The 92,277-nt window shown below is 63.4% G+C and carries 39 protein-coding genes and 1 riboswitch; of the genes, 12 read left to right on the top strand and 27 right to left on the bottom strand.

The genetic code is table 11. The features are described from left to right. The first annotated feature begins 639 nt into the window (after positions 1 to 639). The 5 genes from H663_RS33610 to H663_RS33590 are packed head-to-tail and all read left to right on the top strand — an operon-like array spanning position 640 to position 6,298. Positions 640 to 1,611 carry a TAXI family TRAP transporter solute-binding subunit gene (locus tag H663_RS33610; protein WP_053173371.1) on the top strand — a complete coding sequence of 324 codons (972 nt, stop codon included), beginning with the start codon at positions 640 to 642 and terminating at the stop codon, positions 1,609 to 1,611. Continuing rightward, positions 1,608 to 2,099, top strand: a complete 492-nt coding sequence (locus H663_RS33605; RefSeq protein ID WP_053173370.1) for a DUF1850 domain-containing protein — start codon at positions 1,608 to 1,610, stop codon at positions 2,097 to 2,099. Before H663_RS33610 ends, H663_RS33605 begins: the two co-directional genes overlap by 4 nt. A gap of 10 nt (positions 2,100 to 2,109) precedes the next feature. Next, positions 2,110 to 4,290: a TRAP transporter permease gene (locus H663_RS33600; protein WP_053173368.1), complete on the top strand. Its 2,181-nt coding sequence runs from the start codon at positions 2,110 to 2,112 to the stop codon at positions 4,288 to 4,290. Between the two features lie 4 nt (positions 4,291 to 4,294). Beyond that, positions 4,295 to 4,906, top strand: coding sequence for a HutD/Ves family protein (locus H663_RS33595; RefSeq protein ID WP_053173367.1), 612 nt, complete (start codon positions 4,295 to 4,297; stop codon positions 4,904 to 4,906). Positions 4,907 to 4,915: 9 nt separating this feature from the next. Then, positions 4,916 to 6,298, top strand: coding sequence for a formimidoylglutamate deiminase (locus tag H663_RS33590; RefSeq protein ID WP_053173364.1), 1,383 nt, complete (start codon positions 4,916 to 4,918; stop codon positions 6,296 to 6,298). 798 nt (positions 6,299 to 7,096) lie between these two features. Here H663_RS33590 and H663_RS33585 read toward each other — a convergent pair. The 14 genes from H663_RS33585 to H663_RS33520 form a co-directional block, all read right to left on the bottom strand. Next, positions 7,097 to 8,167, bottom strand: a complete 1,071-nt coding sequence (locus H663_RS33585; protein ID WP_053173657.1) for a DUF6352 family protein — start codon at positions 8,165 to 8,167, stop codon at positions 7,097 to 7,099. A 65-nt stretch (positions 8,168 to 8,232) separates the two neighbouring features. Further along, the gene (locus H663_RS33580) at positions 8,233 to 8,775 is read right to left on the bottom strand and encodes a TPM domain-containing protein (protein WP_053173363.1); all 543 of its coding nucleotides are present in this window, start codon (positions 8,773 to 8,775) and stop codon (positions 8,233 to 8,235) included. Between the two features lies 1 nt (position 8,776). Beyond that, a complete protein-coding gene (locus H663_RS33575; protein ID WP_083451207.1) occupies positions 8,777 to 9,757 on the bottom strand; it encodes a TPM domain-containing protein in 981 nt (326 codons plus the stop codon). 11 nt (positions 9,758 to 9,768) lie between these two features. Beyond that, positions 9,769 to 10,374 carry a LemA family protein gene (locus tag H663_RS33570; protein WP_053173361.1) on the bottom strand — a complete coding sequence of 202 codons (606 nt, stop codon included), beginning with the start codon at positions 10,372 to 10,374 and terminating at the stop codon, positions 9,769 to 9,771. A 98-nt stretch (positions 10,375 to 10,472) separates the two neighbouring features. Next, on the bottom strand, positions 10,473 to 13,184 hold the full coding sequence (gene metH, locus H663_RS33565) for a methionine synthase (protein WP_083451206.1): 2,712 nt from the start codon (positions 13,182 to 13,184) through the stop codon (positions 10,473 to 10,475). Between the two features lie 55 nt (positions 13,185 to 13,239). Further along, a riboswitch (S-adenosyl-L-homocysteine riboswitch) is annotated at positions 13,240 to 13,340 on the bottom strand. A 531-nt stretch (positions 13,341 to 13,871) separates the two neighbouring features. Beyond that, positions 13,872 to 14,723 (bottom strand): hypothetical protein, encoded by an 852-nt coding sequence (locus H663_RS33560; protein ID WP_133240028.1) that lies wholly within the window; start codon positions 14,721 to 14,723, stop codon positions 13,872 to 13,874. Further along, positions 14,716 to 15,624 carry an efflux RND transporter periplasmic adaptor subunit gene (locus H663_RS33555; RefSeq protein ID WP_053173357.1) on the bottom strand — a complete coding sequence of 303 codons (909 nt, stop codon included), beginning with the start codon at positions 15,622 to 15,624 and terminating at the stop codon, positions 14,716 to 14,718. The genes H663_RS33560 and H663_RS33555 overlap by 8 nt, the downstream gene beginning before the upstream one ends. Then, complete coding sequence (locus H663_RS33550; RefSeq protein WP_053173355.1) at positions 15,621 to 17,642, bottom strand: preprotein translocase subunit SecA; 2,022 nt, start codon at positions 17,640 to 17,642, stop codon at positions 15,621 to 15,623. The genes H663_RS33555 and H663_RS33550 overlap by 4 nt, the downstream gene beginning before the upstream one ends. A 13-nt stretch (positions 17,643 to 17,655) precedes the next feature. After that, on the bottom strand, positions 17,656 to 19,818 hold the full coding sequence (locus tag H663_RS33545; RefSeq protein ID WP_053173353.1) for a hypothetical protein: 2,163 nt from the start codon (positions 19,816 to 19,818) through the stop codon (positions 17,656 to 17,658). Continuing rightward, the gene (locus H663_RS33540; protein ID WP_053173351.1) at positions 19,815 to 21,587 is read right to left on the bottom strand and encodes an efflux RND transporter periplasmic adaptor subunit; all 1,773 of its coding nucleotides are present in this window, start codon (positions 21,585 to 21,587) and stop codon (positions 19,815 to 19,817) included. Before H663_RS33540 ends, H663_RS33545 begins: the two co-directional genes overlap by 4 nt. Next, complete coding sequence (locus H663_RS33535) at positions 21,574 to 23,862, bottom strand: beta strand repeat-containing protein (RefSeq protein ID WP_116695887.1); 2,289 nt, start codon at positions 23,860 to 23,862, stop codon at positions 21,574 to 21,576. Before H663_RS33535 ends, H663_RS33540 begins: the two co-directional genes overlap by 14 nt. Continuing rightward, positions 23,859 to 52,532, bottom strand: coding sequence for a DUF4347 domain-containing protein (locus H663_RS33530; RefSeq protein ID WP_116695886.1), 28,674 nt, complete (start codon positions 52,530 to 52,532; stop codon positions 23,859 to 23,861). Before H663_RS33530 ends, H663_RS33535 begins: the two co-directional genes overlap by 4 nt. Before the next feature lie 13 nt (positions 52,533 to 52,545). Beyond that, entirely contained in the window at positions 52,546 to 54,042 is a 1,497-nt protein-coding gene (locus H663_RS33525) for a TolC family protein (RefSeq protein ID WP_053173348.1), read from the bottom strand. Positions 54,043 to 54,045: 3 nt separating this feature from the next. Beyond that, complete coding sequence (locus H663_RS33520; RefSeq protein WP_053173346.1) at positions 54,046 to 54,840, bottom strand: SapC family protein; 795 nt, start codon at positions 54,838 to 54,840, stop codon at positions 54,046 to 54,048. 63 nt (positions 54,841 to 54,903) lie between these two features. On the opposite strand from H663_RS33520, the gene H663_RS41350 reads away from it, so the two are divergent. Further along, positions 54,904 to 55,161 (top strand): hypothetical protein, encoded by a 258-nt coding sequence (locus H663_RS41350; RefSeq protein ID WP_133240027.1) that lies wholly within the window; start codon positions 54,904 to 54,906, stop codon positions 55,159 to 55,161. Positions 55,162 to 55,750: 589 nt separating this feature from the next. Here H663_RS41350 and H663_RS33515 read toward each other — a convergent pair. The 3 genes from H663_RS33515 to mltA form a co-directional block, all read right to left on the bottom strand. After that, positions 55,751 to 56,536 (bottom strand): class II aldolase/adducin family protein, encoded by a 786-nt coding sequence (locus H663_RS33515; protein WP_053173652.1) that lies wholly within the window; start codon positions 56,534 to 56,536, stop codon positions 55,751 to 55,753. A gap of 471 nt (positions 56,537 to 57,007) precedes the next feature. Further along, positions 57,008 to 57,277, bottom strand: coding sequence for a YkgJ family cysteine cluster protein (locus tag H663_RS33510; protein WP_083451205.1), 270 nt, complete (start codon positions 57,275 to 57,277; stop codon positions 57,008 to 57,010). Next, positions 57,274 to 58,503, bottom strand: a complete 1,230-nt coding sequence (mltA, locus tag H663_RS33505; protein WP_053173343.1) for a murein transglycosylase A — start codon at positions 58,501 to 58,503, stop codon at positions 57,274 to 57,276. Before mltA ends, H663_RS33510 begins: the two co-directional genes overlap by 4 nt. Between mltA and H663_RS41645 the strand changes: the two genes are divergently transcribed. Beyond that, the gene (locus H663_RS41645) at positions 58,436 to 58,579 is read left to right on the top strand and encodes a hypothetical protein (RefSeq protein WP_165803918.1); all 144 of its coding nucleotides are present in this window, start codon (positions 58,436 to 58,438) and stop codon (positions 58,577 to 58,579) included. The genes mltA and H663_RS41645 overlap by 68 nt on opposite strands. Positions 58,580 to 59,547: 968 nt before the next feature. On the opposite strand, the gene H663_RS33500 is transcribed toward H663_RS41645, so the two are convergent. After that, the gene (locus tag H663_RS33500) at positions 59,548 to 60,699 is read right to left on the bottom strand and encodes an alkane 1-monooxygenase (RefSeq protein WP_053173341.1); all 1,152 of its coding nucleotides are present in this window, start codon (positions 60,697 to 60,699) and stop codon (positions 59,548 to 59,550) included. Between the two features lie 215 nt (positions 60,700 to 60,914). Here H663_RS33500 and H663_RS33495 point away from each other — a divergent pair, with 215 nt between their 5' ends. Both H663_RS33495 and brnA read left to right on the top strand, forming a co-directional pair. Beyond that, positions 60,915 to 62,504 (top strand): GMC family oxidoreductase, encoded by a 1,590-nt coding sequence (locus tag H663_RS33495; protein WP_053173340.1) that lies wholly within the window; start codon positions 60,915 to 60,917, stop codon positions 62,502 to 62,504. A 142-nt stretch (positions 62,505 to 62,646) separates the two neighbouring features. Further along, on the top strand, positions 62,647 to 62,889 hold the full coding sequence (gene brnA, locus H663_RS33485) for a type II toxin-antitoxin system BrnA family antitoxin (RefSeq protein WP_053173338.1): 243 nt from the start codon (positions 62,647 to 62,649) through the stop codon (positions 62,887 to 62,889). A gap of 256 nt (positions 62,890 to 63,145) precedes the next feature. Here the strand turns inward: brnA and gap are convergent, their stop codons facing one another. Together gap and tkt are read right to left on the bottom strand one after the other, a co-directional pair. Beyond that, the gene (gene gap, locus H663_RS33480) at positions 63,146 to 64,153 is read right to left on the bottom strand and encodes a type I glyceraldehyde-3-phosphate dehydrogenase (protein ID WP_053173337.1); all 1,008 of its coding nucleotides are present in this window, start codon (positions 64,151 to 64,153) and stop codon (positions 63,146 to 63,148) included. 137 nt (positions 64,154 to 64,290) lie between these two features. Next, entirely contained in the window at positions 64,291 to 66,321 is a 2,031-nt protein-coding gene (gene tkt / locus H663_RS33475) for a transketolase (protein ID WP_053173334.1), read from the bottom strand. 294 nt (positions 66,322 to 66,615) lie between these two features. Between tkt and H663_RS33470 the strand changes: the two genes are divergently transcribed. Beyond that, positions 66,616 to 67,767, top strand: a complete 1,152-nt coding sequence (locus tag H663_RS33470) for an ATP-binding protein (protein ID WP_053173333.1) — start codon at positions 66,616 to 66,618, stop codon at positions 67,765 to 67,767. A 69-nt stretch (positions 67,768 to 67,836) separates the two neighbouring features. Here the strand turns inward: H663_RS33470 and H663_RS33465 are convergent, their stop codons facing one another. The 6 genes from H663_RS33465 to H663_RS33445 all read right to left on the bottom strand — a co-directional run bounded on the left by H663_RS33465 (position 67,837) and on the right by H663_RS33445 (position 73,912). Further along, entirely contained in the window at positions 67,837 to 69,060 is a 1,224-nt protein-coding gene (locus H663_RS33465) for a type II toxin-antitoxin system HipA family toxin (protein WP_053173331.1), read from the bottom strand. Beyond that, complete coding sequence (locus H663_RS33460; RefSeq protein WP_053173330.1) at positions 69,057 to 69,401, bottom strand: transcriptional regulator; 345 nt, start codon at positions 69,399 to 69,401, stop codon at positions 69,057 to 69,059. The genes H663_RS33465 and H663_RS33460 overlap by 4 nt, the downstream gene beginning before the upstream one ends. A 264-nt stretch (positions 69,402 to 69,665) precedes the next feature. Continuing rightward, positions 69,666 to 70,025 (bottom strand): hypothetical protein, encoded by a 360-nt coding sequence (locus H663_RS41345; protein ID WP_133240026.1) that lies wholly within the window; start codon positions 70,023 to 70,025, stop codon positions 69,666 to 69,668. A 275-nt stretch (positions 70,026 to 70,300) separates the two neighbouring features. Then, positions 70,301 to 71,545 (bottom strand): glycolate oxidase subunit GlcF, encoded by a 1,245-nt coding sequence (glcF, locus tag H663_RS33455; protein ID WP_053173327.1) that lies wholly within the window; start codon positions 71,543 to 71,545, stop codon positions 70,301 to 70,303. Between the two features lie 11 nt (positions 71,546 to 71,556). Then, positions 71,557 to 72,714, bottom strand: coding sequence for a glycolate oxidase subunit GlcE (gene glcE / locus H663_RS33450; RefSeq protein ID WP_053173325.1), 1,158 nt, complete (start codon positions 72,712 to 72,714; stop codon positions 71,557 to 71,559). 775 nt (positions 72,715 to 73,489) lie between these two features. Continuing rightward, on the bottom strand, positions 73,490 to 73,912 hold the full coding sequence (locus H663_RS33445) for a universal stress protein (protein ID WP_053173323.1): 423 nt from the start codon (positions 73,910 to 73,912) through the stop codon (positions 73,490 to 73,492). 277 nt (positions 73,913 to 74,189) lie between these two features. Between H663_RS33445 and H663_RS33440 the strand changes: the two genes are divergently transcribed. After that, on the top strand, positions 74,190 to 74,936 hold the full coding sequence (locus H663_RS33440) for a tyrosine-protein phosphatase (RefSeq protein WP_083451229.1): 747 nt from the start codon (positions 74,190 to 74,192) through the stop codon (positions 74,934 to 74,936). A 92-nt stretch (positions 74,937 to 75,028) separates the two neighbouring features. Here the strand turns inward: H663_RS33440 and H663_RS33435 are convergent, their stop codons facing one another. After that, positions 75,029 to 90,244, bottom strand: a complete 15,216-nt coding sequence (locus H663_RS33435) for an Ig-like domain-containing protein (protein WP_116695885.1) — start codon at positions 90,242 to 90,244, stop codon at positions 75,029 to 75,031. Between the two features lie 659 nt (positions 90,245 to 90,903). Here H663_RS33435 and H663_RS33430 point away from each other — a divergent pair. Next, positions 90,904 to 91,617: a YebC/PmpR family DNA-binding transcriptional regulator gene (locus tag H663_RS33430; RefSeq protein ID WP_053173319.1), complete on the top strand. Its 714-nt coding sequence runs from the start codon at positions 90,904 to 90,906 to the stop codon at positions 91,615 to 91,617. Positions 91,618 to 92,277 lie beyond the last annotated feature (660 nt).

The following is a 92,277-nucleotide window of genomic DNA, read 5'->3' as shown; positions in this document are numbered from 1 at the left end:
ACCCCATAACGTCGGACTCTGCGAGTACCGACCTACGAGATGGCACTTCTCACACATGGATGTCGTAGGTCGGCGGTCGAAGACCCCGACGTGGGCCTGTGCAGAAACCAATATTGTCGGACTCTGCGAGTGCCGACCTACAAGATGGCACTTCTCACACATGGATGACGTAGGTCGGCGGTCGAAGACTCCGACAGGGGCCTGTGCCGGAACCAATATTGTCGGACTCTGCGAGAGCCGACCTACGAGATGGCATGTCTCACACATGGATGTCGTGGGTCGGCGGTCGAAGACCCCGACAAGGGCCTGTGCCCAACCCCATCATGGATGTTGTAGGTCGGCGGTCGAAGACTCCGACAGGGGCCTATGCTGAAACCAATATTGTCGGACTCTGCGAGTGCCGACCTACGAGATGACTTGGCGCGCAGATTTCAAACTTCAGCGTGCCGGATCCACAGGAGGCTTGCGCGCTAGGGTCTGTCTGTATTGGTTTTTCTGATGCTCAGCATCAGAATTGGCGAAGGCTAGGCCTGCTCAGGCTTTACAGCCCACACTGTGCGACTGCGAAGCGTTGGATGCCTGTTGCAAAAGGCCTTCGCTGACATTTTGACCGAACCCTCTCTTCACAAAGGAAAACCGATGAAACTCAATCGCCGACTGGTCCTGACCCTGGTGGCCTCTGCAGCCGTTCTCTCGGGTGCTGCCATGGCCCAACAACGCGTGTTTTTCGGCATCGCCACGGGCGGCACGGGCGGCACTTATTACCCCTTGGGCGGCATGCTGGCCCAGCTGATTTCCAACAAGGCCACGGTCGACGGCAAGAAAATCACCGCCACCGCTGAAGCCGCAGGCGCTTCGGTGGGCAACGCCAAACTGCTGGGCACCAAAGACATCGAGTCGGCCTTTGTGGCCGCCGACATTCTGGATGCGGCCTACAACGGCAAAGCCCAGTTTGCCAATGCGCCCCTGAAGAATCTGCGTGCCCTGGGTGCGCTGTACCCCGAGACCGTGCAGCTGATCACTCGCGCCGATTCGGGCATCAACGGCGTCAAAGACCTCAAGGGCAAAAGCATTTCCTCGGGCGCGCCCGGCTCCGGCCAGTACCAGTTGGTGACCGACTTGCTCAAGGTGCACGGCATGGCCCGCACCGATGTGAAAGAAGACAGCTCCTCCTTCACCCAAGCGGTGGACAAGATCAAGGACGGCAACTTGCACGCCACCTTGATCACGGGCGGTGTGCCCGTGGCGGCGGTGACCGACTTTGCGCAAAGCCACGCCCTGAAGATCATCCCGCTGTCCGGCCCCGAAGTGGCCACATTGCTCAAAGAGCAGCCTTACTACACCCAGGTGCAGCTGCCCGCCAACAGCTACAAAGGCCAGACCGCCGCTGTGCCCACGCTGGCAGTGATGGCCATCTGGGCCACACACGATGGCGTGCCCGAGAACGTGGCCTACGAAGTAACCAAGGCCTTGTATGAGAACACCGCCATCATGGGCCAGGTGCATGTGCAGGGCAAAAACATCAACCTGAACACGGCCACAGCCGTGGCCAGCGTGCCCCTGCACCCCGGTGCCTTGCGTTACTTCAAAGAAAAAGGCATCGCCAAGTGACAGACCCCAAGCGCCTCGCCCTGGTGGCGTGGGCGCTGGTGGCCTGCGCACTGGCAGCACCTGGGGTTGCGCCCGCTTGCGAGCTGGTGCTGACGGAACACCGCAGCGGCCTGGCGCTGACCCGCTTGCCCCTGAACCCGGCGCAACCCGCTGCCGATGTGGCCTTCACCCACTCGGTGCTGGGCACAACCGTGCTGGACCGCTATGTGTGGCGGCATAACTCGCAGGGCTGGCGCGCGCACTTGGTGGAAGAGCGCTTTGAAGGTGAAGGCTACGGCCTGCCATCGGCGGCCGGGCCGGGCGAGCGCTTGTTGCGCCATGGCGCGGGTTGGCGGTTGCTGCTGGACCGGGTGGTGAACCCTTTGGTGGTTTTGCCTTTGCCCGCCCAGTCGATGCGGCTGGTGCTGGCCGACGGACGCGAAGTTTTACTGGGCCAGCTGAGCCCCAAATCAATTGAAATGCGGGCTGAAAATTGCCCTTTGCCATGATGGAAAACCCATGAGTACCAGCCAACAAGAAATTGATCGCCTGATCGAGCAGTTTGACCCCGAATCGAGTTTTCGCCGCTTGGCCGGCTGGAGTGCCAAAGTCGTGATGGTGTTGTGTGCAGGCCTGTCGGCCTGGCACTATTACACCGCCGGTTTTGGCCTTGAAAACGAAATCGCCCACCGCGCCATCCACCTGGCCGTGGTGTTGGGCTTGTGCTTTTTGGTATTCCCGCGCCAAAAACGTATGCCCGGTCATTGGGAATGGACCGTGTCGGTGGGTCTGGCGGGCTTTTACCTGTTCATGGGCTGGAGCTTGCTCGGCAAGATCACGGAGCCCATCCCGGACGCCATGCGCTACACCTTTTTGGCGGTGCTGGTGGCCTTGGCAGGTTTGTCTTTGCCGTTCAAACATTTCGACGGCAGCCACAGCCACATTCCATGGCGCGACTGGGTGTTTGCGGCGCTGGCTTCGGGCTTTTCGTTGTACCTCTTGGTGTTTTTTCAGCACATCTACATCGATCGCCCCGGCCAGCACACGCCGCTGGACTTGATGATGGGCGTGATTGCGATTGCCATGGTGATCGAGGCCACGCGCCGCACCATGGGCATCTTCTTGCCGCTGCTGGCGATTGCGGCGATTTTTTACGGCTTGCTCGGGCCTTATCTGCCAGGCGGTTTGTCGCACCGGGGTTACAGCTTGTCGCGCATCGTGGCGCATTTGTACAAAGGCACCGAAGGCATTTACGGCATCCCGGTGGGCGTGGTGGCCACCTTTGTTTTTCACTTTGTGCTGTTTGGCATCATGGCCCAACTGACCGGCTTGGGGCAGTTGTTTGTGAACCTGGCCACCATTGCGGCAGGGCGCTTTTCCGGCGGTCCGGCCAAGGTGAGCGTGGTGTCTTCGGGGCTGTTTGGCATGATCTCTGGCTCAGCCATTGCCAACACCGTGACCACAGGCGTCATGACGATTCCGATGATGAAAAAAGTCGGCTTTTCGCCGCGCTTTGCGGGGGCGGTCGAAGCCTCGGCTTCTTGCGGGGGCCAGATCACCCCGCCCATCATGGGGGCTGCGGCTTTCATCATGGCGGAGACCTTGGGCATTCCTTACAACACCTTGATTTTGGTGGCGATTGTGCCGGCCCTGCTGCATTACTTTGCCATCTTGTTCATGGTGCACCTGGAAGCCAAGCGATTGAAGCTCCAGGGCATGGACCCCAAAGACATTCCGTCTTTGAGTTGGGTGATCAAAAGTTCATGGCACCTGTTCATTCCACTGGTAGTCATGGTCACGCTGCTGTTGCTGCAGTTCACGCCTTTTCTGGCCGCCTTTTGGGGCATCACCCTCACGGTGGCCTGCTCGTGGATTCCCCGCTTGATAGGGCCCTTGGGCAAAAACATGACCGGCATGGCGGTGGGGCCACAAGCGCTGGTGCAAGGCTTCGAGATGGGTGCCAAAGCGGCGCTGGGGATTGGCGCTGCGTGTGCCTGCGTCGGATTTGTCCTGGGCATCACCACGCTGACGGGCATGGGTTTCAAATTCTCGGCCTGGGTGATCGATGTCTCGGGCCTGGCCGCCCAAATGTTCATGGTGCTGGATGTGTTCAACTGGTTTGAGCTCAAACAGGTCACCATTTTCTTTGGCCTGATGTTCACCGCAGCCGCTTGCATCATCATGGGCTCGGGTGTGCCCACCACGCCCACGTACATCATCCTGGCCTCTATCGTCGCCCCGGCGCTGGCAGGGCTGGGTGTGCCGCAACTGGCGACACACTTCTTTGTCTTTTACTACGGTGTGCTGGCCGATGTGACACCGCCTGTGGCCTTGGCGGCCTTTGCAGCGGCTGGCATTGCCCGCAGCGAACCCATGCGCACCGGCATGACGGCTTTCAGGCTGTCCATGGGCAAGGTGCTGGTGCCCTTTGCTTTTGTCTACACGCCCGCTTTGTTGTTCATCGACTTCACCTGGTTCTCTTTCTTGCTGGCCACTGTTTGCGCGGTCGTGGCCGTGATGGGGCTGGGTGCAGCCTACACAGGCTTTGTGGCCCGGCCCATCCGAAAGCTGTCATTCTGGTTGTTGAATGCCATGTCCATCTCCCTGGTGTTTGCCAATCCTGTGGTCGCAGCCGTGGCCATTCCGGGAGTGCTGCTGATCTTGCTGTGGCACAGCCGTCCCTTGCCGAACACCGCCTGAGCCCATGCCCATTCATTTTTTTGAACGGGCCCAACTGCACGCCAGCCCCTGGAAAAACGGCGGCGGCGTGACGCGTGAAATCGCTTGTCATCCACCACAAGCGGGCATGCAGAATTTCGACTGGCGCATCAGCATTGCGCACATTGCCAGCGACGGTGATTTTTCAGTGTTCGCAGGGGTGGACCGGGTCATCACCTTGCTAGAAGGCGGCGGCGTGCATTTGAGCAGCGCCGAAGGCAGCGTCTTGCATGCGCTGGACACGCCTTTGCAGCCCTTTGCCTTTTCAGGCGATGCCGCAGTGCATGGGCGTTTGCTGAACGGGGACTGCCACGACTTCAATGTGATGACGCGCCGTGGTGTGTGTCAGGCCGAGGTGCGCGTGTTGCGTCGTCGAGAGACTTTGCTGCCCGCCCCGGCCGGTTTGCTGATGGCCATTCAGGGCGCATGGCAGGTGCAGACCCCTGACACCGACAAGGCAGAGGTCCAGCCACACACCATTGCACCCCAAACAGGGCTTTGGTGGCAGGGCGACACGCAGGGCTGGTCATGCCAATGCGCCGACTCAGATCCGCAAGCGGCCCTGCTGGCCGTTCGCTTGACCCCCACCCCACACTGAAACACCACGATGCACCACCAGCTGTTTGCCGAATACGCCTTGTTGCCCGGGGGCTGGGCCCGCGATGTCTTGCTGCAATGGAACGCCCAAGGACAATGGCAGGCCATGGAGGCAGTGCAGGCCGTCCCCCCCCAAGTGCCACGCGCCGCAGGGCCGGTGCTTCCGGGCATGCCCAATTTGCACTCGCATGCTTTTCAACGCGCCCTGGCCGGGCTGACCGAGTACCGCAGTCACGCGCAAGACAGCTTCTGGAGCTGGCGCACGCTCATGTACCGATTTGCCGCCCAACTCGGCCCCGCGCAGCTGGAGGCCATTGCCACGGGCCTGTATGTGGAAATGCTGGAGGCGGGCTACTCCAGCGTTTGCGAATTTCATTACCTGCACCACGACGCACACGGCCAGGCTTATGCCGACCCGGCCGAGATGTCGCTCAGCCTGCTGCGCGCCGCCCAGCGCACCGGCATCGGCATGACACTGCTGCCCGTGCTCTACCAAAACAGCGGCTTTGGCGGGGGGGCACCCACCGCGGGACAAAGCCGATTCATCCACAGCACCGAGTACATGCTGCGCCTGCTCGAACGCCTGCGGCCCGCTTGCGATGCCCAATCTGCCCGGCTGGGGCTGGCGCCGCACTCCTTGCGGGCCGTGACGCCCGAGAGCCTGCACGAAGTGCTCACGGGGCTGAAGGCGCTGGATGCCAGCGCGCCCATCCACATCCACATTGCCGAACAAACGGCCGAGGTCGACGCTTGCCTGGCCTGGTCAGGGCAGCGCCCGGTGGCCTGGCTGCTGGACCATGCGCCAGTCGATGCACGCTGGTGCCTGGTGCATGCCACGCACATGGACGCAAACGAATACCAACGCGCCGCAGCCTCGGGTGCCGTGGCCGGTCTGTGCCCCAGCACCGAGGCCAATCTGGGTGACGGCATTTTTGAATTCAAGACCTGGCAAAACCACCAAGGCGCTTGGGGCATTGGCTCGGACAGCCACATCGCGGTGAACCCGGCCGAAGACCTGATGCTGCTCGAATACAGCCAGCGCTTGTCTTTGCGGCAACGCAATGTGGCGGCCCACGCGCAGCAACCGGACGTGGCCCAGGCCTTGTGGCAAGGAGCGGTGGCAGGTGGGGCGCAAGCGGCGGCTCGGCCCGTGGCGGGGCTGGCGGTGGGGCAGCAGGCCGACTTCATCGTGCTCGATGCCCAACACCCGACTTTGGCGGGTTTGTCGCCCGACCAGATGCTGGCCAGCCATGTGATTGCCAGCAGCCGCCAAAGTGCCGTGGCACAGGTTTGGTCTGGCGGTCAGCTGCTGGTGCAACACGGCCGACACGCCTTGCACGACGAGGCCATGGCGGGGCTGGTGCAAGCACGCCGCGACTTGCTGAAAGCCTGATGGCGGCTTGTTACTGATCCGGCACGCTGAAGTTTGAAATGTGTGAGCAATGTCATCCCGTAGGTCGGTACTCGCAGAGTCCGACATGATGGGTTTCTGCACAGGCCCATGTCGGGGTCTTCGACCGCCGACCTACAACATGTCCCCTGTAGGTCGGCACTCGCAGAGTCCGACGTTTGTCGGTTCTGCACAGGCCCCTGTCGGGGTCTTCGACCACCGACCTACAACATGTCCCCCGCAGGTCGGCACTCGCAGAGTCCGACGTTTGTCGGTTCTGCACAGGCCCGTGTCGGGGTCTTCGACCGCCGACCTACAACATGTCCCCCGTAGGTCGGCACTCGCAGAGTCCGACGTTTTTGGTTTTAGCACAGGCCCCTGTCGGGGTCTTCGACCACCGACCTACAACATGTCCCCCGTAGGTCGGCACTCGCGGAGTCCGACGTTTGTCGGTTCTGCACAGGCCCCTGTCGGGGTCTTCGACCACCGACCTACAACATGTCCCCTGTAGGTCGGCACTCGCAGAGTCCGACGTTTGTCGGTTCTGCACAGGCCCATGTCGGGGTCTTCGACCACCGACCTACAACATGTCCCCCGTAGGTCGGCACTCGCAGAGTCCGACGTTTGTCGGTTCTGCACAGGCCCCAGTCGGGGTCTTCGACCACCGACCTACAACATGTCCCCTGTAGGTCGGCACTCGCAGAGTCCGACAATATTGGGTTCTGCACAGGCCCATGTCGGGGTCTTCGACCACCGACCTACAACATCTTTGCGCATTGAAAACTTCACAGGGCCGAATCACTAGACCTCGCGGGCCAGCGGCAAATTGAGCAACAAATTTTGCGGTTTGAGTTTGAGCAAGCCCTGCTCGTTCATGGCCAGGCCCAGATAGACGGGCTTGCCCTGCACATCTGCGCGCATGTCTTGCGGGTTGTCAAAGCGCAGTTTGAACAGGCTGATGAGTTGCTGTTGGCGCTGGGTTGACAGCTCGGTGCCTTGGTACAGGTCGTTGAGCAAGGCGGTGGCCGTGGCGTCCAGGCCCACATGCCAGCGCCAAGCCGGGTCATCGACTTTTTGCACCGGCTCGATGCTGACGGCCACACCCAAAAAGTGTTGCACCCAGCGGCCCAGCACCACCGACAAGGCCTTGAGGCCTGAGCGGGCGTTGACCATGCTCAAAATCAAACCGTGCGGCAACTGGTTTTGCAGTTCATGCGTCATGTCGAGCAAGAAGGCATAACGGCCCAGGCCCTCGCGCTGCGCCAGGTAGCGCTCGGCGTTGTCGGGGTGCAGCACTTTCACATCGACCGCTTTGAGTGGTGCGCCGCCTTCCATCAGCAAACGGCCCATCTCACCAAGCCCCCCAGTGGCTTGCAGGGTGTCGAGCGTGTCGCTGTCGCCAGACAGCACACGGCCACCTTCGATGGTGATGCGCTGGCGGCGAAACAGCAGCTCGGCGGCACGCCAGACCCAGGCGTCTTGCTCATCGGCCAGCACATTGCAGACGATGGCCTGCACCACCACGTCGATGAACAGCGGGGGCAGCTGAATATTGCCGCTGTGCTGCCAGGCCATGTAAGCCGATTCCAGCGAACCGGCGCTTTCGACATCGCTGCGAAAGCGCAGGAACAGTTCGTAGTTCTCACGCGCATCGTCGTCCTTGAAGGCCTGGAGTTGCGCGGGTGCGACCTGCATCAAAGGATTGTCCAACAGGGCCTGATGCAGCCGAATTTCTTCCTTGCACGATTCTGGCACCAGCGCCATTTCGGGGCGCTGCAACCACAGGCGCCAGTAGTCGGGCGTGGGACTCATCCAGCCGCGTGCGTTGCGCGTCAGGTGTTGGTGGCCGCAGGCGGTCCAGAAGTTGTGCATGTTGAGTCTTTGGTCTTGCCACCCCGCAGGGTGTCGATGGTCTTTGTTCTGGTCCGGCCCCGGGCTCAGGCCCAAATCACCCGGTTGCACAGCTCGTCCGGATTCGCCTCACCGGGCTGCAGCGGGAAGTGCTGGACCAGCAGCGCCGAGACTTCTTGCAGGGCCTGCGTGAGACCGCTGTCGAAGTCGCCTATTTGCAAGTGCTCACCCAAATGCTGCACCACCGCTTGCCAGTGCGCATCGGGCACATGTCGACTGATGCCCCGGTCGGCCACGATTTCAACGCGGCGCTCGGCCAGCAGCATATAGATGAGCACGCCATTGTTGTGCTCGGTGTCCCACACGCGCAGCTTGCCAAACCACGACAGTGCACGCTCGCGTATCACCACAGGCAAGGGTGCTTCGCGCCCCGCTCGCCACAGATAGCTGTTGGGCAAGGCCGCTTCGACGCACAGCACGATTTCGCCGCTGTGCCTCGCCTCGCTGGCGCTCACCCGGGCCTGCAGTTGCTCGGCCATGGCTGGGGGCACCGCCCGTTCGGCGGCGCGCTCGTCCATCCAGCGGTGTCGCCACCAACGTGCCCAAAAGCTCAGAAGCGATTCACGCATGTCACCAGCTCCCGGAGGCACCACCGCCCCCAAAATCACCACCGCCGCCCGACGAAAACCCACCGCCGCTGGAGCCACCCGACCCGCCCCAGCCGCCGTGACCACCGTGGCCGCCACCCCAACCGGAAAAATCACCGCCACGCCCACGGCTCTGACTGCGCCGCACTGCAGCACTGGGCAGGGCCTGCATGAACAGCGCCGACATCAGGCCCAGCATGGCGGCGATGCCCCCTAGCCAGAGCAGACCGGTCACGCTCCAAACCACAACACCGACCACGCCCCCGCTGGCCAATGCGCCCAAGCGCTGCCCCAGCACCCGGCGCAGCACGCCCGCCACGACCGGCAAAGCCACCAGCAACAACACGACCAGATTGAGCCAATCCACCCCGGCATCCCCAGCGGTTTGGGCACCTTGAACGCCTGTCTCGGGCAAGGGCAAAGCCTCGCCCTCGATGCGGGCTTGCAGGTGCGTCAATCCTTCACGCAAGCCACCCGCGACATCCCCCCGGCGAAAGGCTGGTGTGATCACCTGGTCAATGATGCGTTGGGCCGCCAAGTCGGGCACCGCGCCTTCGAGTGCCTTGGCCGGGGCAATGCGCAAACGGCGGTCATTCAGGGCCACCACCAGCAGCAAACCATCGCCCACCTGGCGGCGGCCGATTTTCCAGGCATCACCCAGGCGCTGGGTGAAGTCGGCGATGTCCTCGGGGGCGGTGCTGGGCAGCACAAGCACCACGATTTGGGTGCCGCGTTGCTGTTCAAAGGTCTTGAGTTGCTGCTCAAGGGCCGCCACATCGGCCGCGGACAGGGTGCCGGTTTGGTCCATCACACGGGCGGTGAGGGGCGGCACTGGCACGAGGGTTTGGGCCCAAGCAGGCGACAGGCTCAAGATGACCCAAGCCATGGCGCTCAACACAAGCCGCGTCAAACCTTTGGTCAAGCTGTTCCCGCCGAACCGGCCGATTTGCCAAGACTTGGGCATGTGGGTGTGAATCACTTGCCGAAGTCCACCTTGGGTGGCGCGCTGATGGCCGCTTCGTTGGCCACCGTGAAGTTGGCCTTGGGCGCGTAGCCGAACACCTTGGCCGTCAAGTTGGTGGGAAAGCTGCGGGCCAACACGTTGTAGTCTTTCACCGCAGCGATGTAGCGGTTGCGCGCCACGGTGATGCGGTTTTCGGTGCCTTCGAGCTGCACACGCAAATCGGCAAAACCCTGGTTGGCCTTGAGGTTGGGATACTGCTCCGACACCACCATCAAACGCGACAAGGCGCTGGAAAGTTGCCCCTGCATGGCCTGAAACTGCTGCATCGCCTGGGGATTGGTCAGCACCTCGGGGGTGATTTGAAAACTCGTGGCCTTGGCGCGCGCTTCAATCACCTTGGTCAGGGTTTCCTGCTCAAAATTGGCTTCGCCCTTGACGGTGGCCACGATGTTGGGCACCAGATCGGCTCGGCGCTGGTATTGGTTGAGCACTTCGGACCAGGCAGAAGTGGTCTGCTCATCCAGGCGCTGGAAATCGTTGTAGCCGCAGCCGGTCAGGCTGAGGGCCAAGGCCAGTGATGCGAGCCAGGCGCTGGCTCGGGTGGCAAATCGGTTCATGTGGCATCTCTCCAAGTGTGACAACAAGGGAAAAGCTTAACGCATCCACCTTCTGCGGCCTGTGCAGTGCGCACAGGTTTGGGCAGTTTCCAAAGGTTTCAGAGGTTAGGGGCCAGCAGGCGCTGCAGGGCCTTGACCTCCACGCCGCTGCGCTGGGCCAAGTCTTGCACCTGGTCGTCACCGACTTTGCCCACGCTGAAGTACTGCGCCTCGGGGTGGGCGATGTAGAAACCACTCACGCTGGCCGCAGGCGTCATGGCCAAGCTTTCGGTCAGACCCATGCCGATGTCCTGACATTGCAGCAGGTCAAACATGGCTTGTTTGGCGCTGTGGTCGGGGCAAGCGGGGTAGCCGGGTGCGGGGCGGATGCCCTGGTATTTTTCGGCAATCAATTCTTCGTTGCTCAGCGCCTCGGTTGCGGCATAGCCCCACAGGTCGGTGCGCACTTTTTTGTGCAGGCATTCGGCCAATGCTTCGGCCAGGCGGTCGGCCAGAGACTTGAGCATGATGGCGCTGTAGTCGTCGTGCGCGGCTTCAAAAGCGGCGGCGCGTTTGTCGGCGCCAATGCCTGCGGTGACGGCGAAGACGCCGACATGGTCTGGCGCTGTGCCTTGCGGCGCGACGAAATCGGCCAGGCAGCGGCTGGGGCGCATCACGCCTTCAATGCGTTGCTTTTCTGTTTGTTGACGCAGGCCGCGCCAAGTCATGGCGACTTGCTGGCGTGATGCGTCGGTGTAGAGCGCGATGTCGTCGTCATTCACGCTGTTAGCGGGGTACAGGCCCAGCACGGCGTTGGCCGTGACCCAACGGCCGTCGATGATTTTTTGCAGCATGGCTTGGCCGTCTGCATAAACCTTGCGCGACTGCTCTCCCACCACTTCGTCGTCAAGGATCGCGGGGAAAGGCCCGGCCAAGTCCCAGGTCTGGAAGAACGGACCCCAGTCGATGTATTGCGCGATCTCGGCCAAGTCGTAGTTTTTGAACACGCGGCGACCGATGAACTTGGGTGCGGCGGGCACGCCGTGCGACCAGTCAATCGGCGTTTTGTTGGCGCGGGCCTGCGCCAGCGTCCACATGGGGGTTTGCTTTTTGTTGGCGTGTTGCTCGCGCACCTTGGCGTAGTCGGTGTTCAAGTCGGCGATGAACTTGGCCGCTTGCTCGGACAACAAACCTTGCGCCACGCCCACGCTGCGCGAAGCATCGGGCACATAGACCACGGGGCCGGTGTAGTTTGGCGCGATTTTCACGGCGGTGTGCACGCGGCTGCAGGTGGCGCCGCCAATCAGCAGCGGCATCTGGCGCTCGCGGAAGTAGGGGTCTTTTTCCATCTCGGCCGCCACGTACTGCATCTCTTCGAGGCTGGGCGTGATCAGGCCCGACAGGCCAATGATGTCGGCGTTTTCTTCTTTGGCCTTGGCCAAGATTTCGTGGCAAGGCACCATCACGCCCATGTTGACCACTTCGAAGTTGTTGCACTGCAAAACCACCGTGACGATGTTTTTGCCAATGTCGTGCACATCGCCCTTGACGGTGGCGATCACGATCTTGCCCTTGGCTTTCACGTCTTCGCCTGCCGCTTCTTGCGCAAGCTTTTCGGCCTCGATGTAAGGCAGCAAATGTGCCACGGCCTGCTTCATGACACGAGCGCTTTTGACCACCTGCGGCAAGAACATTTTTCCTTGGCCGAACAGGTCACCGACCACGTTCATGCCGTCCATCAGCGGGCCTTCGATCACATGCAAGGGGCGACCGCCTTTGGCCAGAATCTCTTGGTAGGCCTCTTCGGTGTCGTCGCTGATGAAGTCGGTGATGCCGTGCACCAGCGAGTGGCTCAAGCGCTGCGCCACGCTCACGGGCGCATCGGGCGTGCCGCGCCAAGCCAGTTTGGTGCTCTCGTCTTTGGCCGCGCCTTTGGCGCTGTCAGCCACTTCGACCAAACGCTCACCTGCATCGGGGCGACGGTTCAGCACCACGTCTTCCACCCGTTCGCGCAGCGTGGGCTCCAGGTCGTCGTACACGCCAACCATGCCCGCGTTCACGATGCCCATGTCCATGCCGGCTTGGATCGCGTGGTACAGGAACACGGTGTGGATGGCCTCGCGCACCGGGTCGTTGCCACGGAATGAAAAACTCACGTTGGACACACCGCCCGACACCTTGGCACCCGGCAGGTTTTGCTTGATCCAGCGCGTGGCGTTGATGAAGTCCACCGCGTAGTTGTTGTGCTCTTCGATGCCGGTGGCGATCGCAAAAATGTTGGGGTCAAAAATGATGTCTTCGGGCGGGAAGCCGACCTCATCCACCAGCACCCGGTAAGCGCGTTCGCAAATTTCGATCTTGCGTTCGTAGGTGTCGGCCTGGCCTTTTTCGTCAAACGCCATCACCACTGCGGCCGCACCATAACGCTTGACCAACTTGGCCTGGCGCTTGAACTCATCCAAGCCCTCTTTCATGCTGATCGAGTTGACGATGCCCTTGCCCTGGATGCAACGCAAACCGGCTTCGATCACGGTCCATTTGGACGAGTCCACCATCACCGGCACACGGGCGATGTCGGGCTCACCGGCCATCAGGTTCAAAAACCGCACCATGGCCGCCTGGCTGTCGAGCATGGCTTCGTCCATGTTCACATCAATCACCTGTGCACCGTTTTCGACCTGCTGACGCGCCACGGCCAAAGCCTGCTCGTACTCGCCATTCAAGATCATGCGGGCAAAGGCCTTGGAGCCGGTCACGTTGGTGCGCTCGCCCACGTTGACAAACAGCGACCCGGTGCCGATGGAGACAGGCTCCAGACCGGACAACTTCATGGGAGGAACAGACAGAATTTCAGACGCGACAACAGACACAGACTCACCTTGGGGCTACAGGTGAGCGTCGTTGTGCAAGTTCATTCAGACATTGAACGGCCCCAAGCCTGACCTGCTGCGCCTGAAAGGCGGCGGGCTGCAACGCTCCTTGGGAAGGCCCGGATTTTAACCGGTCAAACCATGGTGCCTCGAACAAAGATCCTCATGCATGGCGTGTACCTGCCCTCTCACCCAGTGCACAGCCCAAATAGCTCTCAGGCTAATGCGAGCCTCTGCCCCCCGTCATTGCGAGCCTCCCCCCGTCATTGCGAGCGAAGCGTGGCAATCCAGCAACTGCTGTCAACCCGGCACCAATGCCTTTGCAGGCGACATAGCTGGATTGCCGCTTCGCAAGCTCCTCGCAATGACGGAAAAGCCACCCCCGTCATTTCGAGCCCCCCCCGTCATTGCGAACGAGCTGTTGGCCATGACGGAATGGGCTATGGGTCAGGCTGTGTGGTGAATTCGTCATGACGTGTGAGGTCTGCCCGATGACGTGCGCCTGGGGTGGCTTCAAACCGAAGAGCAGATCAGCAGCTTCAGCTGCGGCTTTCATCTTTGTACCTCGAAGACTTTTCGTGGCCGGAGCCATCATCCTCAAACCGTTGCAAGGACTTCAACAACCACAGTGATGTCCGCCTTGGACGTTCAGGTGCGCCCAGCGACCGGGTGGTACACCGTCAGGAAGGCCTCGCGCCCCTCGCGCACGCCAACCGACAAGTGCCCCACCGCCACAGCCTGCATCACCGCCAGCCACTCTTGCAGCGGACCCGTCGCCAGGCCCCACGCAGCACCCAGGCGCTCAAGGCCCGGCGCCAAAGCTGCAATCGGCAAGCCAGTGCCATAGAAATTCAGGTCATCCGCCTCACGCTGGCTCTGGCCGTCTTCGCGCACCTCGATCCAGGGCAACATCTGACGGTCCAGATCCAGGCGCTGGTTGACCAGCTCCACCGCCCAGGCGGCCAGGGCGCGAGGCGTGAACACCTGGGCAGCGTCATCCACCGCCCCACCCAGATGTGCCAGCACCTGGGTGCGGGTATGGCCCGCTCGGCGGGTATAGCGGGTGACCCGCACCGGCACCTCGGGATGCTCCGGCAGCCACTTCAAGCCCACCATCAACAGGCCCGACTGGGGCACCGGAAACTCCAGGTACAGCTTGAGCACCACCCCGACGGGCCCCTCCTCCACCGCCAGATAAACATGGTTGATGAAAGCTGCTGATCGCCGCACCCGGGCGGCCACGGCTTCGGGCAAGGCCAGCGGGCGCAGCCAATCCATCAGGGGCAAGGGCAAGGCCGAAGGCGACAGGCCCGTGCCGATGCGGTAAGGCTCCATGCCGCGCGGGCTGAGGCGACAAGATGCCTCCCAGCCGGTGACGGGCAGGCCTGCCACCTCTGCGCGCACCCGCTCAAGCCACGCCAAAGTGCGGGACGCAGGCCCCGGCATACAGCCTTCCCGGTAGAGGGCGTGTGCGTGAAGGCCGTCGATCAGCTCAGTCACGCAAGTCTCCGGACAGGAACCGCACATGGCAGCGCAGGCCTGCCGGTATCGCCGAACGCGGGTTGGGCAGCAAAAGACGCACGCCCACAGTGGCGGTGGCGGCGTCCACCACGCGGTCCACCACAGCCACACGGGCGGCGTATTTGCCGTTGTGGTGGGGTGCCAGGTTCACTTCAGCGCGCAGGCCCTTGTGCACCTTGTCCATCCAGCGTGCGGGCACCACCACCTCCACGCGCAGCGGGTCAATCTGGGCGATGCGCAGGATTTTTTCCTCATACACCCGGTCGCCGGGATTGAGCATGCGCTCGACCACCACGCCGCTGAAGGGCGCACGTATCACGCGTTGGGCCAGCACGGCTTCTTGCTGCTTGAGTTCGATGGCAGCCAGACGGGTCTGGGTTTCCACCTCGTCGCGCTCACTCTCAGACAGCAGCTGCTGCGCCACCAGTTCCTCATTGCGCTTGACCCGGCGCTGGCCGTAATCAGTCTGGGCGCGCTTGAGTTCCACGCTGGCCTGCTCGGCACCGGCCTGCAGGCGGGCCACGACCTGGCCCGCAGCCACCACATCACCACGGTCCACCAGCACCTCGGCAATGATGCCGGGCACTTGGGTGCCCAAAGAGGCGGCCATATTGGGCTCGAGCAGGCACTCCAGTTCGTCGGTGATGTTCCGGTTGCGGTTTCCCACGCCCCATGAAGCTGTGGCGTCCGGCAAGCGGTTGGCGGGCACTGCCGAGGGCGGTGGTGACGTCAGTCGCGCAGCCGCAGCACCGGGGGCTGGCGTTTGCGCCTGGGTCAGACCGGCCAGGCCCCAAGCGGCCAGCAGCGCCACACGGGAGCCCCGCATGAAGAGGGTCATGGGGGCCGTCTTTTGGCAGGGGGTGGTGTGAGGATGGGTCATTCAATCTCTCCGGAAAAAGCAAGGAACTGCTGCAGCCGCTGGTCTTCCTGCATCAGGCGCACCCGCTGGCGGGCACTGCGCCGCTCATCCAGGTGCTGAAGGATACGGGACAGGGCCAGGGCCACAGGTTTTAGCAGGCTGGGCCGCTTGGCCCCCAGCCACTGCAGGCTGTCGCGAATGGCAGCGGGCAAGCGCTCGAACAGCGCGTCGTCCAGACTGATGAAGGTCTCGGTGATGCCCGGATCACCAAAACGGGCACAACGCCCCATCAGCTGGCGGTCAATGCGGGCGCTGGCGTGGCGCTCGGTCAGCAGCACCACCAGCCCGCCCAGCGCCTTGACGCCCGGCCCCAGGGTGATGTCGGTGCCGCGACCGGCCATGTTGGTGGCAATGGTGATGGCCCGCAGCTGCCCGGCCTGCGCCACAATCTGCGCCTCTTGCTGGTCCTGACGGGCGTTGAGCACCGTGCAGGGCAAGCCCAGATCGGACAGCACCCGGGCCAGCGCCTCTGAAGCCGCCAGGGTGCGCGTGCCCACCAGCACGGGGTTGCCCAGCGCGTGCCAATGGGCCACGCGTCGACCGATGGCCTGCCATTTTTCGGCCTCGCTGGCCTGCACATGCCGCCCCGCGCTCAGCTGGCGCGAAGCGTGCAGCGGCGCCACACGGGCCACCGGCAACTGGTAGACACGCCCCAACTCGCCCGCCACTTCTGAGGCCGTGCCGGTCATGCCGCACAGATGGCGGTAGCGCCGAAAGAACTGCTGAAAACTGATGCGCGCCAGCGACTGACGCGGCCGACTGAGGGCGCAACCTTCCTTGACCTCCACCAGCTGGTGCAGGCCCTCGCTCCAGGTGCGATCGGGCATGACACGACCGGTGGCCGCGTCAATGATCTCCACCTTGCCATCGCGCACCAGGTAATGTTCATCGCGATGGAACACATGGATGGCAGTGAGCGCCTGGTGCACCAGTTCCTCGCGGCGCAGCGGCAGGTGCCACACGCCGCCGAAATCCTGCGCCGCCTCGCCCAACATCGCCCGGCCCGCCGCCAGCAAACGCACCGAACGGGTGGGCAGCATCTCCACCAGGTAGTGCTGGCCCGCCTCCATCGATTCGGCCATCCACAGGGCTTGCTGGGCGGTCGGCAGATCGGGCGCATCTGTGGCCGAGCTGGTTTCAGCCGAAATCACCAGCGGCGTGCGCGCCTCGTCGATGAGGATGTTGTCGGCCTCATCGACGATGGCGAAATCCAGGCCCCGCAGCAGCCAGGGCGCATCGCCCGCCGGTGCCATGGCGCGGGCCAGCTGCAGCTGCAGCTCATGGTGGCGACCCTTCATCGCCATGCGGTCGCGCAGGTAGTCAAACACAACGATCTGGTGGGTGCAATAGGTGATGTCCGCTTGCCAGCCCGCACGCCGCTCCTCGTTGGACTGGTTTTGCACGACGCTTGCGCAGCGCAGCCCCAACGCGGCGTACAGCGGGCCCAGGGTCTGCGCATCGCGCTGGGCCAGGTAGTCATTGGCGGTGATCACATGCACCCGACGCCCCGCCAGCGCTGCGGTGGCCGCAGTGAGGGCGGCCGTCAGGGTCTTGCCCTCGCCCGTGTTCATCTCGGCGGTCAGGCCCCGCAGCATCAGCCAGGCGGCCTGCACCTGGGTGTGAAAAGGTGTCATGCCCAGCACTTTGGTGGCCATGGCCTGGACCAGTGCAAAGCTGCGTGCGACCCGCATCGGCGTCATCCCGTGTTGCCGCAACTGGGCACGCAGGGCAGGCACCAGGGCCGCCAGCGCCTGCACATCGAGCGAATCGTTGAGCGCGTCGTCCATCGCCTGCGAGGCCACCTGCCTTGCGAACCACTGCGGGCGTGCAAACCCGCGTTGCGCACGCCTCACCCATGGGCCCAGCAGCCATTCGCCCGCCCGTGACAGCCATCCTTCATCAAGGGCCACCTCTCGCTGCGGGTACAGCCCCAGCGGCGCACGGGACTGGGCGGAAGCAGGGCTTGCGTGAAATGCCATGGTCCTGTCCTGATCAATGCCCGGTCAGCCGCACCCAGGTGCGTAGCGCCCAGTCACGCCACTCCACGCCCAGGGGCTGCGCAGCGTGCTGCAACCACACCTTCACCCGCATGCCGGGACGGGGCAAGTCGGTCTGCCCAGACTGAAAACCCAGGTAAACAACGAAGAGTTTTTCCACCGAACGCATGGTGTCGGTTCGGGTGGGATCGACCCCCACGGTGCCGCCGCCACGCACACTCAGCGCGGCATCGGGCAGCTCATCGGTGGCAGCGGGGACCGCGCGGACCACACGGGCGAGCAGGCGCTCGCCAGGACGCTCCACAGAGCGCACCACCGAGCGGGTCTCGGCCTGCGCCCCAGCCTCCAGCAGACGCCGCGCATCCTGCTGCGAAACGATCACCCGCACACCCAAGTCCTTGGGGTTGAGCACATAGCCCAAGGCCTGGCCACGGGCGATGAAGCTGCCTTGCAGGTCTGCGGTGCGGTCGGGCACAAAAATCCCATCCGAGGGGCTCAGCACCTGCTGCTGCGCCACCTCTTGCTCAAAGTAGGCCATCTCGCCCAAGGCCTGCGCCAAGCGCTCCTCCAAAAGACGTGCCTGTGCCCGGCCTTGAACCTGTGCCTGGGCCAGGCGGGCCTGCATCTCCAGCACCTGGCCCTGGGCCACCGCCAGACGTGCCCTAGCCTCTGGGTTATCCAGCTGCACCAGCAATTGCGAAGCAGCCACCGCCTCATCAGGGCGGGCGGCCAGCTCGGCGACCACGCCATCGGCCTGTGCACGCACCACCGATGCGTCAAAAGCGGTGACCACGCCGTCGTGCTCGGTACGGCTGGACAGCGGAATACCCGCCACCAGAATGGCCAAGGCCGACACCGACAAGGCCGACACGCCCAGCACGCGCACACCGCGTGTCGCCAGCAGTGAGGAATCGAGCAAAAACTTCAGGACACGCCAGGCCGGAAGGCCCAGCATGGACACCAGCACCCACAGGGCCAGCAACACCCCCAGCTGAAACAGGTAAGTGGCCAGCGTGAGCGCAATGGCCAGCGCAAGCACCAGGCGATAGGCAAAGGCGGCCACCCCATAAAGGCCCAGAATCCAGGCCTCGCGGCGATCACGCGCCGGGTTCTCGCGCTCGGGCATGCCCAGCAGGTAACGCTGGGCCAGGTAGGCGTGGTAACGGTTGGCGGTCTGGCCCAGGTTGGGCATTTCCAATGCGTCGGCCAGCACGTAATACCCGTCATAGCGCAGCAAAGGGTTGCCGTTGAACAACAGCGTGGAGGCCCAGGTGACCAGCACCACGTTGAAACACAGGCTGCGCGCCATGCCCGGCTCCATCTGCAGCCAGACCATCAGGGCCAGCGCACCGATGAACAGATCGGCCAGGATGCCAGCGGCCCCCACCAGCATGCGCCGATGGCGTTCAGGAAAGGCCGAGGCGGCCGAGCACTCGATGTAGGGTACGGGCACGAACAGCAGCAGCATCACCCCGGCCTCGTGCACCTCGCCGCCGTAGTGGCGGGTGATCACACCATGGGCGATTTCGTGGAGCACCTTGACCAGTGGAAACACCAAAAACGTCAGCAGCAGGTTGTCCAGCTCAAAGGCCTGGTCCAGGCCGTTGTGAACCAGGCGCGACCAGTGGGTCACGGTCAGTGCCAGCCCCCAGCCCACCACCGCCAGCCACAAGAGCGCACCCACCCAGCCCAAAAGCGGTGAGCAAGTCCGCGCCAGGCCCGACAAAAAGGCATCCGGATCGACAAGCGGCAGGCGCAGTGCCACCGGGTTGGCCAGGCGCTGCTTGAGCCGCTGACGCCAGCTGGCGCGCCTGCGATGGGCCTGCAGCGCGTGGTTGGGGCGGGCATCGGTGACCAGGGCATCGGTGCGGTGCAGGTCGGCCAGAAAGCGGATCACATCCGACTGCGAGGGCGCATCGGCCCCCAGTTGCTCCAGCACGGCCAGCCAGATCTGCTGCACGGTGCGCTCGCCGTCCATGCGCGCCAGCACCGCATGCAGCGCGGGTGGATAGCGGTGAAAGCGCCCGCTGCTGCGGTCTTGCAACACATGCCAGACGCGCCCGCGAAACACCTGCCGCTGCACGCTGACGTTGTGGCCCAGCTTGGGCCGGGTGTAGGCGACGCGGTACCAGGTGGGGCTGTTGAGCGTGGCGCTCATGACCAGCCGCCTGCGAGGTGCAAACGCATCCAGTCCAGGAAGGGGTGCAGCCAGATCCAGCCCAGGGGCTGGGTGCCGGCCTCAATTCGGGCGTTGCCGATCATGCCGGGGCGCAGCGGCAGCCCCGCAGCCTCCAGGTCGGCCTCGACCCGAAAATAGGTGGCGCCATCACGCGCAGCGGTGACCGGCGTGACCCGAGCCACCTTGAGCGCCAGCACCCGCTCGGGCAAGGCGGCCAAGCGCAGCGTACCGGCCTGGCCGACCCGCACTTCATCGATTTCGGCATCGGGCACCTCCAGCACCACGCGGTAGCGGTCCAGCGGTGCCATCTCGAACAGGGTCTGGCCACGGCGCACACCCGCGCCCAGTTGCTGGTGCAAGTCGCCACTGACGATGAGACCATCAAAGGGTGCCAGGATGACGGCACGGGTCAGGTTGTCCTGCGTGAGCTGTGCCTGTGCAGCAGCCTGTTCCAGCTGGGCCTGCGCTACGGCCATCTGCGCGCGGTCGCGGCGGGCGGCGGCATCGTTGTACTGCTCTCGGTACTGCTCAACCTGGCCTTGGGCGCGAATCAGCTCCAGGCGCAGGTCACGCCGATCCAGGGCCGCGATTTCGGTGCCCGCCTTGACGGTGTCGCCTGCACGAAAACGCGCTTGCTCCACATAGCCGTCGAATGGCGCAGCCAGGGTGCGCACCACCACCCCTTCGAGCGAGGCGCGCGCGCTGATGCGGTAGGTGGCCTGGGCAAAAGGCAACACCACCAGAGCGACAAGCAACACGGCAAACACCAGCTTGTGTCCGTAGTGACCCGGCGCACGCAACTGCTGCAACTGGCGCTGCAGCGCATCGCGCAAGCGCCTGTGCCAGGGCCGGGTAGCGCGCCGCTGCAAGGCCACGATGTGCGCGCCCAGCGCGGCAGCAGTCTGACAGGCTGCCACGTCCTCTGCGCTGAAAGGTCGTGCGGCTGCACGCTCGAACAGCAGCGCCCCACTGTGCCCCGGCAGACCGGGGTCCAGCTGAAAAGGTACGGTGAGCACCTGACCCTGCGCACCCGCCAGGGTGGCATGCTCACGCAGCGCCAAAACCGGGTCGGCGGACCCGGCTGCGGGCCACTGCAACACGGCAGCCTGGTCGATGGCCTCGTCCATCACAGCGGCCAGCTGACGCACCAGGGCCATCTCGCGGCGAAACTCCGGCGCGTTGGACAAAGCCGTCACCTCGGTTTGCAGGCCTTCACGAAAACCGATGGCCACCCGCTCACAAGACAGCAGCAGGGCCAACTCGGTCACCAGCGTCTCGGCCGCAGCGGTGCCATCGTCCTGGCTCATGGCGCCCGCCAGGGCCTGCATGAGTTCGGGCAAACGGGCCCTGTCCGCATCGACGGCCTGCGCCAAGTGGCCCGCCGCTTCGTGTGCCAGTCGCCGAAGTCGCACCCCCTGCACGGCCATTTGACCGCTGGGACAGTCAGCGGCCACCAGGCCCACCAGCGCCCCCCCGCACCAGATGGGCACCGCTGCAGCCTCCCGCTGTGCAGATTCGGCCTGGGTTTCCTGCTGTTCGCTGAGGCACCGTTCGGCCGTCTCGACCAACAGTGCGTCGGGCGCACCCCCATCGGGCGGGCACCAGGCCACCGGCTCCAGGGCACCGCCCGAAGCCTGGCGCAAGATCAGGATCAGCCTGAAGGAGGCCGGAAAATCCTGGTAGGCCAGGCGAATCCACGCCTGGCCATGCTGGCGCGCCCAGGAAGCATGCATGTCAGACTGGCCCATTCATGACACTCCATTCAATGGTCACTTTCTGATCGTAAGTCATGCGCCCTTCTGGCTTGTCGCCCTCGTGCGTCTGCAGCGGTGCCCAATGGATCGCCTGGGCCAGGGTCTCATCTGGCGTCTGCTGCGGACGGCGGCGCACCGTCTGGGGGGGCTGTTCCGGGGCTTGGGCCTGATGTCCCGGATTTGCCTGCATGGCGACACTGGCCACAGAAGTGCCGCTGCCGTCGCTGCCGCTGGCCTCATTGACCGCCATCTGACCTTGCAGCAAATCCTTCAGGTCCTGGTTTTCACCGGCTTGCGGTGCCTGATGAGACAGGCCCAGATCGTTCTGACCGGCACGAAGCCCGTTGCCGGAGAGGGCACTGCCGACGTCACTGCTGGCTGACGAAGCACCCTGTCCACCCGCCCCCGTCTCGCTGCCCGAAGCACTCTGACCCGTGGTCACTGCGCCAGACGAGGTGTCCTGCGTCTTCGGCGCTGAGGGCGTCACCACCAAGGAATACAGGCTTTCATTGACCGCAGAGATCAAATCACTTGGACTGGTGGGCACGGCCACTTTGTCCAATTCGTAGCGTCCATTGCGCCAGGTGAAGCCACCATAGTCGCCCAGCATCTGGTCGTCCGCCAGGGTGCCGTCCAGCACGTCCTGACCGGCTCCGCCCACCAGCAAATCGTTGCCCGCGCTGCCTCGGATGAAATCCTTGCCCCCCTGATAGACATCCAGCCCCTCGGCCTTGACCAGGAAGCCGGACAGCCAGGTGATCCTGGCGCCATCACCGTAGACCACGTCTTGGCCTGCACCGCCGTCTACCGCATCATCCCCATTGCCGCCGATCAGCACTCCTGGCCCATCCCCGGCGATCAGGGCGTCGTTGCCGCCCACATCATTGCGGGTGGACTCGGCCAACACCGCCAGGCCTGCCTGGTCATAGGTCGTTTTGCCGCCGTCGCCAAAGACAATGGCCGGGCCGTCACCCACCACCACCTGGTCGGCACCGATACTGCCTGCCACCCAGTGACGGCCATGGCCCAAGGTGATGACATCGTTGCCGCCGGGGTGGGTGTCGATGGTGGCAATCGACACCAGCACCCTGCCGGTGGTGGCCAGGACTACACCGGCATCGCCCAGGACGATGTGCTCGCCAAGGCCCGCAGTGATTTTGTCAGCGCCTTCGCCGCCCATCACCACCCCGTTGCCATCGCCCAGCACCACAGTGTCGTCGCCGCCACGCAGCACCGCTTGATCCACCGTGCGGATGTCGATGGCCACGCCGTCAGCATCAAAGCCGATGCGTCCCTCGTCAGCGATGAGCGTGAAATTGCCGCTGGCCGCTGTGAGCGAATCCCCCCCCGCACCGGTGATGGCCACATGCTCGCCCTGCCCCAACACCACGGCATCGGCACCGGCTGCGCCCGAGGCATTGAGGTTGATGCCCGCCACCTCTTCAAGCACTGCGCCGTCCGCACGCAAGGTGATCTGGCCCTCGTCGCCCACCACGGTCATCGCGCCATCCGCGCCCGTCATTTGGTCAGCGCCCACGCCCAGGATGACGCGGAAGGTGCCGCTGCCCAGCTTCAGCGTGTCATGGCCGCCCGTGGTGTCTTCAGAGAGGGAAGGCACCGATTCAAGCCGCACCAACTTGCCATTGGCGTTGTAGTCGAGGGTGCCTCGATCGGCCAGCACCTCACCACTGTTGCCGGTGCTGCCTTGGCCGAGGCTCAAGGCATCCGCACCCGCGCCGCCGATGACGGCCAAGTCGCCCTGGCCCAAAGTGACGGTGTCGGCCCAAGCTGCATCGGTCACCGTCAGATTCGTCGAGGCCACTTGCGCCAGCACCGCACCGTCACCGCGCAACTGGATCAGGCCTTCATCACCGATCACGGTCATCGTGCCGTCGCCTCCGGTGAGTGCATCGGTCCCCGCACCCAGGATGACCCGGAAGGTGCCGCTACCCAGCTTCAGCGTGTCATTGCCGCCCGTGGTGTCTTCAGAGAGGGAAGGCACCGATTCAAGCCGCACCACCTTGCCGTTGGCGTTGTAGTCAAGGGTGCCTCGATCTCCGAGCACCTCTCCACTGTTACCGGTGCTGCCTTGGCCCAGGCTCAAGGCGTCCGCACCCGCGCCGCCGATGACCGCCAAGTCGCCCTGGCCCAAAGTCACCGTGTCGCCCCAAGCTGCATCGGTCACCGTCAGATTCGTCGAGGCCACTTGCGCCAAGACCGCACCGTCACCGCGCAACTGGATCAGGCCTTCATCACCGATCACGGTCATCGTGCCGTCGCCTCCGGTGAGTGCATCGGTCCCCGCACCCAGGGGATGACCCGGAAGGTGCCGCTACCCAGCTTCAGCGTGTCATTGCCGCCCGTGGTGTCTTCAGAGAGGGAAGGCACCGATTCAAGCCGCACCACCTTGCCGTTGGCGTTGTAGTCAAGGGTGCCTCGATCTCCGAGCACCTCTCCACTGTTACCGGTGCTGCCTTGGCCCAGGCTCAAGGCGTCCGCACCCGCGCCGCCGATGACCGCCAAGTCGCCCTGGCCCAAAGTCACCGTGTCGCCCCAAGCTGCATCGGTCACCGTCAGATTCGTCGAGGCCACTTGCGCCAAGACCGCACCGTCACCGCGCAACTGGATCAGGCCTTCGTCACCGATCACGGTCATCGTGCCGTCGCCGCCGGTGAGTGCATCGAACCCAGCGCCCAGGATGACGCGGAAGGTGCCGCTGCCCAGCTTCAGCGTGTCATTGCCGCCCGTGGTGTCTTCAGAGAGGGAAGGCACGGATTCAAGCCGCACCACCTTGCCGTTGGCGTTGTAGTCAAGGGTGCCCCGATCTCCGAGTACTTCGCCGCTGTTGCCGCTTGTGGCTTCGCCCAAGGTCACGGTGTCCGAACCCGCTCCACCAATGACCGCCAAGTCGCCCTGACCCAAAGTCACCTTGTCGCCCCAAGCTGCATCGGTCACCGTCAGATTCGTCGAGGCCACTTGCGCCAGCACCGCACCGTCACCGCGCATCTGGATCAGGCCTTCATCACCGATCACGGTCATCGTGCCGTCACCACCGGTGAGCACATCAGCGCCCGCGCCCAGGATGACGCGGAAGGTGCCGCTGCCCAAAGTCACGGTGTCCGCGCCCGCAGTGGCATCTGCCGTCAAGGACACCTGCGAGGCCATGCGCACCAGACGGCCCTGATCGTTGAAGTCCAGGGTGCCTCGGTCACCCAGCACCACGCCTTCGCCGCTGGCCACGGTCACGGTGTCCGCACCCGCACCGCCCATGACGACATTGAATTGCCCCCCCAGCGTGACCGTGTCATCTGCCCCCTGGTCGTGGGTCGAGGCCAGATGGGTCACCTGGCCCGAAGCGACATCACGCGTGAGCAGGCCCAGATCCCCCGTCACGAAGGCGGTACCACCTGCCACGTTGATGGCATCCTCGCCCTGACCGCCCAGAACAAAGGTGATCCCGGTGCCTGCCGTGATGGTGTTGTTGCCCCAAGTGGCTTGCTCGACCGACGCCATGGCGCTCACCTGGCCGTTGCCCAGGAGCAGGTAAGTGCCCGAGACCTGGGTGATCAGGCCAAAGTCGGCCATCACCAGCGCATCGTTGCCCACGGTGATGACGTCGTGGCCTGCGCTCAGCGTGTCCCCGCTGCTGCGGTCCGTCAGCGCCAGAACATTGACCACGGTCAGCGGATCGCTGTGGGTCTTGCTCAAACGCGTGCTCAGGTCCAGATTCAGGCCAGCATCGCCATAGACGATGTCGCTGCCGCCATGGCCCACGACCACGTCATCGCCACTGCCACCGACCAGCAGGTCATGGCCGCCCCCACCGCGCAGGGTATCGTTGCCAGCGCCGCCGTACAGGATCACCCGGGCGCTGACCGCAGACGCATCCAGCACATCGTCGCCCGGATGGGTGAACAAGCGTGCCTGGCCGCTGACTTTGCCGGTCTCGGAGTCATAACCACGGCCGTCCTGGCTGGTGTCGCCAAACATCACCAGCACCGTCTTGTCCTCCAGGCCGTCGGCGGGGTTGAGCGCGGTGCTGCCGCCCACCGTGGCCACCAGACGATCGCTGCCACCACCGCCTTGCACCAGCGTCATGGCCCCGCTGGGCAAGGCATCGACGGTGAAAGTGTCATCGCCCTGCCCCAGCATCACATCCAGCACTTCCAGGCTGCGCAAGGTGATGCCTCCGTCCAGGGTGCGGGACTGCGCACCCGGTGCGCTGCTTTGCAGCTGCGTCAAACTGCCCCCCATGCCCAGGCCCGAGAGGTTGACGAAGGAACTGGCACCCAGATCCTGCAGGGAGGCACCGTAAACAGAGGCCAGGCCCAGGCTACCGGCTTCAGTGGGCGAGGCCAGACGGCCTGTGTCGTTGGCGCGGCTGCCGTCGTTGTAAACATGGAGCGTGTCGGTGCTGTCGCTGAAGGCTTGCGCGCCTGGGCTTGCCTGCGGCAGCGCCACATCCCGCTCCGAGGGCAGTCGCACGCCCTGGTAAAGCGTGCGGTCGCGGCCGGGGATGCTGTCGCCTTCGATCACCAAAGGCCCCTGCACGCCATTCGCCAGGTGCGCCTGCACCGGGAAGGCCTGCACCGGGCTGTTGGCGCTGGAGGTGCCTGCCACAGCCGACAGGGACAGGGTGATCGGCAAATTCCAGTTGTCGGCGGTGAAGGTGACGACCGGCTGGCCATCGACCAAAGACAGGCGCAAATCCTGGCTGCTGACCGTGGTGCGGCCATCGGTGAGCACGCTCACTTGCACATTCGCCGTCGGCTGGCGACTCAGGGCGACGGTGTAGTCATAGCTGTGGTTCGCGTCCACCACCCGGTTGCCCGGGGCGGTGACGACCAAAGTGCCCACACGGGCGTCGCGGGTGTCCACCGTCACGGTACGGGTGCCCGTGGTGCCCGCATAGACCAGATCGCTTGCGCCCGCGCTGGCCAGGCTGTGGACGATGCCCTTGAAGACAGGGTTGCGCGGCGTCGGAGCCTGCTGACCGCTGACCGTGATCACCACGCCCTGGTCCCAATTGTCCCGATTGAAGGTCAAGGCATATTCGCCATGCCCCAGGTCGGTGAAACGCCCCGCTGCCTGCGACGAAGCCAGGGTGAGCCAGCTGCTGTCGGTACGCAAGCTCATGGTGACGGTTTCACCCACAGACGGCTGCTGGGTCAGGGCCACGGTGTACTGCGCACCCGCACTGCCCGCCATGACGCGCAGATGTTGCGCATCCTCACCCAAAAGCGGCGCGGCCACGGTGGCATCCATCACCGCCACTTCCAGATTGGGCAGTGCCGCACGGTTGAAAGCCGCGTCCGTGCTGATGAGTCGGTGACTGATGATGGCCGTGGCATCACCCAGTTGGGCCGCATCGGCCTGAACCCGCACGCGCACCTGAATGTCACGCGCCCAGTCAAAAGCACTGCCCGCAGCGGCCTCGGCGTCAAAGCGAACGGTCAGGGATTGCGCGAAATGCACCCCGTCAAGCGACAGCTTGATCGGCTGGCCACCGGCGTCCAGTCCCTCGCGGTTGATGGAAGAAGCCGAGATCGCCAGATACACCGTGGTGGCGGTGAGCGGTCGGGCCGCGGCCAAGGACAGGGTGTAGTGGTCCTGCTCCTGACCGTGGCCACCGCCCTTGACCACGCGGGTGCTGCTGGCCGTCTGGGTGATGAGGAGGGGGCTGGTGGCGGCATCACCCGCCACGTTCAAACGCACGCCTTCGGCAAAAGCGCCATCGAAGCCCAGATCGTCACTGGCCAGCGCGTGGTTGACAAAGGCGCTTGCCCCCTCGGTGCTCAAGGCCACGATCTTGCCGGTGACATCGCCCCCCACATCGAAGGTGTCGCTTCCTGCACCGCCAATCAAGGTGGTGACGATGTCGTCCTTGGTGCTCAAAACAAAAAAGTGGTCATCGCCCTCGAGGCCGTCGACCTCGATGCGCTGGATGCTGGCGTAGCCAACATTCAGGCCCGCGCCCATGATGCCGTCGCGGGTGATGACGAAGTTGTCCGAGACCTCGGTGCCCAGCACCGTCAGGCTGTTGATGCCCGCGCCACCGTCGATGCGCAAAGGCGCATTGATGTTGTATTCCACGGTGTCATTGCCGCCGCCGCCGTCGATGGTGGTGCTGTCTGTGGCCAAGCCCTGGGTTTGCTGGATGACAAAGGCGCGCACCACAAAATTGTCATCCCCGTCCTGGCCAAAGAGTTTGAGTTCGGCCGCGTTGCTGTACACCACGAACTGGTCGTTTCCGGTGCCGCCGTAAGCCACCGTGGCATAGTGGATGCCACGGGTCAGGAAGCCCACCGTGGTCTGCACCGTCTCGACCTCGTCACCTTCGGCCACCTGGGGTGCCACGCGGGCAGCGCCAAACATCTGGCCAAACTGGAAGCGGTCATCGCCCTCGCCGCCATCCAGGGTCATGAGCGCACTGTTGTCATCCACAAAGAATTGGTCATCGCCCTTCAGACCCATCACCACGACACGTCCGGTCTGTGTGCTGTCGTAGTTGATGCGCTGCACAGGCGACTGGTAGGAGGTGGCATGACCGTCCACGATGGCCACGGGCACCAGCCGCGCGATGAAATTGCTGCGCACCAGGAAGTGATCGGCCGACGAGCTGCCCTCGATGGCCAGCACATTGGCACCATCCAGAAGGTCGCCTGTGTCGTGCACCGTCACATCCAGGCCGATGGCGTCACCCTGCAACTGCAAGGTCACGCGGTCACTGCCACCGCGCCCGTCAACGCTGATCGGATCAGTTGTGTGGGGCAAGGCATGCAACACGATGGCATCGTCGCCACCAGCCAGGCTGTCCAAGGAACCCAGCACCTGGGTGGGGCCGGTCAATTGCGTGGCGTCCAGCGTGATGAGGTCATCGCCCCGTCCACCCGCCACCCGGATGCTGCTGCCGCTCACGGTGCCCGAGAGGGTCAGGCTGGTACCGCCTGCGTCTTGCTTGCCGGTGTCGCCCAGGTCCACGGCAATCTCGACCGCGCCGTCTGCGCTGATCTGTGCAAGCGCGTCTTGCCTCAGCGCATCGGCCGCGTACAGGCCCAGCGTGCCGCTGGCATTGAGCACGGTGCCCGCCGAGAGGACCAGATCCTCGCCAGCGTCGGCCGTGTCGCGCATGCGCAGACGGAGGTTGCCCGCAAGCGCCCGCACCGTGCCCAGATACAAGGGGCCCACCATGCCCGTCAGGTGAACACCCGCAAGCGCCGACGCATCCAGCAAATGGGTGCCGCGTGGATTGACTTGCAGCGCAAACTCATCGGTGCCCAGGCTGCCTTCCTCGGCAAGCAGCGTGATGTGGTCCGCTTCGATGCGGGCACCGTCATCGCTCCCCCAGGCGACGATGCTGTCCTTGGCCGACAGCCATGCGTCCTGGGTGAGCGATCTGGCCGAGACCAAGTGCAGGCTGCCCCCGCTGGCGCGCACACGCAGATCGTCATGGGCCGACAGGGTGACCGAGCCGTTCACGCTCACCTGCATCCAACGTGCGCTGCTGCCGATCTGGCCGGTGGCGCTGTTGGCCAGCAGGGTGGCGGCCACCAACGACGTGCTGTCGTCGGCACGGGCATTGAGGATGTCACCCCAAGCGGCGAGGTTCACGCTGCCCTGGCTGGCCTGCACGTCATCCAAGTCGATAGCCCCTTGCAAAGATGTGAGGGAAATACTGCTGAGCTGGCTCACAAGGCGCTTGGCCGTGAGCGCGCCGGTGGCCGTGACGTTCAGCGCATCACGCACTGTCAGTTCGTTCAAGGACACCGTGCTCATGCCGGTGAGCGTGGCACCGCCCGCCGTGACGTACGCCGTGTCCAGCGACAGCGCACCGGCGGCGTTCACGGTCAGGCCAGTGCTGGCGCTCAGCAAATGTCCCGTGACAGCGGCGCTGCCGGCCAGCGTGATCGCACCGTGCATGCTTTCAAGGCCGTTGGCCGTGAGCGCTCCGGTGGCCGTGGCATTCAGCGCATCGCGCACCACCAGCGTGTTCAGCCACATCGTGCTCATGCCGGTGAGCGTGGCGCCCCCCGTCAAGACGTGCACAGAGTCCAGCGAGAGCGAATCGGTGGCGCTCACGTTCAGGCCAATGTTGGCGCTCAGCACATTACCCGTGACTGCGGCGCTGCCGGTGAACGTGATCGCACCGTTCCTGCTGAGAAGTTGGTTGGCCGTGAGCGCGCCAGCGGCCGTGGCGTTCAGCGCACCCTGCACCGTCAGTGCGTTCAAGGACACCGTGCTCATGCCATTCAGCGTGGCAGCGCCCGCCGAGACGTTCACCGTGTCCAGCGACAGCGCACCGGTGGCGCTCACGTTCAGGCCGGTGCTGGCGCTCAAGTTCTCGCCAGTCACGCCTTTCCTGCCGTCCAGGGTGATGATGGCGGCGCTGGACTGGCGCAGTGTCAAGGCGTCGGTGGCGCGCAACACCAGCCCTTGCTGGACGTTGACGTGGGCCAGCTGCAGCGAACCGGTGGCATCGACCGACATTTGGCCCATAGACACCTGGATCGAACTCTGCTTGGGACCCAGCTCCACCACGTCCATGCCGGATACGGCAATCAGATCGAGATCGCCGCGCTGCACATTCACGGTACCCAGGGTGACCGGGTCAAGCAGACGCACCCACGCGTTGCCGCCGGCCGTCATGTCCAGACGGTTCGCGCCGGTGCGCACGTTCAGGTGGGCGGGTGCCACAAGGCCCGAGGACGCGCTGCCAATGTCCTGCGAAGCCAGCAGGGCAACGCCCCCCACGCTGCTGGTGATGTTGGGCAGCGCCACCAGCGCCGGGTCATTGACGTTGCGGATGCTGCCTTGCGCCGTCTGCAGCCGCACGCTGCCCATGGCATCGATGCGCCCCAGGGTGAGGTCACCGGTGTTCACGGTGATGCTGACCGCGCCCTCGGAGGTCACGATCCGGTTCACATTGAGTCCGCGGGTCATGGCCTGGAGCTGGATGTCGCCCTTGGCAGAGGCCGTGAGCAAACGCCCCTCACCCACCTCAATGCCCAGCGCGCCCAAGGCTGCATTGCCGATGCGACCGCCCGCGGTGTTCAGCTGCATGTGGCCGCCTGCCGAAACCACCTGGGTGACACTGCCGGAGGTGGACACGATGTGGCCTGTGGCGCTCAGCCTGACATCGGCACCACCGCTGATGGACTGGATCTTGAGGTCCTTGTTCGACTCCAGAGACACCCCTGCACCGGCATGGGCCGACACTTCCTGGCCGATGTCCAGGGTGATCGGGTCAAAGACCTGCACCGTCAGGCGCTGCGGCAGGTCCTGACGGATCGCATACAGATGGCTGTCGCTGTTGGCTTGCTTGTCCGGGTCGAGGCGGAACAACTGGCCGCCTGCCTGACCGCCTGCCTGATTGATGCGACGCCACTGGTTGACGTTTGTCCAAAACTGAGCCGACAACAACTCGCCTTGGGTCGCGGCAAATACCTTCGTGCGGGTGGTGGGGTCCACCGGGCCCACATAGACATAAGCCCCCTCAGCACCTGCCACCGTCACACGAACCGACTCATCCCGGCGGATTTCCAAGGTCCCTGAGGAACTGGCACTGACACTGAAATCCGTCTTATCCACCGCATACAAACCGTAGTCGGCCTTGACCTTCTCCCAGCGTGTTTCATCCGTGAAATCGGCTCGGGCCAAGTCCACCGTGGCATCGGCCAACTTCCAGCGGTACCCACCGTAGCCGCTGCCCTCATGCAAGACAATGCTGGCGGCGTTCAGGGCCACGGGCGAAGCTGCGTTGGCGGCCACCACGGGCGTGACCACCTCCCACTGCAAGGCGTTGCTGAACTCGGTCGTGTAAGCGAAATCGCTGGCCGATGCATCCCCCACCGGCCCTTTGTAACGCAGCAGTTGGTGGGTCACACCCAGCACATCGCCCACGCTCACCGAAGCCAGCAAGGCCAGTTTTTCAGGCGCAAGCGAAGCCAGGCCTTGGGACATGTCCAAGGTGGTCGGCGCAGCCACCCTTCCAATGGCGCTGCCAGCCGTCACAGTGACCCGACCGCCCGCCTTGATCGCATTGAGCGAGTTGACAGCGAGTTTTTCGGAGCCGCCTCCGGACAAACCGGAATTGGGGAACAGCACGGTGTCAAACAGGTTGCGGGCAATCGGATTGATGCTCGCCTGTGTGTCGTCTTCTGGGCGGGCAAATTTGAAAACGTAATTCGGGTCATAGTGGCCCGGACGATCGGCCAGCGCCTTCACGCTGGCCTGGCTCAGTTCAATCACATCCAGCGTGGCGACTGCGCCACCGATCAGGCGGAACATGCGCTGCTCGCCCGTTTTCAGGGATGCCGACAGGCTTTGCACCGGGACGGTGACTGGGCTTGCCAATTGGGCATTGGCCAGCGTTGTGGCCAAGCGCAAGGTTTGACTGTCAGCGCTGACCACTGCAAAGTAAGTGCCGGCGGTGAGGTTGGCAACACCTTCGCCCACCACGACAGCATCTCCGGTGTGCAGCGCCACGCCATTGGCAAAGGTGATGGCATCGGTGGTTTGGCTGTCGCGGGTTCCCAACTGGTCACGTTCGGTCCATTGGCGCTGCTGCACCACCAAGCCCGCAGGCTGCTGGCCAGGCTCCACACCCAGATTGACCACAACCGGCTCGGTGGCCATGGCGTTTTCTCGGCTTTGCGCCAATTGCAAGCGCAGGCCCGTTGCATCGACCACTGCGTAATAGGCCACGTTTTCCTGCAAGGACCCGGGCAGCAAGCCCGACAGGAACACCGGCGTGCCGGTTTGCAGGTTCAGCGGGGTGTTGAACACCAGGCTGGCAGTCTGGCTGTCGTAGCCCGTCCAGTTCAGGGTCTGGGCAACGGTCGTGGTCGCAGCCGCGCCCAACACACCCACCCACAGGCTGTGATAGGCCTGGGTGCGCTGAAGTTCGTGCAGGGCCACTTTTTGCAGATCAATGCCGGTCGCTACGCTTTTCTGGGAACCATTGGCATTGAAAACAGAACCGGTCACGGCGCGCAGCACGATGTCGCCCCCGGCCTGCACCGATGCGCTGGCCCCAGAACCGCTGCGCGGCGCGACCAGGCGCAGATCGCCTTGGGTCTGGGTGATGTAGAGGCTGGCGCCAGCCCGTGCGGCCAAGCCACCCGGGCCGTAATCGCTGGCCAAGATATTCAGCGCGGCATTGGACGAGCCGATGCTGCCCGCTGTTTGCAGGTCGATGATGCGGCCCTGGATGCGCGGCGACTCGGCTTGGCCCACATAGCTCGGCAGCGCGGCGCTGGCTGCGATGTCGCCTGCTGCGATGATCGTGACATCGCCCGCCATGGAACGGATCAGACCCACATTCACTGCGCCGGGATCGATGCCCTCGGCCAGGGTCACCAGGCGAATGTTGCCCTGCGCCTCCAAGCGCAGCGGTGTGGCCGCTGCAGTGGCCGAGCCGGGCAGTGTGACCACGTCGACACGGCCCGTGGCTCTCGCGCTCACCAGGCCCCGAATGAAGGTGCCTTCGGTGCCCACAATGTTCTTGCCCTGCAGCGTGACCGTTCCGCTGGCACCGCTGTTCAGACTGCCGTTGTAGGTGATGTTGCCCAGGCTGGTGATGGCAATGTTCGAATGGTCAGCGCCTTCCATGAACGTCAAGGGCACCGATTCATCGGCCTTCATGCTGAAGGTGTAGTAGTCCTTGCGACCGGCCACCTCGACCGATCGGGTGTGATAGGTCGTTTTTTGCAACCAGCCGCCGCCGGTTTTCCATTGTTCATTGGTGAACACGGGGGTGCTGGTGCTCTTGCGTTCAAAAGCCACCGACAGGCGCGAAGTGTCCGAAGCAGCGCCATATTGCAAAGCCTCGGACTGCAGCAGTGGCTGGGCATCGGTGTACACACTGACCACGGAGTCCCAACTGGTGCTGCCGGTGTTGATGGCCGCCCATTCACCGATCAGGTTGAAAGAGCTTTCGCTGCGGTAGCGGGTTGTCGTTTGGGTAAAGGACTGCCCCTCCACAAACACATAGCGCAAACCCACCACAGGTTGGAAGGCCATGCCGGTTTTGGACAAAAGTGTCGGCGCGCCTTGTGGGGTGTAGGTGATGCGTCCCGACGAAAAACTGCCGGTGTAATCGGTGCGCTTGATCGGTGTGGCGCTAACGCTGCCGGCATATTCCCAAACCGTGCGCTGTTGACGCTCCGGCTGATTGTTTTGTGCCGGGATCAGGTTGGTGATGGAGATTTTGCCGATGCGGTTGAACGAGGTGTCCATGCGGTTGAGCACCAGCGCCGCGCTCGACTGGTTGTTGATCTGCACATCGGCGTAACCGTTGGCCACCTTCAGTTGGCCGTTGCCGGTGCTGAACACCTGGCCGGTGATGTTGATCTCGCCCCCGGCGGGCGCGATCGGGTCCAGCACGATGGCTTGCAAGGCAGCATCCCACCACCCGCTGACGGGCACACCGTCGCTGCCAAAGCTCAGACCTGCCAATGGCCGGTTGCTGGCATCGGCCAGGCGTGTGGTGCCCTGCGGCGAGACAAAAGAAGAGGCCACGTTCAAGGTGATGGATTGCACCCCGCTTTGAATCACCCCATCGATGTTGACGTAGCGCGCGTTGATGTTGATCGCGCCCTGGGACAGCACCCGACCCGGCTGCTGGCCTTCTGCGGTGAGGGTGAGCGCTTGATTCGCGGCCACGCTGGTGTTGCGCGGTAGACCTTCGGCATTGAACACAGCGGCTCGGTAAGTGTTGCGGTTGATTGCCGAGCGCGGGTCCACACCCGAGTGGAACCAGCCCAAGGAGTTCAGGTTGAAGTCGCCTTTGGTGGAGACGTCCAGCGGCGTGCCCCTCAGGGTGCCCGAAATGTTCAGACTGCCTTCCTGGTTGTTGACGGTCACACCGCCCGTGCTGTTGTAAACCGTGCCCAAGAGGTACATATCCTGAGCCACCTGGGGCTGCGGCACACCTGAGCGGTAGGCACTGGGTTCGTAACGCTGCTGCAAGAGGCTGATTTTTGTGGTGGCGGCATCGGAAGCGGAAGCGGACGCGGACACCGATCGGACCGCGACGTTGTTGAAATAAACGCTGCCCGGCGATTGAACGGTGTACTGGCCATCCACGATGGCCACACGCGTGGCATCTTGAATGGTCACATCGCCGACTGCCAACACAAAGGGGGTGCGGTTCTCCACCCAGATCGAGGCCCCGGCGCGAGGTGCCAGTTTCCCTTGATCGGCTTGGGTCGTGATGAGGCTCTTGCTTGAAGCCTGCGCTTCGACAAAAACCGACCCTGCAGAGGCGTTGAGGCTGGGAATCACCAGGCTGACGATGCCGTAATCCCGCGTGGCCGGCTGCCCGTCCACCAGCAGCCCCAGCGTCCTCATCTGCTTTTCGATGAGTTCAACTTGCGATTGGTACAAAGCCACCGCCGCCGGCTCATTGCTGTGGCTGGCGATCCAGGAGCGCACCTGGTCACGTTGCTGGATCAGCAAGTTGCCCGCACTCTGGAATGTCAGCACCGGCTGAGGCGTGTTGGCGGCGCGCAAGACGTAAAACGCCTGGGCCAAGGGCTCAGACAGCGTTGCTGTGGCGTTGCTCAGGTAGAAGCTGCGACCCTGTGCAATGCCCGCCCAGGCCGAATCGTTGTTGGCCACTTGGCGCCACAGGCCGGTGTTGCTGAAATTTTCAGCCGACAACAGGCGCTGCACGCCAGTGGTGCCTGGCCCGATGTACTGGTAATAGGCACCCACGGTACCGCCAGCGCTGTGGTTGGCCGACACCTGAACAATCGACTGGTTGGTGACCACCACCGTGGGAATGGCGGAGGTATCGAGCATCTGATACACATAGTCCACACCCGCAGGCAGTTGCTGATCACTGGCCAGGCCCTGGTTCAAGGCTGCAATCTGCCCCTGCGTCAAGTGCAGCGCTTGCCCATTGGACAGTTGGGCGGCCAGCCCCGGCTCCGTGAGTTGGCTGATCGGCTTGATCTGCAGCAGCGTGCGGTTGTTCACCCCCGCATTGACCTTGGCGCTGTCTTGCACTTGCACTGTGCGGGTGACACTGTCGGTGTCGTCGCTGATGGCAGGCCCGCCATAAGGCGGCAAGGAGATCGAAATCACCTGCCCGTCCGCCACGGTGCGGTCGCTGCCACGGGCGCTGTCCATGGCGATCAAATAGGCATTGCCCAGCGCCTCGATCAGGGCAGTGCCTTGCACTTTCACCGAATCGGTCTCATCAATTCGGGCATTGGCCACGGGGACCGAAATGGTGGGGAGCATCGAGAACGTGGTGATCTGCGAGTCGGCGGTACCGAACAGCGTGCTGATGTTGCCCGCCGAGTTGCGCCCGGCCAGCAGGTACACATTGGCCCCACGGATGTGCGCATTGTTCACGTCCACCGTGTTCAAGACGTGTTGGTCAGCTGTGGCCTCAGCGCCCGCGCCGCCGGTCAGTCCCGAGCCCACCACCAAGCTGGCGTTGGCCGACACCAGCGAGTCCGAACGCGTGGACAGGTAGATGTCCCCGGACTCGTTGATCAGTGTGGCACTGCCCAGGTTCACGCTCGATTCTGTATACGTGTTCACCCGAGACAGGCCCACGCTGATGCCCACCAGGCCCGAGACACCATACATGGCCACACTGTCATGGGCCACCACTTGGGTGAAGGCCTCCAGCTTGAGGGTGGAGGGATCGCTGAAGCTGCCGGTGGTCACCAGTTGCGCCCCGTTGCCCACCGTGATGTTGGCACGCAGCGTGTCTCCAGACGTGCCGATGTCCGTGCTGCTGGTCATGGCGGTCACACCCACCAGGTTGCCGGTGCCCGAACGCAGGTTGGTGGAGTTGGCGTAGCGGTCCTTGCGCAGGGAGTTGATCGCGCTCAGCGAGATGTTTTTCGCACGCACCGAGGCCCCATCACCCACCGACACGTCGGCTCGTGCTTTGAGCACATTGGCAGTGCCACCGCCCGATCCGCTGGCCATGGCCAGCGCATAGGCGTCAGCGGCGCTGTCGCCCTTGCCGTCGTTGTTGGCGCTCAAAGAAAAGTCGCCGGTGGTGATCTGCACGCCCGCGCCCAGGCGAGCCGCATTCACCGTCAAGTCACTGACTTCGGACTGCGCCCCCATGGCTGCGTAGGCACCGCCTGCCGCAGCAACGCTGCTGGCTTCCAAATTTGTTTTGCCGCTGGCTGTCACCACCACAGATTTGGCGAAGACCTGTTGGCCGTTGCCGGTGATGGCGGCCACCGAGGTGTCGCTGCGGTTGTCGAAACCCGCGCGGATTTTGGAGACCATGCCCCCGACGGCCACAACCCCGGCAGCCCCCCCATCGGCAGACGTGGACGCCTCGTTCACGGTACGAGAACTGACCACCAAGGCACCGTCCAGCGTCAAAGTGCTGCCATCGACCAGAGCGCTGGAGGTGCCCTGCAGCTTGGCTGTGGCTTCGGTCCCCTGAGCGGCCACCAGGCTGGCCGAGACGCCCACACTCAAGGTCCTGGGAATGTAGGTGTAGACCGACGAGGACACCGTCAGGTCGTCGCTGGTCAGAGCCACACCCCGGACAGTGGCCGAGACCACAGACTTGACCTCGTTGCTGACCAAGCTGACGCCGATGGCCCCCCCAAAGCCAATGGCCACCGTGGTGCCCACCGCCGTGGCCGACAGGCGCGCCGTGTCTTGCGCCACCACCCGCACATTGCCCATGCTGTTCAGGGTGATTCCACGGACTTGGGACGAGACGCGGTTGTCCACGGTGTTGCGGATGTCGATGCCGCCACCCGCGCCCGCAATCAGCCCAGCCGACACGTTCACGGCCTCGGCTTCCACGCCCAAGATTCGGGTTTGGTTGCGCATGGCCGTGTCCGCATCAGCGGACACATCCTCGTTGGCCGCCACCCGCGCATCCCCATACACGGTGAGGGTGTGGGCCGTGTCCGCGCCCACGTCGGCCACGATGGCCTGGCGCACCGCGTTGTCCACGATGGAAGCGCCCACCGAGATGGCACCGCCGATGCCTATGGCTGCCGAAATGCCGACGCCCACCGCCATGGCTTTGCTGACCTGCACGCTGCCCAGAGCAGCGATGTCCAACTGGCCCAACACGGTCGCGTCAGCATTCCACATGCGGGCACGCACGGCCCCGGCCAAGTCGTTGTAAACCCCGACGCCGTTGCCAGCGGCAGACACGGCCCCAGCGCCTCCCGAGATCGCGACTGCGGCCGAAAAGCCCGTGATATCGACCACATCTTTTTGGCGTGCTTCGATCTGCAACTTGCCTGAAGCATTGACACTGCCGCCGATCACTTCGGCGGCAGTCATCATGCCGCCTGTGGTGGTGAACACATCACCCGTGCTGCCCAGCGCCACACCGTTGAGGGTCGCACCGACCTGGTTTTTCGCAACGCTTGCACCCACCGCGACTGCACCCGCCGTTGTACCGGCCGCAACAGCGCCAGCCGTGGAACCAACCAGCGCATGCAGTGTGCTGTCTCGGGCAGCGATCAGCTGCACATCGTCAGCCATGCGCGCCCACTGGGCCGCGTCGTTGAAGTTCAGGCTCGTCAGCGCCGGGCTGGTCCCCCCATAAGCCAGTGGTGCACTGCCCAGGTAACGGTACAACTGGCCATCGACCCGTACCCGGTCTCCCGTGGCCATCGAGCCGGAAGACGCGCTGCTGGTGTGCTGCGCAGCCATGGTCGTGAGGGTGGCGTTTTTCGCCACAGCCAGCACCTGCCCGGTCAAGGTGTTGTAGGCCCCTGCCCCTGCACCGCTGACGGCAATGCCGGTCGCACCGCCCACGGCAATGGACAGCGAAACGGCAATCGACTCAGCCGACAAAGCGGCAGACTGCGTGGCGCTGATCATCAGTGCGCCATCACGCGAGTCGAGCATCGCACCCGCCTCGGCGGTGGCCCACACCGTGTTGTTCAGCGTGTTTCTGGCGATCGACGCCGCAATGCTGGCAGTGATGGCGGCCCCGCCGCTCATGGCTGCTGCAAGCGCTGCAGCCCCCACCACGGCCTGGGCCGATGACGTATCGGAGGCCAACACCGACAAACCGCCCACGCGAGCGCTGTCCAGTCCCGAAGTCACTGAAGCCGCATGGATGGTGGCGCGCACCGGCATGGCCGTCTCATTGGTCACGCTGGCTCCGGCACCCGAGGCACCCAGCGCCCCACCACTGCCACCCGCGATGGCAAAAGCACCCGCGCCCACACCTGCCGTGATCGAAGAAGTCAGTTTGGCTTGAACCTTCACGGCGGCCTGAGCCTCGACCGTGGCTCCAGACGCGATGCTGGCGAACACGCCCGCTTGGCTGTCGGCGGCTGTGCCGATTTGGTTGGTGGCCAAAGAAGCCCCAATGGCCAGACCCAGCCCCGCATCGCCACCCACGCCCACCGCTGCGGCCACTGCGGCCACTGTGGCGTTGACTGTGGCAGCGAATTCACTTTTCACCTCGAGCGAGGCGACCCGCAAAGTAGCCGCTGCAACCTTGGACTCGACACGGGTGCCGATTTCATTGGTGGCATGGGCACCGGCCCCCGCCAAGGCAATGCCTGCGCTGCCAGCGAAGGACGCGGACACGCTCGCGGCCACCGATGTTGCTTTGATGGAGCCGTTGGCATGGGCATCGACCAAGGTGCTCGTTGCTTTGACCGTGGTCAAGGGGGCATCGATGCTGGCCAGCACATGGTTGGCCACTTGGTTGCGTGCCAGCGCCACGCCAATGGTGAGCGTGAATCCGATGGAGCCCGTCAAGGCTGCGGCCACGGCGGCGGACCCCACATCGGTGCGCAGCGTGGCCTGATCCGTGGCCTGGACCGTGAGCGCGCCAGCTTCGACGGTGCGCGCCGTGCCATCGTTGGAGCCGATGGTGGCGGTGATGTCTTCCTGCACCTTGTTGAGGGCATCGGCGCCAGCGCCAGCGCCTGAAGCGCCATGGCCGGGGCTGAGTGTCGCAGCCACTGCAGCCGCCCCCACCCGGGCGGTGACGGTGCTGGCATGGATGGCTTTGACATCCAACGCACCTTGAGCCGTGACGCTGGCATTGGAAATCCGGGCCAGCGTTTCATTGCGGCTGCCCTCCGAGAACGCCCCACTGTCGCGGTTGTAAGCGGCACCTGTGGCATTGCGCGCGCGCGCCACACCCATGGCCAGGGCAGCACCACGGCCACCCGAGACCGACACCGAGGCACTGAAGGCCAGCACCAGCGCCGACAGCGTGGCCTCGTTGTCCGCCAGCACCGTCACGGCCCCTTGGGTGGTGACGGTGCTGGTGTCCAACAGCGCCTGCACACTGCCCGCCAGCACGTTCACCGCATCTGCCCCCCCGCCGCTGAGCGTCAAAGCACTGTCACCGCCGGCTGCAACCGAGACGGCGGCACTGATGGCTCCGGCCTCATAAGTGCTGGTGCGGTCTGCCGCGATGCGCAGCCCGCCTGTGCGGGCGGCCAGGCCGTTGGCTGCAGCGCGGCCTGCGGTCACGGTGCTGTCCGCCACCTGCGCTTTCACGGTGGAGCTCAGCTGATTGTTGGCCAGGGTCACCCCCACAGCGATGGACTTGCCAGCGCTGCCCGCCACCACGCCCCCCACGGTCCAGGCCTTGATGGTGGTGTTGCCCGAGGCCTGGACCACCACATCGCCCAAAGTGGTGACGGTGGCACGCAAGATGGTCGCACTCACCGTGCTGATGGACGTGTTTTCCGAATAGGAGACGCCAGCCGAGGCCGCCGTGCCCGAGAGGCTGAAATTGGCCCCGATCGACAGCAAGCCGCTGCCCGCGATGAGGGTGCTGTCGTCGCTGGCACTCACCGTCAATGCGTCGGCGGTGACCGAGGAACGGGCCACGCTGAGCGAAGCCGATCCCACCGTGGCGCTGACGGCCCGCTCGATGTCATTGAGTGCAATGGCCCCAGCCATCGACAGGCTGACCTTGCCCGTGGTGCTGGTGGCCGCAGCCACGCCAAAGCTGATGGCCTGTATGTCGTTGTGGGCCTTGGCCGTGACCTTGGCCTTGCCCGGGGTGGTGACGGTGGTGGCGATCAGTTCACTGGTCACGTCGCCGCGCACCGTGTTGTCCGAGACGGCGATGGCCGCTGCTGCAGAGCCGTTGCCGCGCACACCCACCACCACACCCACGCCCCCAGACAGGGCAAAGATGGCGGTACTGTCTTGGGCGGTGACGGCCAGGCCATCCTCACCCGTGGCAGGCGTGGCCGTCAGGGTGAGCGTGCCCACATTCGACAGCGTGGCACGGGTGTCTGCCAGGATCTTGTTGATGGACACCGAGCCGCCGAGCGCGAAACTGGCGGTGGCGGCTGCCCCGGCAATGGTGATGGTGCCAATGCGCGCTTCGCGGGTGGCGTCGATCTTCAAACGCCCTGCGCGCAGCTCGGAGCTGGCCGCCCCGCCATCGAGCTTGGCCAGGAGTTTGGAGCGGCTGTCATCGCTGCTGTTGGCGGGTGAGGCACCGATCATGTTGACCGCGATCGAAGCACCGACGGCGGCTGAGCTGCTGGTCGGTTGCGTCACCCCTGCCAGCGCCACCGCCCCGGCGATGCTGCCGATGTCGGCGTCATCGGTGGCGGTGACCGAGAGCAGGCCGTGGATGTCCAGCACCGGCCCCGTACCCGCAACACCATCCGCTGGCGCCGCGTTCAATCCGGTGATGGTGGCCGAGACATCGCTCTTGATCCAGTTGAGGGTCACCGAGCCGGTGCCCGCCACCTGAGAGGCCAGCGCCGCACCCACGGCGAGCGCAGCGATCTGGCGGTCCAGCCCTGGCGGCAGGTCCTCAGGCCGCGCAAAACGGGCGTCGACCGACAGATCGCGCCCGGCCTTGACCCGCGCCTTGTCAATGGACGCGGTGACGGTGTCACCCACCTGGTTCACAGAAAAGGCAAAGCCGACGGCCGCTTTGCCGCGCAGCGTCAAGCCAAAGTTGCCAGCCAAAGAGGCAATGGCCGCGCTGTCGTGGGCGGCCACCTGGACATCCCGGCCAGTGCTCAGGGTGCTGGCCGCCCCGATCGTGGCGGAGACGCTGGAATGCATCTGGTTGACCGAGAACGAGCCGCCCAGGTTGTTGGAGTCTCCCCCTGCGGCCGCGCCGATGGCGATGCTCGTGATGCGCGAGGCCTGAAGCGCCACCACGCGGGTGTCTGCGGTATCCACCGCCACAGTGGCGGTGACGCGGGACAGGCTGGCGCGCACCGAGTCCTGGATCTCGTTGACGCTGAGGGCCGCGCCTGCATTGGTCTTGCCTGCCAGGGTGACCGAAACGGCCGCCGCATGCAGGGAGGCACCATTTGTGGCCAGCACCGACAGCCCGGTCTGCGTGCTGATCGTGGGGGTACTGGCCTGGCCAGTGACATGGGCATCGATGTCCATGCGGCTGATGTTCACTGCCGCAGCGCCCGCGCCTGCAAATCGGCCGCCGTTGGCACCGCTGCCCGCCACCGCCACGGCCACGATCGGAGCGCCAGCGTCGGCGGGCAAATCGGCCACCACCGAGCCTTGGGCGATGCGGGTAGACAAGCGCTCAAAAGCCCCGGCGTGGCCGCTCTTGGCACCGAGCGTGATCGCTACCGGCGTCGCGTCCATGGCATCGTCATGGCTGGCCGCCAGGCGCAGCACGGCAAGACCGCTTGCATCCGCCTCGCGGATCACGTAATACACCGTGGCATCGGACAGCCCGCCAATGGCACTGCCGCCCGCGCGCCAGCGCAGCGCATCGCCGGTGGCCAGCGTGGACAAGCCCGCGCCTTGCACGGTCCCACCGTTCACACGCCCGGCGGTGAAAGCGCCTGCACCGCTGAGCGACACCGTGGTGGAACTGCTGGCGCTGACCTGGCGTTCAAAACGCACAGACGTGCCTGCCAGCGTGCCCAAAGCCACCCGCGTGGGGGTGGCCGACTGCGCATCGGAGACCGATTGCGACAGTGCGATGGTGGTCGAATTGGCACCGCTTGGACGCACCACGTAGTAGGTGTCACCGTTGATCAGTCCGGAAAGCGTGCCCGCTTCAGCGCGGTAGACGATGGCGTCCCCCGCTGCCAGGCTGGCAAATCCCGCATGGCTCAGCTGGTTGTCTGCGCCCACAGCCGTTCCCGCAAAGGGTGTGAGCGCCGTGGTGGCGCGCGTCAGAGTGACCGCCATCCCGGTGTACGAGGGCATCAGCAGCGTGCGAGGTGATTCAGCCGTCGCGTCCGACGCGCTCAGGGCCAGGCGAATCGATTGGCCGGTCGCATCGCTGGCCACCTTGACCACATGGTAAATCTGCCCGTCTGACAGCCCCGCAATTGCGCCGCCACTGCTGGCGGTGTAGACGACTTGATCACCGGTGTGCCAGGCGGCGAAGTCGGCATGCTTGAGGACGCCCCCGGTCTGCACCGTGGGTGTCACGGTGATGGTGTTGTCGGCTGCGATGCGTTCCACGGTTCTGGCCGCAGCAGACCCTTCGGGCGGCGCTTGCGTGGTGGCCAGCACCTGCAGCTGCCCGCCTGCAGTGGCCGCAGCATCTTCCAGGAAGGCCCACACACGGGCCTTGTCGCTGCCGACATCGGGGGTGACGGTGATGCTGCCATCGGATTCGGTGGTTTGCCCACCGGTCACGCCAGAGCCGGTGGTCACGCTCAGAACACCTGGCGCATTCGGGTCGATGTTGCCCCCCAACATGTTCACCACCACGGCAGCGCCCAGGGCCGTGCCGCCGGAAGAAGCGGCAGCAGCCAAAGATGCGGCAATGAGCGAGCCAGCCAAGGTGGCGGTGACGCTCATGTCAGCGCCAGCGTTGACCGTGGTCTTGCGAACATGCGCGTCCACTGCGCCGCCGTACAGGTTGATGGGCACTGCGCCTGCAGCGGCCAAGGCAGAGCCCGCGCCAGCGGCCGCGCCGCCCGCTGCGACCGCCACCATCAACGGGGTGGCCGTGGCCGCCAGCGTCAGCGCACCGTCGGCATCCACTTGGCCGCCGGGGTTGACGCTGCCCGCTTCAATGGACGCACGCGTGGTGCCATTGGAGCGGTTGAAAGCAATGGCCGCGCCGATGGCCGAAGCGCGCGATGTCGAGACGGCTGCGCCGCCGGAGACGGCCATCAGTTTGGCGTTGTCGGTGGCTTTCAGGGTGATGTTGCCGGTGGCCTTCAGGTCGGTGCCTGCGCCCACGGTGCTCTGGCCGACATCCACCAGGGTGTCCAGTTCCAGCAGGTTGAGCGCGACCGATCCGGCCCCGGCAAAGCGTGGGGCGCTGCCACCAGCGGCTTGGGCCGCCACACCCACGCCAAGGGCGGCGCTGGCCAGCGTCAGGCCGTTGTGGGCAGTGGCCGTCACGGAAGCGGCCTTCAGCGAGACGCTGTCCACGGCGGTGTAGATGCCGCCGGCCACATCCTGCAAGGCCAGGGCCACGCCCAGGCCGATGCCGCCACGGCCCACCGCACCGGCCACGGTGACCAAGGTGCTGTCGTTTTCAGCGTGCACAGTCACCGCACCCGCAACGGGGGCGGCAGAGGCCTTGCGCACATTACCCAGGGACGCACTGACCACATGGTCGATGCGGTTGACCGCAAAAGTGCCCGAGGCACCCACACCGCCAGGGGAACTGCCCACGGCCCCTGCCAAGGTGACGGTGGCGCCATGGCGCTCTGCTTTGACGGTCACATCACCGGAAATCGACACCTGCGCCAAATCAGCAACACTGGCCAGCGTTCGCCCGTCATCGAGCCCCACGGCCACGGCAGCGCCCAGGCCAGCGCGCCCACCCCAACCCGCAGCACCAGCCAGCAGCACCGCTGTCTCTTCGTGGGTGGCACGCACATCCAGACTGGACAGGCGTGTGCTGGGACCGGGGCTTGCTGCGAGAACGTGGGACACCCCCGCTTGCACCTCACGCGTGTCTTTGCGCAAGACGATGGAGCCGGCCACGCCCGTGCCTCCAATGGCACCTGCGCCGCCCAGACCGGCAGCGGCAGCCGCTGTCCAACCACGCCGTGTGGCGTGAACGGTCAGGGTGCTGGCGCTCAGGGCACCGGCTTGCAACACGGCTGCCCGTGTGGCACCACTGAGCGTTTGTACCGCCACCGCACCGGCCAAGCCAACACCGGAGATGCCGTCGGTGGCCAGTGCCATGCCGCCTGCCAAGGCCAGGTGGTTGGCGGTGTTGTCAGCGCTGATCGTGAGTGCTTGGGGCGATGCGTCGGTGCCCACCTTGAGGGCACTGGCCAGGCGCACCAAGGCCTGCGTTTCGTCGCTGACAACTTGCACCGCCACAGAGCCGGAAATGCCCACACCGCCCTTGCCGGGGCTGGCGTTCATCTCCTCCAGGGTCTGGGCGGACTGCGAGTTGGAGCCCATGCGATCAGCGCGGGCTTGGAGCAGGGGGTTGGTGATGGAAAACTCATCGGGTTCTGGTGCCGGGCTGGCACCGGTGGCCCGCGAACCGGCCAATGCCAGCGCGAAGTCAATGCCTGAACTGGCAGCTTGCACCGTGACAGGCCCGCTCACCGTGACATCGCCACCTGCGAGTGCGCCATCACTGTCCAAGTTGCCCAGCACCGCACGGGTCTTGCGATCGAACACGGTCACAGCCACCGAGGCACCCACCCCCGAGGACGAGCCCTGCGCCGCGGACCCGGCGATGTTGATCAAGTGCGTGATGTCATTGGCGGTGATGGACAGGCTGCTGGCATCGACGGCGACACCGGCCTGAATCTGGGCCAGGGTGTTGTTGCGCACATCCAATCCGATGCCCGAACCGTTGACCACGGTGCCACCGCCGCTGCCCCCTGATGCGCCCAAGGCCACCAACAGGGTGCTGGTTTTGCTGTCCACAGACAAGGCCTGGGCAGCCACACGAGCGCCCGCCAGAATGCGGGCATTGGCACGGGTATCGAGCAGCAGGGCCTGCGCGTTGGCACCCACCCCAAATGAGCCCTTGTCGCCCGTGCTCACGCCCAGGGATGCTGGTTTTGCATCAATCGTGAGTGATTTTTTGGTAAAGCTCAACTGTCCTGCTGTGTCCGGCTGCTGGCTGGTCAAAAAATTCTTGGGCACGCTCAGACTGGGCAGCCCAAACTGACCCGACAAAGCCACCAGGTCGTTGACCGTTTCGGCACGCACCGACACCTTGCCCTTGGCATGGCCCGAATCGGTGACGGGATTGATGACCGCATGCGAGCCCACCTCGGCCTCCGATGAGCGCTCCAAAATGATGATCGATACAGCCCCCGCCATGCTGCGTGTCTTGCCCAAAGCACTGGACTGGGTCCAGGTGTCCACCACCGTAGACAGGCCCCAGGTGTTGTCAAAAAAGCCGGCCAGATTGGCCAGAAATTGGGTGGCTGCCATCTTCTGCGGTGAGCCCAGCGACTTCCATCGGGTGACGTCCGAAAAGTCCTCTGTGCCCAGATCCACATCCCCTTGCTGAAACAGCGCTTGGTAGCGTGAGCCCACATCGCCGCCACCGGTGTGCCCCTGGGCCACATCGACCGTGTCTGACAGGCGCACCGTCACCACACCTTGGGTGGTGCTGTGGGTGGCCTGGGACATAAAAGGCGTGGCCAGGTTGTAGTAAGCGAAGGATTTGGGATCGATCTGGTTTTTGGACGCGGCATGCACGTTCAAGGCGACGGGCGCAGCCATTCGCACGTTGTTGACGGTCACCTTGGCTTCGTCGTGGTATTTGCCATAGGCGAATGCGATGGCTGTGCTGGAGCTGCTTTCGGGTGCCGCTGTGGCGGGCGTTGCGGAACCGCTGTCGGCTGGCGCTGGCTTGGGCGGCTGCGCCTTGGCGCCCGCCTTGATCTTGGGCCGACCCGTGTTGAGCGCTTCCAGACTGATCGAGCCGGCCGCAGACACCTCAGACGACGGCCCCATGCCACCGCCTGCGATGGCTTGGTTGTTCCCCACATCCAGCGTAGCCTGGGTTTGGGTGAAGTTCAGGGCCACCGAAGCGCCAATTTCTTTTTGAGTCGGGGGAGAAGTACTCTTGAAATATTCAGTGACAGAGTCCTTGAAAGCCTTGAGTTTGTCGGTCACCGGGGCCAATTTGCTCGGTCCGGTGCTTGGCGCAATGCCCAGCTTACTCATCAAACCTGAGCTCAGAAAGCTCCCGCCCGCCGAGACGCTTTTAAGCCCCCCAAAAAAGGCCTTGAAGAAAATATCATTGACCAAGTTGCCGCCAGACTGGGGCGTGTTCACACCCGACATGGCGCTGACGCCCTTGGCCTCACGCGACAACACGAGCGGCACAATCGACAGGGGTTGAGAGCCGCGCATGTATGAGGACAAGACCCGAATATCGCCACCGGAATCCAACTGGCCAGCCAGCTTCAGGGTGTTGGTGCTGTCCTCAATACCGATGGCCACGGAGAGTGCGTATTTGCCCTCGGAGTCGGAGGTGGTCGACACGCTGTTCGCCAGCATCCGGGTGGTGGTGTCGGCCGTGATGTCGATGTTGCGCCCTGCGCTCAGCTTGGCGCTGTTGGCCACATCGACCGTGTTGGTGACGTTGGCTTTGGCCACCGCCAATGCCACACCATAAGATTTGTCAGACAGTGACTTGGCCACGGCACTGACAGCTGGGTCCATATGACCAGAGATGGCGATGTCCCTGCCCGCAGTGATGGTGCCAGCCACCGTGACCACGCTGGTGGCCTCGACGCTGGCGTAGGCAGAGGCCGCGCCTATCAATCCACCGAAAATGGGCGAGGCATCTGTGGCCACCACGATGGAGGCGCGCACCGTCGCATCGCGTTGGGCCTGCAGTGTGCTGCCGTTCTCCAAGGTGAGCGTGACGGTGGCAGTGGTCTGCGAAATCGCAGAGATCGGTGCCGCCATGTCCAAGAGGCCTGCCCCGGCGCTCACGATGCGGCTGCCCAAACTTTTGTTTTGAGGACCCTCGCCGGTGGTGACAGAGCCCAGCAGCTTGATGTCGCGGCCATACAGTGATGCGTTGGACTTGACCGTCAAGTCGGTACTGTACGTGGAGCCGTTGTAGAGCCCTCCGACGTGTGTCGGACCAAAACCGTAAGAACGCGGCGTGTCGCGCGCCTGCACCAAAATGTCACCTGCGCCGGTGCTGCTGCGGGTGTCCAGTGTCAGCGCCTGGCTGCCACCGTCGCCCAAGGTGATCGAGCGGCCTTTGAAGGTGAGCTTGCCGCCCTGGGTGAGGATGCTGCCACTGGCCAGGTTGACCGTGGCCTGCTCCACCAAAACGTCAGTGCCATTGGAGTCGATGAACACTTGACTCGCAGCCGGCCCCTGCGGCATCGAGAACGCCAGGGTGCGCACGCCACTGGCCTGTGGGTTGAGCGTCAGACGGGTTGACAGATCGTTGGGGTTGTTGCTCCGGCCATACTCAAGCCCCAGGCTGGCCCCATCCGCGTTGTCGAAACGGGTGACCAGGGCCTGCGGTGGGCTGGCCAAACTGGCGTTGATCACCACTTGGCTGCCCTGGGGCAAGGCCTTGAGTGCGCTCACCAGCAGATTGACGGTGGTCTTGCCAGGGCCAAGCTCCAGGGTGTCGGGCGACGCGGTGTCGATCCAGACCGATCCGGTAAAGGCCTTCAGGTCAGCCGTGCGCGCGCTGGTGGCTTTTGCAATTTTGAGCGCCTCGATGCTCGCCATGGAAACAGTCTGCGTGCCGCCAGACCATGCCACTTGTGTGTTGGAAGCCGTCAGACTGCCCGATGGGACGAATTGCAGGGTGTCCTTGCCGTCTCCACCGGTCACGCGATCCCCAGCGCCTGCAAGCAACAGGTCGTCTCCAGCGCTGCCCGTCAGGGTGTCGGCCCCGGTGCTGCCGATCAGCTCAGTCGTCCAAATGCCGGGAGTCAGGGCTGCGCCGGTGATCACCCCCCCACTGGCGCTCACCGTCAAGCCCAACTGCTGTGCAGCGCTGGACTCCCCCAGGTCTGTCACCTGGAAAATGGCACTGCCTGAGGTCAGATCGGTCATGACCAAGAATTGGCCATCGGCCGACAGTTCGGTCTTGAGCTGGCCGCTCACGCTCAGTTGTTCCACCAGTTCACCGATGGTGGCCAAGGGCCCCAGCTCGAACCGCAACACGCTGGCGTCTCTCAGCTGCACAGCGATGTCTGCCGAGGCGTCGAGCATCAAACCCAGGCCCTGACTGAGGAGACTCAATTCGGTCGACGCCTCGATGCGGCCACCGAAACCGGAAACATCCAGCACACTGCCCTGGCCGAGCGCTTGGGCAGACATGGCGTTGAGCAACAGGTGCTCCACCCCCCAGGTGTCCAGCAGGATGTCGGCACCCCCCTGCGGCGAGACGGTCAGTCGCGTGTCTGAAGGGTTGACGCCGGTGCCGGCTGCGGCACGCACATCCCCAACGGCTTTGAGCTCCAGCACATCCCAGCCCCCACCGCCGTCGATTTGGCCCCGTGCATGCCTGAGCACGAGCTGATCGTTGCCGTCCCTGCCGTTCAATTCGCTGCGCACCGTCAGGCTGCCGGTGAGTCGGTCACTGCCCTCAGAGCCGATCAGTGTCACCACACCCTCCAAGCTGGTGGGCGTGAAATCAGTGGCGTCGATCACGCTCGCACCCACTCCCGAGATGAGCTGCGCCGATTCGATGGCGTCCAGCGTATCGAGCAACGCTGCGCCGTTGACCCAGGTGCTGATGGAGGTGGCTGCCGGGCTCGTGAGCTGGGCGGTGAACTGGGAAACCGCCTGCCCTGCCAGACGCCCGGTCAATTCAATCTTCACCTGCGTGCTGCTCAGAATCTCGACCTCGATGTCTGAAGAAGCCACGCCTTCAAGCGCCGTGAGTGCAGCGCGGATGTCCGACTCAGTGGCTTTGGCCGCCAGCGCGCTGGTGGTTTGCGCCTGGTCCTGAGGGGTGACTTGGAGGGTCAGGGTGAAATGCCCGCTAGAGGGCCGTGTCAGGGTCAGGGCGGCACTTGAGCCATCCGACGCGTCCAGTGTGGTGGTGGTGAGGAGGTAACGCGAAGCGCCAAACTCCAGCACGGTATCGGTGCCCGCATTGCCATACAAAGCGTCCCCGCCCTTGTCACCGCTCAGGATGTCATTGCCCGAGCCGCCGCGCAGGGTGTCAGCGCCCTCTTGGCCGAACAGGCTCACGCTACCGGCGCTGAAGGCCGAGGCATCGATCACATCGTTGCCGGTGTCGCCCATGAGCGTCGCGGCGGTGATGCTGCTGGTGAAGGGGTTGCCAGCCATGCTGCCGGTGAAGTCATTGCTCAGCCAGGCTGCGCCGTTCTCGGTGTAGGTCAGCGCAGCGTGGGTCAAAACGACGGTTTGGGCCAAGCCCCGGCCAAAAGCCGTCTCTGCCACCCGGTCTTGCCCCCCGCCGCCGTGGATGAGGTTGCGACCCGCCCCGCCCGAGAGCACATCGGCCTGGGCGGTGCCAACCAGCGTGTCGTCTCCAGCGCCGCCACTCAGGGCCACCTCGCCCTCGAAGCCGCTGGCGTCCAGCACGTTGGCACTGTCGCCACCGGTCAGGTTCATGGCCTCGATACCGCCCAGCGTCACCGTCGCTAAAGGGGCCGCGAGCGCACCGACCGTCAGCACCGAGCGGGTGATCGGGGTGCCGGAGCCGTCGGACGAGTTGACCAGTTGCTGGCTGAATTTAAAGTCAGCGTCGCGCCGCTCGACCAGGACGTCATCGCCCAGCCCCCCGTCTATGGCATCCACACCGCCAGCCCCGGACAGGGTGTCATTGCCCGCACCACCACTCAAAAAGTTGGCATCGCTGTTGCCAACGATCATGTCGTCAAAGGCACTGCCCGTGACCTGCAAGAAGCCCGACATCTCAGACAGCCCGGTGGCCCGGCCACTCGTCAAGTTCACCTGCACAGCCGTTTCATAAGCAGCGTAATCGAGCCGCCATGCACGGCTGGCGCTGACCTGCAGGGTCTGCAGATTGTCCATGCGAAGTGTCACATCGGACGCCCGAGCGCCGGTGATCTGCACCTCGCCCTGCGCCAACACTTGCACACGGGGCTGATCAGTGCCCGGGGCAAGCTGTGGCAATGCGCTCAGGTCCAGTGTGTTGTCTACACCGCCCACCAAGCGGCCCACCCTGTCGGCGCTGGCCTTGCCCAGCAGGATGGTGGCATCGGATCGGCTCACGCTGAGGGACTGGTCAGCCGCAAACGCGAGGGTGTGCTCGTCGTCGGTATCGCTCAGGTCCAGGGTGGATGTGCCCCGTGTGTCGGTGATGGTGACGTTGCCAAAACCGGTGCGAAACACATACTGGTCATCTCCGGCCGAACCCAGCAAAGCGTCGTTGCCCTCCCCCCCGTCAAAGACCACACGTCCGCCGAAGTGGGTCGCATCGAGCGTGTTGGCGCTGGCCCCCCCCACCAGGATGGCCACTTCCAGGCCGCCAATGTCCACCGTCGTGACCTGCGAGGCTTCGCCCGCTGCATGGAACAGCATCTGTCCACCGCCTGCGGCAAAACGCACATCGCCGTCCATGGCCACCATCAGGGCATCCGTTCCGGTGCCGCCCGTCAAGCTGTCCTGGCCACTGTCGGCCTGCAGCACATCATTGCCGCCGCGCCCGTCCAGCACGTCCTGGCCGCCCTGGCCGTCCAGCAGGTTGGATGCCTCATCGCCCTTGATCACATCACCAAAGGCCGAGCCCCGCACATTCGTGATGCCGCTGACTGTGGTCAAACCCGTGGCGGTGCCCGCCGCCAGGTCCACCGAGACACCTTGGGTGTAGAAGCTGTAGTCCAGGGTGCGCCCGCGCGAGGCGTTGCCGCCACCGGCCAGCGTGGCGACACCTTCGATGCGCAAGCTGGTGCCGCCTGTGGGTGAGACCAGCGAGAGCACGCCTGTTGAAAGCACCCCCACCGTCTGCTCGCCCATGACTTGGGCCAGGTTGAGCGTGGTCTGCCCGCCAGTGAGGATGCGGGCCACCTGGGCACTGCTGGCCGCATCCAGCGTGATGCTGTCGCTGCCCTTGACCAGCAAGAGCGAGCGGTCCGCGCCCAGCGTTGCGGTGACGCCCGTGCCCCAGTTGCGCAGGTCCAGCGTGGTGGCCCCTTCGGTGTCGTTGACGAGCGCGCGGCCAAGGCCGGTGCCAAAGACATAGGTGTCATTACCCGCCTGGCCCGTGAGGACCGGGTCGGTGCCGCTGGCCGTCAGCGTGTCGTTGCCGTTTGTACCTGTCTGCGTGGCCAGCACCTTTTTCCAGCTTCCCAGGGCCTCGCCAGAAAGCGCCGCACCGGGCAGCGAGCCGGTGGAGACTTCCAATGCCCAGTTGGCCCCATCAGCACCACCCGTGGCATCCAGGGAAGCATGCACCGGCGCGCGCAGCAGCGCCGACAGGCCGGTGACGAAGCGCAGGCCCTGGGTGCTTTCAGCCAGATTGCAGCCGTACAGGTACAACTGGCCGTCCCGCGCAAAGGCTTCGCCCCAGCGGGCAAAGCGATCGGCCTGAGCGCTGAGCAGCGCCTCGTCGACGACGGTGTTGCCCAGAACCAGACGGCCGTCACTCGCATGGCTGACCAGGTGCACCGCCCGAACGTCGCGCGCAGTGGCCAGGATGTCATCGATCTGCTCCAGCGCGTCGCGCTGCGCGTCCAGCACCAACACCGGGCTGCCGCTGGTTTGGGCCAGCACATCCAGCAAGGCAGTTTGCGAGGCCAGGCGCGAGTCGACGATCAGCAGTTGCGCTGCCGACACCTGCTGTCCCGATTGCTGCCCCAGCCATTGGCTGGCAGGCTGCACCCGCGCTGCCTGGGCCTGGCCGACTTGTTGCGCGGCCAGGGCCACCGGCGTGGCTTGCAGGCCACTGGCGGCCACACCCTGAAGTGGCGTGCGTTGGGGTTCGGGTGGGGGCACGATGAGCAACTCGCCCGACAGCAGCACCCGAGGTTCAAGTGCCTCCATCGCAGGGCGCACAGCGGCGGCCGGGGGCACCCATCCAGGTCCGCTGGGTCGTTTTTCCGGTTGCAGGGAACGAAACCAGCGCTGGACGGGCATGAGATCTCTCCGATCAGGGGCGTGTGGCAGGCGCGATCGCGGGCGCAGTCGGCAAGGTTGCGTTGGCAGGTGCCGGGCCAAACAGCCCCACCAAAGCCGGGAAGTCGTCGTGGCCCAAGGTGGCCACCAGTTGCTTGAGCTTGACCATGTTCAGGATCTGGTCGTAGCGCACCTGGGCCAGATCGCGCAGTGCGCCATGCAAATCGCGTTCGGCATCGAGCACGGCTGTCACCGGGACCAGGCCATTGCGAAAGGCCGCAGCGCGGTGGGTGCGCGTGTCCTCAAACGCTTTGACCGAGGCGCGAATGGCCAGCTCGCGCTGGGCACCGGCGTGCAAGCTGCTGTAGAGCGTGCGGGCCTGGCGATCGACTTGACGGGTGATGCGCTCGACCTCCTGCAAGGCAGCGCTGTGTCGGTGTACCGCTTGCTTGACCAAGGTGTTCGTCACCCCACCTTCATAAATGGGGTAGACGAAATTGATCATGGTGTCTCGGCTGCTCACGTCACTGCCGCCGCCGTACAGGCTGCCGCCTGCATCGCGGCGGTTTTGGCTCACGACCAGGTCCAGCGTCGGGGCATAGCTGGCACGGTGGCGGGCGATCTCGGCCTGTGCCACCTCTGCGGCACCACGACGGGCCTTGAGCTGGCTGTTCTGTACCAAGGCGCGCTCCACCCAATCTTGAACATGGTTTGGATCAGGTCGCGGCAGCACCGCATCTTGACGCAGCACGGGCAGTTGCGAGGGCTGAAGATCGAGCGGGCCGGTGATTTCCGACAAGGCCAGCATGCGGTCGCGCAGTTCGTTCTCGGCGGCCAAAATCTCGGCCTGGCGCAGCTCATAGCGGCCCAGGACTTCCGAGAGCACATAGTGGGCGACCTGGCCGGCCAGGCGCTTGGCCTTGACCAGACGCAACTGGGCGGCAATCGCATCACGCTCGGCAACCGCCAGGCCCAGCGCATCACGGGCTGCCAGCACGGTGATGTAGGCGGTGATGGCGCGGGTGAGCAAATCCAGCTCGGCCGCCTCCAGCGCAAAGGCCGATTGACGTGTCGATGCCTGCGCCTGATCGAGCTTTCGCCAGGCGGCCAGGCGCATCAAAGGCACGGTCAGGGACAGGCCCATGGTGCGGGTCGGGTATGAGGCTGCGCCTTGCTTGTAGACCTCGTTTTCAGTGCTCAGCACGCGCTGCTGGCTGCGGATGCTGGAGCTGCTGGCTTGCAACTGGGGCAGCAGACCCGCGCGGGCTTCATCGGGTGAGAGCAAGACCGCGTCGTGCTCACGACGCACGGCACCGATTTGGGGGTCGTTTTGGCGGGCCCGCTCGATCACGGTGAGCACATCCAGCAGGCCCGCAACCGGGCCACCCATGGCGCTGTTCGAGGCAGTGGCTTGGGCGGGCGCAGCAGCAGATGCAGGCGGTGGGGCCGTTTGGGCCTGCACCGGTGCCGCAGAGCCCATCAGCGCCAGGGCCGCAGCGATCATGCCGAGCCGGTGCATGGCGGCGGCCATGGCTCAGACCTCCACCAGGGCTTCGTCGTTGACGGGGGCCGGGGCCGCAGCCTCCTGCGCCTGCTCCAGCAGACGCTGCGACAGACGCCCCACCAAACGGCTCAGGTTGTGGATGGACACCAGATGGGCATAGGCCAAGGGCAAAGCGCCGCTGGCGTGCAATTTGGCTGTGTGTTCGGCGTCCAGGCGGCTGAGTTTTTCCTCGTCGACCACCATGAAACCATCGAGTTTGCGCTTGAGACCTCCGGGCATCTCCACATCGATGACGCGGGCCACCAGCAAGTCCGCATCGACCAGCTCACGCACCAACTGGTTGGACACAAGCATCTCACGTCGAAACTGCCGCATGAAGTCGATGACGCCCTTCAGATAAGGCGTTTCCTGCCCTTGCTCATCGAACAAGGCCTCACCCTCAATCTCATTCAGACCAGAAAAAGCGCTGTCCACGCAGACCGTGAGGTTCTCGTCCTGGCCATCCTCGGCCAAAACAAAAGGGTAACGTCGCACAAAGGCCGGCACATAGGCGGCGGGGTCCCATTGACCCTGTGCATCGACATACAAGTTTTCGGCCTCGCGCAGCCCCAACAAGGCCGCCGCAACCACAGCACCTTGCTGAGCGTCCCCCACAAAAACAATGGGGTAATGGGTGGCCGCCAAGCCGAATTCTCGAGCCGCCAGGAACACGGAATTGGTGCGCGCCGCAAACGGACAGTCACCCGTTTGGAGCTTGATGCGGAGGTTTTTGTGGGCATTACGGTCGATGGCCACCGGTTTTTCGTACAACACAAGCTCAGTCATAAGGTCTTTCTGGTGCGCGTTGGGAACTCAAAAGGTCCATGCCTTGTTTCATTATAGATATTTATGACATTTAAAGTGTCAAAAACACCATTTAAATCAAAAACACGCAGCTTTCAAAATCAGCCAAATTTGCCGGGTACAAGGGGCGCAGTCCAAGAACTTGGTGAAGTACTCGTGTTCAGTGCATCAAGGGCAGGGCCTCATCGCGAGAAACTTGTAACGTGGCAATCCAGCTATGACGCCTGCAAGGGCATTGATGCCGGATCAAGCACAGCAACTGGATTGCCACGCTTCGCTCGCAATGACGATGCTCGTGCGTGATACCACTTTCTCCGTCATTGCGAGGAGCTTGCGACGCGGCAATCCAGCTATGACGCCTGCAAGGGCATTGATGCCGGATCAAGCACAGCAACTGGATTGCCACGCTTCGCTCGCCATGACGATGCTCGTGCGTCTTAACACTTCACCCGCTTTCACGCGTTGGCGCACCCCGCCCGCTTGCTGCTGAGCGGCAGTCCAGCGGATGGGGCAGGCACATGGCCGACAGAACCGACGGGCTCTGCCGCCACGGAGACCAGGCCGACGCAACCCAGGGCCAGAGCCGCCCAAGGACGAAATGAGCACTGTGTCCGTACGCCGTGAGGTCTGGTATTCGAGGAAACGGAGAGCAAACTCACAGCAAGCCTTTGGTATTGACACCAACCAGTCAAAACCCGACGATGACAAATACCTGAACCCCACTTTGATTCAACACAAATATCCCCGCATAAGCCGTGCCCGCCCACACAGACACTCGCAGGACGACGGCTTGAGCTTAAGCAGGGCACCTGCGACCAAGGACGAACGTCGAAGCTGAAGCTGCCGACTTACACGGCACACAACAAAAACGGTCTGATGCAGGTCGGCAGCTTCAGGCCGCGTACCCAGGACTTTCGCGCTGCAGTTTGCGCAGCAAAGACGGCCACACAAACTGACCGCCTAGGCCGCCGGTCTGCACGCGTGAGGCATGCGCCACGCCGTCCAGAATTTGCGGGTTCACGGCGGTCAGGTCTTGCGCCCCGGCTTGTCCGGCCAAGGCATCGACCTGAATGCGGCAGGTGTTCTCAAATGTGTACATGGCCAAAAACGCATCGGCAATCGTCTTGCCCACGGTCAGCAAGCCGTGGTTGCGCAGCATCAGGTAGTTGGCGTCGCCCAGATCGGCTTGCAGACGGGTTTTTTCATCGTCACGAATCGCTACGCCCTCGTAGCCGTGATAAGCCAGCGAAGCCAGCACAAAAGTGCTTTGCTGGCTGATGGGCAGCACGCCATGCTTTTGCGCGCTGACGGCCACACCTGCCCGCGTGTGGGTGTGCAGAACGCAGCCGGCGTCATGCCGCACTTCATGCACCGCACTGTGGATCACAAAGCCCGCCGGGTTCACCGGAAACGGGGTGTCGTGCAGCTTGTTGCATTGCATGTCGACCTTGACCAGGCTGGACGCCGTGATCTCGTCAAACATCAGGCCATAAGGGTTGATCAGGAACTGATCTTGTCCGCCTGTGACCGAGTCGGGCAACTTGGCGGTGATGTGCGTGAACACCAGATCACTCCAGCCATACAGCGCCACCAGCCGGTAGCAAGCCGCCAAATCCAGACGCAACTGCCACTCATCGGGGTGCACGCTGTCCTTGAGTGAGGGAATGTCAAACGCCATGGCCAGAACTCCAAAAAGGTCCAGCTTAACCAGAAGCTGCGCCTTGAAATGACGTGTTGGTGACTGGCGCATGCGTCAATGGTCAATCAAAAACGTCGGGGTCTTCGACCGCCGCACGATCAATCACCGCAACCCCGTAGGTCGGCACTCGAAGAGTCCGACATGTGCCCGCAGCACCCCAGCTGCCCCGCACAAGCACCAGCGCGGCATGCAAGCAAACGTCGGGGTCTTCGACCGCCGACCTACAAATACATTCTTCGGTGTCTTCGACCGCCGCCCGATCAATCACCGCAACCCCGTAGGTCGGTACTCGAAGAGTCCGACATGTGCACGCATCAACCCAGCCGCCCGCACAAGCACCAGCGCGGCATGCAACCAATCGTCGGGGTCTTCGACCGCCAAACGAGAAATCACCGCAACCCCGTAGGTCGGTACTCGAAGAGTCCGACATGTGCCGTCAAACGCCAGCTCTCAAGGCCGTGTCAGCGCTTCCAGCTGGGTGAGGTAGGCCCGCGCAAATTGACCGGCGTCGTCTTGCGGGCCGCACATCTCCAGCGACGCGGCCAGTTGGCCGCAGACGGCGGGGCGGCTTGGCAGGCCGAAGATTTTGCAGCGCAGGTGTTCATCCAGCTGCACGCAGGGCACGCCTGCAGGTTTGCCTTGTGGCATGCCGGGAATGGGTGTTGAAATGGACGGGGCGATGCAGCAGGCCGCGCAGCCGGGGCGACAGGACAGGCTCATCGTGGCCACAAAACCCACAGTTGCAAAGGCTGCTTCAGGCGTCCGGCCAGATCGCCCGCCGCCTGGCCGGAGCCCGCGTAATAGTCGGCCCGCACCGCACCCACAATGGCTGTGCCCGTGTCTTGCGCCAGCACCAAGCGGTCCAGCGAGGTTTGCGGTCCGGGCGAGCGCAGCCACACCGGCGTGCCATACGGGATGCTGCTGCGGTCCACGGCAATCGAGCGCCCGGCCGTCAGCGGCACACCTTGCGCGCCCTTGGGGCCAGGCGGGACTGCATTTGCGGGCAAGGCCTCTTCCTTGAAAAACACCACACGCGGGTTTTGCCAGAGCAATTCATTGACCCGCGAAGGGTTGCGCGCGATCCAGTCCTTGATGCCCGGCCAGGAGGCATCGCGGATCAGGCCCTGGTCGAGCAGCCACTTGCCAATGCTTTTGTAGGGCTGATCGTTGGTGCCCCCAAAGGCCAGACGTACCATGCGCTGGCGGCCATCGGGCTCGGTCACGTTGACCAGGCCAGAGCCCTGGATGTGCAGCACCATCGCATCGACCGGATCGGCCAGATAAACCAGCTCTTTGCCCCGCAAGGCGGCGCGCACGGTCGAATTCGTCTCCATCTCCTTTCGCGTGTACCAGGGTTTGCGGCGGGCCAAATCGGCAGGGGCGGCGTACAGCGGCACATTGAACGCCCCAAGCGGCAAGCGAGATGCATTGAGCACCGGCTCGAAATAGGCCGTCAGCAAACCCTCGGCCCGCTGGTCGTGCGACTCGACACGGTAGGGCTGCAGCTTTTGCCGCATCCAGTTGCGCTGGGCTTGCACCGAATCCCCCGCCAACTGCTGCACTTCGGGGCACAGTTGCGCCCAGGGCTTGGTCGGGCGCTGACAGCTTTGCAGCCAGGCGGGCCAGGCTTCGTGCACGGCGTCCGCCTCCACGCCCGGCAGTTCGGACCAGCGCACCGGCACCCAGCGGCTTTGCGCTTGCGTGATCACGGGGGGCAAAGTGGTGGTGTCCTGCACGCTGGCAGGCGGCGGTGGGTAGCCCGAACTGGGCGGGGCTGTTGCCACCGGGGCGGTGCCGCAACCGGCCAGGCTGCCTACAATCGCGGCCACCACCGCAACGGCCCACCAGGGCTTGAATCGGAAAAAAAGGAGTTGACGCATGGGACTGATTTTGTTGGAAGCTTTGGCTGCAGGCTTGATTTTCGTGCTGATTGTCTGGTGGACCATGTTTTCCGGCCGACCCAAAGGTGAAAGACCCCAAACCAAGGACTCTTCTGAGGGAAAAGATCCCCACGGGCAATAAGCCCACGAAGCGCATGTTCGTAAGCTTCCCCTTTTTTGATCCGGCACGGTGTAGTTTGAAATGTGTGTGACATGTCATCTCGTAGGTCGGCACTCGCAGAGTACGACATGATGGGTTCTGCTCAGGCCAACGTCGGGGTCTGCGACCGCCGACCTACAAATCACCGCCATCTCGCAGGTCGGTACTCGCAGAGTCCGACGTTATGGGTTTCTGCTCAGGCCCACGTCCGGGTCTTTGACCGCCGACCTACAAATCACCGCCATCTCGTAGGTCGGCACTCGCAGAGTACGACGTTATGGGTTCGGCACAGGCTCATGTCGGGGTCTGCGACCGCCGACCTACAAATCACCGCCATCTCGTAGGTCGGCACTCGCAGAGTCCAACGTTATGGGTTCTGCTCAGGCCAACGTCGGGGTCTTTGACCGCCGACCTACAAATCACCGCCATCTCGTAGGTCGGCACTCGCAGAGTCCGACATGATGGGTTCTGCACAGGGCCACGTCGGGGTCTTTGACCGCCGACCTACAAATGACCGCCGTCTCGTAGGTCGGTACTCGCAGAGTCCGACGTTATGGGTTCTGCTCAGGCCAACGTCGGGGTCTGCGACCGCCGACCTACAAATCACCACCATCTCGCAGGTTGGTACTCGCAGAGTTGGACGTTATGGGTTTCGGCACAGGCTCATGTCGGGGTCTTTGACCACCGACCTACAAATCACCGCCATCTCGCAGGTCGGTACTCGCAGAGTCCGACGTTATGGGTTTCTGCTCAGGCCAACGTCGGGGTCTTTGACCGCCGACCTACAAATCACCGCCATCTCGTAGGTCGGCACTCGCAGAGTCCGACGTTATGGGTTTCGGCACAGGCTCATGTCTGGGTCTTTGTGCTCAAGACATTGAAAACATCACGCACAGGGGCGGGCTCCTGCAGAAACAATCAAGGCATGACTGGCTTTGCATTGACAGCGCTCAGCCCCAACGCTGCATGAGCCGCCGTCTGGCCGAGGCTTGCAGATTCACCCGTTGCAAGTTCCCGCCATAGTGCGCCATGACGCGGGGGTCCATCCACGCAAACCAAAGGGGCGGCAGGTACCCCACCGTGATCATGCTGGCGTAGCCTGCGGGCAGTTGCGGCGCGGCTGCGAAATGCCGCAGCGCCTGGTAGCGGCGGCTGGGGTGCGCGTGGTGGTCGGAATGCCTTTGCAGTTGGTACAACAACAAGTTGCCCACCAGGTGGTTGCTGTTCCAGGAGTGCTCGGGCTCGCAGCGTACATAGCGGCCAGACGCGTCACGTTGGCGCAGCAAACCGTAGTGCTCCACATAGTTCACCACCTCCAGCATGGAGGATGCATACACGGCCTGCACCAGCAAAAAGGGCAAAGCCATCCAGCCCAGCCATGCCACCAGTGCGCCAAACAAGAGCAGCGTCAGGCCCCAGGCTTGCAGGTTGTGGTTTTGCAAGTGCCAAACGCTGTGGCCTTGTTTGTTCAGGCGCTCTTGCTCCAAAGCCCAGGCCGACTGCAGGCTGCCCCACACCGAGCGCGGCAAAAAGGCCCAAAAACTTTCACCCATGCGTGCGCTGGCCGGGTCTTCCGGGGTGGCCACGCGTTTGTGGTGACCTCGGTTGTGCTCCACAAAAAAGTGGCCGTACGCACTGGGCGCCAATGCGATCTTAGACAGCCACCGGTCAAGGGTCTCCTTTTTGTGGCCCAGCTCATGCGCGGTGCCAATGCCAATGCCGTTGATGGCCCCCACCGTGAACACCAAGGCGGCATAGCCCAGCCAGGTCAAGGGCTGACTGACGGCGATCCAGGCACCCAACACCGTGCCGATCATTTGCAGGGGCACATAGGCCCACACCATGGCGCGGTAAAACACATCGGCATCGAGTTGCGCCACCGCCGATTCGGGTGGGTTGCTGAAGTCCTCGCCCAACACGCGGTCGAGCACGGGCAACAACACATGGATGATCAGCGGGGCCAGCAGCATGCACCACCATTGGCCTGTGTAGACGAAGGCCAGCAAGGAGCTTGTGAATGTCAGGGGAATCGACGGGCTCAGCAGCCACAGCCAGCGCTTGTCTTGCCATGCCTCGTCGAGTGGGATGCTTGGACTGTTCACGGCTGATGCCTGCTGAAGCGTTTCGGGCCAACAAACTCAAGAACGGTCCACATAACTTGTCTCCCAATGTGGTGCCATTGTGAGGGGTGTTGGGGCCAACGAGATGTCGCCATGGCATGGGGTTTGCTGGGAAAAACCCTGATACACACAAGACAGGCCAAGGCACGCTGAAGCCCTTATATTGGCCACACAAAACATTTGGACGGGGGGAATTCATGGAATTTGACTACGTGATCGTGGGCGGCGGCTCGGCCGGGTGTGTGCTGGCCAGTCGCTTGAGCGAAGACCCCAGCGTGCAGGTGGCCCTGATCGAGGCCGGACCGCCCGACACGAGCAACTTGATCCATTGCCCCGCAGGCATTGCGCTCATGGCCCGCACCGAAATTGTCTCGGAGGGCCTGAACACCGTGCCGCAGCCCGGCTTGAACGGCCGCATCGGTTTTCAGCCACGAGGCCGCACCTTGGGGGGCTCCAGCTCGACCAATGCGATGGCCTACATCCGTGGCCAAGCCGTGGATTACGACACTTGGGCCGACATGGGTTGCCAAGGCTGGTCCTGGGCCGAGGTCTTGCCCTACTTTCTGAAGGCCGAGCACAACGAGCGCATTCACAACGAATGGCATGGCCAAAACGGCCCTTTGAACGTGGCCGATCTGCAAAGCCCCAATGCGTTTGCCAAGCGCTTTGTCGAGGCAGGCGTGCAAGCCGGTTTGGCGCACACCACCGACTTCAATGGCCCCACACAAGAAGGTGTGGGCCTGTACCAAGTCACGCAGAAGGCGGGCGAGCGTTTCAGCGCGGCCAAGGCTTACCTCACGCCCAACTTGGGCCGCACCAATTTGCATGTGATGACGGGCGTGACGGTGGACCGCATTGGCCTGGTGGATGGCGTGGCGCGGCAGGTGCATGCCTTGCAAGGCCGCCAGCCCTTGAGCTTGACGGCCCGGCGCGAAATCATTTTGAGTGCGGGTGCTTTCCAGTCGCCCGCCATCCTCATGCGCTCAGGCATTGGGCCTGCTGCGCATTTGCAAAGCCTGGGTATTGAAGTGCTGCACAACTTGCCTGGCGTGGGCGAAAACCTGCACGACCACCCGGACGCCGTGCTGGTGGCCGATGCGCCGGGGCAGACCGATTTGATCGGCGTGTCTCCCCGTGGCGCATGGCACACCTTGCAGGCCCTGTGGGCCTGGCGGCAACACCGCCAAGGGCGTCTGACCACCAACTTCGCCGAGGGCGGCGCGTTTTACAAAAGCCGCCCCAGTGAGTCGCACCCGGACATTCAGCTGCACTTTGTGGTGGCCAAACTGGTGGACCACGGCCGCCAACTGACGCTGGGGCATGGCTATTCGCTGCATGTGTGTCTGCTGCAACCCGACAGCCGGGGCCGTGTGCAATTGGTCGACCGCAATCCGCAAAGCGCACCGCTGATTGACCCCCAGTTTTTAAGCGACCCGCGTGACCTGCAGCGCTTGCGAGATGGGGTTCGGCAAGCTCAAAACATCCTGGCCCAACCCGCATTGGCCGCGTATGGCAAAGAGTGGGCTGCGTCTGCCGATGCACGCAGCGATGAACAACTCGATCACTGGATTCGCCAACACGCCGACACGGTCTACCACCCGGTGGGCACCTGCCGCATGGGCCAGGACGAGATGGCAGTGGTGGATCCGCAGCTGCGCGTGCACGGCGTGCCCGGCCTGCGCGTGGTCGACGCCTCGGTCATGCCGCGCATCGTGAGCGGCAACACCAATGCGCCGACGATCATGATTGCGGAGAAGGCGGTGGATTGGATACGCGCAAAGCATTGATGCTTTTCACCCGGCAGCTTGTGGGTGCGAAGCTTGGTTTTATGTTGTTCGTTGTGATGGCGTGCCTCTGAAATTACCTACCGGTGCACCCATATCCGATTGATATCCGTGCGTCGCGCACGCACAGAAGAGGTGGCACTTTATGAAAGCTAAAAAGTTCGAGCAACAGTTCGATGATGGCGCCGACATCACGGCTTCTTTGGACTTGTCCAAAGCCAGGCGCGTGCTGCAGGATCAGAAGCGGGTGAATGTTGATTTTCCAACTTGGATGATTGACTCGCTGGATCGCGAAGCCAGCAAACTGGGGGTGACGAGGCAGTCCGTGATCAAGGTCTGGCTGGCCGAGCGCCTTCAGGCGACGAATTCTATTCATCCGACCCTGTGAATTTTTTTCATCGTCACCCCGTAGGTCGGTGGCAACAGAGCCGACATTGCTGACTTCGGCGCAGGCTGCATGTCGGCTCTGTTGCCGCCGACCTACAAAATTCTTGACCATTGAAAACGTCACAGAACCAAGCTGGCTGTTGCGGGCTTTGACGGATGCGCTTGCTTTTGTCGGACTCTGCGAGTGCCGACCTACGGGGAAGTAGTCAATCGGTGTTGAGGTGCTTCGCATGTCGGCGGTCGAAGACCCCGCGGACTCACTTCTTCTTAGCCACCACCCGCACCATCTCCAGGCACTGCTTGGCGTAGCCCCATTCGTTGTCGTACCAGGCCACGATCTTGACGAAGCTTTTGTCGAGGGCAATGCCTGCGGTGGCGTCGAACACGCTGGCGCAGGATTCGCCACGGAAGTCGGTGGAGACGACTTTTTCGTCGGTGTAGCCAAGCACGCCTTTGAGCGCGCCTTCGCTTTGGGCTTTCATTTCGGCGCAGATTTCGGCGTAGCTGGCCTCGCTGTTCAACTCCACCGTGAGGTCAATGACCGACACGTCAGAGGTCGGCACGCGGAAGGCCATACCGGTGATCTTGCCCTTGATCTCGGGGATCACCACGCCCACGGCCTTGGCGGCACCCGTGCTGCTGGGGATGATGTTTTCCAAGATGCCACGGCCTCCGCGCCAGTCTTTGCGGGACGAGCTGTCCACGGTCATTTGGCTGGCGGTGGCGGCGTGCACGGTGGTCATCAGGCCGCGCTTGATGCCCCATTTGTCGTTGAGCACTTTCACAACAGGTGCCAGGCAGTTGGTGGTGCAGCTGGCATTGGACACGATGGCTTCGCCTGCGTATTTTTTGTGGTTCACGCCATAGACGAACATGGGGATGCTGTCTTTGGACGGGGCCGAAATCACGACTTTTTTGGCACCGGCCAAGATGTGCATTTGGCTGGTGGGCTCGGTCAGGTAGTGGCCGGTGCATTCGAGCACGGTGTGCACGCCCATCTCGCCCCAGCGCAGGTTGTGTGCGTCGCGTTCGTGCGAGAGTTTGATTTTTTTGCCGTTGACGATCAGGGCGTCGTCGGTGAAGTCCACCGTGCCATCAAAGCGGCCGTGCACGCTGTCGTACTTGAGCATGTAGGCCAGGTAGTCGGCGGGCTTGGGGTCGTTGATGCCGACGATCTGGATGTCGTCGTAGCCGTGCTTGAGGGCGGCGCGCAGTGCCAGACGGCCGATGCGGCCAAATCCGTTGATACCCAGCTTGATGGTCATGGTGAGAGCCTCAGGAGATAAGTTACTAAACCGTTACGTAACCGGATTTGAAATCAAGACCCTTTCAGAATCCTGATCCCGGACGTGGCATCAGCGCCTTGCGGGCGCTGATGGAGTCCGGCCGGTCAGTGGCCTTTTCAGGCCTTGAGCAGCGCAGCGTGGACGGTGTCGGCCACGTTTTCGGCGGTGAAGCCAAAGTGTTTGAACAGCACAGGTGCGGGGGCCGATTCCCCGTAGGTGTCGATGCCGACCACGGCGGCGCAGCCGTACTTCCACCAACCGTCGGTAGAGCCCATTTCGACCGCCACGCGGGGCAGGCCTTTGGGCAAAACGCTTTGCTTGTATTCGCTGTCTTGGCGGTCAAACACATTGGTGCTGGGCATGGAGACCACGCGCACACCGATCTTGCGTTCGGCCAGCAGCTTTTGCGCGGCCAGGGCCAGTTGCACTTCGGAGCCGGTGGCGATGATCACGCCGTGGGTTTTCTTGATGCCGACTTGCTCGGGCTCGGACAACACATACGCGCCACGGCTGATGTCACCCAGATCGCTCTTGGGCGAGTAGGCCAGGTTTTGGCGCGACAGCAGCAGGGCCGATGGGCGGTTGGCGTTTTGCAGGGCCACGGCCCAGGCCACGGTGGTTTCGGCCGTGTCGGCAGGACGCCACACGTCCAGGCCAGGGATCAAGCGCAGGCTGGCGGCGTGCTCGATCGACTGGTGGGTCGGGCCGTCTTCGCCCAAGCCAATGGAGTCGTGGGTGAAGACGTGGATCACGCGCTGCTTCATCAGCGCTGCCATGCGGATGGCGTTGCGTGAGTAGTCAGAGAAAGTGAGGAAGGTGCCGCCGTAGGGGATGTAACCGCCATGTAACGCGACGCCGTTCATGATGGCGGCCATGCCGAATTCGCGCACGCCGTAGTTGATGTGGCGACCGATTTTCCCGTCTTCGGTTTTGACCACATCACCGGCCAGGTCCACGCGGAAGGCGGGGGTGCTCTTGGTGTTGGTCAGGTTGGAGCCGGTCAGGTCGGCCGAGCCACCCAACATTTCGGGCAAGGCAGCGGTGAAGGCTTCGAGGGCCAACTGGCTGGCCTTGCGGCTGGCCACGGTCTCGCCCTTGGTGTGGGCAGCTACCACGGCGTCAAAAGCCACCTGGTTGAAGTTCTTGGGCAAGTCGCCCTTCATGCGGCGCACAAACTCTTTGGCTTGTGCGGGGAAGGCGGCTTTGTAAGCGGCAAAGGTGGTGTTCCACTCGTCTTCGCGGGCTTTGCCTGCGACTTTGGCATCCCAATCGGCGTAGACCTCTTTGGGGATCTTGAAGGGCTCGGCCGTCCAGCCCATGGCTTCGCGGGTGAGTTTGATTTCTTCAGCGCCCAAAGGCTCGCCGTGGGCTTTGGAGGTGCCAGCACGGTTGGGCGAGCCCTTGCCGATGGCGGTTTTGCAGACGATCAGGGTGGGCTTGTCAGCGCTGTGGCGGGCAGCGGCAATCGCGGCCGACACGGCAGCAGCGTCATGGCCGTCCACAGCGTCGATCACGTTCCAGCCGCAAGCGGTAAAACGCTGGGGCGTGTTGTCGATGAACCAAGGGGCCACTTGCCCGTCGATCGAGATGCCGTTGTCGTCGTACAGCGCAATCAGTTTGTTCAGCTTCCAGGCACCGGCCAGGGCCACGGCTTCGTGGCTGATGCCTTCCATCAGGCAGCCGTCACCCAGGAACACATAAGTGTGGTGGTTGACAATCTTGTGGCCTTCTTGGTTGAACTCGGAAGCCAGCATTTTTTCGGCCAGCGCCATGCCCACGGCGTTGGTGATGCCTTGGCCCAGCGGGCCGGTGGTGGTTTCCACGCCGGGGGTCACGCCCACTTCGGGGTGGCCTGCGGTTTTGCTGTGCAGGGTGCGGAAATTCTTGATTTCTTCGATCGGCAACTTGTAGCCGGTCAGGTGCAGCACCGAATAGATCAGCATGGAGCCGTGGCCGTTGGACAGCACAAAGCGGTCACGGTTGGCCCAGTGGGGGTTCTTGGGGTTGTGTTGCAGGTGATCGCCCCACAGCGCCACCGCCATGTCGGCCATGCCCATGGGGGCGCCGGGGTGACCGGAGTTGGCTTGTTGAACAGCGTCCATTGCGAGCGCGCGGATGGCGTTCGCCATTTGTTGTTGATTGGCCATGTAGGTCAGCTCCGGGGGGGGTATTCTGGAAAACCCGAGATTTTAACGGGTGTACGCACAGACCCTTGCGCGGCCTCATTGATCCGGCAAGCTGAAGTATTCAATACATCAATGATGTTGCAGGTCGGCGGCAACAGAGCCGACATGGGCCTGTGCCGAAACCAATAACGTCGGACTCTGCGAGTGCCGACCTACGAGAAGACAGGTCTCACACATTTCGAACTTCAGCGTGGGGGATCAATAAGGCGGATTTTTATCCTTGTATTTTGAATATGCCATATTTAAAATACAAGGATGTTTGAACGCATCGCCCAAAACACGCTGACCTCACATCTGTCATGGAGCCCGGCTGTGGCCATTTTGGGGCCACGCCAGGTTGGCAAGACCACATTGGCACGCGCTCTGCTAGAAACCCATCCGGGTGCCATTTATCTGGACTTGGAATCACCACAAGACCGCGCCCGGCTGGGTGAAGGCCCACTCTTCTTGAAAGCCAATGCAGACCGACTGGTCATCCTGGACGAAGTTCAAAATGCGCCGGAGTTGTTTTCTGTGTTGCGCGGTGAAATCGACCGCAGCCGTCGCCCTGGGCGCTTCGTGTTGCTGGGCTCGGCTTCGTTTGAATTGCTGCGGCAATCGCAATCATTGGCCGGACGCCTGAGTCTGATCGACATGTTCCCGCTGCTAGTCCATGAAGTCGGCTCGGACCTCGCCACCGTGCAAGAGCTGTGGGTACGCGGAGGCTTTCCGCCCAGCTTCACGGCCGTCGATGCACAGGCATCGTGGGCTTGGCGTGAGGCATTCATGCGCCACCTTTTGAACACCGATTTGCCCGCACTGGGCTTGCGCGTAGATGCCGAAAGCCTGCGCCGTTTTTGGCGCATGCTGGCCCATGTGCATGGCCAGTTGTTCAATGCATCGGCCATTGCCAACTCACTGGACGTGAGCGCACCGACAGTCACGCGCTGGCTCGATCACATGGTGGGTGCCCTGCTGGTCAGAAAACTCGAACCCTTTCACGTCAATTTGGGCAAGCGTTTGGTCAAAGCCCCCAAAATCTATGTGCGCGACAGCGGACTGCTGCACAGCCTTCTGGGCGTGACCAGTGTCACCGACTTGCAAGGCCACCCCATGACAGGTGCATCCTGGGAAGGCTTTGTCATCGACCAGATTGCGGCCCACTTGCCCGCCGGGGCCAGCCTGTCGTTTTACAGAACAGCAGTGGGTGCCGAGCTGGATGTGGTGGTGGAATCCGGACCACGAAAAATCGGGTTTGAAATCAAATTCAGCATCGCGCCCAAAGTCACCAAAGGCTTCTGGCAGTCCCTGCAAGACGTGCAGCCCGATAAAACCTACATCGTGGCGCCTGTGCAGCAGCGCTGGCCTTTTGCCGAAGGGGTTGAGGTGATTTCCGTGGGTGATATCGCTGGGGTTCTGGCGGGGTGATGCCGGGGTGATGGCGCTTCAATGAAGTCACTCATAGCCTGTCGACACACCAGCAGGCGACGACGGGCGTTATGCATTTTTCAAATCACGTTGCTCGCTCAGACGCGCTCCATCCAGATACTGCGCCAGCAGGTCCATGTCTGCATCGCGCACATTCAGGCTTTTGAACAGGACTTTCCACTGCGCCACCTGACTGGCGATTTGGGCCACGGTCTGCCGAGCTTGAGCCTGCGTCAGACCGAAAGCCCGCGCCTCAGACAGCGCATTGTCGATGCTGGACTCGTGGCCCTGCGCCCCCACGCGCATTTGCTGGTAACCCAGTCCTTGCGCAGCGGGCAGGACATCGTAGGCGGGTGACAGCGCGTAATGGCCATCTTCACCACGCACCAGGGCGTGGTTCTTTTCGTGGTCGTCGGTGTTGTCGATCAGGATGTTGAAAACCATGCGCCTGAACAACTCTTGCTGCTGAGCGCGCACTTGGTCGGGGTGGCCCAGGCGGCGGATCAATTGGGCCAACTCGGGGTAGCCCATCGCTTCACCAGCTGCACGCAATGCCACATGGGCAGACAAGACATGCAGGCGCTGGGTGCCCCTGCGGTCAAAGCGTTTGATGGCCACAGCATGGCCTTGCGGCAAAGACAGCGCCAATGTGTCTGCCGTGTGTATGCCGCAAAGACGGGCCATTTGCAGGCTGGCGTATTCGATCAGTGGCGAGTCGAGTTCACCGCCCTCTGAAAACTTGACCACCCACGACGCGCCATCCATCTGCATCAGCGACTTAGGTCCTGCGCCGCCCATGGACACGCCCGGTTGCAGCAAGCGGCGCTGCTGCTCACTGACCACTTCACCCGCCATGACACGTTGAACCGCCCGATGCATATCGGCCAGACCCTCAAACGTGGGCATGGGGGCTGTAGGGGCGGGCACATAAGTTTGCGCTTGCAATGAAACGCCCAAAACGCCAAACCGGTCATCCCCTGCAAAGTACAAATACTCCAGCAAAGACAAACGGGCAGGTCGCTCGATCAAACGGATGACGCGTTCACCCCACTGATCGGGACGGGCATCGTCCACTGCACCGGCAGCCGTGTCGCGCTCGGCGGGCATGTTCAGGCCCGGACGCAATGGCAGGTCTTCGCTCAAGGCAAAGCCTTGGGGCGATGCGATCCATGCGGGGTCGTAACTCAGGGCCACTTTGCGGCGTTGGTCTTGCAAGCTCAAAGTGCCGACGCGCACGGGGCTCGCGGCGCCTAACCACCACAAGCTCATGCTGTCTTGGGGCAGGTAGCTCATGCGCGTTCCCCTGACTTTCGCGACATGCGTTGCGCTCGCTGGCGAACCGCTTCAATGTCTTGCTCTAGCGCGTTCAGGTCTTGCGCAGGGGCGGCCACTTCAGGCAGTTGAGCGTGACGCCCCATGAGCCAGAGCGCCGTGGCATACACCCCCATGCCCACCGAAGGGTCACCCTTTTCCATACGGATGAGCGTGGGCACGGACACCGCCATGCGGCTGGCCCAGGCACGCAAACTCTCTTTGCGGCGCTGACGTGCCAGTGCCAAGTTTTCGCCCAAGTCCCGCAGTGCTTTGGCTGCGGATGGGGGCAATTGATCTGCTGCTGAAGAGGGCTTTGACATCAAACAAACTTTAACAGAAGTCTAATTTTGTATCTTTTTATGTTCATGATTTATACAGCCCTGTGAAGTCTGCATATGGGATTCAAGGTGCACCTTGTGGGAGCCAGCCCTGCTGGCGATCAGACGCTTGTGGACAACACGCTTTTTCGCTTGCAGGGCAAGCGACAAAATCCACCCAACTGGTCACACACTGCTCGGACTTCATGGTTACGAATCAATAAGCCTGTACCCGCGAAAAGAAAATCGGGCATTCGCCGCAGCCAGTCAGGGGCGACAGGCCCGGCAAGGGGTGTAGCCACGCAGCACCGCAGCTTGCCTGGAAGTGAAGTTGATTTCACTGTCTGCGCCTACGCTGCGCATCCAGGTGCAAGTGCTGCGATGAAAGACCCGATGTTCGCTTTCAGATGTTGCCCAATAGCGTTCGCTGTCCTTGTACTGCTCTGACTCCAGCGCTACCGACTTTGCGCCGCACTGAGAACATTTCAGACGCGGGGCGATGGCCTCAATGTCGCTGACCGTCGGTCGGCGAGACTCGACCAAAAGTCCGGCGTTGCGGAACGCCAAAAATGCAGAAAGTTTGTGACTACATGTGCCGCAACGGAGGAACAGCGCAATATCGGGCATGAAGGAGCTTGCAAGTGTAGGAATGAAATGGTCAAGACTTTAGCCGCGGTGGCGCATCACAGGTGCAATGGTGTGTTGACAACCTTGAGATGAACCAGAGCACTCAGTTTGCTGATGTCGGACTCTGCGAGTGCCGACCTACGAGATGACATGTCTCACACATGGATGTTGTAGGTCGGCGGTCGAAGACCCGGACATGGGCCTGTGCCGAAACCAATAACGTCGGACTCTGCGAGTGCCGACCTACAGCAATCCCGTCATGCGTGCTGAAACGATCAAACGACTGACGCCAGCGCCTCATCCACCAACTCCACCCAATGCCGCACCGGCAGGCCACTGCCGCTTTGCAGATGCGTGATGCAGCCGATGTTGGCGCTGATCACGCCTTGCGGCTCCAGCGCATTCAGGTGGCCCAGTTTGCGGTCGCGCAATTGCTTGGACAGTTCGGGGTTGAGCACGCTGTAGGTACCGGCCGAGCCGCAGCACAGGTGCGATTCATTGGCCGTGACCTTGATCTGAAAGCCCAGATCGCCCAGATGCTTTTCGACGCCGCCTTTGAGTTGCTGGCCGTGTTGCAGCGTGCAGGGCGGGTGGTAGGCCTGCAGGCCTGCGGCTTGCAGGGCCTCAGGCTTGAGCTTGTCTTGCAGCAGCGGCACCAACTCGGGCAGCAGTTCACTCAGGTCGCGGGTCAGGGCACCGATGCGGGCGGCTTTGTCGGCATAGACCGGGTCGCCCTTGAGCACATGGCCGTAGTCCTTGACCATGACGCCGCAGCCCGAGGCGTTCATGACGATGGCTTCCACCTCGCCCGATTCGACCAGCGGCCACCAGGCGTCGATGTTGGCGCGCATGTGGTCTTTGCCGCCGTCGTGGTCGTTCAGATGGAACTTGAGCGCGCCGCAGCAACCGGCCTTGGGTGCGGTCACGGTCTGGATACCTGCGGCGTCCAGCACGCGGGCGGTGGCGGTGTTGATGTTGGGGCTCATGCTCGGCTGCACACAACCGGCCAGCATCAGCACTTTACGGGCGTGTTGGGCGTTGGGCCATGCGCCTGAGTGTTGTGGCTCGGGCACTTTGGCTTTGAGGCTGCCCGGCAGCAGACCGCGCACCAACTGGCCCATCTTCATGGCGGGCGCAAACAGGGGCGAAGGCAGGCCTTCATTGAGCGCCCAGCGCAGCATCCTTTGGCCCACGGGGCGTTCGACTTTGGCGTCTACCAGCTTGCGGCCGATGTCCACCAGGTGGCCATATTGCACGCCGCTGGGACAAGTGCTTTCGCAGTTGCGGCAGGTCAGGCACCGGTCCAGGTGCATCTGGGTTTTGCGGGTGGGCGTTTCGCCTTCCAGCACTTGCTTCATCAGGTAGATGCGGCCACGCGGGCCGTCGAGCTCATCGCCCAGCAGTTGGTAGGTGGGGCAAGTGGCGGTGCAAAAGCCGCAGTGCACGCACTTGCGCAAAATGGCTTCGGCTTCCAGGCCGTCTGGGGTGTTTTGGTATTCGGGGGCGAGGTTGGTTTGCATGACGATTCGCCTCAGAGGGGGTGCAAGCGACCGGTGGCGAAGACGCCTTTCGGGTCGAACTGCTTTTGCAATTGCTGCTGGATGCGTTGCTGAACGGCTTCGAGCGGGGTGTTCACGCCGGCGACTTTGTCGACCTCGGCATGGGCAGCACTGGCCCGGAACAACGTGGCATGACCGCCCACCGATTGCGCCAGCTCACGCAAGGCCAGCGCCGCCGAGGCCGGTGCCCACAACCAGCGCTGCGCACCTTGCCATTCGATGTATGGGGCATACGGCAAATCAAGCAGCGGCGCGGTTTGCGGCACCGACAGACGCCACAGACAGGCGTCGGGCGCGGGGGCGGCAAAAAACGGCAGGTTTTGATCGCCGCTGGCGCGCCAGTCTGCGGCGACTTCGGCGCTGTCCATCACGTTGACCTGGGCACCCAAGGCAACGGCATCGGCGCTCATCTTGTCCAGCGCAGATTGCACCGCGGCCACTGCACCGCGCAGACGCACAAACAAACAGTCGGCCACTGGCTGGGCGGTGGTGTCACGCACCCAGGCGCTGGCATTCAAAGGCAGGGGCTGTCCGCCCCAGCGGTGCAGCAAATCCAGCGCAGTTTTTTGCGGCAGTCCCACACACATCAGCGTGGCTTCTGCGGGGGTTACGGGCAGCACTTTGAGGCTGACCTCGGTGATCAGGCCCAGCGTACCCCAGCTGCCGGCCATGAGGCGGCTGACGTCGTAACCGGCCACGTTTTTCATGACCTGACCGCCAAAGGTCAGGTGCTCGCCCAGGCCATTGATGAAGCGTGCCCCCAAGACATAGTCGCGCACAGCGCCAGCAGTGGCGCGGGCCGGGCCACTGAGCCCGGCGGCCACCATGCCGCCCACGGTCGCCACATGGCCCGAACCTTGTCCAAAGTGCGGCGGCTCAAAGGCCAGGCACTGGCCCTTCTCGGCCAGAGCAGCTTCCAGCTCGGCCAGCGGCGTGCCGCAGCGCACCGTGACCACCAGTTCGCTGGGCTCGTAGCTGACGATGCCCGCATAGGCCCGTGTGTCCAGCACTTCGCCCGTGAGGCTTTGGCCCCAAAAATCTTTGCTGCCGCCACCACGCAGCCGCAGCAAGCGGCCATCCGCACCCGCCTGGCGCACGGCGTCGATGAGGGCATTGAGTTGAGTTTCCATGGGCAAAGATGGTAACGCCCGCCCTTTACCCGTCGCGTGAATTTTTTGAACAACTCGGTTGTGGGAAATTGCGCAGGGGGTTCGTTATGGGCTTCACTTGGGTATTTGGCCCAATGAAGTGCCCATCTCCCAACAGACCAGGCCGCTGGTCAAGCGGTGGATGCTATGGATTTGGCCCCGAGAAGTGTTCAATCGTCAAAGTTGTTGTAGGTCGGTGGTCGAAGACTCCAACGTTTTGCCTGATGGGCCCCCTTCGCCTGCAGCCAGCGCTTGGTGCCAAGCGTGCAGCGTCGGACTCTTCGAGTGCCGACCTACGAGGTGGCGGTGATTTGTAGGTCGGTGGTCGAAGACCCCGACGTGGACCTGTGCCCAATCCAAAAATGTCGGACTCTGCGAGTACCGACCTACGAGGTGGCGGTGATTTGTAGGTCGGTGGTCGAAGACCCCGACATGGGCCTGTGCCGAAACCAAAAATGTCGGACTCTGCGAGTACCGACCTACGAGGTGGCGGTGATTTGTAGGTCGGTGGTCGAAGACTCCGACATGGGCCTGGGCCGAAACCCATAACGTCGGACTCTTCGAGTGCCGACCGACGAGGTGGTGGTGATTTGTAGGTCGGTGGTCGAAGACCCCGACGTGGGCCTGGGCCGAAACCCATAACGTCGGACTCTGCGAGTGCCGACCTACGAGGTGGTGGTGATTTGTAGGTCGGTGGTCGAAGACCCCGACATGGGGCTTTACCGAAACCCATCATTTTTAGCTGAAAGGGCCAAGCTCATCGCACCAAAAGCAAGGGCACCTTGCAATGGGCCAACACTTGTGTGGCGACCGAGCCCATCACCAAATTGGCCAAGGTGCCGTGGCCATGGGAGCCCATCACCACCAAATCAAATTTGCCGCTGTCTGCGGTTTTGGAAATGATCTCTCCTGCATGCCCGACCTTGGCCATGCTTTTGGCCTGGATGCCGTGGCGCTCCAGGAAGGCGTCCACAGGGGCCAGCACCCGTTCAGACTCTTCACGGTGGTAGTCATCCACGATCTCTTTGCCTACCGCAGATCGCGCTCGGGGCGGTATTTGGGATTGCACCGTCAACAAGGTGTAGCTGTTGCTGGGGCTGAACAGCTCACTGTGCGTGACCATATACGCCAGCATTTTTTTGGTGTACTCACTGCCATCGACAGCCAACAAGATTTTCATACGGTGCTCCTTGTGTAAATCAGATGAAGTTTCAATTTACAGACACCTGAAGCACGAGACCTTGACCTGCGTCATGAATATCGGAATGAGCCAATCCGGTTTGCCTGGCCGCTGTTGTCTCGACAAAGGGCTGGGGCTGAATGTCGGGGCTGAAGCCACCGACTGCCGGGCCAATGGCGCAAACATGACAAATTTGCGCCTGGCAGACCAAGCGCAGGTGACTGACAGGCTGGCCGGTCTGGCGACAATGGCTGTGTATTGTTTATTCAAGCCTGCCATGTCTTCATCTCCTGCTGTCTCCATCCGCTTGCAAGGCGCTTCTAATTTTCGCGATCTTGGGGGCTACCGCACGCAAGATCAACGCCGCGTTAAAAGCGGCCAGGTCTTCCGCTCGGACCACCTTGCCGCTTTGTCAGCCCAAGACCTGGAACAGTTGAAGGCTCTGGGAGTGCGGCACAGCCTGGACTTCAGAGGCGTGGCCGAATACACCGCCACGCCTTATGACATTGCCGGGGTGCAGCGGGTGGCACTGACGATTGAGCCCACCGTGATCGCGCGCATGCAGGCGCTGGTGGCGCAAGGCATCGTGCCCAGCACCGATGAAACCGTGGAGCTGATGCGCGAGACATACCGCGATTTTGTGAACCGCAATGCTGGCACCTTTGGCCGGTTTTTGAAGCACTTGCTCGAACATCCCACGCCGCAGGTGTTTCACTGCACAGCGGGCAAAGACCGCACGGGTTTTGCAGCGGCGCTGCTGCTGTCCGCGCTGGGTGTGGACCGCGCCACCATCGAGCACGACTATTTGCTGACCAACGCCTTGTACAAGCGAGATGCGCGGCTGGAAGGCATGGGCCACCCGCATGTGATGAAAGTGCTGTGGCAAGTGCAGCCCGAGTTTTTGCACGCCGCGTTCGATGCGGTCGACACACAGCACGGCGGCATGCATGACTATTTGCATGGTGCCGTCGGGCTGAGCCCGCGAGAAGTGTCAGAGCTCCAGCAGATGCTTGTGCAAGACTGAACGCCGCTGGCGGGGACTTTGCAGCCCCGCCCCCAGAGCGATGGGGCTTGGTCTGCGTGGGTTCATTGCGGCGGGGGGTGCCGCTCCTGGGGTCAATGCGCCATGAGTTGAGCCTGGTCGATCAGCAGTTGCTGGTGGGCGTCAAGGAGCGACGCGCCCTGCAAAGCGCCTGAACGCATGTCTTGAGGGCTGTTGGCGCTGGCCAAGACATCGCGCCACTGCAAAGCGCTGTCACTGTCACTGCTGCCACCACTGGAGAAGGCAAAGGCCGCGTCAGCCACCAGCAGCTGGCTGCCGTCCAGCCAGGTGGCGTGGGTGCGACCGGCTTCCTGCACGCCCGCAGCCGGGCTGCGCAGCACGCCGTCGCTGTGCAGCTGCAGCGATACGATGCCCAGATCGAGCAGGTGGCGCACTTCGCCGCTGTCGCTTTGGCCGTTGTGGTTGGCGTCCTGCCAGACGGCCATCTGTGTAAAGCGGCTGTCTTGCTGGCTCAGCACCCCATCGCCGTTGCTGTCAAAGGCGGCGGCCAGGCCTTGCAGGTCGGTGACGCCAGGCGTGCCCAGCAAACCCGCGTATTGCGCAAAGGCAAACTGGCTGTGGTCATGCACCATGGCGTCAGCCAACTTGTCCCACACCAGCACGCCGTCTTGCGGTGCGGCCCAGGCAGTTTGGTCTTGCAAGTCGTCGCCATCAACATCCATTTGCACTTGGCTATAGCTCAAGATGCCGTCGCGGTTCATGTCCAGCACCACGGGTGCCACGCTGTCCAGGTTGTTGACGGTGAGCCCAGTGCGCACGATCACCTGGCTGCGCATGCCCTCGTTTTGGTAGACCGTGTAGTCACGGGCGCCATCGTTGACGGTGCCTGCATTCACCCACAAGCCGGTGCCCAGCTGCAAGTTCAGCACATCGGTGGCATGGCCATCCACCACCAGCTGGTGGTATCTGGTGCTGTCAGCCAAAGCGTTGCCACTGACATTCGTCCAGGTCTTGCCGTCGGCGCTGGGGGTGCCGGTGTGGATGTTGTTGAAGCCGACCATGTCCACCACGTCCTGGGCGCTCAGGCCCAGGGTGTTGGCGGCGCTGTCGCTGGCCAGGTCGATACGTTCAATGCTTTCGATGCGGCTCAGGCCATCGGGCGATGCGCCGTCTGCGTTGCTCACGCTTTGCAGGTTCAGCGAAGCGCCCGCGCTCAGCGCCAGCGTGTCGAAGCCCGTGCCGCCGATCACGCGTGCGAGTTGCCCCACGTTGCCACTTGCGCCCAAGGGGCTTTGCAAAGCACTCACGTTGCTGGCATTGAGCACGAAGCTGTCGTCGCCCTTGCCGCCAAACATCACGTCGGCGCCGCCGTTGCCGATCAGGCTGTCGTGGCCATCGCCTGCGACGAAGGTTTCGGAAAAGGCGTTGCCTGTCAGGGTGTTGGCCGTGGCGTCGCCCAGCAAGTCCACCTGGCTGCCCCATTGGCTGCCGCCGAAAATCACATAGGTTTTGCCCGCATCTGCGCCTGCGGCCGTGTCGGCCGTGCGTGCGCCCACCAGCAAATCGTCAAAGCCGTCGCCATTGATGTCGCCAGCCATGCTGACAATGCCTGCATGGTCACCGGCAGACTGGCCGTTGATGACAAAGCCGCCGATGCCGTCGGCCACGTCGCTCAGCTCAATCGGCGTGTTGGTGGTCTGGCCGTACACCAAATAGCTGCGGCCCGCGTCAGCACCTGTGGCGGGGTCGGCCAGCTGCGAGCCCATGATCAGGTCGGCCAGGCCGTCGCCATTGATGTCCCCGGCATAGCTCACGCGTGTGCGCTGGGGCACTTGGGTTTCAGTGGTCAGATAGACCCCGTCACCGGCCGACTGGCCGTTGATCACATAGCCGCCCACGCCTGCCGTAATGGTGCTGAGCTGGATGACCTGGCCGTCAGTCTTGCCGTACACCACATAGGTTCTGCCCGCATTGGCCCTGGCGGCCGGGTCGGCTTGCGGGGCAAACACCATCACATCGCCCAGGCCGTCACCGTTGACGTCGCCCGCCTGGCTCACGGAAAAGCCACTCAGGTCGTTGGCACACTGGCCTTGAATGACAAAACCACCCGAGCCCGCCTGCACAGCCGTCAGGTTCACCGCGCTGGTGCCGGTCTTGCCAAACACCACAAAGCTGCGGCCCGCGTCCGTCCCGGCGGCGGGATCGCTGTTGTAAATGCCCAGGATCACATCGGCCAGGCCGTCGCCGTTCACATCGCCTGCATTGCTCACGCTGTAGCCGGTCAAATCACCGCTGCTTTGTCCGTTGATGGCAAAGCCACCCGATCCGGCCTGAACAGCCGTCAGTTGCACTTTGGCCATGTCTGCAGTGCCAAACACCACATAGGTCTTGCCAGAGGGGACCGAAAGGCCTCTGGCCGCCCCGATCAGGAAGTCGGCCAAACCGTCTCCGTTGACATCGCCTGCGGCACTGAGTGCGCCTGCGCTGAACAGTTGGCCTGAACTGGTGAAACCGATGATGGTGTATCCGCCGCTGCCCGCATTCACGGCCGAGGCCAGTACGGTATCGCTGGAGGTTTTGCCGTACACGATGTACGTGCGCCCGTGGGTGCCTTCTTCGTTGTGTGCACCGGCGATCAAGTCGGCCAGGCCGTCACCGTTGACATCCCCTGCGCCAGCGACAGAAGCTGTGCTGAAGGTGGTGCCAAAGCCTTCCAGCACAAAGCCCTCAGAGGCAGCGGCCAGGCCGCTCAAGTTAATGGCGCTGGTGCCGGATTTGCCAAACACCACGAAAGCGCGGCCACTGTTGCTCACTGAGGTGTCGGCATACGGTGCGCCCACCAACAGGTCGTCATAGCCGTCGCCGTTGACATCGCCCGCATTGGCCACGCTGAAGCCACTGACGTCGCCTGCGCACTGGCCATGGATGACAAAACCGCCGAAGCCCTGGGCCACAGCGGCGAGGTTGACCTTGGGCACGAAGTTCTGCGCAATCTGCTCGGTGGTGCTGGAAAAGGCACTTGTGGCGGTCAAGCCCGCACCGGCCAGCACATCCACATACACCCCCTCGGTGCCCAGGGTCTGGTCCCAGGCGCGGAAGCTCACCGCCGAGTTGATGTTGTCCGTCACGCCCGCGTTGGGCTTGAAATAAATCCGGTTGTTGCTGCCTGCGCCCAGCAGCAAAGCCATATGGTCGCTCACCGCGCTGACCTGCGCCCAGCTGAGGCCGCCGTTGGTGCTGTAGTACAGGCTGCCCCGGCTGGTGTCCACACCGGTGATGGCCATGCCTTGCAAGGTTGCCGCACCATTGGCATCACTCACTGCGCCCATGAATTGACTGACCAAATTGCCCACCTCGCCCGCAGGGTCGAGGGGCACATCACCCAGCGTGTCCAGGTTGAGGATTCGGTCGGCCAAGACCGGTGCCGCATTGGCCGGGTTGGCCACGGTGTCGGCGCCATACACCGCCACCCCCAGGCGCACGATGACCTGCGCCCGCAGTGCCTCGTTTTGATAGACCAGATGGTCATGCAGGCCGTCATAGACCATGCCCACATTTGCCCAGCTGCCCTGCCCGGTTTGCAGGTTGAGTGCGTCTTTGGCATCACCTGTCACCACCAGTTGGTGGTAGGGCGTGACGCTGCCCAGGGCCGTGCCGCTCACGTTCACCCAGGTCTTACCGTCCGCACTGGCGCTGCCGGTGCGGATGCTGTTGAAGCTGGCCAACTCGGCCACATCGCTGGCACTCAGGCCCAGGGTGTTGCTGGCGGCGTCGCTGGCCAGATCGAAGCGTTCTGCGCCTTCGATGCGGCTGGCCACATCGGGCGATGCGGCGTCGGCATGACTGACTGCACCCAGGTTCAGGGCGGCACCGCCACTGAGCTGCAGCGTGTCATAACCCGTGCCGCCATCGACGCGGGCCAGTTGCTGGTCATTGCCGCCCTGGCCCATGGGGTTGTGCAAGGCTTGCACGTTGCTCGCGTTCAACACGAAAGTGTCGTTGCCCTTTCCGCCATACATCACGTCGGCGCCGCCGTTGCCGATCAGCACATCGGCGCCATCACCGGCCACAAAGGTGTCTGATGCGGCGCTGCCCGTCAGGGTGTCAGCGGCCAGCTGGCCCCTCAAATCCAGCGTATCCATGAAGCGGCTGCCACCCCAGACCACATACGATTTGCCCGCGAGGGTGCCGCCTGTCGTGGCGGCACTGTCTGCTGACACCAGCACATCGGCAAAGCCGTCACCGTTGATGTCGCCCCCCAGGCTGACGGTGCCTGCCTTGTCACCGGCCGACTGTCCGTTGATGAAAAAGCCGCCATCGCCCAGCGCCAGGCTGCTGAGCTGAACGGCGCTCGTGCTCGTTTTGCCATAGACCACATAGGCACGGCCTGCATCGGTGCCCGCTGCCGGGTCGGCGGCGCTGGCGCCCACCAGCAGGTCGGCCAGGCCATCGCCGTTGACATCGCCTGCATAGCCGACCGATCCGGCCAGATCGCCTGCGCAGTGGCCATTGATCACAAAGCCGCCTGAGCCCGCCGCGATGGCGCTGAGCTGCACGTTGGTGGTCGCGCCGGTGCGGCCAAACACCACATAGCTGCGGCCCGCATTGCTGCCATTGCTCAAATCGGAGGCTCTGGCACCCACGATCAGATCGGCCAGGCCGTCACCGTTGACATCGCCCGCACTGCTCACGCGAGCGGCCTGGTCGCCTGCGCATTCGCCAAAGATCACAAAGCCCTGCGAGCCCAGGGCGCTGACCGACAGCGCCTGGCCGCCCGTCTTGCCCAGCACCACATACGAAGCGCCTTTGCCATTGGCCATGGGCGAGCCCACGATCAGATCGGACAGCCCGTCGCCATTGAAGTCGCCGGCATTGCTGACGGATGAGCCCAGCAAGTCCGTGGCACTTTGGCCCTGCACCATAAAGCCGCCAGAGCCTGCAGCCACTGCGCTCAATTCCACATCGGTGCTGTTGTTCGTGCGGCCAAACACCACATAGGCCTTGCCTGCGTCGCTCATGCTCCCCACATCGGCGGTGAAGGTGCCCACCACAAAGTCTTGCAGACCGTCACCGTTCACATCGCCTGCGGCGCTGACCGCATGCAAGCCCACCGACGGGAAATCGGTCACGCCATTGATCGAAAAACCGGTGCTGGCGGTCAAGGCGTTCGCATGCATCGTGGCACCGCTGGTGCTGCCAAAGACCACATGCGCCCTGCCTTGGTTGTTGCCTGTGGGTGTGGCGTTGCCGTTGTTGGAGATCATCACCAGATCGGCCAGGCCGTCGTGGTTCACATCGCCTGCGGCGCTGACCGAGCTGCCTACGGCATCGTTGACCGCAAAGCCATCGATGGCAAAGCCACCCACGCCCGCTGCCACGGCGCTCAGGTCAATCTGCGAGCTGCCGGTCTTGCCATACACCATGTAGGTACGCCCCACACTGGTGACACCGTTGATATCGAAACCAAACGCCCCCACCAGGATGTCGTCATATCCGTCGCCGTTGACATCGCCCGCGTTGCTCAGGGCAAAACCGCTGCGGTCGCTGGCGCTCTCGCCGTGGATGACAAAACCGCCGCTGCCCTGGGCCACATCGCTGAGGTTGACCCCCACGGGCAATTTTTGCAGCAGCACATCGGTGGCTGAAGAATATGAACTCGTGCCCCCATTGACCGAAACATCCACATACGAGCCCTCTGCCCCCACACGCTGGTCCCAGGCGCGGAAGGTGACGGCGCTGGCGATGCTGTTGGAGACCCCTGCTGCGGGCTGGAAATACAAACGGTTGTCAGCATCTGATTTCAGCAGCAAGGCGTTGGTATCGCTGACGCTGCTCACGGCCGTCCAGGTGGTGCCGCCGTTGGTGCTGAAGTACAAAGTACCTTGGCTGGTGTCCACCCCGGTGATGGCCATGCCTTTGAGGGTGCTGGTGCCATCGGGCAGGCTCACGCCGCCCATCAAACTGCTCACCAGTGTGCCCACCGCGCCCGTGGGCGCAGGGGCATCGGCCGCGACCATGGCCAGGCTCAGCGTAGTGTCGGTAAGCACAGGCGCGTCCTTGACGGGCGTCACCCCAATCAGCGAAGTGGCTACGGCCGAATCCAGCGTGCCGTCGTTCAGTGTGTACTGCACGGTACGGGTGGCGGTGCTGGGTTTGTCAGAGGTGTTGCTGTACTGCACCGCACGCAAGGCCGCTTGCCATTGCGCCAGCGTCGCGGTGCCGCCCGCCGAACTCAGGCGCACCACGCCGGGGCTCAGGCTGGCGGTGATGTTGCCCATGGTTTGCCCATCGTTGACAAAACCCAGCACATCTTCGGCCGCTGCAAAGCCAGCCGTGATGGCCACTTTGGCGCTGACGGCGCTGGTGTCGTCCACGTCGGCCACGGTGACGGCGGTGTTGATGGCGGCCATGCCCTGGCCTTCGGTGTAGTTCAGATGCACGGGGTTGACGATGACTTCGCCTGCCGCGTTGATCACCTTGGCTTCCGGGAAATTCAGCCGCACCGGTGCCGTCGAAGTGCCCACGATCAGCATCTTGTAAGTGCCGGTTTGATCGGCCGTGAAATTGCCAATCGTGCTGCCCAGGTAATAGCCCCCGTTGTCCCAGCCGCCTGAGCCACCTTGCCGGGTGGATGAGGCGGTGGTCACGCCCGAGATGATGGTGCCATCGGGCTTTTGGATGTCCACACGCAAGGTGGCTGCACCCAGGCCATCGGCTTGCAACTTGCGCAGACCCACGGCCACGCCATACACGACCCCGTTGTAGCCCTGAAAGTCGGCCGCCAGGATGTCGCCCTGGTCCAGTCGCGTGTTGGTTGTACCGGCGATGTTGTTGTCATCGCGCACCACCATGGGCGTGGTGCCGCCATAGGCGTAGTAGGGCGCCTTGTAATCACCCAGGCCATTCAAGGTGCCATACATGTCGACGATCGGGGTCCACAGGCCGGACACATTGCTGTTGCTGGCCACCAAAATCGTGTTGTTGGCCGGTGATTTGGCCGTGCCCGCAGGGCCTGGCGAGGGGATGCTCAGCACCGGCGCATCATCGGTGCCCGTGATGAGCACGCTGATGTCCTGGCTGGCCGTGCCATCTTTGCTGGTCACCGTGAGTTTGTCGGTCACCGTGGCCTGAGCTGCCAGGGCCTGCGTGGCGGCCCGGCTGTTGTCCAGCGTATATGTCCAGGCACCTGTAGCGGTGTTGAGCGTGAACGTGCCATACACCCCCGCCAAGGAGGCAGGTGTTTGCAACACGTTGTCACCCGCGTCCGGGTCGGTCACGGTCAAGCTGCCGCCGACCGAGTTCACGCCGGCGTCTTCGGTGGCCGCCCCTGTGGCCGTGCCGCTGATGCTGGCATTGCCCAGCACGGGGCTGGTGATCGTCACCGTCAAAGGCGTGGCGGCGCTGGTGTTACTTGCCGCGTCTGTCGAGGTGACGCTGAAGGTTTGTGCACCCGTGGGCAGCGCTGTCGTGGGGGTCACGCTCCAGCTCCCGTCTCCAGCCACGGTGGCGGTGCCGATCACGGCGTTGGAGGTGTCTTTGACGGTGATGACTTCACCAGCCGTGCCTGTGCCGCTGATCGTCGGTGTCGTGTCGTCGGTAGTGCTGTCACCTTGCGTACCGCTGTCGCTGCTGGGGTCCAGCGTGCCAGTGGGGGCAGCCGAAGCGGTGTTGTCGATGGTGATGACCAAGGGCGTTGCCGGGCTGGTTTGATTGCTGGCGTTGGTTGCGGTCACGCTCAGGGGGTTGGCACCAGAGGGCAGCGCTGTGGTGGGCGTGATGCTCCAGCTGCCGTCTGAGGCGACCGTGGCGGTGCCGATCACCGCGCTGGCGGCGTCTTTGATCGTGATGACTTCGCCAGCCGTTCCAGTGCCGCTGATCGTGGGCGTCGTGTCGTTCGTCAGCTTGTCACCCTGCGTGCCGCTGTCGCTGCTGACATCCAGATTTGCCGGAGGCGCTGATGGCGTGGCGGGGGTGGAGGTGTCGATGGTGACGGTCAATGGCCTGGCTACGCTGGTGTTGCCTGCTGCATCTGTTGAGGTGACGCTGAAGGTGTTAGCGCCTGTGGGCAGCGCTGTCGTGGGCGTCACGTTCCAGCTGCCGTCTGTGGCTACGGTGGCTGTGCCGATCACGGCGTTGGAGGCGTCTTTGATTGTGATGACTTCGCCAGCCGTGCCTGTGCCGCTGATCGTCGGTGTCGTGTCGTCGGTGGTGCTGTCACCTTGCGTACCGCTGTCGCTGCTGGGGTCCAGCGTGGCGGTCGGGGCGGCAGAAGCGGTGATGTCAATCGTGACGACCAGGGGGGTTGCCGGGCTGGTTTGATTGCTGGCGTTGGTTGCGGTCACGCTCAGGGTGTTGGGGCCGGAGGGCAGCGGCGTGGTGGGCGTGATGCTCCAGGTGCCGTTGGCGGCCACGGTGGTGGTGCCGAGGACGGTGTTGGCGGCGTCTTTGATCGTGATGGTTTCTCCCGCGGTGCCTGTGCCGCTGAGGGTCGGTGTGGTGTCGTTGGTGAGTTTGTCGCCCTGTGTGCCGCTGTCGCTGCTGACATCCAGATTGGCCGGGGGGGCGGTGGGGGCGGCTGGAGTGGAGGCGTCGATGGTGACGGTCAATGGCGTGGCAGCGCTGGTGTTGCCTGCTGCATCTGTTGAGGTGACGCTGAAGGTGTTAGCGCCTGTGGGCAGTGCTGTGGTGGGCGTCACGTTCCAGCTGCCGTCGGCGGCCACGGTGGCTGTGCCGATCACGGCGTTGGAGGCGTCTTTGACGGTGATCACTTCGCCAGCCGTGCCTGTGCCGCTGAGGGTGGGGGTGGTGTCGTCGGTGGTGCTGTCACCCTGCGTGCCGCTGTCGCTGCTGGGGTCCAGCGTGGCGGTCGGGGCGGCAGAAGCGGTGATGTCAATCGTGACGACCAGGGGGGTTGCCGGGCTGGTTTGATTGCTGGCGTTGGTTGCGGTCACGCTCAGGGTGTTGGGGCCGGAGGGCAGCGGCGTGGTGGGCGTGATGCTCCAGGTGCCGTTGGCAGCCACGGTGGCAGTGCCGATCACCGCGTTGGCGGCATCTTTGATCGTTATCACCTCGCCAGGCGTTCCAGTGCCACTGATCGTTGGCGTCGTGTCGTTCGTCAGCTTGTCACCCAGCGTGCCGCTGTCGCTGCTGACATCCAGATTGGCCGGGGGCGCTGTGGGTGCTGCGGGGGTAGAGGTGTCGATGGTGATGGTCAAAGGCGTGGCGGCACTGGTGTTGCCCGCTGCGTCTGTTGAGGTGACGCTGAACGTGTTGCCGCCTGTGGGCAGCGCTGTGGTGGCTGTCATGCTCCAGCTGCCGTCGGCGGCCACGGTGGCTGTGCCGATCACGGCATTGGCGGCGTCCTTGACGGTGATGACTTCACCCGCAGAGCCCGTGCCGCTGATCGTCGGTGTGGTGTCGTTGGTCAGCTGGTCACCCAGCACGCCGCTGTCGCTCGACACATCAAGGTTCGCGACGGGTGCCGCCGAAGTGGTGGTGTCGATGCTGATGACGAGCGGCGCGGCCGGGCTGGTGTTTCCCGCCGCGTCCGTCGAGGTGACGCTGAAGGTGTTGACGCCTGTAGGCAACGCTGTTGTGGGCGTCACGCTCCAAGTGCCGTTGGCCGCCACGGTGGCGGTGCCGATCACGGCGCCAGAGGCGTCCTTGAGGGTGATGACTTCGCCAGCAGTGCCCGTGCCGCTGAGGGTTGGCGTGGTGTCGTTGGTTAACTTGTCACCGAGCACACCGCTGTCGCTCGAAGCATCAAGGTTCGCGACGGGTGCCGCCGAAGCGGTGGTGTCGATGCTGATGACGAGCGGCGCGGCCGGGCTGGTGTTTCCCGCCGCGTCCGTCGAGGTGACGCTTAACGTGTTGGCGCCTGTAGGCAACGCTGTTGTGGGCGTCACGCTCCAGGTGCCGTTGGCAGCCACGGTGTCTGTGCCGATCACGGCGCCAGAGGCGTCTTTGACGGTGATGACTTCACCGGCGATGCCTGTGCCGCTGATCGTGGGCGTGGTGTCGTTGGTGATCTTGTCGCCTAACGCACCGCTGTCGCTCGATGCATCAAGGTTCCCGACGGGGGCCGCAGAGGCGGTGTTGTCAATTGAGATGACGAGCGGCACGGCCGGGCTGGTGTTGCCCGCTGCGTCCGTTGAGGTGACGCTCAAAGTGTTGGCGCCTGTGGGCAACGCTGTTGTAGGCGTCACGCTCCAAATGCCATTGGCCGCTACGGTCGCTGTGCCGATGACGACGCCAGATGCGTCTTTGATGGTGATGACTTCGCCAGCGTTGCCCGTGCCGCTGATCGTCGGTGTGGTGTCGTTGGTCAACTTGTCACCGAGCACACCGCTGTCGCTCGAAGTATCGAGATTGGCGAAAGGGGGCGCCGAGGCAGTGTTGTCAATCGTGATGACCAGCGGCGTCGCCGAGCTGGTCTGACCGCTGGCATTGGTCGCGGTCACGCTCAGGCTGTTCGTGCCAGAGGGCAGCGCCGTGGTTGGCGTGATGTTCCATGTTCCGCTTGCAGCGACGGTAGCGGTACCAATCACAACGCCAGCTGCGTCTTTGATCGTGATGGTTTCGCCCACGGTGCCCGTGCCGCTGATGGTCGGCGTGGTGTCGTTGGTGAGTTTGTCTCCGATCAAACCGCTGTCGCTGCTGACATCCAGATTGGCCTGGGGCGCTGTTGGCGCGGCAGGTGAAGAGGTATCGACGGTGATGACGAGTGGCGTGGCTGGGCTTGTATTGCCCGCTGCGTCGGTTGTGGTGACGCTCAAAGAGTTGGCGCCTGTTGGCAGCGATGTTGTCGGCGTGATGCTCCATGTGCCGTTGGCAGCAACGGTGGCGGTGCCTATCACCGCGCCAGTGTTGTCCTTAACGGTGATCAGCTCACCGGCGGTGCCCGTGCCGCTTATCGTGGGTGTGGTGTCGTTGGTCAGCTTGTCGCCGAGCACGCCACTGTCGCTTGCTGCATCGAGGTTGGCGACAGGGGCCGCAGAAGCGGTGTTGTCAATCGTGACGACCAAGGGTGTCGCAGGGCTGGTGTTGCCTGCTGAGTCAGTCGTGGTGACGCTGAGGGTGTTGACGCCAGCATGCAACGTTGTGTTGGTGGGCGTCACGCTCCAGGTGCCGTTGGCAGCAACGGTGGCTGTGCCGATCAAGGAATTTGCGGCGTCCTTGAGGGTGATGACTTCACCGGCTGTGCCGGTGCCGCTGATGGTCGGTGTGGTGTTGTTGGTCAGCTTGTCACCCAGCACACCGCTGTCGCTCGACGCATCGAGATTGGCGACAGGAGCTGCAGAAGCGGTGCTGTCGATGTTGATGACGAGCGGCGTGGGGGCGCTGATATTGCCCGCCGCGTCAGTCGTGGTGACGCTGAGGGTGTTAGCGCCAGAAGGCAGCGCTGTGGTGGGCGTGATGCTCCAGGTGCCGTTGGTGGCCACGGTGGCGGTGCCGATCACGGCGTTGGCCGCGTCCTTGAGGGTGATGACTTCGCCCGCTGTACCCGTACCGCTGATGGTCGGCGTGGTGTCGTTGGTCAACTTGTCGCCGAGCACGCCGCTGTCACTTGCTGCATCGAGGTTCGCGACGGGTGCCGCCGAAGCGGTGGTGTCGATGGTGATGACGAGCGGCGTGGGGGCGCTGATATTGCCCGCTGCGTCCGTAGAGGTGACGCTCAAAGTGTTGACGCCTGCAGGCAGCGCCGTAACAGGCGCGATGCTCCAGGTGCCGTTGGTGGCCACGGTGGCGGTGCCAATCACAGCGTTGGCCGCGTCCTTAAGGGTGATGACTTCACCGGCAGAGCCAGTACCGCTGATCGTCGGCGTGGTGTCGCTGGTCAACTTGTCACCGAGCACGCCGCTGTCGCTCGACCCATCGAGGTTGGCGACAGGAGCTGCAGATGCTACGTTGTCAATCGTGACGACCAAGGGCGTGGCAGCACTGGTGTTGCCCGCCGCGTCCGTCGAGGTGACGCTCAAAGTGTTGACACCAAAAGGCAGCGCCGTTGCAGGTGTGATGTTCCAAGTGCCGTTGGCCGCGACGGTGGCTGTGCCGATCACGGCGCCAGAGGCGTCTTTGAGGGTGATGACTTCGCCAGCAGTGCCTGTGCCACTGAGCGTGGGCGTGGTGTCGTTGGTCAGCTTGTCACCGAGCACACCGCTGTCGCTCGATGCATCAAGGTTCGCGGCAGGTGTAGAAGAGGCCGTGCTGTCGATGCTGATGACGAGCGGCGTGGCGGCGCTGGTGTTGCCCGCCGCGTCGGTTGAGGTGACGCTCAAAGTGTTGGCGCCAGAAAGCAGCGCCGTTGCAGGTGTGATGCTCCATGTTCCGTTTGCGCCCACGGTGGCGGTGCCGATCACGGCACCTGCAGCATTTTTGAGCGTGATGACTTCACCGGCTGTACCTGTGCCGCTGATGGCCGGTGTGTTGTCATTCGTCAACTTGTCACCGAGCACGCCGCTGTCGCTCGACCCATCAAGGTTGGCGACAGGAGCTGCAGATGCTACGTTGTCAATCGTGACGACCAAGGGCGTGGCAGCACTGGTGTTGCCCGCCGCGTCCGTCGAGGTGACGCTCAAAGTGTTGACACCAAAAGGCAGCGCCGTTGCAGGTGTGATGTTCCAAGTGCCGTTGGCCGCGACGGTGGCTGTGCCGATCACGGCGCCAGAGGCGTCTTTGAGGGTGATGACTTCGCCAGCAGTGCCTGTGCCACTGATCGTGGGCGTGGTGTCGTTGGTCAGCTTGTCACCGAGCACACCGCTGTCGCTCGATGCATCAAGGTTCGCGGCAGGTGTAGAAGAGGCCGTGCTGTCGATGCTGATGACGAGCGGCGTGGCGGCGCTGGTGTTGCCCGCCGCGTCCGTCGAGTTGACGCTCAAAGTGTTGACACCAGAAGGCAGCGCCGTAGCAGGCGTGATGCTCCAAGTGCCGTTGGCCGCCACGGTGGCGGTGCCGATCACGGCACCTGCAGCATTTTTGAGCGTGATGACTTCACCGGCAGTGCCGGTGCCGATGATGGTCGGTGTGGTGTCGTTGGTGATCTTGTCACCGAGCACGCCGCTGTCACTTGCAGCATCGAGGTTGGCGAGGGGTGCCGCTGAAGCGGTGTTGTCGATGGTGAGGGCCAGTGGCGTGGCGGGGCTGGTCAATCCGGCGGTGTTGGTCGCTGTGACGCTCAAAGCGTTCAGCCCGGTTGGCAGGGCGCTTGCGGGCGTGATGCTCCAGGCACCGTTAGCGGCCACGGTGGCCGTGCCGATGACGGTGCCTGCGGCATTTTTGACGCTGATCACATCGCCCGCCGCGCCGGTGCCGCTGATCGTGGGCGTGCTGTCGTCGGTGAGTTTGTCGCCCAGAATGCCGCTGTCGCTGCTGGCCAGCAGTGCGGCCAGGGGCGCGGATGGTGCCATCGCCACGGGCTGGATGCTGAACGACGCCACGTTGTTGGTGTCGGCCCCGTCTTTGTTGAAATTGCCCGCTGCGTCGCTGAAGCGGTCGCTGTCCACAAACAACATGGCGCTGCGCGCACCGGCGGTGGGCGTGAAGGTGGCGGTGTAGGCCTTGCCGCTGCCGGTCAGATTGCTCATGCTGCCGCCCAGGGCAGTGACATCGGCCAGTGTGAAATCGCTGCTGTTGTCTGACAGGGTGAAGCTGACGGTGACAGCCTCGCCCGCTGCCAGCACGGTTTTGGGCGTGCTGATGGTCACCGTGGGGTTGGCGCTGTCAATGGTGAGGGGCAGGCTGACCGACGCGCTGGTTTGGCCCGTGGTATTGCTGGCCGTGACGCTCAGGGTGTTCAGGCCCTCGGGCAGTGCAGCGGTGGGTGTGATGCGCCAGCTGCCGTTGGCCGCCACGGTGGTGGTGCCGATGACGGTGCCTGCGGCGTTTTTGACGGTGATCAGATCGCCCGCCGTGCCGGTGCCACTCAGGGTGGGGGTGCTGTCGCTGGTCAGTTTGTCCCCCAGCACGCCGCTGTCGCTGCTGGCGTCCAGGCTGACCACGGGTGCCAGAGGTGCAGCAGGTGTTGGCGGTGGGGGTGGTGGCGGCGTCGGCGTCACGGGCGCGGCGTTGATGCTGAACGAGGCCACGTTGTTGCCGTCGGCCCCGTCCTTGTTGAAGTTTCCTGCTGCGTCGCTGAAGCGGTCGCTGTCCACAAACAACATGGCGCTGCGCGCACCGGCGGTGGGCGTGAAGGTGGCGGTGTAGGCCTTGCCGCTGCCGACTAGATTGCTCATGCTGCCGCCCAGGGCAGTGACATCGGCCAGTGTGAAATCGCTGCTGTTGTCTAACAGGGTGAAGCTGACGGTGACAGCCTCGCCCGCTGCCAGCACGGTTTTGGGCGTGCTGATGGTCACCGTGGGGTTGGCGCTGTCAATGGTGAGGGGCAGGCTGACCGACGCGCTGGTTTGGCCCGTGGTATTGCTGGCCGTGACGCTCAGGGTGTTCAGGCCCTCGGGCAGTGCAGCGGTGGGTGTGATGCGCCAGCTGCCGTTGGCCGCCACGGTGGTGGTGCCGATGACGGTGCCTGCGGCGTTTTTGACGGTGATCAGATCGCCCGTCGTGCCGGTGCCACTCAGGGCGGGGGTGCTGTCGCTGGTCAGTTTGTCCCCCAGCACGCCGCTGTCGCTGCTGGCGTCCAGGTTGACCACGGGCGCAACCGGTACAGCAGGTGAAGGCGGCGGCGTCACAGGCGCAGCGTTGATGCTGAAAGTCGCCACATTGTTGCCGTCTGCCCCGTCGACGTTCACCTGGCCAGAGGCGTTGGTGAAACGGTTGCTGTCCACAAACAGCATGGCGCTGCGCGCACCGGCGGTGGGTGTGAATGTGGCGGTGTAGACCTTGCCGCTGCCGGTCAGATTGCTCAGGCTTCCACCGAGGGCGGTGATGTCCGCTGCCGTGAAATCGATGCTGTTTTCACTGAGGGTGAACGTGACCGTGACGGCTTCGCCCGGCGTCAGCGTGGTTTTGGGCGTGCTGATCGCGATGCTTGGTGGCGCGGTGTCAAGTTGCGGCGTAATCGCCATGGACACCACGTTGTCGCTTTCACCGCCATCTTGGTTGAGCATGCCCGCTGCATTGCTGAAGCTTTGGCTGGCCACGAACACCGCCGCGCTCAGCGCTTGAGGAGCGGGCGTGAAGATCGCGGTGTACACCCGGAGATCGGTGGCACTTTGCACAAACTGGCTCATGCTGCCGCCTATCACGGTGACATCTTCGGCCCCGAATTGGCTGCTCGGCTCGCTCAGCATGAAGGTCAACAGGGCCGTTTCGCTGACGGACAGACGCGCTTTGTCAGAAGTGATGGCAATCGATGGAGAGGTCAAGCCGTTCATAAAAATATCTCTGTCTCAGTCATGCGGTTCAAACGCGGCCAGCCAGGCTTGGCTCATGCGGGGGTTTGGGATGCGTTGGCGTGGGGTGTGAATCGGCGCTTTCTGCGACCGACAGGTAAAGTCCATCAACGCCGCCGGTCCAGACGTGACAAAACCCTCGCTGAACCGAGAGGTTTTCAGCAAGGAGCGACTGGTGCTGGATAGGGGTCGGTGTCATGGATGCGCTACCGAACACCCCGGCGCCGTCTGGTTTTAATCAATAAGTTTGCGAGCAATGAATGAACCTTGAATGTCAATTTTGTCGATTATTTATCAAGGTTATTGTCAAAATTAACATTTAGAAATAGCTAATTGGGGTACTCAATGCATCTTTTGAGAATCCGACCCGTAGAACTCTGAAGCGACAGGCAGGCGTTTGACTTTTTGATGGAAAGCCTGCGTGAACGGGTCGCAGCACCGGCATCGGGACGTTGGCTCGTGGTCTGCGTGGGTTCATCGCGGCGGGGGGTGCCGCTGCTACAGGGGGAATCGAGGCCTACTGCGGCGTTTAAACTTGGGGGTCTTTGGGCATGCCGCTCGCCTTTATTGAGCGCGCGCCCACATCAATGAACTCGGCTGACGCGGCAAAACGCCTCGGCCGACCAACCAGGAACACTCCCATGGGCGCACAGTGGAAAGCAAAGGGTAAAGCGCAAGCTGCCGATGCCAGAGGCAAATTGTTTGGCCGTTTGGCCAAAGACATCATGATCGCGGCCCGCAACGGTGCCGACCCTGCCGCCAACTCGCGCTTGCGCCTAGTGGTCGAGCAGGCGCGCAAGGTGTCCATGCCCAAAGAGACCCTGGAGCGCGCCATCAAAAAAGGCGCGGGCCTGTTGGGCGATGCCGTCAGTTTTGAGCGCGTGATTTACGAAGGCTTTGCCCCGCACCAAGTGCCCGTGATGATTGAAGTGTTGACCGACAACGTGAACCGCACAGCCTCGGAAATGCGCGTGCTGTTTCGCAAGGGCCAGCAGGGCACGTCGGGTTCGGTGTCCTGGGACTTTGACCATGTGGGCCTGATCGAAGCCGAGCCGACTCAACCGGGAGCCGATCCCGAATTGGCCGCCATCGAAGCGGGTGCACAAGACTTTGAGCCGGCCGACGAGGACGGCGTGACCGTGTTCATCACGGAAGCCACTGACCTGGACCTGGTCAGCCGTGCCCTGCCTGCGCACGGCTTCACCGTTGTGTCGGCCAAGCTGGGCTACAAACCCAAAAACCCGGTCAACCCGGCCAACCTGAGCGCCGAGCAGCTCGAGGAAGTGGAGGCCTTTCTGGGTGCCATTGACAACAATGACGACGTGCAAAACGTGTTTGTGGGTTTGGCGTCTTAAGTGAAAGCCATGCACAACTAAGAGCAGGTCAGATCCAGCGCCCAAGCTCACAAACGTCGGACTCTGCGAGTGCCGACCTACGCGAGCCATGACTTCGTAGGTCGGTGGTCGAAGACCCCGACAGGGGCCTGCTGAAGCCCGCCAAAGTTTAATCAGGATCAGTGCACAAGCGCGCAGACGTCAGACTCTGCGAGTACCGACCTACGGGAGCCATGACTTCGTAGGTCGGTGGTCGAAGACCCCGACATGGACCTGCTGAAGCCCGCCCAAGTTGAATCAGGTTCTGCGCCCATGCTCACAAACGTCGGACTCTGCAAGTGCCGACCTACGGGAGCCGACTTCGTAGGTCGGTGGTCGAAGACCCCGACATTGGGCTGCTGAAGCCCGCCAACGTTGAATCAGGTTCAGCGCCTATGCTCACAAACGTCAGACTCTTCGAGTGCCGACCTACGGGAGCCATGACTTTGTAGGTCGGCGGTCGGAGACCCCGACATGGGGCTGCTGAAGCCCGCCCAAGTTGAATCAGGTTCTGCGCCCATGCTCACAAACGTCGGACTCTGCGAGTGCCGACCTACGGGAGCCATGACTTCGTAGGTCGGTGGTCGAAGACCCCGACATGGGCCTGCTGAAACCCGCCAAAGTTGATTCTGGTTCAGCGCC

The organism is Limnohabitans planktonicus II-D5 (assembly GCF_001270065.2).
Classification (GTDB): Bacteria; Pseudomonadota; Gammaproteobacteria; order Burkholderiales; family Burkholderiaceae_C; genus Limnohabitans_A; species Limnohabitans_A planktonicus.
This window is presented reverse-complemented; position numbering and strand designations above follow the sequence as displayed.

Excerpts from the sequence above, each read along its gene's own strand:
- H663_RS33495 (WP_053173340.1), top strand. The coding sequence starts at position 60,915 with ATGGAATTTGACTACGTGATCGTGGGCGGCGGCTCGGCCGGGTGTGTG.
- H663_RS33535 (WP_116695887.1), bottom strand. The coding sequence starts at position 23,862 with ATGACCGTGATCGGTGATGAAGGCCTGATCCAGTTGCGCGGTGACGGT.
- H663_RS33460 (WP_053173330.1), bottom strand. The coding sequence starts at position 69,401 with ATGTCAAAGCCCTCTTCAGCAGCAGATCAATTGCCCCCATCCGCAGCC.
- H663_RS33530 (WP_116695886.1), bottom strand. The coding sequence starts at position 52,532 with ATGCCCGTCCAGCGCTGGTTTCGTTCCCTGCAACCGGAAAAACGACCC.
- H663_RS33575 (WP_083451207.1), bottom strand. The coding sequence starts at position 9,757 with ATGCCCAAGTCTTGGCAAATCGGCCGGTTCGGCGGGAACAGCTTGACC.
- H663_RS41645 (WP_165803918.1), top strand. The coding sequence starts at position 58,436 with ATGGGACTGATTTTGTTGGAAGCTTTGGCTGCAGGCTTGATTTTCGTG.
- H663_RS33590 (WP_053173364.1), top strand. The coding sequence starts at position 4,916 with ATGCACCACCAGCTGTTTGCCGAATACGCCTTGTTGCCCGGGGGCTGG.
- H663_RS33445 (WP_053173323.1), bottom strand. The coding sequence starts at position 73,912 with ATGAAAATCTTGTTGGCTGTCGATGGCAGTGAGTACACCAAAAAAATG.
- H663_RS33435 (WP_116695885.1), bottom strand. The coding sequence starts at position 90,244 with ATGAACGGCTTGACCTCTCCATCGATTGCCATCACTTCTGACAAAGCG.
- H663_RS41350 (WP_133240027.1), top strand. The coding sequence starts at position 54,904 with ATGACATTTAAAGTGTCAAAAACACCATTTAAATCAAAAACACGCAGC.
- gap (WP_053173337.1), bottom strand. The coding sequence starts at position 64,153 with ATGACCATCAAGCTGGGTATCAACGGATTTGGCCGCATCGGCCGTCTG.
- mltA (WP_053173343.1), bottom strand. The coding sequence starts at position 58,503 with ATGGTCCACCAGACAATCAGCACGAAAATCAAGCCTGCAGCCAAAGCT.
- H663_RS33540 (WP_053173351.1), bottom strand. The coding sequence starts at position 21,587 with ATGGGCCAGTCTGACATGCATGCTTCCTGGGCGCGCCAGCATGGCCAG.
- H663_RS33555 (WP_053173357.1), bottom strand. The coding sequence starts at position 15,624 with ATGACCCATCCTCACACCACCCCCTGCCAAAAGACGGCCCCCATGACC.
- H663_RS33600 (WP_053173368.1), top strand. The coding sequence starts at position 2,110 with ATGAGTACCAGCCAACAAGAAATTGATCGCCTGATCGAGCAGTTTGAC.
- H663_RS33515 (WP_053173652.1), bottom strand. The coding sequence starts at position 56,536 with ATGGCGTTTGACATTCCCTCACTCAAGGACAGCGTGCACCCCGATGAG.
- H663_RS33580 (WP_053173363.1), bottom strand. The coding sequence starts at position 8,775 with ATGCGTGAATCGCTTCTGAGCTTTTGGGCACGTTGGTGGCGACACCGC.
- tkt (WP_053173334.1), bottom strand. The coding sequence starts at position 66,321 with ATGGCCAATCAACAACAAATGGCGAACGCCATCCGCGCGCTCGCAATG.
- metH (WP_083451206.1), bottom strand. The coding sequence starts at position 13,184 with ATGAAGTTGTCCGGTCTGGAGCCTGTCTCCATCGGCACCGGGTCGCTG.
- glcF (WP_053173327.1), bottom strand. The coding sequence starts at position 71,545 with ATGCAAACCAACCTCGCCCCCGAATACCAAAACACCCCAGACGGCCTG.
- H663_RS33430 (WP_053173319.1), top strand. The coding sequence starts at position 90,904 with ATGGGCGCACAGTGGAAAGCAAAGGGTAAAGCGCAAGCTGCCGATGCC.
- H663_RS33550 (WP_053173355.1), bottom strand. The coding sequence starts at position 17,642 with ATGGCATTTCACGCAAGCCCTGCTTCCGCCCAGTCCCGTGCGCCGCTG.
- H663_RS33510 (WP_083451205.1), bottom strand. The coding sequence starts at position 57,277 with ATGAGCCTGTCCTGTCGCCCCGGCTGCGCGGCCTGCTGCATCGCCCCG.
- H663_RS33465 (WP_053173331.1), bottom strand. The coding sequence starts at position 69,060 with ATGAGCTACCTGCCCCAAGACAGCATGAGCTTGTGGTGGTTAGGCGCC.
- H663_RS33585 (WP_053173657.1), bottom strand. The coding sequence starts at position 8,167 with ATGCACAACTTCTGGACCGCCTGCGGCCACCAACACCTGACGCGCAAC.
- H663_RS33610 (WP_053173371.1), top strand. The coding sequence starts at position 640 with ATGAAACTCAATCGCCGACTGGTCCTGACCCTGGTGGCCTCTGCAGCC.
- H663_RS33520 (WP_053173346.1), bottom strand. The coding sequence starts at position 54,840 with ATGACTGAGCTTGTGTTGTACGAAAAACCGGTGGCCATCGACCGTAAT.
- H663_RS33525 (WP_053173348.1), bottom strand. The coding sequence starts at position 54,042 with ATGGCCGCCGCCATGCACCGGCTCGGCATGATCGCTGCGGCCCTGGCG.
- H663_RS33570 (WP_053173361.1), bottom strand. The coding sequence starts at position 10,374 with ATGAACCGATTTGCCACCCGAGCCAGCGCCTGGCTCGCATCACTGGCC.
- H663_RS33440 (WP_083451229.1), top strand. The coding sequence starts at position 74,190 with ATGTCTTCATCTCCTGCTGTCTCCATCCGCTTGCAAGGCGCTTCTAAT.
- H663_RS33595 (WP_053173367.1), top strand. The coding sequence starts at position 4,295 with ATGCCCATTCATTTTTTTGAACGGGCCCAACTGCACGCCAGCCCCTGG.
- H663_RS41345 (WP_133240026.1), bottom strand. The coding sequence starts at position 70,025 with ATGCCCGATATTGCGCTGTTCCTCCGTTGCGGCACATGTAGTCACAAA.
- glcE (WP_053173325.1), bottom strand. The coding sequence starts at position 72,714 with ATGGAAACTCAACTCAATGCCCTCATCGACGCCGTGCGCCAGGCGGGT.
- brnA (WP_053173338.1), top strand. The coding sequence starts at position 62,647 with ATGAAAGCTAAAAAGTTCGAGCAACAGTTCGATGATGGCGCCGACATC.
- H663_RS33470 (WP_053173333.1), top strand. The coding sequence starts at position 66,616 with ATGTTTGAACGCATCGCCCAAAACACGCTGACCTCACATCTGTCATGG.
- H663_RS33545 (WP_053173353.1), bottom strand. The coding sequence starts at position 19,818 with ATGAGCGCCACGCTCAACAGCCCCACCTGGTACCGCGTCGCCTACACC.